97 protein-coding genes and 4 pseudogenes (1 of these 101 running past the window's edge) are annotated in these 114,777 nt (G+C 67.5%); 57 read left to right on the top strand and 44 right to left on the bottom strand.

The genetic code is table 11. The annotated features are described in order from the left end of the window. Window positions 1-88: 88 nt before the first annotated feature. The 3 genes from KIP89_RS07625 (at window position 89) to KIP89_RS07615 (ending at window position 6,120) form a co-directional block, all read left to right on the top strand. On the top strand, window positions 89-1,306 hold the full coding sequence (locus tag KIP89_RS07625) for an efflux RND transporter periplasmic adaptor subunit (protein ID WP_369807112.1): 1,218 nt from the start codon (window positions 89-91) through the stop codon (window positions 1,304-1,306). Between the two features lie 10 nt (window positions 1,307-1,316). After that, window positions 1,317-4,490, top strand: a complete 3,174-nt coding sequence (locus KIP89_RS07620) for an efflux RND transporter permease subunit (protein WP_250152269.1) — start codon at window positions 1,317-1,319, stop codon at window positions 4,488-4,490. A 106-nt stretch (window positions 4,491-4,596) separates the two neighbouring features. Next, window positions 4,597-6,120, top strand: coding sequence for an efflux transporter outer membrane subunit (locus KIP89_RS07615; protein ID WP_213754800.1), 1,524 nt, complete (start codon window positions 4,597-4,599; stop codon window positions 6,118-6,120). A gap of 48 nt (window positions 6,121-6,168) precedes the next feature. Here KIP89_RS07615 and KIP89_RS07610 read toward each other — a convergent pair whose 3' ends face one another. The 4 genes from KIP89_RS07610 to KIP89_RS07595 are packed head-to-tail and all read right to left on the bottom strand — an operon-like array spanning window position 6,169 to window position 10,738. Further along, window positions 6,169-7,770 (bottom strand): gamma-glutamyltransferase family protein, encoded by a 1,602-nt coding sequence (locus tag KIP89_RS07610; RefSeq protein WP_213754799.1) that lies wholly within the window; start codon window positions 7,768-7,770, stop codon window positions 6,169-6,171. A gap of 16 nt (window positions 7,771-7,786) precedes the next feature. After that, window positions 7,787-9,112: a TRAP transporter large permease gene (locus tag KIP89_RS07605; protein WP_213754798.1), complete on the bottom strand. Its 1,326-nt coding sequence runs from the start codon at window positions 9,110-9,112 to the stop codon at window positions 7,787-7,789. Further along, window positions 9,102-9,638, bottom strand: coding sequence for a TRAP transporter small permease subunit (locus tag KIP89_RS07600; protein ID WP_250152268.1), 537 nt, complete (start codon window positions 9,636-9,638; stop codon window positions 9,102-9,104). Before KIP89_RS07600 ends, KIP89_RS07605 begins: the two co-directional genes overlap by 11 nt. 11 nt (window positions 9,639-9,649) lie before the next feature. Beyond that, a complete protein-coding gene (locus KIP89_RS07595) occupies window positions 9,650-10,738 on the bottom strand; it encodes a TRAP transporter substrate-binding protein (protein ID WP_213754796.1) in 1,089 nt (362 codons plus the stop codon). Between the two features lie 291 nt (window positions 10,739-11,029). Here KIP89_RS07595 and KIP89_RS07590 point away from each other — a divergent pair, with 291 nt between their 5' ends. Further along, window positions 11,030-13,384 (top strand): acetamidase/formamidase family protein, encoded by a 2,355-nt coding sequence (locus KIP89_RS07590; RefSeq protein WP_213754795.1) that lies wholly within the window; start codon window positions 11,030-11,032, stop codon window positions 13,382-13,384. Here KIP89_RS07590 and KIP89_RS07585 read toward each other — a convergent pair. Next, the gene (locus tag KIP89_RS07585; RefSeq protein ID WP_213754794.1) at window positions 13,381-15,576 is read right to left on the bottom strand and encodes a putative bifunctional diguanylate cyclase/phosphodiesterase; all 2,196 of its coding nucleotides are present in this window, start codon (window positions 15,574-15,576) and stop codon (window positions 13,381-13,383) included. The genes KIP89_RS07590 and KIP89_RS07585 overlap by 4 nt on opposite strands. Before the next feature lie 466 nt (window positions 15,577-16,042). Between KIP89_RS07585 and KIP89_RS07580 the strand changes: the two genes are divergently transcribed. Genes KIP89_RS07580 through KIP89_RS07570 form a run of 3 tightly spaced genes read left to right on the top strand, consistent with a single transcriptional unit; the run spans window position 16,043 to window position 20,731 of the window. Next, complete coding sequence (locus tag KIP89_RS07580) at window positions 16,043-17,818, top strand: N-acetylglutaminylglutamine amidotransferase (RefSeq protein WP_213754793.1); 1,776 nt, start codon at window positions 16,043-16,045, stop codon at window positions 17,816-17,818. Continuing rightward, entirely contained in the window at window positions 17,808-19,556 is a 1,749-nt protein-coding gene (gene ngg, locus KIP89_RS07575) for an N-acetylglutaminylglutamine synthetase (RefSeq protein ID WP_213754792.1), read from the top strand. The genes KIP89_RS07580 and ngg overlap by 11 nt, the downstream gene beginning before the upstream one ends. A gap of 11 nt (window positions 19,557-19,567) precedes the next feature. Next, window positions 19,568-20,731 carry an osmoprotectant NAGGN system M42 family peptidase gene (locus tag KIP89_RS07570; RefSeq protein ID WP_213754791.1) on the top strand — a complete coding sequence of 388 codons (1,164 nt, stop codon included), beginning with the start codon at window positions 19,568-19,570 and terminating at the stop codon, window positions 20,729-20,731. A gap of 15 nt (window positions 20,732-20,746) precedes the next feature. Here KIP89_RS07570 and KIP89_RS07565 read toward each other — a convergent pair whose 3' ends face one another. The 3 genes from KIP89_RS07565 to KIP89_RS07555 all read right to left on the bottom strand — a co-directional run bounded on the left by KIP89_RS07565 (window position 20,747) and on the right by KIP89_RS07555 (window position 24,380). After that, a complete protein-coding gene (locus KIP89_RS07565; protein WP_213754790.1) occupies window positions 20,747-22,819 on the bottom strand; it encodes an autotransporter family protein in 2,073 nt (690 codons plus the stop codon). A 108-nt stretch (window positions 22,820-22,927) separates the two neighbouring features. Then, window positions 22,928-23,707, bottom strand: coding sequence for a DUF3443 family protein (locus KIP89_RS07560; RefSeq protein WP_213754789.1), 780 nt, complete (start codon window positions 23,705-23,707; stop codon window positions 22,928-22,930). Between the two features lie 190 nt (window positions 23,708-23,897). Beyond that, complete coding sequence (locus tag KIP89_RS07555; protein ID WP_213754788.1) at window positions 23,898-24,380, bottom strand: hypothetical protein; 483 nt, start codon at window positions 24,378-24,380, stop codon at window positions 23,898-23,900. A gap of 86 nt (window positions 24,381-24,466) precedes the next feature. Here KIP89_RS07555 and KIP89_RS07550 point away from each other — a divergent pair, with 86 nt between their 5' ends. Next, on the top strand, window positions 24,467-26,089 hold the full coding sequence (locus KIP89_RS07550; RefSeq protein WP_213754787.1) for an ABC-F family ATP-binding cassette domain-containing protein: 1,623 nt from the start codon (window positions 24,467-24,469) through the stop codon (window positions 26,087-26,089). Between the two features lie 104 nt (window positions 26,090-26,193). On the opposite strand, the gene KIP89_RS07545 is transcribed toward KIP89_RS07550, so the two are convergent. From KIP89_RS07545 to KIP89_RS07535, 3 genes are all read right to left on the bottom strand, one after another. Next, the gene (locus tag KIP89_RS07545; RefSeq protein WP_213754786.1) at window positions 26,194-26,835 is read right to left on the bottom strand and encodes a pyridoxamine 5'-phosphate oxidase family protein; all 642 of its coding nucleotides are present in this window, start codon (window positions 26,833-26,835) and stop codon (window positions 26,194-26,196) included. Between the two features lie 310 nt (window positions 26,836-27,145). Then, window positions 27,146-27,769: a TetR/AcrR family transcriptional regulator gene (locus KIP89_RS07540; protein ID WP_213754785.1), complete on the bottom strand. Its 624-nt coding sequence runs from the start codon at window positions 27,767-27,769 to the stop codon at window positions 27,146-27,148. A gap of 2 nt (window positions 27,770-27,771) precedes the next feature. Further along, the gene (locus tag KIP89_RS07535; RefSeq protein WP_213754784.1) at window positions 27,772-28,236 is read right to left on the bottom strand and encodes a nuclear transport factor 2 family protein; all 465 of its coding nucleotides are present in this window, start codon (window positions 28,234-28,236) and stop codon (window positions 27,772-27,774) included. A 162-nt stretch (window positions 28,237-28,398) separates the two neighbouring features. On the opposite strand from KIP89_RS07535, the pseudogene KIP89_RS07530 reads away from it, so the two are divergent. After that, window positions 28,399-28,674 (top strand): annotated as a pseudogene (locus KIP89_RS07530) (transposase); the annotation flags it as partial. On the opposite strand, the gene KIP89_RS07525 reads toward KIP89_RS07530, so the two are convergent. Further along, entirely contained in the window at window positions 28,675-29,673 is a 999-nt protein-coding gene (locus tag KIP89_RS07525; protein ID WP_213754783.1) for a LysR substrate-binding domain-containing protein, read from the bottom strand. A 310-nt stretch (window positions 29,674-29,983) separates the two neighbouring features. On the opposite strand from KIP89_RS07525, the gene KIP89_RS07520 reads away from it, so the two are divergent. The 7 genes from KIP89_RS07520 (at window position 29,984) to KIP89_RS07490 (ending at window position 42,746) form a co-directional block, all read left to right on the top strand. Beyond that, window positions 29,984-31,240 carry a metallophosphoesterase family protein gene (locus KIP89_RS07520; RefSeq protein WP_213754782.1) on the top strand — a complete coding sequence of 419 codons (1,257 nt, stop codon included), beginning with the start codon at window positions 29,984-29,986 and terminating at the stop codon, window positions 31,238-31,240. A 3-nt stretch (window positions 31,241-31,243) separates the two neighbouring features. Then, entirely contained in the window at window positions 31,244-34,696 is a 3,453-nt protein-coding gene (locus KIP89_RS07515) for an ATP-binding protein (RefSeq protein ID WP_213754781.1), read from the top strand. A gap of 181 nt (window positions 34,697-34,877) precedes the next feature. Then, on the top strand, window positions 34,878-36,527 hold the full coding sequence (locus KIP89_RS07510; RefSeq protein WP_213754780.1) for a Na+/H+ antiporter: 1,650 nt from the start codon (window positions 34,878-34,880) through the stop codon (window positions 36,525-36,527). A 179-nt stretch (window positions 36,528-36,706) separates the two neighbouring features. Continuing rightward, the gene (locus KIP89_RS07505; protein WP_213754779.1) at window positions 36,707-39,433 is read left to right on the top strand and encodes an ATP-binding protein; all 2,727 of its coding nucleotides are present in this window, start codon (window positions 36,707-36,709) and stop codon (window positions 39,431-39,433) included. A 133-nt stretch (window positions 39,434-39,566) separates the two neighbouring features. Then, a complete protein-coding gene (locus tag KIP89_RS07500; RefSeq protein ID WP_213754778.1) occupies window positions 39,567-40,760 on the top strand; it encodes an MFS transporter in 1,194 nt (397 codons plus the stop codon). Window positions 40,761-40,848: 88 nt separating this feature from the next. After that, on the top strand, window positions 40,849-41,346 hold the full coding sequence (locus tag KIP89_RS07495) for a hypothetical protein (RefSeq protein WP_213754777.1): 498 nt from the start codon (window positions 40,849-40,851) through the stop codon (window positions 41,344-41,346). Window positions 41,347-41,513: 167 nt separating this feature from the next. Next, entirely contained in the window at window positions 41,514-42,746 is a 1,233-nt protein-coding gene (locus tag KIP89_RS07490; RefSeq protein WP_369807073.1) for an extracellular catalytic domain type 1 short-chain-length polyhydroxyalkanoate depolymerase, read from the top strand. A 56-nt stretch (window positions 42,747-42,802) separates the two neighbouring features. On the opposite strand, the gene KIP89_RS07485 is transcribed toward KIP89_RS07490, so the two are convergent. The 4 genes from KIP89_RS07485 to KIP89_RS07470 form a co-directional block, all read right to left on the bottom strand. Then, entirely contained in the window at window positions 42,803-43,801 is a 999-nt protein-coding gene (locus KIP89_RS07485) for a sensor histidine kinase (RefSeq protein WP_213754776.1), read from the bottom strand. 153 nt (window positions 43,802-43,954) lie between these two features. After that, window positions 43,955-44,749: a phosphonate ABC transporter, permease protein PhnE gene (phnE, locus tag KIP89_RS07480; protein ID WP_250152266.1), complete on the bottom strand. Its 795-nt coding sequence runs from the start codon at window positions 44,747-44,749 to the stop codon at window positions 43,955-43,957. Beyond that, window positions 44,742-45,554, bottom strand: a complete 813-nt coding sequence (locus KIP89_RS07475; RefSeq protein ID WP_250152265.1) for a phosphonate ABC transporter ATP-binding protein — start codon at window positions 45,552-45,554, stop codon at window positions 44,742-44,744. Before KIP89_RS07475 ends, phnE begins: the two co-directional genes overlap by 8 nt. 102 nt (window positions 45,555-45,656) lie before the next feature. Beyond that, a complete protein-coding gene (locus tag KIP89_RS07470) occupies window positions 45,657-46,514 on the bottom strand; it encodes a PhnD/SsuA/transferrin family substrate-binding protein (RefSeq protein ID WP_213754773.1) in 858 nt (285 codons plus the stop codon). Window positions 46,515-46,639: 125 nt separating this feature from the next. On the opposite strand from KIP89_RS07470, the gene KIP89_RS07465 reads away from it, so the two are divergent. Next, on the top strand, window positions 46,640-47,809 hold the full coding sequence (locus tag KIP89_RS07465; protein ID WP_213754772.1) for an alpha-D-ribose 1-methylphosphonate 5-triphosphate diphosphatase: 1,170 nt from the start codon (window positions 46,640-46,642) through the stop codon (window positions 47,807-47,809). A 4-nt stretch (window positions 47,810-47,813) separates the two neighbouring features. After that, on the top strand, window positions 47,814-48,590 hold the full coding sequence (gene phnF, locus KIP89_RS07460) for a phosphonate metabolism transcriptional regulator PhnF (RefSeq protein ID WP_369807072.1): 777 nt from the start codon (window positions 47,814-47,816) through the stop codon (window positions 48,588-48,590). 53 nt (window positions 48,591-48,643) lie between these two features. Here phnF and KIP89_RS07455 read toward each other — a convergent pair whose 3' ends face one another. After that, window positions 48,644-50,023 (bottom strand): diguanylate cyclase domain-containing protein, encoded by a 1,380-nt coding sequence (locus KIP89_RS07455; RefSeq protein WP_213754770.1) that lies wholly within the window; start codon window positions 50,021-50,023, stop codon window positions 48,644-48,646. Window positions 50,024-50,347: 324 nt separating this feature from the next. Between KIP89_RS07455 and KIP89_RS19750 the strand changes: the two are divergent. Next, window positions 50,348-50,428: pseudogene (locus tag KIP89_RS19750) on the top strand (hydrolase); the annotation flags it as partial. Window positions 50,429-50,645: 217 nt separating this feature from the next. After that, complete coding sequence (locus tag KIP89_RS07450; protein WP_213754769.1) at window positions 50,646-51,320, top strand: SH3 domain-containing protein; 675 nt, start codon at window positions 50,646-50,648, stop codon at window positions 51,318-51,320. Between the two features lie 69 nt (window positions 51,321-51,389). Here the strand turns inward: KIP89_RS07450 and KIP89_RS07445 are convergent, their stop codons facing one another. The 3 genes from KIP89_RS07445 to KIP89_RS07435 form a co-directional block, all read right to left on the bottom strand. After that, window positions 51,390-51,950, bottom strand: coding sequence for a hypothetical protein (locus KIP89_RS07445; protein ID WP_213754768.1), 561 nt, complete (start codon window positions 51,948-51,950; stop codon window positions 51,390-51,392). Between the two features lie 84 nt (window positions 51,951-52,034). Beyond that, on the bottom strand, window positions 52,035-53,366 hold the full coding sequence (locus tag KIP89_RS07440) for an ATP-binding protein (RefSeq protein WP_213754767.1): 1,332 nt from the start codon (window positions 53,364-53,366) through the stop codon (window positions 52,035-52,037). A gap of 5 nt (window positions 53,367-53,371) precedes the next feature. Beyond that, window positions 53,372-54,091 carry a response regulator gene (locus tag KIP89_RS07435; protein ID WP_213754766.1) on the bottom strand — a complete coding sequence of 240 codons (720 nt, stop codon included), beginning with the start codon at window positions 54,089-54,091 and terminating at the stop codon, window positions 53,372-53,374. Window positions 54,092-54,351: 260 nt separating this feature from the next. Here KIP89_RS07435 and KIP89_RS07430 point away from each other — a divergent pair, with 260 nt between their 5' ends. From KIP89_RS07430 to KIP89_RS07410, 5 genes and pseudogenes are all read left to right on the top strand, one after another. Next, on the top strand, window positions 54,352-54,624 hold the full coding sequence (locus tag KIP89_RS07430) for a cysteine rich repeat-containing protein (RefSeq protein ID WP_213754765.1): 273 nt from the start codon (window positions 54,352-54,354) through the stop codon (window positions 54,622-54,624). A 29-nt stretch (window positions 54,625-54,653) separates the two neighbouring features. Next, entirely contained in the window at window positions 54,654-55,856 is a 1,203-nt protein-coding gene (locus KIP89_RS07425) for an efflux RND transporter periplasmic adaptor subunit (RefSeq protein WP_213754764.1), read from the top strand. Beyond that, the gene (locus KIP89_RS07420; RefSeq protein WP_213754763.1) at window positions 55,853-57,016 is read left to right on the top strand and encodes an ABC transporter permease; all 1,164 of its coding nucleotides are present in this window, start codon (window positions 55,853-55,855) and stop codon (window positions 57,014-57,016) included. The genes KIP89_RS07425 and KIP89_RS07420 overlap by 4 nt, the downstream gene beginning before the upstream one ends. Beyond that, window positions 57,013-57,714 (top strand): ABC transporter ATP-binding protein, encoded by a 702-nt coding sequence (locus tag KIP89_RS07415; RefSeq protein ID WP_213754762.1) that lies wholly within the window; start codon window positions 57,013-57,015, stop codon window positions 57,712-57,714. The genes KIP89_RS07420 and KIP89_RS07415 overlap by 4 nt, the downstream gene beginning before the upstream one ends. A 99-nt stretch (window positions 57,715-57,813) precedes the next feature. Beyond that, a pseudogene (locus KIP89_RS07410) lies at window positions 57,814-57,963 on the top strand (NAD(P)H-dependent oxidoreductase); the annotation flags it as partial. A gap of 190 nt (window positions 57,964-58,153) precedes the next feature. Here the strand turns inward: KIP89_RS07410 and KIP89_RS07405 are convergent. After that, window positions 58,154-59,050 carry an MBL fold metallo-hydrolase gene (locus tag KIP89_RS07405; RefSeq protein WP_213754760.1) on the bottom strand — a complete coding sequence of 299 codons (897 nt, stop codon included), beginning with the start codon at window positions 59,048-59,050 and terminating at the stop codon, window positions 58,154-58,156. A 57-nt stretch (window positions 59,051-59,107) separates the two neighbouring features. Beyond that, entirely contained in the window at window positions 59,108-59,788 is a 681-nt protein-coding gene (locus KIP89_RS07400) for a DsbA family protein (protein WP_250152264.1), read from the bottom strand. A 112-nt stretch (window positions 59,789-59,900) separates the two neighbouring features. On the opposite strand from KIP89_RS07400, the gene KIP89_RS07395 reads away from it, so the two are divergent. The 4 genes from KIP89_RS07395 (at window position 59,901) to KIP89_RS07380 (ending at window position 63,939) form a co-directional block, all read left to right on the top strand. Then, window positions 59,901-60,812 (top strand): LysR family transcriptional regulator, encoded by a 912-nt coding sequence (locus tag KIP89_RS07395; RefSeq protein WP_213754759.1) that lies wholly within the window; start codon window positions 59,901-59,903, stop codon window positions 60,810-60,812. 526 nt (window positions 60,813-61,338) lie between these two features. Further along, window positions 61,339-62,091 (top strand): glycosyltransferase family 2 protein, encoded by a 753-nt coding sequence (locus KIP89_RS07390; protein WP_250152263.1) that lies wholly within the window; start codon window positions 61,339-61,341, stop codon window positions 62,089-62,091. After that, entirely contained in the window at window positions 62,088-62,378 is a 291-nt protein-coding gene (locus KIP89_RS07385; protein WP_213754757.1) for a lipid-A-disaccharide synthase N-terminal domain-containing protein, read from the top strand. Before KIP89_RS07390 ends, KIP89_RS07385 begins: the two co-directional genes overlap by 4 nt. After that, window positions 62,362-63,939 carry an ArnT family glycosyltransferase gene (locus tag KIP89_RS07380; RefSeq protein ID WP_213754756.1) on the top strand — a complete coding sequence of 526 codons (1,578 nt, stop codon included), beginning with the start codon at window positions 62,362-62,364 and terminating at the stop codon, window positions 63,937-63,939. Before KIP89_RS07385 ends, KIP89_RS07380 begins: the two co-directional genes overlap by 17 nt. A gap of 4 nt (window positions 63,940-63,943) precedes the next feature. Here the strand turns inward: KIP89_RS07380 and KIP89_RS07375 are convergent, their stop codons facing one another. From KIP89_RS07375 to KIP89_RS07360, 4 genes are read right to left on the bottom strand one after another with little or no spacing between them, the layout of a single operon-like run. After that, window positions 63,944-65,317, bottom strand: coding sequence for a sensor histidine kinase (locus tag KIP89_RS07375; RefSeq protein WP_213754755.1), 1,374 nt, complete (start codon window positions 65,315-65,317; stop codon window positions 63,944-63,946). Further along, on the bottom strand, window positions 65,314-65,988 hold the full coding sequence (locus KIP89_RS07370) for a response regulator transcription factor (RefSeq protein WP_213754754.1): 675 nt from the start codon (window positions 65,986-65,988) through the stop codon (window positions 65,314-65,316). The genes KIP89_RS07375 and KIP89_RS07370 overlap by 4 nt, the downstream gene beginning before the upstream one ends. A 22-nt stretch (window positions 65,989-66,010) precedes the next feature. Next, window positions 66,011-66,601 carry a cytochrome b/b6 domain-containing protein gene (locus KIP89_RS07365; RefSeq protein ID WP_213754753.1) on the bottom strand — a complete coding sequence of 197 codons (591 nt, stop codon included), beginning with the start codon at window positions 66,599-66,601 and terminating at the stop codon, window positions 66,011-66,013. Next, on the bottom strand, window positions 66,601-66,885 hold the full coding sequence (locus KIP89_RS07360; protein WP_213754752.1) for a PepSY domain-containing protein: 285 nt from the start codon (window positions 66,883-66,885) through the stop codon (window positions 66,601-66,603). Before KIP89_RS07360 ends, KIP89_RS07365 begins: the two co-directional genes overlap by 1 nt. Window positions 66,886-67,116: 231 nt before the next feature. Here KIP89_RS07360 and KIP89_RS07355 point away from each other — a divergent pair, with 231 nt between their 5' ends. Further along, window positions 67,117-67,659 carry a tyrosine-protein phosphatase gene (locus tag KIP89_RS07355; RefSeq protein WP_213754751.1) on the top strand — a complete coding sequence of 181 codons (543 nt, stop codon included), beginning with the start codon at window positions 67,117-67,119 and terminating at the stop codon, window positions 67,657-67,659. Between the two features lie 44 nt (window positions 67,660-67,703). Here the strand turns inward: KIP89_RS07355 and KIP89_RS07350 are convergent, their stop codons facing one another. The 4 genes from KIP89_RS07350 to KIP89_RS07335 all read right to left on the bottom strand — a co-directional run bounded on the left by KIP89_RS07350 (window position 67,704) and on the right by KIP89_RS07335 (window position 73,389). Further along, window positions 67,704-69,134 carry a basic amino acid/polyamine antiporter gene (locus KIP89_RS07350; RefSeq protein ID WP_213754750.1) on the bottom strand — a complete coding sequence of 477 codons (1,431 nt, stop codon included), beginning with the start codon at window positions 69,132-69,134 and terminating at the stop codon, window positions 67,704-67,706. A gap of 185 nt (window positions 69,135-69,319) precedes the next feature. After that, window positions 69,320-70,558: an arginine deiminase gene (locus KIP89_RS07345; RefSeq protein ID WP_213755424.1), complete on the bottom strand. Its 1,239-nt coding sequence runs from the start codon at window positions 70,556-70,558 to the stop codon at window positions 69,320-69,322. Between the two features lie 27 nt (window positions 70,559-70,585). Beyond that, a complete protein-coding gene (locus KIP89_RS07340; protein WP_213754749.1) occupies window positions 70,586-72,022 on the bottom strand; it encodes a basic amino acid/polyamine antiporter in 1,437 nt (478 codons plus the stop codon). Window positions 72,023-72,378: 356 nt separating this feature from the next. Further along, window positions 72,379-73,389, bottom strand: a complete 1,011-nt coding sequence (locus KIP89_RS07335) for a helix-turn-helix transcriptional regulator (RefSeq protein ID WP_213754748.1) — start codon at window positions 73,387-73,389, stop codon at window positions 72,379-72,381. Window positions 73,390-73,491: 102 nt separating this feature from the next. Here KIP89_RS07335 and KIP89_RS07330 point away from each other — a divergent pair, with 102 nt between their 5' ends. After that, entirely contained in the window at window positions 73,492-74,577 is a 1,086-nt protein-coding gene (locus tag KIP89_RS07330; protein ID WP_369807071.1) for a helix-turn-helix transcriptional regulator, read from the top strand. A 15-nt stretch (window positions 74,578-74,592) separates the two neighbouring features. Here the strand turns inward: KIP89_RS07330 and KIP89_RS07325 are convergent, their stop codons facing one another. Then, a complete protein-coding gene (locus tag KIP89_RS07325; RefSeq protein WP_213754747.1) occupies window positions 74,593-75,873 on the bottom strand; it encodes an MFS transporter in 1,281 nt (426 codons plus the stop codon). A gap of 257 nt (window positions 75,874-76,130) precedes the next feature. Here KIP89_RS07325 and KIP89_RS07320 point away from each other — a divergent pair, with 257 nt between their 5' ends. Both KIP89_RS07320 and KIP89_RS07315 read left to right on the top strand, forming a co-directional pair. Beyond that, window positions 76,131-77,168 carry a patatin-like phospholipase family protein gene (locus KIP89_RS07320; RefSeq protein ID WP_213755422.1) on the top strand — a complete coding sequence of 346 codons (1,038 nt, stop codon included), beginning with the start codon at window positions 76,131-76,133 and terminating at the stop codon, window positions 77,166-77,168. A gap of 3 nt (window positions 77,169-77,171) precedes the next feature. Then, the gene (locus KIP89_RS07315) at window positions 77,172-78,623 is read left to right on the top strand and encodes a GntP family permease (RefSeq protein ID WP_213754746.1); all 1,452 of its coding nucleotides are present in this window, start codon (window positions 77,172-77,174) and stop codon (window positions 78,621-78,623) included. Between the two features lie 18 nt (window positions 78,624-78,641). Here KIP89_RS07315 and KIP89_RS07310 read toward each other — a convergent pair whose 3' ends face one another. Genes KIP89_RS07310 through KIP89_RS07280 form a run of 7 tightly spaced genes read right to left on the bottom strand, consistent with a single transcriptional unit; the run spans window position 78,642 to window position 84,095 of the window. Further along, window positions 78,642-80,273: a complex I subunit 5 family protein gene (locus KIP89_RS07310; RefSeq protein WP_213754745.1), complete on the bottom strand. Its 1,632-nt coding sequence runs from the start codon at window positions 80,271-80,273 to the stop codon at window positions 78,642-78,644. 10 nt (window positions 80,274-80,283) lie between these two features. Then, window positions 80,284-81,774: a complex I subunit 5 family protein gene (locus KIP89_RS07305; protein ID WP_250152262.1), complete on the bottom strand. Its 1,491-nt coding sequence runs from the start codon at window positions 81,772-81,774 to the stop codon at window positions 80,284-80,286. A 7-nt stretch (window positions 81,775-81,781) separates the two neighbouring features. Then, entirely contained in the window at window positions 81,782-82,111 is a 330-nt protein-coding gene (locus KIP89_RS07300) for an NADH-quinone oxidoreductase subunit K (protein WP_213754743.1), read from the bottom strand. Continuing rightward, a complete protein-coding gene (locus KIP89_RS07295; protein WP_213754742.1) occupies window positions 82,108-83,025 on the bottom strand; it encodes a hydrogenase subunit MbhD domain-containing protein in 918 nt (305 codons plus the stop codon). Before KIP89_RS07295 ends, KIP89_RS07300 begins: the two co-directional genes overlap by 4 nt. Next, entirely contained in the window at window positions 83,022-83,321 is a 300-nt protein-coding gene (locus KIP89_RS07290; RefSeq protein WP_213754741.1) for a cation:proton antiporter, read from the bottom strand. The genes KIP89_RS07295 and KIP89_RS07290 overlap by 4 nt, the downstream gene beginning before the upstream one ends. Then, window positions 83,318-83,599, bottom strand: a complete 282-nt coding sequence (locus tag KIP89_RS07285) for a monovalent cation/H+ antiporter complex subunit F (protein WP_213754740.1) — start codon at window positions 83,597-83,599, stop codon at window positions 83,318-83,320. Before KIP89_RS07285 ends, KIP89_RS07290 begins: the two co-directional genes overlap by 4 nt. After that, window positions 83,592-84,095: a Na+/H+ antiporter subunit E gene (locus tag KIP89_RS07280; protein ID WP_213754739.1), complete on the bottom strand. Its 504-nt coding sequence runs from the start codon at window positions 84,093-84,095 to the stop codon at window positions 83,592-83,594. Before KIP89_RS07280 ends, KIP89_RS07285 begins: the two co-directional genes overlap by 8 nt. A 329-nt stretch (window positions 84,096-84,424) precedes the next feature. Here KIP89_RS07280 and KIP89_RS07275 point away from each other — a divergent pair, with 329 nt between their 5' ends. Then, complete coding sequence (locus KIP89_RS07275) at window positions 84,425-85,513, top strand: efflux RND transporter periplasmic adaptor subunit (RefSeq protein WP_213754738.1); 1,089 nt, start codon at window positions 84,425-84,427, stop codon at window positions 85,511-85,513. Then, entirely contained in the window at window positions 85,513-88,551 is a 3,039-nt protein-coding gene (locus tag KIP89_RS07270; RefSeq protein ID WP_213755421.1) for an efflux RND transporter permease subunit, read from the top strand. Before KIP89_RS07275 ends, KIP89_RS07270 begins: the two co-directional genes overlap by 1 nt. A 216-nt stretch (window positions 88,552-88,767) precedes the next feature. Here the strand turns inward: KIP89_RS07270 and KIP89_RS07265 are convergent, their stop codons facing one another. After that, on the bottom strand, window positions 88,768-89,364 hold the full coding sequence (locus KIP89_RS07265) for a TetR/AcrR family transcriptional regulator (RefSeq protein ID WP_213754737.1): 597 nt from the start codon (window positions 89,362-89,364) through the stop codon (window positions 88,768-88,770). 144 nt (window positions 89,365-89,508) lie between these two features. On the opposite strand from KIP89_RS07265, the gene KIP89_RS07260 reads away from it, so the two are divergent. The 10 genes and pseudogenes from KIP89_RS07260 to KIP89_RS07215 all read left to right on the top strand — a co-directional run bounded on the left by KIP89_RS07260 (window position 89,509) and on the right by KIP89_RS07215 (window position 97,764). Then, entirely contained in the window at window positions 89,509-89,907 is a 399-nt protein-coding gene (locus KIP89_RS07260) for a RidA family protein (protein WP_213754736.1), read from the top strand. Window positions 89,908-90,250: 343 nt separating this feature from the next. Then, window positions 90,251-91,261 carry a substrate-binding domain-containing protein gene (locus tag KIP89_RS07255; RefSeq protein ID WP_250152261.1) on the top strand — a complete coding sequence of 337 codons (1,011 nt, stop codon included), beginning with the start codon at window positions 90,251-90,253 and terminating at the stop codon, window positions 91,259-91,261. A 36-nt stretch (window positions 91,262-91,297) separates the two neighbouring features. Beyond that, complete coding sequence (locus KIP89_RS07250; RefSeq protein WP_213754735.1) at window positions 91,298-92,311, top strand: extracellular solute-binding protein; 1,014 nt, start codon at window positions 91,298-91,300, stop codon at window positions 92,309-92,311. A gap of 72 nt (window positions 92,312-92,383) precedes the next feature. Continuing rightward, window positions 92,384-93,193 carry an ABC transporter permease subunit gene (locus KIP89_RS07245; RefSeq protein WP_213754734.1) on the top strand — a complete coding sequence of 270 codons (810 nt, stop codon included), beginning with the start codon at window positions 92,384-92,386 and terminating at the stop codon, window positions 93,191-93,193. 1 nt (window position 93,194) lies between these two features. Next, a complete protein-coding gene (locus KIP89_RS07240) occupies window positions 93,195-93,989 on the top strand; it encodes an ABC transporter permease (RefSeq protein ID WP_213754733.1) in 795 nt (264 codons plus the stop codon). Next, entirely contained in the window at window positions 93,986-95,062 is a 1,077-nt protein-coding gene (locus KIP89_RS07235; RefSeq protein ID WP_213754732.1) for an ABC transporter ATP-binding protein, read from the top strand. Before KIP89_RS07240 ends, KIP89_RS07235 begins: the two co-directional genes overlap by 4 nt. Window position 95,063: 1 nt before the next feature. Further along, window positions 95,064-95,924 (top strand): phosphodiesterase, encoded by an 861-nt coding sequence (locus KIP89_RS07230; protein WP_213754731.1) that lies wholly within the window; start codon window positions 95,064-95,066, stop codon window positions 95,922-95,924. An 87-nt stretch (window positions 95,925-96,011) separates the two neighbouring features. Continuing rightward, complete coding sequence (locus tag KIP89_RS07225; protein WP_213754730.1) at window positions 96,012-96,581, top strand: tyrosine-type recombinase/integrase; 570 nt, start codon at window positions 96,012-96,014, stop codon at window positions 96,579-96,581. 106 nt (window positions 96,582-96,687) lie between these two features. Next, window positions 96,688-97,176, top strand: coding sequence for a tyrosine-type recombinase/integrase (locus KIP89_RS07220; RefSeq protein WP_369807070.1), 489 nt, complete (start codon window positions 96,688-96,690; stop codon window positions 97,174-97,176). Further along, window positions 97,139-97,764 (top strand): annotated as a pseudogene (locus KIP89_RS07215) (transposase). The gene KIP89_RS07220 and the pseudogene KIP89_RS07215 overlap by 38 nt, the downstream one beginning before the upstream one ends. Before the next feature lie 138 nt (window positions 97,765-97,902). Here the strand turns inward: KIP89_RS07215 and KIP89_RS07210 are convergent. From KIP89_RS07210 to KIP89_RS07200, 3 genes are read right to left on the bottom strand one after another with little or no spacing between them, the layout of a single operon-like run. After that, entirely contained in the window at window positions 97,903-98,715 is an 813-nt protein-coding gene (locus KIP89_RS07210) for an oxidoreductase (protein ID WP_369807069.1), read from the bottom strand. A gap of 40 nt (window positions 98,716-98,755) precedes the next feature. Further along, window positions 98,756-101,866, bottom strand: a complete 3,111-nt coding sequence (locus tag KIP89_RS07205) for an efflux RND transporter permease subunit (protein WP_213754729.1) — start codon at window positions 101,864-101,866, stop codon at window positions 98,756-98,758. After that, on the bottom strand, window positions 101,863-102,981 hold the full coding sequence (locus tag KIP89_RS07200) for an efflux RND transporter periplasmic adaptor subunit (protein ID WP_213754728.1): 1,119 nt from the start codon (window positions 102,979-102,981) through the stop codon (window positions 101,863-101,865). The genes KIP89_RS07205 and KIP89_RS07200 overlap by 4 nt, the downstream gene beginning before the upstream one ends. Window positions 102,982-103,066: 85 nt before the next feature. Between KIP89_RS07200 and KIP89_RS07195 the strand changes: the two genes are divergently transcribed. Together KIP89_RS07195 and KIP89_RS07190 are read left to right on the top strand one after the other, a co-directional pair. Beyond that, complete coding sequence (locus KIP89_RS07195) at window positions 103,067-103,687, top strand: TetR/AcrR family transcriptional regulator (protein WP_213754727.1); 621 nt, start codon at window positions 103,067-103,069, stop codon at window positions 103,685-103,687. Window positions 103,688-103,722: 35 nt separating this feature from the next. Continuing rightward, entirely contained in the window at window positions 103,723-103,893 is a 171-nt protein-coding gene (locus KIP89_RS07190) for a hypothetical protein (protein WP_213754726.1), read from the top strand. Window positions 103,894-103,984: 91 nt separating this feature from the next. Here KIP89_RS07190 and KIP89_RS07185 read toward each other — a convergent pair whose 3' ends face one another. Beyond that, window positions 103,985-104,827 carry an oxidoreductase gene (locus KIP89_RS07185; protein ID WP_213754725.1) on the bottom strand — a complete coding sequence of 281 codons (843 nt, stop codon included), beginning with the start codon at window positions 104,825-104,827 and terminating at the stop codon, window positions 103,985-103,987. Window positions 104,828-104,877: 50 nt separating this feature from the next. On the opposite strand from KIP89_RS07185, the gene KIP89_RS07180 reads away from it, so the two are divergent. From KIP89_RS07180 to KIP89_RS07135, 10 genes are all read left to right on the top strand, one after another. Further along, on the top strand, window positions 104,878-105,513 hold the full coding sequence (locus KIP89_RS07180) for a TetR/AcrR family transcriptional regulator (RefSeq protein ID WP_213754724.1): 636 nt from the start codon (window positions 104,878-104,880) through the stop codon (window positions 105,511-105,513). A gap of 183 nt (window positions 105,514-105,696) precedes the next feature. After that, window positions 105,697-106,332 carry a response regulator gene (locus KIP89_RS07175; RefSeq protein WP_213754723.1) on the top strand — a complete coding sequence of 212 codons (636 nt, stop codon included), beginning with the start codon at window positions 105,697-105,699 and terminating at the stop codon, window positions 106,330-106,332. Then, window positions 106,332-107,654 (top strand): histidine kinase, encoded by a 1,323-nt coding sequence (locus tag KIP89_RS07170; protein ID WP_213754722.1) that lies wholly within the window; start codon window positions 106,332-106,334, stop codon window positions 107,652-107,654. Before KIP89_RS07175 ends, KIP89_RS07170 begins: the two co-directional genes overlap by 1 nt. 102 nt (window positions 107,655-107,756) lie before the next feature. Next, window positions 107,757-108,707: an AAA family ATPase gene (locus tag KIP89_RS07165; RefSeq protein WP_213754721.1), complete on the top strand. Its 951-nt coding sequence runs from the start codon at window positions 107,757-107,759 to the stop codon at window positions 108,705-108,707. A gap of 140 nt (window positions 108,708-108,847) precedes the next feature. Further along, the gene (locus KIP89_RS07160; protein ID WP_250152259.1) at window positions 108,848-109,540 is read left to right on the top strand and encodes a DUF58 domain-containing protein; all 693 of its coding nucleotides are present in this window, start codon (window positions 108,848-108,850) and stop codon (window positions 109,538-109,540) included. Next, window positions 109,527-109,868, top strand: coding sequence for a hypothetical protein (locus tag KIP89_RS07155; protein ID WP_213754719.1), 342 nt, complete (start codon window positions 109,527-109,529; stop codon window positions 109,866-109,868). Before KIP89_RS07160 ends, KIP89_RS07155 begins: the two co-directional genes overlap by 14 nt. Continuing rightward, complete coding sequence (locus tag KIP89_RS07150; protein ID WP_369807068.1) at window positions 109,865-110,818, top strand: VWA domain-containing protein; 954 nt, start codon at window positions 109,865-109,867, stop codon at window positions 110,816-110,818. The genes KIP89_RS07155 and KIP89_RS07150 overlap by 4 nt, the downstream gene beginning before the upstream one ends. Next, window positions 110,815-111,699: a VWA domain-containing protein gene (locus tag KIP89_RS07145; protein ID WP_213754718.1), complete on the top strand. Its 885-nt coding sequence runs from the start codon at window positions 110,815-110,817 to the stop codon at window positions 111,697-111,699. Before KIP89_RS07150 ends, KIP89_RS07145 begins: the two co-directional genes overlap by 4 nt. Beyond that, complete coding sequence (locus tag KIP89_RS07140) at window positions 111,696-112,328, top strand: hypothetical protein (RefSeq protein WP_213754717.1); 633 nt, start codon at window positions 111,696-111,698, stop codon at window positions 112,326-112,328. Before KIP89_RS07145 ends, KIP89_RS07140 begins: the two co-directional genes overlap by 4 nt. A gap of 11 nt (window positions 112,329-112,339) precedes the next feature. Further along, window positions 112,340-113,521: a hypothetical protein gene (locus KIP89_RS07135; protein WP_250152258.1), complete on the top strand. Its 1,182-nt coding sequence runs from the start codon at window positions 112,340-112,342 to the stop codon at window positions 113,519-113,521. A gap of 1,113 nt (window positions 113,522-114,634) precedes the next feature. On the opposite strand, the gene KIP89_RS07130 is transcribed toward KIP89_RS07135, so the two are convergent. Continuing rightward, on the bottom strand, window positions 114,635-114,777 hold the end of the coding sequence (locus KIP89_RS07130; RefSeq protein WP_213754715.1) for a hypothetical protein. It continues 445 nt past the right edge of the window; 143 of the gene's 588 nt are visible here — the last part of the coding sequence; its start codon lies off the right edge, out of view; it ends in the stop codon at window positions 114,635-114,637.

The raw sequence follows: 114,777 nt of genomic DNA, 5'->3' as shown, positions 1-114,777 counted from the left end.
AGCGAGGGCTACTGTGGCCTCCCCGACCTTCCGTCCGTCGTCCGCCCCTACCGCCGCGTTCCTCCCGTCTCCGGGGCGACGGCGGCGCCTGCTTGCCGGCCTCTGGGTCGGGTTCATCGCCGTCACCCTGCTCGCGGGCTGCGACGGCGAGCAGCCGGCCGGGGGCGCGGGGCCCGGCGCGCAGGGGCGGCCTCAGGTCGGCGTGGTCACGGCACACCCGCAATCGGTCGCGATCACCGCCGAAATGCCGGGCCGGACCGTCGCCTCCCTGGTCGCCGAGGTGCGCCCGCAGGTCGGCGGCATCATCAAGACGCGCCTCTTCGAGGAGGGGGCGGAGGTCAAGGCCGGCGACGCGCTCTACCAGATCGACCCGGCGAGCTATCAGGCGACCTATGACAGCGCCGTCGCCAGCCAGCAGAAGGCCGAGGCGTCCGTCCCCAGCGCCCAGTCCAAGGTCGAACGCTATGAGGGGCTGATCAAGCAGAACGCGGTCAGCAAGCAGGACTATGACGACGCCGTCGCCTCGCTCGCGCAGGCCAAGGCCGAGGTCGCCGGGGCCAAGGCCGATGTCGATACCGCCCGCATCAATCTCGATTATACCCGCATCACCGCGCCGATCGGCGGGCGCATCGACAAGTCGACGCTCACCCCGGGCGCGCTGGTGACCGCCAGCCAGGACACGGCGCTGACCACCATCCGCACGCTCGACCCGATCAATGTCGACGTCACCCAGTCGAGCACCAACCTGCTCAACCTGCGCCAGGCGATCCGCGACGGACGGATCAAGATCAGCGGCGACAATGTCCAGGTGCGGCTCAAGCTCGACAATGGCCAGATCTACGCCCATCCGGGCACGCTCGAATTCACCTCGGCCTATGTCGACACGGCCACCGGCACCTATGGCGTGCGCGCCCAGTTCCCCAACCCGGACCGGCTGCTGCTGCCGGGCATGTATGTGCGCGCCATCATCGAGGAGGGCGTCGCCCCCAACAGCTACCTCGTTCCCCAGCGCGGCGTGACGCGCAACACCAAGGGCGAGCCGGTGGCGCTCATCGTCAATGCCGACAACAAGGTCGAGCAGCGCGTGCTCTCGGTCTCGCGCAGCGTCGGCAACAACTGGCTGGTGGACAGCGGCATCGGCGACGGCGACCGGGTTGTCGTCGAGGGCAGCCAGTTCGCCCGTCCCGGCCAGGACGTCACGCCGGTCGATGTGGTGGTAGACGAGACCACCGGCGAGGTGCGTGACCGCGGCCAGCAGAGCACGGCTCCGACCCCCGCCGCCGGCACCTCCACCACGGCGAACTGAAGGCGCACCCATGTCCCGCTTCTTCATCGACCGCCCGGTCTTCGCCTGGGTCATCGCCCTGCTGATCATGCTCGGCGGCGTGCTGGCGCTGCGCACCCTGCCGATCGCGCAATATCCGCAGATCGCCCCGCCAACGGTCAGCGTGACCGCCTCCTATCCCGGCGCCGACGCCCAGACCGTCGAGAACTCGGTCACCAAGGTGATCGAGCAGGGCCTGACCGGCATCGACAATCTCGACTACATGTCGGCCACCTCGACCTCGACCGGCCAAGCGACGATCACGCTCACCTTCACCAACGCGGCCGATCCCGACATCGCGCAGATGCAGGTGCAGAACAAGCTGCAGCTCGTGACGCCGCAACTGCCGAGCGTGGTGCAGACCAACGGCATCTCCGTCGACAAGGCCTCCGACGGCTTCCTGATGGTGATGGCTTTCGTGTCGACCGACGGGCGCATGTCCTCGACCGACGTCTCCGACTATATCGACTCCACGCTCAACGACACGCTGCGGCGCATCGAGGGCGTCGGCTCGACCACGCTGTTCGGCTCCTCCTATGCCATGCGCATCTGGCTCGACCCGGACAAGCTCTCCAAATACCAGCTCATGCCGAGCGACGTGGCGAGCTCGATCGAGGCGCAGAACACGCAGGTCTCCGCCGGCCAACTCGGCGGCCTGCCGACCCGTCCGGGCCAGCAGCTCAACGCCACCGTGACGGCCCGCTCGCGTCTGCAGACGCCCGAGCAGTTCCGCAACATCATCATCAAGAGCACGAGCGATGGCTCGCTGGTGCGCATCAACGATGTGGCGACGGTGGAGCTTGGCGCGGAGACCTACACCACCGCCTCGCGCTATGACGGCAAGCCGGCGGGCGGCCTCGCCATCAATCTGGCGACCGGCGCCAATGCGCTCGACACGGCGGAGAAGGTGAAAGCCGCCGTCGAGCGGATGAAGCCGACCTTCCCGGAAGGGGTCGAGGTCGTCTACCCCTATGACACCACGCCCTTTGTACGGCTCTCCATCGAGGAGGTGGTGCGCACGCTGTTCGAGGCCATCGTCCTCGTCTTCGTGGTGATGTTCATCTTCCTTCAGAACATCCGCGCGACGCTGATCCCCTCGCTCGCCGTGCCCGTCGTGCTGCTTGGCACTTTCGGGGTGCTGGCGCTGTTCGGCTATTCCGTCAACACGCTGACCATGTTCGCCATGGTGCTGGCCATCGGCCTCCTGGTCGACGACGCCATCGTCGTGGTCGAGAATGTCGAGCGCGTGATGGAGGAGGAGGGGCTCTCGCCGAAGGAGGCGACCCGCAAGTCGATGGGCGAGATCACCGGCGCGCTGGTCGGCATCGCCACCGTGCTCTCGGCGGTGTTCATCCCGATGGCGTTCTTCGGCGGCTCGGTCGGCGTCATCTACCGGCAGTTCTCCGTCACCATCGTCTCGGCCATGGTGCTCTCGGTGCTGGTGGCGCTGATCCTGACCCCCGCACTGTGCGCGACCATTCTCAAGCCGCCGAAGGAACACGCCAAGAGCCGTGGCTTCTTCGGCTGGTTCAACCGCAATTTCGACCGCACCACCCATGCCTACCGTTCGGGCGCCGCCGGGATGCTGGCGCGCTCGGGGCGCTTCCTCGTGGTCTTCCTCGCCATTGCCGTCGGCATGGGCTGGATGTTCGCGCGCCTGCCGACCTCCTTCCTGCCGGAAGAGGATCAGGGCATCCTGATCACCATGGTGCAGCTCCCCGTCGGCGCCACCGCCGACCGCACCGAGAAGGTGCTCGACGCCGTGCGCACCCATTTCCTGGTCGACGAGAAGGACGCGGTGGAAGGCGTCTTCACCGTGAACGGCTACGGCTTCAGTGGGCAGGGGCAGAATCTCGGCATCGCCTTCGTCAGGCTCAAGGCCTTCGAGGAGCGCAAGACCCCCGCGGTTTCCGCGAGCGCGGTGGCGGGCCGGGCGATGGCGGCGCTGCACATGCGCGACGCCATGGTCTTCACCCTCAATCCGCCGGCGATCCAGGGCATGGGCAATTCGGGCGGCTTCAGCTTCTATCTCCAGGACATCACAGGCACCGGCCATGAGAAGCTGATGGCCGCGCGCAACCAGCTGCTCGGCATGGCGGCGCAGGACCCCCGGCTCGTCGCCACCCGCCCGAACGGGCTGGAGGACGAACCGCAATTCGTCGTCGATATCGATCAGGAGAAGGCGAGCGCGCTCGGCGTCTCGCTGGCCGACATCAACGACACGCTGTCCTCCGCCTGGGGCAGCGACTATGTGAACGACTTCCTCGACCGTGGCCGGGTGAAGAAGGTCTACATCCAGTCGGCGGCGGATTTCCGCATGCAGCCGGAAGACCTCGCCAAATGGGAGGTGCGCAACTCCAACGGCGACATGGTGCCCTTCTCGGCCTTCGCCCTGACGCGCTGGACCTATGGCTCGCCGCGGCTGGAGCGTTTCAACGGCGCCTCGGCGGTGGAGATTCAGGGTCAGGCGGCGCCGGGCGTGTCCTCGGGCGTTGCTATGGACGCGATCGACGCCATCGTCGCCAAGCTGCCGCCGGGCTACGACCATGAATGGACCGGCCTGTCGCATCAGGAGCGGCTGTCAGCCAATCAGGCGACGGCGCTCTACGCCATCTCGGTGCTGGTCATCTTCCTCTGCCTCGCGGCGCTCTATGAGAGCTGGTCGATCCCGTTCGCGGTGCTGCTGTCGGTGCCGATCGGCATCTTCGGCGCGCTGCTGGCCGCCACCCTGTTCGGCCAGTCCAACGACGTCTATTTCAAGGTCGGGCTGCTCACCACCATCGGCCTCGCGGCGAAGAACGCCATTCTCATCGTCGAGTTCGCGATCGAGCGGCAGGCGCACGGGATGAGCCTGGTCGAGGCGACGCTCGACGCCGCGCGCCAGCGCCTGCGCCCGATCCTGATGACGTCCTTCGCCTTCATCCTCGGCGTGACGCCGCTCGCCATCGCCAGCGGTGCCGGCTCGGGGGCGCAGAACGCCATCGGCATCGGCGTGATGGGCGGCATGATCGCCGCCACCGTGCTCGGCATCTTCTTCGTGCCGCTGCTGTTCGTCTCCGTGCGCCGCATCTTCCGGGGCAAGGCCGCCGAGACCCCGGCGGGCGGCGCGAGCGACGGCACGCCCGAAACTCCGACCGGAAAGGCAGGCGACGCTCATGCCGGCTGATCTCCTTCTCCGCCCTGCGACCCTCTCTCTCTCGTCAGGTGAGCCGATGCCGATCCCGACCGCTTCCCGCTCCCTGAGGGCCCCGCGCCTTGTTGGCGCGCTCCTGATGGCCGCGCTGCTCGGCGGCTGCGCGGTCGGTCCCGACTACAGCGCGCCCGGCCTCAAACTGCCCGCCGGCTGGGGTAAGGCGACGCCGTCGGTCACGGTCACCGGCGAGGAGCCGGACAACCGCCCGCCGGAACTCGCCCGCTGGTGGGAGCGGCTCGGCGACAAGACGCTGAACCAGCTCGTCGACCAGGCGGTGGCCGGCAATCTCGATGTGGCGACCGCCAAGGCCCGCGTGCGTCAGGCCCGCGCCACCCGCCAGCAGGCGATCGGCGCCCTGGCGCCCTCGCTCACCGGCTCGGGCAGCTACAGCCGTGCTGACAATGGCAGCAACGTCTCCGACACCGGCGACGTGACGGTGTCCGGCCCGTTCGACACCTTCTCCCTCGGCGCCAATGCGAGCTGGGAACTCGACCTGTTCGGCGAGAACCGGCGCGCCGCCGAGGCCGCGACCTACGGGCTCGATGCCGCCGAGGAGACGCTGCGCAACACGCTGCTCACCCTGATCGGCGATGTCGCGACCTATTATGTCGAGGCGCGCGGCTATCAGGCCCGCGCCGCGCTCGCCCGCCGCACCGCCGCCTCGCAGCGCGAGACCGCCGCGCTCACCCGCACCAAGCTGCAGGTCGGCTCGGCCTCCGCGGTCGATGTCGCCAATGCGGAAGGCCAGGCGGCGAGTACCGAGGCCAATATTCCCGAGCTGGAGTCCAGCTACCAGCAGACCGTGCATCAGCTCGCCATCCTGCTCGGCCAGCCGCCGAGCGCGCTGAACGACGTGATGAAGCGCAGCGCGCCGATCCCCACGCCGGTCAAGGCGATCCCGCGCGGCGTGCCGGCCAATGTGCTGCTGTCGCGCCCCGACGTGCGGCTCGCCGAGCGCCAATATGCGCAGTACACCGCCATGATCGGCGAGGCCGAGGCGGCGCGCTACCCGGATGTCAGCCTAGTCGGCGAGGTCAGCACCTCGGCCGCCAAGGTGGGCGATCTCGCCAAGAGTTCGAGCATAAGCTGGAGCTTCGGCCCGAGCGTGAGCATCCCGATCTTCAATGCGGGCCAGCTCAAGGCGGCGGTGGATTACGCGCAGGCCCAGCGCGACGAGTATTTCCTGACCTATCAGGCGGCCGTGCTGACCGCGCTGCAGGATGTGGAGAATGCCAGCGTCTCGCTGCAGCAGGAGCGGATCAAGTATCGCAGCCTCGATGCGTCCGCCGCCTCCTACCGGCAGGCTGCCTCGCTCGCCCGCACCCTCTACCAGAGCGGATCGCAGAGCTTCCTCGACGTGCTCGACGCCGAGCGTTCGGCCTATTCGGCCGACGATTCCGTGCTCACCAGCCGGGTCGCGATCGCCACCGATTATGTCGCGCTCAACAAGGCGCTGGGCGGCGGCTGGACCGGGACGGTCAACGACCGCACGCCGGCGGTGGTCGACACCCAGATGGCGCCGCGGCTGGTCTCGATGGATCATGTCGGGCTGACGCCGCGTGATCCTGAGAACCAGGGCGTCGGCGAGGCCTTCGCGCACTGAACCCTGCACCCAACCTTCGCGCGGTCCGCGCGAAGGTTCAGGGATAGCTCAGAAACCGTAGGCGGCGCCGTCGCTGCGCGGGTCGCTGGCGCCTTCCAGCCGTCCGTCGGCATGGCGGGCGATGGCGCCGGCATGGCCCATCATCGGGTCATGGGCGCCGACCCGCTCGACCTCATGCCCGGCTGCGCGCAGGGCGTCGATCAGGGCCGGCGGGAAACGGTCCTCCAGCTTCAGCGTCACCGTCTCGGCGCCCCAGGTGCGGCCGAGCAGCCAGCGCGGCGCGGTGATGGCCTGCTGCAGATCCTGCCCGAACAGCGCATAGCGCGAGAACAGCGCCGCCTGCGTCTGCGGCTGGCCCTCGCCGCCCATCGTGCCATAGACCATGTGCCGGCCATCGTCGAAGCTGGCCATGGCCGGGTTGAGCGTGTGGAACGGCTTGCGGCCGGGCGCCAGCACGCGCGGGCCCTCGCCCGACAGCTGGAAGCTGGAGCCGCGATTCTGCCAGACGATGCCGGTCTGCGGCAGCACCACGCCCGAGCCGAACTCGAAATAGATGCTCTGGATGAAGCTGGCGGCCAGCCCGTTGCCGTCGATGGCGCCGAGCCACACCGTGTCGCCCGCCGAGGGCGGCGCCGGCCAGGGCAGGGCGCGCGCCGGGTCGATCCGGGCGGCGAGGCGGTCCAGCACGTCATCGGCGAGGAAGGCGCGCGGATCCTCGTTCATCGCCTCGGGATCGCCGACCACGCGGTCGCGCACCAGAAAGGCCTGCTTGGTCGCCTCGACCAGCCCGTGCAGATGGGCGAAACCCTCGCCTTGCGTGACGCCTAGCCGGGCGAACAGCGCGAGGATCATCAGCGAGGCGAGCCCCTGCGTGGGCGGAGGGAAATTGTACAGCGTCATCCCCGGAAAGGGCGCGCCGAGCCGCACGCTGAGCGGCGCGACGCGGCGGGCGGTGCAGGCGGCAAGGTCGGCGGCGCTCACCGGCGTGCCGGCCTGCGCGAGATCGGCGGCGATGTCGCGGGCGATGGCGCCGCGATAGAAGCTCTCGGTCCCCTCCCGGCCGAGCCGGCGCAGCGTCTGCCCCAGCGCCGGCAGGCGCATCACGCTCCCCGTGGCGGGAGCGGCGCCCCCGACAAGGAAGGCGTCGGCGAAGCCCGGCGCGCCCACCAGCTCCGACATCTTCTCGGCGGTCAGCGCATGCTGGCTGAGGGTGACGGGAAAGCCGTTCTCGGCGTGCCAGGCGGCATCCTCGATCAGGCGCGCGAGCGGCATCCGCCCGCCGCGCTCGGCGCTCAGTGCCAGCGCCTCGCCCCAGCCGGCGACCGTGGCCGCCACGGTGTTGGCGGCGAGCGGCCCGCGCTGGGGAATGCTGGCATGTCCCGCTTGCGCATAAAGCGCGGGCGTGGCGGTGCTGGCCGCGCGCCCGCAGGCCTCGATGCCGACCGGCTGTTCGCCGGGCGCGCCGATCAGCCAGAAGCCGTCGCCGCCGATGGCGGTCATGTGCGGGTAGACCACGGCGAGCGCCGCCGCCATGGCGATGGTCGCCTCGACCGCATTGCCACCCTCGCGCAGGACGCGCAGCCCCGCCTCGCTCGCCAGATGGTGCGGCGAGGTCACCATGCCCCGGCGGGCACGAACCGTGTTCAGCATGTCACGCGTACTCCGGCTACCAACCGATCGCTTCGGGCAGCCATGTCGCCATGCCCGGAAAGGCGAAGACGATGGCGGTGGCGATGAGCTGGAGCGCAATGAAGGGCAGGACGCCGCGATAGATGTCGACCGTGCGCACCTCCGGCGGGGCAACGCCCCGCAGGTAGAACAGCGCCCAACCGAAAGGCGGCGTCAGGAAGGAGGTCTGCAGCACGGTGGCGATCAGCGCCGCCGCCCAGACCAGATCGATATTGCCGTTGATCATCAAGGGCAGGAACATCGGCACGACGATGTAGCTGATCTCGATCCACTCGATGAAGAAGCCGAGCACGAAGATGATCAGCAGCATGAAGATCAGCACGCCATTGGTGCCGCCCGGCACCAGGGCGAAGGCATCATGCACCAGCCGTTCGCCGCCGAGGCCGCGGAAAGCCAGCGCGAAGACCTGCGAGCAGATCAGCACGAAGAACATCATGGCGGTGATGCGGGCGGTGGAGCGCACCGTCTCGACCAGCGTGTTCCAGGTGAACCGGCCGGCCACGGCGGCCACGAGGATGGAGCCGAGCGCGCCCATGCTGGCGGCCTCGGTCGGGGCGGCGATGCCGCCGATGATCGAACCGAGCACGGCCAGCACCAGCGCCACCGGCGGCAGGCCGACCTTCAGCGCCTTCATCGCCAGCTCGCCACGGCCGACGGCATTGCGTTCCTCGGCCGGGATCGGCGGCACCTTTTCCGGCCAGATGATGCCGACGATGAGGATCCACACGCAGAAGATGCCGGTCAGCATCAGGCCGGGCATCACGGCGGCGGCGAACAGCGTGCCGACCGATTCGCCCATGATGTCGGCCAGCAGGATCAGGATGGTCGAGGGCGGGATGAGCTGGCCGAGCGTGCCGGAAGCGCAGATCGCGCCGCAGGCGAGGCTCTTGTCATAGCCGCGCCGCAGCAGGGTCGGCAGGGTCAGCAGGCCGAGCGTGACGATGGTGGCGCCGACAATGCCGGTGGTCGCGCCCATCAGCATGCCGACCAGCACGATGCCGAGCCCCATGCCGCCGCGCAGGCTGCCGGAGAGATGGCCGATCACCTCCATCAGCTCGTCCGCCATGCGGGATTTCTCCAGCATGACGCCCATGAAGACGAAGAGAGGGATGGCGATCAGCGTGTAATTGGCGGTGACGCCGTAGATGCGCGCCGGCAGCAGGCCGAACAGCGTGGTGCCGAAGCCGAGCCAGCCGAAGAAGAAGCCGCTGATCGCCAGCGTCAGCGCGACCGGCACGCCGACGAACAGCAGCACGAAGAAGGAGGCGATGCAGGCAATCGCCAGAATCTCATTATAGGGCATTGGCAGGCACCTGCGCGGGCGGGGTTCCGACCGGGGAGAGGAGGGCGGCGAGCGCGCGCGCCGTGGCGGCGAGGCTCTGCAGCAGGAGGAGCGCGAAACCGGCCGGGATCATCGCCTTGAGGATGAAGCGTCCGGGCAGCCCGCCGGGATCGGGCGAGCCCTCGCCGATGCGGTAGGACTGCATGACATAGGGCCAGGAGAGGATGATCACGATCACCGCCAGCGCCACCACGGAGAAGGCGGAGAACAGGTCGATCGCCTGCTGGACGCGCGGCGGCAGCCGGGCGAACAGGATGTCCACCCGCACATGGCCCTCATGCTTGATGGTGTAGGCGATGCACAGCAGCGTCAGCGGCGACATCAGGTGCCATTCCAGCTCCTGCATCGCCACCGAGCCGGTGTGGAAGGCGTAGCGCATCAGCACATTGCCGGCCATGACGAGGACCAGCGCGAAGCCGGTCCAGGCCGCGAGACGGCCGCAGCCCTCGACGATGACGTCGAGGGCGCGGGCGATGCTTTCCAGCATGCGGACCATGATCAGGAACGGATCTGCGTCTGGTAGACGGCTTCCGACAGGCCGGCCCACTGGCTGTGCTTGGCGGCGAAATCGGTGAAGCTGTCATAGACCTTCTTCACCTTCGGATCGGCGGCGGCCATGCCGTCGAGCGTGGTCTTGGTGACCTCGCGCAGCTTGGCGACGACCTCGGCCGGGTAGGGGGCGGCGATCACGCCCTGGTTCTTCACGAGGTCGCTCATCGCCTCGCCATTGGTCGCCTCGCACCAGGTGTGGCTGAGCACGTTGCAGGCCATGGCGGCGGTGCGCACGATCTCCTTGAGGTCGGCGGGCAGGCTGTCCCAGGCGGCCTTGTTGACGATCAGCTCGGTGACGTTGCTCGGCTCGTGCCAGCCGGTGGTGTAATAGTACTTGGCGGCCTTCTGCAGGCCGAGGCGGCGGTCCTGATAGGGGCCGACGAACTCGGCCGCGTCGATCACGCCGCGCTCCAGCGCCGGGAAGATCTCGCCGCCCGGCAGCAGCTTCACGTCGACGCCGAGCTGCGCATAGACCTTTCCGGCAAGGCCGGGGATGCGCATCTTCAGGCCCTTGAAATCCTCGACCTTCTCGATCGGCTTGCGGAACCAGCCGGACATCTGCACGCCGGTATTGCCGAGCGGCATGGGCACGAGGTTGAACGGCGCGTAAAGCTCCTCCCACAGGGCAAGGCCGCCGCCGTGATAGATCCAGGCATTCTGGCCCTGGAAGTTGAGGCCGAACGGCACGCAGGTGAAGAACTGCGCCGCCGGCACCTTGCCGGCCCAGAAATAGGAATTGGCCGCGTTCATCTCGACCGTGCCGGAGGACACCGCGTCGAAGCCTTCCAGCGCCGGGATCAGCTCGCCCGCCGCGAAGTGCTGGATGGTGAGGCGGCCGCCGGACATCTTGCCGACGAGATCGCAGAAATAGGTCGGGCTGCCGGGGCCGGTGACGTAGAACGGCGCGCCCGGGCCATAGGCGTTGGTCATCTTCCAGTTGAAGCTCTGCTGCGCCCGCGCGACATGGGGGGCTGCAATGGTGGCGACGGCAGCCGTGCCCGCGAGGCCGGCGCCCAGAAAACCGCGACGATCCATGACTATCCCTCTGACATTGTCCGTTCGCCCGACATTCCGGCGACGGTGATCGGCGTCGATATTCCGCGTCCCGCGCCGCGCGGCAATGCCCCCAAAGGGGCAGAGCAGCGGGGATGGGGTGCTGCCGGATCACCAATAAGATTGAAATAATTTTTTATAATCAAACGATTATCTCGTTTTGCCGTCAAAAAAGGCATCCCCGTCGTCCGGGTCGCAGACAAGTTTTTGTGCGCGGATCGTCAAAGTGCTTCAATGCGCCCGCGCCCTTCCCGGCGCCTTCCGCGAGATCGCATGACCCGAGCCGTTCCCGTCTCCATCACCGCCTTTCCCGCCAGCAAGCAGGAAGCCGCCTGGCGCGACACGCTGGCGAGCCTCGCCTTGACCGGGCGGCGGCCGAAGGACGAGCCGTTCCATTTCGGCGAGGTCGCGATCAAACGCTCGCCCACCGGGGCCAGCATCGCCCTGCTGCGCGCCCCCGCGCAGACGCTGGCGCCGGTGCCGGCACCGGAGGCGAAGCTGCTGATCGGCTTCGTGCAGTATGGCCGCGGCCATCTTGCGGAAGGACGGCGCGCCGCCGAATTCGCCGATGGCGATCTCTGGGTAAGCGACCCGTCGAGCCAGGGCAGCGTGCAGTTCCGCAATGATTTCGAACTGCTGCTGCTCCAGGTGCCGCGCGAGCGCCTGATCGGCCGCTTCGGGCGCGGCACCACGCTGCCGACGCTGGTGCTGGGGGAATCGGTCTCCGCCACCGCCGCGCGGCCGATGCTGCGCGCGCTGGCCGCCAATTTCGCGATGATGGAGGATGGCGACCTGATGGCGGCGGAGACGGCGGCGACCGAACTCGTGCTCTCCGCCCTGCTCGCCGAGGCCCGGCCGGAGGAGGACAGCGCGACGCAGGTGCAGGCCGCGCATTTCGCCCGCGTCTGCGCCCAGATCGAGGCGCGGCTGCGCGAACCGGACCTTTCCATCGCCGACATCGCCAAGGCTGAGGGGTTGTCGCCGCGCTATATACAGCGCCTGTTCGAGGGGCAGGACCGCGCCTTCTCCGACCATGTGCGCCACCGCCGGCTGGAACATTGCCGGCTCGATCTGGTCAACCCGCAGCACGCCGACCGTTCCATCGCCGAGATCGGCTTCCGCTGGGGCTTTCCCGATCAGGCGCATTTCAGCCGGGTGTTCAGCGGTGCCTATGGCATCTCCCCGCGCGATTTCCGCAAGACCGCCGGCGGCTGGGACGAGACGCGCTGGACCCGCGGGCGGCCGGTGCATTCGGGCGGCCGCGCGCTGCGCCCGCTGCCCGCCGCGCCGCTTCCGCCCATCGAGGCCAACGCCCCCACGGAGACGGAGGACAGGCTGGAAATCGAGCGCCCCTATCTGCCGCCGGCGCCCGGCCATCACCATCTGCCGGTCTCCCGCGACACCGTGCATTGGGGCTATCTCTCGCGCTCCATCGCCCCGGTGCTGCGCGTACGCTCGGGCGCGGTGGTCACGGTCGAGACGCTGACCCAGCATTGCTATGACGATCATGAGCGCATGATCAAAGGCGATGCGGGCGCGGAGAGCGTGTTCCGCTGGACCCGCGACTACAAGGCGGTGGACCGGCGCGGCGCCGGGCCGATGAACGCCAGCATCTTCGGGCGCGGCGCCGGCGAGGGCTTCGGCGTGCATATCTGCACCGGCCCGATATATGTCCACGGCGCCGAACCCGGCGATGTGCTGGAGGTGCAGATCCTCGATCTCACGCCCCGCCCCAGCGCCAACCCGGACTTTGCCGGCTATGCATTCGGCTCGAACGTCGCCGCCGCCTGGGGTTTCCATCACGACGACATTCTCGACGAGCCGCGCAAGCGTGAGGTCGTCACCATCTACCGCACCGACGCGGCGGGCGAGAGCGGCTATGCCGAGGCGGTCTATTCCTTCCGCTGGGTGCCGCAGACCGACCCGTTCGGCGTGGTGCACGAGACCATCGACTATCCCGGCGTCCCGGTCGACCACTCCAGGATCGTCGAGCGCCACGACGTGCTGAAGGGGGTGCGCGTGCCGGTGCGTCCGCATTTCGGCTTCATCGCCGTGGCGCCGCGCGAATCCGACATCGTCGATTCCGTCCCGCCCGGCTATTTCGGCGGCAATATCGACAATTGGCGGGCCGGCAAGGGCGCCTCGGTCTATCTGCCGGTCACCGTGCCCGGCGCGCTGCTCTCCCTCGGCGACCCGCATCTGGCGCAGGGCGATGGCGAGGTCAGCGGCACCGCGCTCGAATGCTCGCTCACCGGGCAGGTACGCCTGGTGCTGCACAAGCGCGGCGAGACCGAGAAAAGCTTCCTCAACGGGCTCAGCGCCCCGCTGATCGAGACCGAGAGCGCCTGGCTGCTGCACGGCTTCAGCTACACCAATTATCTGCGCGAACTGGGCCGCAACGCGCAGTCCGAGGTATTCAAGCGTTCCTCGCTCAGCCGGGCGTTGCGCAGCGCCACGCGCACCACCCGCAAATTCCTGATGGAACGCTATGAGCTGGACGAGGACGAGGCAATCTCGCTGATGTCGGTGGCGGTGGATTTCGGCGTCACCCAAGTGGCGGATGGCAATTGGGGTATTCATGCCCGGATCGCCAAGGAGATGTTCGCCGGAAAACTCCCCGCTTCCTAAGCGGGAGCGACCCAGTTCAGGCCGTCGGGGTGGGTCAGGGCCTCCTCGAAGGGCATGGGCCGGCCGGTCAGATAGCCCTGTACGCAGTCGCCGCCGAGCGCCTCGAATTCGCGGAGCACCTCGGGTGTCTCGATGCCCTCGGCGATCGCGGACATGCCGAGGGCCTGGGCGAGATCGAGCATGACCGCGACGATCTTGCGGGCGCGCGGCTGGTGCGGCAGCTCGGCCATGAAGGAGCGGTCGATCTTGAGTACATCCGCCGGCAGGTGCTGGAGATAGCTGAAGCTGGAATAGCCCGTGCCGAAATCGTCGATCGCCACTTGGCAGCCGAGCTCCTTCAACTGCTGGATCATCTGCGCCGCCGCGGCGGGCTGGGCGAGCAGCGTGCTCTCGGTCAGTTCCAGATGCAGCATCTCGCCGGGAACATCATGGCGCGCCAGCAGGGCGGCGATGCGCTGCGGAAGATCGGGCGCGATGAGCTGCGGCGCGGCCAGATTGACCGCGACGAAGCGGGCCGGCAGCCCCTGCGCGGCGCGCGCGGCATTCCAGAGGGCGCAGGCGGCCAGCGACCGATCGAGCATCAGGCTGCCCAACGGGTCGATCAGGCCGGCGGCCTCGGCCAGCGGGATGAACTCGGCGGGCGAGACCTGCCCGAAGCGGGACGTCCGCCAGCGCGCCAAGGCCTCGAACCCGATCACCTTGCCGCTGCGGCTCTCCACCACCGGCTGAAAGACCGGGAATATCTCTTCGCCCCCGGCGGCCAGCGCATCCCGCAGGGCGATCTCCATGGCGAGGCGCTGCTGATGGTCGGCCCGCAGCGATTCGTCGAAGATCTGCCAGTGACCGCCACGCTGGGCCCGTGAGGCCATTTCCGCATCACGCAGGATCTGCTCGATCGGGCCGGCGCTGGCGGCGACGCCTACGCTGGCCCGCAGGTAGAAGCGTCGTCCCTCGACTTCAAGAGGCTGGGCGATCAGCCATTCCATTTCCTCGCCGATCTGCTCCGGCCGCGTGCCCTCGGGCGAGACGATGGCGAATTCGCTGTCGCCCACGCGCGCCAGATGGGCCTGCGCGGGGAGATGCTCGCGCAGCCGGCCCGCAATGGCGACGACGAGGGGCTGTATGAAGTCCTCGCCCAGCGAGGCCCGCAAAATGGCGAGGTCCGGCAGGCGGAGCACCAGCGCGCCCGCCGCACTCGGCCCATGCGAGTGGATGTGCCGTATCAGCCCGGCGCGGTTCGGCAGGTCGGTGACGGGGTCGGCATAGGCAAGCCGCTCCAGCGCCTCATTGGCGCGTATGCGGTCGGTAATATCGCGCACGGAAGCGGTGAACAGGCGGCGGTTTTTTGCATTGATCTCGGTGACGACCAGCTCGATCGGCAGAATCCGCCCCTCGCGCGTCACGGCCTCCACCTCGATCCGCCGCCCGAGAATATGCGGCTCGCCTCCGGCGAGATAGCGCGCCATCCCCGCCCGATGAGGCCCTCGCATAGGCTCGGGCACGATGGTGTCGCCCAGAAATCGGCCCATCACCTCGGCCCGCGAATAGCCGAACATGACCTCGGCCGCCGGGTTGAAATCGACGATCTGGCCGGCTTCATCAATGGTGACGATGCCGTCGAGCGCCGCGGTGAGCATGGCAAGCCGCGTCGCCTCGCTGAGCGCCCTCGCGCCCTGCGAGCGTTCGATCGCCAGCGCGATCAAGGCGGCAATGGCCTGAAGGGCGCCGCGCTCCTCGCTGCTCCATTCGCGCTGGGGATCGTCCGAGCTGATGCACAAATGCCCCCACCAGCGCCCATCCACCATGATCGGCACGGTGTAGAAGCTGACGATGCGGGCGGCGCGGAAGAACACCGCGAGATAGCCGTACAGGTCGCAGGTGCGTCCCTCGATCACCTCGCCGCGGATGCGCCGGCCGGCCCATTCGCGCTGGAGATCATCCGCTTCGCCAAGGCGCACGGGGGGATGCGCGGTGCCGATCAGGGAGGCCAGACCCGGCTGGGCCCAGTCCACGCGGCAGGTGACGCCCAAGCCGGAATCGACGGAATTGTGAACCTCGAACACGGCGACGCGGCTGAGGGTGAGTTCGGCGCCGAGCCGGGCGAGGTGCGGCGCCAGATCCTCGATCCAGTCATCATGTCGGGGGAGCCCGGCGATGAGGGAGCTCATCACCGAGAGGAGCCGGCTCGACATTTCCATGTCCCCGGTCACCACGCGCTCTCCACCTGAAGCCATGGCGGTCCCGGCCACCGTGCTGTCTGTATAAGGCCATGAGTTGGCGAGCATTTCCACACGAAACGCGTTCCCCTGCGGGATTACTGTGCACCTATGGGCGGGCAATTGGATACGAGCGCCCCGCAGGCATGCGTCTTGTCCGTGGTGCGTATGCGCGGGTACTGCCGGCGCCTCTAAAAAGATCGCCGCCCGATGAGCGCGCCACGGGCGCGCCGACAATGGCGATAAGCCACGGATTCCACTTTATTTTTGCCATGTCCGAGCCGGCACCGTGGTCTCTGGTGGGCGCGTAAAATGCACCATTCGGCTACCGATCATTGAACGATCGGCCCCCCGCCGCGTTGTCGACGCTGATGCCTGCCGGATCAGGACACTTCCTTCGCCGGTTACGGGCAGCCCGAATCCGAAGGAGACAGAGTCCAGCATGTGTGGGATCGCCGGTGAAATTCGCTTCGATGGAGGTCTGGCCGATACGCGCGCCGTAGCCTCCATGATGGACGTTATGGCCCCGCGCGGGCCGGATGGGGCGGGGCTCGATGCCCGTGGTCCCATCGCCTTCGGACATCGCCGGCTGAAGATCATCGACCTGTCCAACAAGGCGGCGCAGCCCATGGTGGACGCCGCGCTCGGCCTCACCCTCACCTTCAATGGCTGTATCTACAATTACGCGGAACTGCGCGCGGCGCTGGAGGCGAAGGGCTATGTGTTCTTCTCCAGCGGCGACACCGAGGTCATCCTCAAGGCGTTCCATGCCTGGGGCGATGCCTGCGTCGAGCGGTTCCACGGCATGTTCGCCTTCGCCATCGCCGAGCATGACAGCGGCGCGGTGACGCTGGTGCGCGACCGCTTCGGCATCAAGCCGCTCTATTACGCCCAGAAGGGGCCACGCCTGCGGATCGCCTCCAGCCTGCCGGCGCTGCTGGCGGCGGGCGATGTCGACAGCTCGATCGACCGCGCGGCGCTGCACAACTATATGAGCTTCCACGCGGTGGTGCCGCCGCCGCGCACCATCCTCAACGGCGTGCGCAAGCTGCCGCCGGCGACCGTGCGCCGCTACGCAGCCGATGGCAGCTTCACCGAGCGCGTCTACTGGCAGGCACCCTATGAGCGCCGGCCGGAGGATGCCGGCCTCTCCGCACAGGACTGGCGCGACCGGGTGCTGGACGCGCTACGGATCGCCGTGCGCCGGCGCATGGTGGCCGATGTGCCGGTGGGGGTGCTGCTCTCGGGCGGGGTCGATTCCTCGATCATCGTCGGGCTGCTGGCGCAGGAGGGGCAGAAGGACCTCGCCACCTTCTCCATCGGCTTCGAGGAGGCCAATGGCGAGAAGGGCGACGAGTTCGTCTATTCCGACCTGATCGCGAAGACCTTCGGCACCGATCACCACAAGATCTTCGTGCCCTCTTCCGATCTCATGGGCGCGCTGCCGGACACCATCCACGCCATGTCCGAGCCTATGGTCTCCTATGACAATATCGGCTTCTACCTGCTCTCCCGCGAGGTTTCGAAGTCGATCAAGGTGGTGCAGTCCGGCCAGGGCGCGGATGAGATTTTCGCCGGCTATCACTGGTACCCGCCGCTGGCGGACAGCACCGATGTCGTGGGCGACTATGCCCGCCTGTTCTTCGACCGCGACCACGCCACGCTCGCCCGCCAGCTCGGACCCGACTGGATGGCGGACAGCGATGCCAGCCGCGACCTGGTGGCCGCCCATCTCATGGCGGATGGCGCGGCGAGCCCGGTCGACCGGGCGCTGCGGCTCGATTCACAGGTGATGCTGGTCGACGATCCGGTAAAGCGGGTCGACAACATGACCATGGCCTGGGGGCTGGAAGCGCGCGTGCCCTTCCTCGACCATGAGCTGGTCGAACTCGCCGCGACCATTCCGCCCGCGTACAAGCTCGCCCATGGCGGCAAGGGCGTGCTGAAGGACGCCGCCCGCCTTGTCGTGCCCCATGAGGTGATCGACCGGCCCAAGGGCTATTTCCCGGTGCCGCAGCTCAAATACATCTCGGGCGAATACCTCACCATGGTGCGCGATGTGCTCGGCTCGCAGGCGGCGCGCGAGCGCGGCCTGTTCCGGCAGGACTATCTCGACACGCTGTTCGCCGATCCCGTCTCGCACATCACGCCGCTGCGCGGCTCCGAACTCTGGCAGGTCGCGCTGCTGGAGATGTGGCTGCAATCGCATGAGGTTTGAGAGGATGGAGGATCAACCGATGGGGCGCGATCCGGGGGAGACGAGCGGCGTGACGCGGAACTGCGCGCTCGATGTCGGCTGGGGCCGGCTGATCTTCGGCCAGACCTTCGAGGACCGGTCGGCGCTGATCGCCACGCTGCGCGAGGAGGGGCCGGACCGGCGCGACATCGCGGTCTATGTGGAGGACCCGCATGTGCTGCTGGCGCAGGCGCCGCAGGAGGTGTTCCTCGACCCGTCCCACACCTTCCGGCTCGACCTCTCCGCGCTGAAGCCGACCGGTCGTCCGGCCTCCGGCTTCCTGATCCGTCCGCTCGCCACCGACATGGACGCGCAGACCGTGAATCGCATCTATGCCGCCCGCGCCATGGTGACGGCGCCGTTGGAGTTCTTCCGCGCCGCGCGCGATCCCGATCCTCTCATCTATCTCGTGGCGGAAGACGAGGCGACGGGGCGGGTGATCGGAACCGTGACGGGGGTGGACCACGCCCGCGCCTTTGGCGATCCCGAGCGCGGCGCCTCGCTCTGGTGCCTCGCGGTCGACCCGCAGGCGCGCCAGCCCGGTATTGGCGAGGCCCTGGTCCGCGATCTCGCCGGGCGCCTCGCCACCGGGGGCGAGGCCTTTCTCGACCTTACCGTGATGCACGACAACAGCCAGGCCATCGCGCTCTATGAGAAGCTTGGCTTCGCGCGGGTTCCCTATTTCACCGTGAAGCGGAAGAATCCGATCAATGAGCGGCTTTTCGCCGGGCCGGAGCTGGCGGAGGGCTTCAATCCCTATGCGCAGATCATCATCAACGAGGCGCGCCGGCGCGGCATCGTCGTGGAAGCGACCGACCCGGCGGCGGGCTTCTTCCGTCTGACCTTCGGCGCCCGCTCGGTGCGCTGCCGCGAGAGCCTGTCCGACCTCACCTCGGCCGTCGCCATGTCGATCTGCGACGACAAGACCATCACCCGCCGCATCGTTGCCGAGGCAGGCGTGCGCGTGCCCGAGCAGCTCACCACCGGCGCGCCGATGGAGGAGATCGTCGCCTTCCTCAAGCGCCATGGCCGGCTGGTGGTGAAGCCCTCGCGCGGCGAGCAGGGGCGCGGCATTTCCGTCGGCGTTGCCTCGCTCGACGAGCTGGAGGCGGCAATCACCGAGGCCCGCACCGTCTCCAGCGAGGTGCTGGTCGAGCAATGCGTGGAGGGCGAGGACCTGCGCCTCGTCGTCATCAATTACCGGGTCGTCGCTGCCGCGATACGCCGCCCGGCCGCCGTGGTCGGGGATGGCCGCAGCACGATAGCCGAGCTGATCGAGGCGCAGAGCCGCCGCCGCGCCGCCGCGACGGGCGGGGAATCGCGCATTCCCTGCGATGGCGAAACCGAACGCACCGTGCGCGATGCTGACCTCATGCTCGACGCGGTCTTGCCCGCCGGGCAGGAACTCAAGGTGCGCCGTACCGCGAACCTGCACACCGGCGGCACCATTCACGACGTCACCGATGCGGTTCATCCCCATCTCGTCGAGACCGCCATCAAGGTGGCGCGGGCCATCGATATTCCCGTCGTCGGCGTCGACCTGATGGTGACCTCGCCGAGCGGGCCGGATTATGCCTTCATCGAGGCCAATGAGCGGCCGGGCCTTGCCAATCACGAGCCGCAGCCCACCGCCGAGCGTTTCATCGACCTGCTGTTCCCGCTCGCCATCCCCGCCGGTGTTCGGCAGGTGATGGAAATGCCGCCGGCGCGGGGCGAGTGAGGAGACGCGCCATGGCACGCCTGCAGATCGACACCGATTACCTCGCCCGCACGCTCAGGAAGCTGCTCTCGATCCCCAGCCCCACCGGCTATATCGACACCATCGTGCGCTTCGTCGCCAAGGAACTGGAAGGTCTCGGGCTCCAGGTCGAGCTGACGCGGCGCGGCGCCATCCGCGCCCTCCGGCCCGGCGGCACGCATCTGGGGGCGCGGGCGCTGGTCGCCCATGTCGACACATTGGGCGCGCAGGTGACCTGCCTGAAGCCGAACGGGCGGCTTTCTGTCGCTCCCATCGGCACCTGGTCGGCCCGTTTCGCGGAAGGCGCGCGCGGCACGGTCTTCACCGAGAAGGGCGGGTATCGCGGGACCATCCTGCCGCTCAAGGCCTCCGGCCACACCTTCAACGAGGAGGTGGACCGGATGCCGATCGGCTGGGACCATGTGGAGATGCGGGTCGATGCGCGCGCCCGCAACGCCGCCGACCTCGCCCATCTCGGCTTCGAGGTCGGCGACATCATCGCCATCGACCCGCAGCCGGAATTCCTCGACAGCGGCTTCATCGTCTCGCGCCATCTCGACGACAAGGCGGGCGTCGCGGTGATGCTGGCGGCGCTGAAGGCGCTGCATGAGGCGAAGGCGGAGACGCCGGTGGACATTCACTGGCTGTTCTCCATCGCCGAGGAAGTCGGTGTCGGCGCCTCGGCCCTGCTGACCCCGGATGTCGCCTCGCTGGTCGTCATCGACAATGGCACGACGGCGCCGGGGCAGAATTCGGATGAGTTCGGCGTCACCATTTCCGCCGCCGACCAGAGCGGGCCGTTCGACTACCACCTCACCCGCAAGCTCACCGAGCTCTGCCGCACCAACGATATTCGCTACCAGAAGGATGTGTTCCGCTATTACCGCTCGGATTCGGCCAGCGCCGTGGTGGCGGGGGCGGATGTGCGCGCGGCGCTGATCACCTTCGGCGTCGACGCCTCGCATGGCTATGAGCGCATTCACATGCACGCGCTGCGCTCGCTGGCCGAACTGGTGACGGCCTATGTGCAGAGCCCGGTGGAGATCACTCGCGACTTCCAGCCGACCGCCGACATTCGCGGCTTCACCCGCCAGCCGACCAAGGAGGCGGTGCAGGAGATGTCGCCGGACCGGGAGGACGATGAGACGGGCGCGTGACCGGCGCGCCTTCCCTCAGAAGCGGATGGTCAGCGACCCCTTGACGGCGTTGTCGCTGGCCGAGGAGGCGAGCTGGCCGACATAGGACAGGCCGAGGCTGAACATCTCGCTCGGCTTATAGGCGACGCCGAGGTCGATCAGCGCCGCATTCTCCGCGACGGGCGCGCCGGCCACGGTGAAGACATCGCTTCCCACAAAGGCGGCCGCCGCCTCGGGGGTGAGGTCGCCGAAGGCCCGCTGCCAGCCGAGCGCCGCCGTCACCGCCAGCGGCCTGCCATTGGCGAGGGTGAACAGGTGGTTCAGCCGAAGGCCGAGCACGCCATAGCCCGTCGCGAAGGTCTCGGCCTCGCCGGTGAGCGCCGCCGCGCCGCCGGTCTCGGTGAAGCTGTCCGTGTCGAGATGGACATAGGCGAGGCTGGCGAAGGGCTGAAAGGTCGTCGCGCCCAGATGAAAATCATAGCCGACCTCGCCGAAGACCTGCGCGGTGGCGCCGTCATAGTCGGCGGCAAGGCCGTTCGCGAGATTGCCGAAGGCGACGGTGCGGCTGGTGGCGATGTCGTGCCAGCTATAGCTCGCCCCGATTCGCAGGCCGAGATCGCCGAGACGCGCGCCGCCATAGAGGCCGAGGTCATAGCTGTCGACCGAGGCGGAGGAGGCGACGTCGTCCACGTCGATATCCGCGCTCTCATAGCCGCCGACCAGGCCGAGGCGCGTCTGCCAGCCGCCGAGATCCACCGGACGGTCGACGCCGAAGATGAAGCCGTCGAGCGAGCGCGAGACGGGGGCGGCGTTGCCGTCGCCGTCCGTGTCGCCCCAGGCGCCGAAGGCCTGGCCCCAGACGGTCGCCTGCGAGCCCGGCAGCAGCGGCTGCGCCGGGGCGGGCGTGCCGGCCGGCTCGCCGGGCGCGGCGAAGCTCTGGCGCAGGCGCGCAAGCGCGGCATCCCGCAGATAGAAGGATTGCTGCTGCAGGCTCGATTGCAGCGAGGCGTGGATCTCGCCGGCGAGACTGTCGAGGGCGGCCGGTGCCGTTGTGAGATCGAGGCCCGAGAGGGCGACATTTACCGGACTTTCCGCGGAGAGCGCGTCGGCCGCCGTCGCCACCGCCATCTCGTTCGGCGTCAGCGCGGCGCTGGTGTAGCTCACCGAACTGCGGATGAGGTCGATGGCGATCGACGAGCCGGAGACCGAGAGCGACGCCAGCAGGAACGGGAATTCCGCGCTGATCGAGCCGAAGGAGGGCCCGGTGATGCTGCCGAACCCGCCGGTGACGGTGCCGGTGGCGGAGACGATGGTGTAGTTGCCGATGCCAAGGGTGGCGGTGTCGATCCGCGAAAAATTCAGGCTGATGTCCTCGAAGTTGATGTCGCCGAACACCACCAGCCGGTCGCTGACGCCCGGCGCGCCGAGCTCGACGGACAGGGTGGAGTTCGCCCGCATCGTCACATCGCCGATGATGGTCAGCGTGCCGATGGAGTTGCCGGGGGCGACGATGGCGCCATTGCCCACGTCGAGGCTGCCGATGATGACGCCCGTGCCGCCGAGCGTGGCGTGCTGGGCGACATTCAGCGCGCCGGGCAGCAGCCCGTTCACCGACAGGGTGAGGTTTGAGACATAGATCGGCGTCGTCGTGTCGAACAGGCTGACACCGTTCAGCGTCAGCGTGTTCTCTTGATCGGCAATGCCCGACAGACCGACCCAGCCGCTGCCATCCGAAGAGAGCGACCCGTTGAGCGTCGCCGCGCCGTTGACCACGATGAAGGGCGCGCCGAGGTCGAGATAACTTGATCGCGCGAGGTTGATCGCACGGTTCGAGGTGAAGCCCGGCCCGAGTTCCATGGTGCCAAGCACCATAACCGCCGTGCCGGGCAGGCCGAGTTCGCTGTCCGCCGTGAATTGCGAATAGCCGGCGGCAATCACGCTGACCGGGCGGAAGCCGATGCGCCCGTTCAGATAGTCATAGGCCACGGTGTAATAGAGGAAGATCTCGTTGCCAGTGTTGTAGCCGGGCGGCGTGCCGTGCTCGTTCTCGTAATTATAGGAGCCCAGATCGGAGGTGAACGACATCAGCCCGTTGACGCTGATCGTCACCGGCCCCTGAACCTGACCGGAATAGGAAGAATCCGGGCCGCCCGTCGCCTCGGTCTCGAACGTGGCCTTGCCGGCGCCGGTATCGAAAACGCTCTGCAGGCAGCCGGTCTAGCCTTCGGCACTGAAGCAGGTCAGGATGCTCTTGGTGTTCCAGGCGGGCAGGCCGAGATTGGCCCCGGTCATGCCCTGCGACTGGAAGGGCGTGAAGACATAGCCGGCGGTGTTGTCGCTGTTGAGCCCGACCACGAGCACCGGCTGCGCGCTGCTGGTCGCCTGGTTGGCCGCGACGATGAAGCCATTGGCATAGGTGCCGGGCAACTGGCCGAGCGGGTTGAAGATGTCCTGCCCGCCCTGATAGGCGATCCCCATCGTCCCGGCCTGATTGACGTTCCAGCCATAATTGTTCGGGTTGGTCGCGTGCGAAATCGCGCGCAGCCCGCCGCAGTCCGGCTTGCTCTCCTTGCATTCGGAATCGGTAATGACCCCGAAGGCGATCGGCGCGCTGGTGCCGAGGGTGATGTCGTGCCCATCCTCGTTCTTGGCGCCAAGGAAATAGATGGTGCCGTAGACCATATACCCCTTGAAGCGGTTGCCGCTGGAATAGGAGTAGCTGAACCGCGTGCTTGTCGCCGTGTAGCTGCCGCTGTCGAGGCTGGACTCAAGGATGTAGAGGCCGGTCGATCCCGTATCGACAAGTACATGATTGACGGTGTTGCCGGGGTCGCCGACCGCGACATTGGTGTAATAGTACGGGTTGTAGTCGATCGTGTCGGGATGGGCGGTCTTGTAGAACTGATGCAGCGGGATGGTTGCGGAATCTTGCGCGTGGGACGGCGCAAAGCCTCCGGCGCACAAGCAGATCACCAGATACCCCGCTGCCCGACGCATCCTCACGCCCCCACGCGCTGTCGCCCTGCGGCCCCCGCCGGCGCATGGCTGCGCACCATAGTAGGGAACGTGCCGGCGCTGCGAAAGTCACGCGGCACGTTCTTGGACATGTTCGGACAAGTTCCTTCGCGTCCGGTAATGTCAGATCACCTTCGCCCCATCTGAAACGCCTCGTCAGCTGTCTACCGGATCAGCGGCCGAGCCACGCGCGTAGCCGCCGGCGGGCGCGGTCCACCGCCCGGAAAAGCGCGGTCGCCTGCACCCAGCCGAGAAGCGTGGTGCGGATGGCGATGAGCCGCTCCATCAGAAAGGCGAACCAGCCATAGGTCATCAGCTTGGGCTCGCCCGCCCGGTAGATGCGTTCGACGATGACGAAACTGGCGAGATAGGCGAGCGCTAGCGTCAGCGTGCCGGTCTTGAAGTGACCGTCGGCGATCCAGATCAGCGCGACGAATTTCAGCGGCTCGGCAAAGGCGAAGGGAATGGCCAGCAGGGTGAGGATGGCGAGGCGCGGCAGGCGGGCGATCCAGGCCTCGAAGCGGCGCATGACGCCCAGGCCGGCGACCCAGCGCAAGAGCGGGCGGTAGAGCGGGCGGGCGGCCTCGTCGAGCAGCACGAGGACGGTGAGGACAAGCTCGAACGGCAGGCGCAGCAGGCGCAAGAGGACGGTCATGGGCCTGCGATAGCATGGCCGCGCTTTCCTTGGGGCCGCAAATGGCCTAATCGCCCGACACGCACTCGTCAGGAACTCCCCCGCGCATGATCCGCCTCGACAATATCGGCAAGCAGAACGGCAAGCAGATCGTCTTCATCGAGGCCTCGGCCTCGCTGCTGAAGGGCGAGAAGATCGGCCTTGTCGGGCCCAATGGCGCCGGCAAGACCACGCTGTTCCGCCTCATCACCGGCGAGGAAGGGCCGGACGAGGGGCAGGTGTCGGTCGATCGCGGCATCACCATCGGCTATTTCAGCCAGGATGTCGGCGACATGGCCGGCCGTCCGGTGCTCAACGAGGTGATGGACGGGGCCGGTCCGGTCAGCGCCATCGCCGCCGAGATGCGCGAACTGGAAGCCGCCATGGTCGACCCCGACCGGGCCGACGAGATGGACGCGGTGATCGAACGCTATGGCGAGGTGCAGGGCCGTTTCGAGGAGCTGGACGGCTATTCGCTGGAGGGCCGCGCCGCCGAGGTGCTTGCCGGCCTTGGCTTTTCCCAGGAAATGATCGACGGCGATGTCGGGCGGCTGTCGGGCGGCTGGAAGATGCGCGTGGCGCTTGCCCGCATCCTGCTGATGCGGCCGGACGTGATGCTGCTCGACGAGCCCTCGAACCATCTCGATATCGAGAGCCTGATCTGGCTGGAGGCGTTCCTGAAGAATTTCGACGGCGCGCTGATGATGACCTCGCATGACCGCGCCTTCATGAACCGGATCGTCAACAAGGTGGTCGAGATCGACGCCGGTGCGCTCATAAGCTATTCCGGCAACTACGAATTCTACGCCCAGCAGCGGGCGCTGGCGGAGAAGCAGCAGCAGGCGCAGTTCGAGCGCCAGCAGGCTATGCTGGCCAAGGAAATCGCCTTCATCGAGCGTTTCAAGGCCCGCGCCTCCCATGCCGCGCAGGTGCAGAGCCGGGTGAAGAAGCTCGACAAGATCGAGCGGGTCGAGCCGCCGCGCCGGCGCCAGACGGTGGCGTTCGATTTCCAGCCGCCGCCGCGCTCGGGCGAGGACGTGGTCGCGCTGAAGAATGTGCACAAGGGTTATGGCGCGCGCCGCATCTATGAAGGGCTCGATTTCCATGTCCGCCGGCGCGAACGCTGGGCGGTGATGGGGGTGAACGGCGCGGGAAAGTCCACTCTTCTCAAGCTGGTAGCCGGAGAGACCAGCCCCGACCAGGGCTCGGTCGCGGTCGGCGGCAGCGTCAAGATGGCCTATTTCGCGCAGCACGCCATGGAGGTTCTGGAGGGCGAGCGGACCGTGTTCGAGACGCTGGAGGATGCTTTCCCGCAGGCCGGGCAGGGCTCCCTGCGCTCGCTCGCCGGCTGTTTCGGCTTCTCCGGCGACGATGTGGAGAAGCGGTGCCGGGTGCTCTCGGGCGGCGAGAAGGCGCGGCTCGCCATGGCGCGGATGCTCTACGACCCGCCGAATTTCCTCGTTCTCGACGAGCCGACCAACCATCTCGACATCGCCACCAAGGAGATGCTGATCGCGGCGCTGGCCGATTATGAGGGCACCATGCTGTTCGTCAGCCATGACCGGCATTTCCTCGCCGCGCTGTCGAACCGGGTGCTGGAACTGACCCCGGATGGCATCCACCAATATGGCGGCGGCTATACCGAATATGTCGCCCGCACCGGGCAGGAGGCGCCGGGCCTGCGCAGCTGAGCCGCCCCGAAAAAGGGCGGTTCAGGCGGTGGCGTGTCGGTGCAGTGAGGCGAACGATCAGGCCGATGAGGCCAATCCGGCTCACCTGCGAGGGAGGCGACCCGTCAGGGCGCCTCGCCGTCCTTTTGCTCGAGCCCCAGCCGCGCGCGCAGCGCCGCATTGTCGGCTTCGAGCTGGGACAGGCGATCGCGCAGCGGCTGCACGGCGGCGCTGACTTCCGCCTCGGTGAAGCGCGGCGTGATGTGCTGCGGGCAATTCCAGTCGAAGGCGTCGAGCCGCAGGCGGAAGATGCGCTCCATCTTGGCGCGATAGCCCTGCGGGCTGATGAGCGCGGTCAAGGCGGGGTCGGCGTCGAGCGGGACGATGTCGACATGGGCATAGATCTTCAGCCGGGCGCGGCGGGGATAGTCCATCAGGAACAGGCAGGCCCGCCCGTCCGCCGCGACATTGCCGGCGCTGATGTACTGGAGATTGCCCCGGTAATCGGCAAAGGCCAGCGTGCGGTCGTCGACCAGCTTCAGAAAACCGCGCGGCCCGCCCCGGTGCTGGACATAGGGCCAGCCGGTTTCCGAGACGCTCGCCATGTAGAAGCTGTCGCGCTCGGCGATGAACGCGGCTTCGCTCTCGGTGAAGCGATCGGAGGGGCGGGTTCCCTTGAAGTCGCTCCAGAGATGATCGACGCCCATCTCGGCCTGCACCGAGCGGACGCTGGGCGTCACCGCAATGTCGAGGAAACCATAGGACATGACACACCCCATCGCGGCATCGTGGCGAGGGGGCGCCTGCCGCGTTTTCCCTGCCGCGTTCTCAACGTGTCATAATGGTAATTGCCCCGGCCGGGCATAAGGCCGGCGGGCTGGAAACCATGCTCCCGGAAAACGCAAGGACGGGCGGTCCACGCGCGGCTCACGCCTCTAGGGTCTGTTGACAAAGTTTTGCCCGTCTCCCTGCGGACAGCTTTGCTGAGACTCCTGCCGCGGGCCTTTGACCGCTCGTGGAGTGGCAAGATTGCCCGAAATACTGCCGCTCCGCGTTGTGTTGATATCTCCGCTAATCCTAGACAAGCCGACCTTCATTTTGCGGTGAAACGTCGGTTGTGCCTTCGTTGTTAGAGGTATCTTTTTCGATCACCAATCGTCCCCGGAGTTGGTCGATAGCCCGTTGAAAAACGGCCGGATCGTCCATTGCCCGAGAAAGAACAATTGCTCCTTGAATAGTAAGAACTGCCTCTTCCGCGAGGATGCGCGATTGATCGGCTTCGCGGCCCTGCCGAATAAGCGCTGACTGCAATGCGTCCACCCAAGCTACGAAATAACCGCGGATGGCTTGCGCGAAGAGGTCACGCGTATTGGCCACTGCCAGGGCACCGACGAGGCACACGCGCCTGCCGGACCGAAAATATTGGTCCGTCGAGGCGAGCATTGCACAGATGGCGCCATTAACATCGCTCTCGTTACGCAACGGGGAATATACGGCATCCTCGAACCATTGGCCGATTTCGCCGAGAACAGCCCGCACCATCTCTTCTTTTCCGTTTGGGAAGAAATGGTAGAGGCTGCCCTTGCCGAGACCGGTAGCCTTGCTGATCAAGGCAAGGCTTGCGCCTTCATAGCCATGTTCGCGGAAAACCTCGGCCAACGGGGCTATGGTGTCGGCTCTTTCCGCGACCATGCGGGCCATGTTTAGAGGCCCAGATCGCTGAGGCTGGCGTGATCATCAGGCCGACGGCCAAGAGGCCAGTGGAACAGACGATCGCTTTCAGCAATCGGCATTTCATTGATGCTCGCGTGCCTGTGCGCCATCAGACCGTCCTCTGCGAATTCCCAGTTCTCGTTACCATAAGCGCGGTACCAGCGGCCGCCATCGTCGCGATATTCATACGCGTAGCGTACCGCGATGCGGTTACCGGTGAAAGCCCATAGCTCCTTTATGAGGCGGTATTCGTGCTCCTTGTTCCACTTACGTGTCAGAAATTCCTGAGCTTCTTCGCGATTGCTCGCGAATTCGACGCGGTTTCGCCAGCGGGTGTCGAGCGTATAGGCCAGAGCAACCTTGGCCGCGTCTCGAGTGTTCCAGCCGTCTTCGGCCAACCGAACCTTTTCGATAGCGGTTTCGCGAGTGAAAGGGGGAAGCGGGGGGCGTGACATCTTAAGTTCCTTGTCTAGTTGAGGCGTTTGTACCGATTGGTAATTTGTTTACCGATCGGTACAGTCTCGCATGAGCCTGTGGTTGTCAAGCGGCATTTCCGTCTGGCTGTTTGAGATCGATTGGGAGCGGTGCGTGGTAGCGCTCGTTGGCGGCCGCTACCGAACGGTCAAGGACGCCCTCTCGGCTTCATCCTGACGGGTGGCGAGGCTTCGGATTACAACGCCGTTCATGATCTGCTGGTGATACCGGTCGGCAAGCCGAGGCTGTTCCTTGCCGATAAAGGCTATGACGGCGATTTCCTGCGTGAAGAACTCCTGATCCATGGGATCAGGCCGGTCATTCCGCCGAAAGCCAACCGAAAGAACCCGCTTGCCTGCGACTACCGGGCCTACAAGGACCGAAACCGCATTGAGCGGATGTTCAATCGCCTCAAGCAGCTAGGTCAACGCCCCCGCGCGGAACGCATCCCCGCTCTCGCCGCCGCCCGCGCCGTTGCCGGGTGCGCTGTTGGCGTGGAAGCTGGCGGTCTCCTCGCGCAGTCGCTCCCGCAGCCGGGGCGCGGCGTAGTCGAGAAACGCCCGCAGCTTGCGCGGCAGCAATTGCTGGCCGGCATAGACGAGGCTGACCGGCCAGGGCGGCAGTTCGTAATCTTCGAGCACGAGTTCGAGCAGCCCGGCCCGCCGCGCGCCGGTGATCTGGTAGGACAGTAAGCGGGTGAGCCCGAGGCCGGCGACGGCCCCGGCGATCGCCGCCTCCGCCGTCGTGACGGTCAGGCGCGAATGGATCGGCACCAGCCGGTCACCCTCGGGCGAGGCGAAGCGCCAGGCCTCGGGCGAGGCGAGATTGTCGAAGGTGACGCAGACATGGTCGCGCAGATCGTCGCGCAGATCTTCGGGCGCGCGCGGGCGGCCATGGGCGGCGAGATAGGACGGGCTGGCGCAGGTCACCCGGCGCACCGCGCCGAGGGTGGAGGCGATCAGGCTGCTGTCGCCCAGTTCGCCGATCCGCAGGGCGACATCGACATCGGATTCCAGCAGATCGAGCAGGCGGTCGGCGAGCACCAGCTTCACGTCGATATCGGGATAGTCGGCGAGGAAGCCGGCAATGATCGGCACCATATGGAGGCGGCCGAACACGATCGGCGCGGTGATGGTGAGGCGCCCCTTCGGGTCCCGGTGAACGCCCATCGCCGCGCGTTCCGCCTCCTCGACCTGTTCGAGAATGCGTCGGCTTGCCTCGACATAGAGCCGCCCGGCTTCGGTAAGGCTGAGATGGCGGCTCGACCGGTTGAGCATGCGGGTCTTCAGATGGGCTTCAAGCTCGCTGATCCGGCGGCTGACCGTGGCCAGCGGCACGTCCATCTGCTTGGCGGCGGCGGACAGCGTGCCGGCCTCGACGACCTTCAGCAGAACGGCCATCGCGCTGAACTTGTCCACGGGGCATCCTCCCAGAACCAGCCGTCATTCTTCTCGGAAGTGCCGAATGGCCGAGCCTGTGGAGGGTATACGCCCGCGCATGACAAATAAACACGAGCACAAAGCGCCGCGCTCAGGGCGCGTAGCGCGCGGGGCGAGCGGGCTTCTGCCTCTCCCATCCCGGCCGGCGCAATCTCGCGCCCAAGCAGCGGGCGCTGCTCGATCACCTGCGCCTGCCGAACCTTCCCCCGGCGATGCGCTAGACTGCCTGCCGATTCGGGGCCTCGCGTGAGGCGCCCGGCACTGCGGCCGCGCGATCGGGGGAGCCGACATGTCCAGCTTCCGCTTCCTGCACTGTGCGGACATCCATCTGGACAGTCCCTTGCACGGGCTGTCGCGCTATGAGGGGCTGCCGGTCGAGGACATCCGCTCGGCCACGCGCGCCGCGTTCGACAATCTGATCCAGTGCGCGCTCGATGAGGCGGTCGACTTTGTCATCATCGCCGGCGACCTGTTCGACGGCGACTGGCGCGACATGGGCACCGGCCTGTATTTCGCGGGCGCCATGGGCCGGCTCGACCAGGCCGGCATTCCGGTCTTCATCCTGGCCGGCAATCATGATGCCGCCTCGATCCTTTCGCGCAGCGTGCCGTGGCCGCCCAATGTCCGGCAGTTCGGGGCGCGGCGGCCGGAGACCCATCGTCTGCCGGCGCTCGGGGTCGCCCTGCACGGCCAGAGCTTCCCGACCCCGGCGGTCACCGAAAATCTCGTCCTCGCCTATCCGCGGGGGGAGGAACACGCCTTCAATATCGGCGTGCTGCACACCGCGCTGGCCGGGCGGCAGGGGCACGCCGACTATGCGCCGTGCAGCGTCGAGGACCTGCGCTCGCGCGGCTATGATTACTGGGCGCTCGGCCATGTCCATGAATTCGAGATCGTCAGCACCGCGCCCCCGATCGTGTTTCCCGGCAATGTGCAGGGGCGCACCATCCGCGAGACCGGCGCCAAGGGCGCGGTCATCGTCACCGTCGCGGACGGCGAGGTCACGGCGGTGGAGCGCGTCGATCTCGACGTCATCCGCTGGGTCCGGCTCGATGTGGAGTGCGGCGGCGCGACGCTGGAGGCGGTCCCGACCCTGATCCGCGCCGCCCTTGGCCGGCTGCAGGGCGCCAATGGCTCCGGCCATCCTCTGGTGGTCCGGGTCAGCCTGACCGGCGCGATGGACGAGGCTGGCGCGCTGCATGACCGGGCCGCGCAGCTGCGCGAGGATGTCCGCGCCATCGCCGCCGCGCTGTCGCCGGATCTGTACATCGAGAAGGTGAAGCTGCGGGTGACCCGGCCCACCGGGGCGGCCGGCGTCGCCGCGCTGGGCGAGGATCTGGCGGCGCTGATCGACGAGGGCGCCGCCGATCCCGAACTGGCACGGGTTCTCGCGGCCGATCTGGAGCGTTTCATGCTTGCCGCCAGCACGGCGCTCGGCGAGCCCGAGGAGGGCGAATTGCGCCTTTCCGCCACGCAGGGCGACTGGCCGACGGTCCTGCGCACCGCCTCGCTCGCCTTGCGTTCGCGCCTGATGCGGGAGGGCTGAGCGATGCGCTTCGCCCGCCTCTCGCTGGAGCGATATGGCCGCTTTGAGCGGTGCGAGCTCGATTTCCGCGCCGGCAGCCCGGACCTGCATGTCATCTACGGCGCCAACGAGGCCGGCAAGACGACCTCGCTGGCCGCCGTGTCCGACCTGCTGTTCGGCTTTCCGACCCGCTCGCCCTACAATTTCCTGTTCGACAATGCGCTGCTGCGGGTGGGCGCGGTGCTGGAGGAGGGCGGGCGCCGGCTTGTGTGCCGTCGCCGCAAGGGCACGACCGGGACGCTGCTGGACGCCGGCGACGTGGCGATGGACGAGGCGCCGCTGCTGGCCATGCTCAAGGGGCAGACGCGCGAGACCTTCGGCCTTTCCTTCAGCCTCGATCAGAACGGGCTGCGCGCCGGCGGGCGGGCCATGGTCGAGGCCAAGAACGATCTCGGCCGGACCCTGTTCGCGGCCGGCTCCGGCCTCACCGGCATCGCCGACGAACTCAAGACGCTCGACGGCGAGGTGGACGCCATCTGGGGCCCGAAAGCCGCCAAGCATCGGACCTTCACCAAGGCGCAGGAGCAACTGGCAACGGCCCTCAAGGCGATCCGCGACGACGCGCTGAAGCCCAAGGCGTGGTCCGAGGCGCGGCAGGCGGCCGAGCGGGCCCGTGCGGCCCTTGAGGCGGCGCGCGGCGCGCGCGACGCGGTGCAGGCGGGTCTGCGCGCGGCCGACCGGGTGCGCCGGCTCGCGCCGCTGGTGCGCCGGCGCCAGGAACATCTCGATCTGCTGGGTGGCAGCGACGGCACGGCCGATCTCGGCAAGCCGCGCGAGGACGGCGCCGAGACGATCATCCAGGAGGCGGACGAGGCGCAGCGCCAGAAGGCGGCGGCCGATCAGTTGCGGGCGGAGGCGAGCGAGCGTCACGGCACGGTCGCGGCCGATCCGGCGATCCTCGCGCGCGCGGAGGAGATCGACCAGCTGGTCGCCGATGCCGGGGCCGGCGAGAAGGCGGCGCGCGATCTGGTGCGGCTGGAGCCGGAGCTGCTGGCGGCCGAGGCGCTGACCGCGCGGCTGCGTGCCGAGGCCGGCGGCAATGCCGATGTCGCGCCCACGCGCGCGGGCGCCGCCAAGCTGCGCGATCTCGCCCGGCTCCGCGGCGAAATCGCCGCCGCCGGCCGGCAGATCGAGGAGAGCCGGGCCGATATCGAGGAGCGCCGGATGAGGGCGCAGGCGCGGCTGGAGGCGAGCGTGGCAGCAAGCCCGGCGGGCGCCGGCTTCGATCCGCTGATCGACGCGGTGAACGCGGCGCGCGCGCTCGGCGCGGATGCCGATGCGCGCGGCGAGGCGGCGCGGCGCCGGGCTGAGGCCTCCCTGTCGGCGGTGGCGCCGCTGCTGGCCCGGCTGGTGCCGTGGCGTGGCAGCGTGGATGAGCTGGCGGCGCTGCCGCGGATCGGCGAGCGCGAGATCGAGGCGGCCCGCGCCGAGATCGCCGACATCGCGGCTGGCCTGCGGCGCGAGGAGGAGCAGGTCCAGCGGTCCACCGACCAGATCGCGGCGGTGGAACTCGCCATCGAGCAACTCGCCACCGGCGCGGTGGTCTCGCCCGAGGACATCGCCGCCGCGCGGCGCCACCGGCAGGACCGCTGGCAGCCGATCCGCGACCATGTGCTGGGGGGCGCCGAACTGTCCGCGCCCGAGGCGGCGGTGGCCGAGTTCGAGGCCAGCCTCGCCCAGGCGGATGAGCGGATGGAGCTGCGTTTCCGGCTCGCCGACGCGTCCAGCCGCCTCGCGCTGCTGGAACAGGACAAGGCCCGGCATGCGCTTGAAGCCCAACAGGCGACCGCCCGTGCGGCCGAGGCGCGGCGTCGGCACGAGCGCGCGCTTGAGGCGTGGGGCGGGCGGTTGTCGGGCGTCGGCCTGCCGGCGCTGGACCCCTCGCGCTTCCTGACCTGGCAGGCCGACCGCGAGGCGGCGGAAGCGGCCCATCAGCACTATCTCGCGCACCGCGCGGAGTGCGAGGGCGTGCTCGCGCGGCGGGACGCCTGCCGCGCTCTGCTGGCGGAGGCGCTCGGCAGCGCCGACACCGGTGGCCCGCTGGCGCCGCTGCTGGCGATCGCCGAGAGGCGGCGGGCGGAGGCGGAGGGCGCGGTCCAGCGGCGGCGCCTCGCGCAGGAGCAGCTCGACCAGATCGCCGCCGAACGGACCACGCTGGAGCGCCGCCAGCAGCGGCTCGACGCCGACTCCGCCGCCACTGCGCGGGCTTGGGAGGCGGCGCTGGCCGAGGCCGGCCTGCAAATGGACAGCGCGACCTGCGGGGCGGTGCTCGACCTGCTGGACGAACTGCGTCAGGCGCAAGTCGCGCAGGCGGAGCTGCGCCGGCGGGTCGAGGGCATCAGGCGCGACGCCCGCGATCATGTCGCGCGGGTGGACGCGCTGGCCGATCAATGCGGCCTCGCCCCGGCGGATACGTCCGCCCGCGTGCGCGCGCTGCGCGAGCGTCTGGCGGCGGCGCGCGCCAACGCCACGCTGCTCGGCTCGCTTGAGGAAGATATGCGCCGCCGCGCGGCTCAGGCGGAAGATGCCGGGGCACGGCTCAGGGCGGCCGACGAGGCATTGGCCCCGCTGCTGGCGCAGACCGGCGCCCGCGACCGCGCCGAGCTGTCTGCGGCGATCGAGCGGTCGCGCGCCCGGCGGCGGCTGCTGGAGGAATTGGCGGCGACCGAGCGGCGCATCCTCGACGAGGGCGACGGGATGGCGCTGGATGCGCTGGTGGCGGGCGTCACCGCCGCCGATCCCGGCGCGCTGGCGGGCCAGATCTCCGCCCTGGAAGCGCGGCTGAAGGAGCTCAATGACGAGGTCGATCAGGCCGCGACCGCCCATGGCGATGCCCGCTCGGCCTTCGCGGCGCTGAACAGCGGCGCTACCTCCGCCGTCGGCGCGGCGGCCGATGCCGAGCAGGCGCGGGCCGAGATGGAGGTGCTGGCCGAGCACTATATTCTCAAGCGGGCGCAGGCACTCACCCTGAAATGGGCGATCGAGACCTATCGCGAGCGCCATCAGGACCCGCTGCTGCTGCGGGCCGGGGAATTGTTCTCGACCCTCACCACCGGGCGCTATGTGACGCTGCGGGTGGATGCCGACGGGGCGTCGCCGCGCCTGCTCGGGCTGCGCGACGATGGCCGCACCATGGTCGAGGTCGGCGCCATGAGCGAGGGCACGACCGACCAGCTGTTTCTCGCGCTCCGGCTGGCGGCGCTGGAACAGTCGGTTGCGGCCGGCGTCAACCTGCCATTCCTGGCCGACGATCTGTTCGTGAATTTCGACGATCAGCGCGCGGAAGCCGGCTTCCGGGTGCTGGCGGAGGTCGCCACGTCGACGCAGGTGCTGTTCTTCACGCACCATCCCCATCTCATGGCGATCGCCCGGCATGTGGTCGGGGCGGATCTTCACTCGGAATGTGCGCTGGCCTGAGCGCGGAGCCGTCGTTGCGGGTTCGCAGGCGGCGGGCGCGCCCTTTCCGGCGTGGGCTCACGAAAGACCGCCTTGGCCGGCGCCTCTAGGCTATGCCCGCCCGAGGGCAAGCCTACGGTAGTGCGACCTCCGGGAGGCAGGCCCTCGGGAGACAGGCCCTCCGGGAGGGCGAGGGGCCGGCATGCGTTACTTCGACATCATCCTTGTTCTGCTGCTCGGCGTCGTGGTCAGCCACGGAATCGCGAGGCTGTTGCAGGGCCGCGTGGCGTTGCCGCTGGTGCAGATCGCTCTGGGCGCCCTGATCGGCCTCACCGGCACCTTCGCGGTCGATCTTGAGCCGGAGCTGTTCTTCGTCCTGTTCCTGCCGCCGCTGCTGTTCCTCGATGGCTGGCGGGTGCCGACCGAGGAGCTGTCGCACAATGCCGGGATCGTCCTGTCGCTGGCCTTCGGCCTCGTCTTCTTCACCGTGCTCGGCCTCGGTTGGTTGGTGCATGTGCTGGTTCCCGCCGTGCCGCTGCCGGTCTGCTTCGCGCTGGCGGCGGTGCTCTCCCCGACCGATGTGGTGGCGGCGGGGGCGATGGTGGCCAATGTTCCCGTGCCGCGCCGCATGCTGCGCATTCTGGAGGGCGAGGCGCTGTTCAACGATGCCTCGGGGCTGGTGTGCCTGCGCCTCGCGGTCGCCGCGACCCTGATGGGTTCCTTCCACTTCTGGGATGCGCTGGCCGAACTGGCATGGAGCGCGCTGGGCGGGGTGTTCATCGGGGCGGCGCTGACCTGGCTGGTCTCCAGCGCCAAATCATGGGTGGTCTCGCGCCTTGGCGAGGTGACCTCGTCGCAGATCATCATCAGCCTGCTCATTCCCTATGGCGCCTATCTCGTCGCCGATCGCGCGGGCTGTTCGGCGGTGCTGGCGGCGGTCGCGGCCGGCATGGTGATGAGCCGGCTCGAAGTGCGCGGCCTGGTCCTGCCGATCACCCGAATCCGCCGCACCACGGTCTGGGAGACGGTCCAGTTCACCCTCAACGGCATCATCTTCCTGCTGCTGGGCGAGCAGTTGCCGAGCGTGCTGGCGAACATCAATGCAAGCATGGCCGAGGACGGCCATCGCGGCTTCGGCTGGCTGGGGCTCTATATCGCCGCCATCACCCTGGCGCTGGCCGTGCTCCGCTTCGTCTGGGTGACCGCCATCGTCTGGATCCGCCATCCCGGCGGCGGGCCCATCCCGTCACGGCCCGACTGGCGCCTCGTCACGGCGATGTCGGTGGCCGGGGTGAGGGGTGCGGTCACGCTGGCGGGAGCGATGAGCATTCCGCTGACGATTGCCGACGGCTCGGCCTTCCCGGCCCGCGACCTCGTCATCTTCATCGCGGCCGGGGTGATCGTCGCCTCCCTCGTGCTCGCCAACCTGACCTTGCCGGGGCTGCTGCGGGGCGTCGCCCTGACGGCAGAACCCGATGAGACGCAGCGCGCGCTGGAGGCCCGCATCGAGGTCGCCCAGGCCGCGCTGGCGGCGGTGGCAACCGCCGAGACCGGCCATCCCGCCCCGGAAAGCGGCTTTGTCGCCGCCGCGGCGCTGGTGACCGGCGACTATCAGCGCCGGCTCACGCAATTGTCGAGCGACAAGGACGCGACGCAGCCGGAGGACCGGGCGGATATCGCGAAGACCGTTCAGGAGGAGCGCGGGCTGCGCCTGCTGGCGCTGCGGGCGGAACGCGCGGCGGTGATCGGCATGGTGCGCCAGCGCCGTATCTCCACCGATCTCGCCCGGATATTGCTGCGCGAGACCGATCTGGCGGAGACCTATTACGTGTCGCCCGCCGGGACGCCGTGACGCCCTGACAGCCTGCGCCGGGCGCACTCCTCTCGTTGCGCAGGGCAGCGGGCGCGTGGGCGCGAGGCCGCCACACCGGCCGACTGGACCCCATTACCGTCGTGTGCGGTCGAGGGTTGAAGGCGCCGGATGTAATGTGATCTATGGCTGGGGCTCGGGCCGGAACCACCATAAGCCGCATGAAATCTGCTTCCGAAGCTGCCGTCTTCGGTCCCTTCACCTTGTTGCTAGGGTCGAAGCAATTGCTGAAGGACGGCGTGCCCGTGGCGATGGGCGGCCGGGCGCTTGAGCTCCTGACCGTGCTCATCGAGCAGCAGGGCAAGGTGGTCGGCAAGCAGGAGCTGCTGACGCGGGCCTGGCCCAATCTCTTTGTCGAGGAAGCCAATCTGCGGGTGCAGATGGCGGCGCTGCGCCGCATTCTCGGCGACGGTCAGGCCGGGCAACGCTACATCGTCAACGCCACCCGCGTCGGCTACAGCTTCATAGCCCCCGTCCGCATCGTCGATCTCGGGGAAGCCGAGCGCGCCTTCCCGCCGGCGCCGAGCGCGGCGCGGGAGAACCTGCCTCTGGCGGTCACGCCGGCGATCGGCCGCGAGGCGGTGGTCGCCGCGATCCGGGCGGAACTCGGCCGGCATCGGCTGGTGACGCTGGTCGGGGCCGGCGGTGTCGGCAAGACCACGGTGGCGATCGAGGTGGCGCGGGCGAGTCTGCCCGACAACGGCGCCGTCATCCTGGTCGATTTTGCCCAGATCGCCGATCCCGCCCATGTCGAGCAGGCGGTGGCGACGGCGGTCGGCATGACGCTGGGGATCGCGCACTGGCAGATGGCCGATCCCCTGCCGGTGGCGCACGGGCTCATCATTCTCGACAATTGCGAGCATGTGATCGACACCGCCGCCCACGCCGCCGACCTGCTGCTGCAGAAGGGCGTCGGGGTGCGCGTGCTGGCGACCAGCCGCGAGCCGCTGCGCACGCAGGGCGAGTACGTGCTGCGGCTGCCCGGCCTCGACGTGCCGCAGAACGCCGCCGATCTGGACCCGGAGCGGGCGCTGGCGCTGCCCGCCGTCCGGCTGTTCATCGACCGTGCGGCGGCGGCGCTGGGCAGTTACGACCCGCCGCCGGACGAGATCGCCGCGATTGTCGCGCTGTGCCGGCATCTCGACGGCATTCCGCTGGCGATCGAGCTTGCGGCCGGGCGGATCGACGCTTTCGGCGTGCACGGGCTGGCGGAGCGGCTCGACAATGTGCTGCGCCTGCTGGTGGCGGGGCGGCGCACCGCGCTCAAGCGGCACCAGACGCTGCTGGCGACGCTCAACTGGAGCTATGACCATCTCACACCGGGCGAGCAGGTCACGCTGGCGCGGCTCGGCACCTTTGTCGGTCATTTCTCGCTGGAGGCGGCCGCCCGCGTCGCGTCCTTCGATGAGCCGAGCTGGGACACGATCGAAAATCTCACCAATCTGGTCGCCAAGTCGCTGGTCAGCGCCGACTTTTCGCAGGCCGTGCCGCGCTACCGGCTGCTGGAGACCACCCGCGCCTATGCGCTGGACAAGCTGCGCGTCCGCGGCGAGGTCGGCCGGCTGCGGCGCCGGCATGCGCTGTACATGAAGGAGGCGATGCAGCTTGCCGAGAGCGAATGGGCGCGCGTTCCGGCCACGGCGTGGGTGAACACCTATGCCGGCCAGATCGACAATCTGCGGCTGGCGCTGGACTGGTGCTTCGGGCCGGAGGGCGACCCGGAACTCGGGGCCGAACTGACCGCCGTCTCGGCCGTGCTGTGGTTCCAGCTTTCGCTGGTCGACGAGGCGCGCGGCCTGTTCGAGCGGGCGATGACGGCACTGGCGCTGCGCGCGCAGCCCGATCCGGTGCGCGAGGTGACGCTGCTCTGCGCGCTCGGCACCGCGCTGGTCTACACGGTCGGCCCGACGCCGCAGGCGCGTGAGACGCTCGCCCATGCCTGGCGGATCGCCCAGGGGGCGGACAATATCGGGCTCGAACTGCGCGCGCTCTGGTGCGTGTTTCTGGTCGAGCTGTCCTCGGGCCATTACCCGGCGGCGCTCGACATCGCCGACCGTTTCACGCGGCTGGCCGAGGAGGAGGCGCGGTTCTCCACCACCAGCCATGTGCGGACCGGCCATCGGCTCAGGGGCTTTGCCCAGTACTATCTCGGCGATGTGCGGGCGGCCCGCCTCTCCCTCGAAGCCGCGCTCAATGACGGCGGGGCCGACAGCAGCGCGGTGGTGCGCATGCAGTTCGACCAGGAACTCAATGCGCGTGCCTATCACTCGCAGACGCTCTGGCTGCTCGGGCATCAGGAACTGGCGCTGACCATCGCCGCCGCCTGCGTGGCGGATGCGCGCGCGCGCGGCCATGCGACGACGCTGTCGCTGGTGCTGGTCGAGTCGGGGTGCCCGGTGGCGCTTCACGCCGGCGCGCTGGATCTGCTGGAGGAGCGGGTCGATCTGCTTCAGGAATTGTCCGGCAAGCTTCTGTTCGGGCCCTGGAGCGCCTGGGGACAGTGCTTCCGGGGCGCCCTGCTTCTGGCGCGGGGCGACGCGCCGGGGGCGGTGGACGATCTGACGGAGGGGCTGAAACAGCTTGCCCGCACGGGGTGGCCGATCCGCCGGGCGATGTTCCTCGGGCACCTCGCGCAGGCGCTTCACGCGCGCGGCGACGGGGAGGCGGCCCAGCATCGGATCGAGGAGGCGATCGCGCTGGCGCAGGCGAGCCGCGAAGGCTGGATCCTGCCCGAACTGCTGCGCGTGCAGGCCGTGCTTTATGAGGCCGCGCGGCCGGCCGACGCGGTGGCCTGCATCGAGCGGGCGCGCGACCTCGCCCGCCGGGACGGCATGGAAGCCTGGCTGGCGCGCTGCAACATCGTCGCGCGGCGCCTCGGCCTCCCCTGATCGCCGCGCCGGCACTTCCGGGCGTTGTGGAAAGAGTCGGCGACCCACCGTCGCGTCCGCCTCGGTCATAGACGCAAAGCGGGTCGGTCTGACAAGGTGCGCGCTCGCTTCCAATGTCAGGGATCCCGGCCGCATGCCTTCCGCCCCCGCGCCTTTGTCTGCCGGCCCGGAGGTGGCGCCCCCTGCGACCCTCTCGGTCTATGTCATGGTCGCCATGGTGGCGATGGCCGGGCCGCTCTACATCGACATCATGCCGGCGATCATCGCCGCGCTCCGCACCGAATATGGCCTCAGCCCGGCGCAGGCCGGCTATGTCGCCGCCAGCAATGGCTATGGCTCGACCTTTGGGGCGCTGGCTGCTCTCTTCCTCGTGCCGCGCATCGCCTGGCGGCCGCTCTCGGCGGCGCTGCTGCTGGCGCTGGTGGTGGCCGATCTCGCCAGCATGGGCGCCAAAGGCTTCGAGATGCTGGTGGTGCTGCGCTTCCTGCACGGCGTCGCCGGCGGCCTGCTGGTCGGCGTGACCTATGCCCTGCTGGCGCAGATGGCCGATCCGCGGCGCGGCTTCGGCATTCTCTTCATCTTCCATTTCGGCTTTGGCGGCGTCGGCATCGTGGCCTCGATCTTCGCGTCGAGCTTCTTCCAGCAAGGCATGGTGTTCGCCATTCTGGTCGCGTTCAGCCTGATCGCGCTGGTGCTGCTCCTGCGGCTGCCGACCTTCCGTCAGCCGGGCACCGGGGTGCCGGGACGGAAGACCGCGCCGCGCGGGCGATGGCCGGTGCCGCTGATGGCGCGCATTGGCGCCCTGTTCCTGTTTCAGGCGGCCAATCTGGGGCTGGGGGCGTTTCTGATCGGCATCGCCGTCGATTTCGGGCATTCGGCGGTGTTCGCCGGCACGGTTGTGGCCTTCAGCCTGGGGGCGGGCGTGCCCGGCGCCCTCATCATGCTCATGCTCAGCCGGCGCTACGGCTGGATGCCGCTGGTCCCCGTGGTGGCCGCCGCCGGCCTGTCCAAGCTGCTGGTGATGGCCGGCGCCAGCCCCGCGCTCTATGCGCTGGCGGTGGCCGCCATCTTCTTCACCATGGCGATCGCGCTGCCCTATGGTTTCGCCCTGTGCGCGCGGGACGACAGCAGCGGCCGGGCGGCGGTGCTGGCTGGCTTTGCCTCCAAGCTCGGCCTCGCCAGCGGCCCGGCGATCGCCGGCATCCTCTATTCCACCGGGGTCAATCTGCTGGTCGGCACGGCGGTCGCCACCGTCATGGTGGCCGCCGGCCTGTTCGCCTTCTCGCTGCGTGGGGAGGTGGCCCGGCCGGCGGCGGAGCGGAGCTGATTTTTCACTAATTTACACCCGCGCGAACGGTGAGCGGGTAGCTTCCCCTCGCAGGACGGCAGACCGTCCGGCGCCGGGAACAACCGTCATGCGGCTTAATCTGCAACTGGATCGCGAACTGGTCTCGGCGATGCTGCAAAAGCAGCTCACCGAGTGCGAACGCTATCTGGCGCTCCGCTCGCTGACCGAGGCCTTGCGCAAGGAAGCGCATCTGGAAATCGAGCAGGTGGTGCGCACCCCCGGTGAACTGGCGCGGCGGGTGCGGTCGAATGTTCAGCTGGCCCACGACGCGAAGGCCCAGGTCATCGGCGGCCGTCTGACCGTCGAGCGCGACGGCGAGCCGATCTTCGAGTGGATTCTGCCGCCGGGCAGGGCCCCCTATCTCGTGGCGTCGGACACCGACATGGACCATGGCGACTTCATGGTGACCAACAGCGCGTTGACGGCGATCATGCTGCACGCCGCCGCGATCGAAAAGCGGATGGGCGACTCGGCGATGTTCTCCGATGTCCAAGCGAGCTGCGAGCACATCGCGAGCAATGCCCGCCGCGCCTGGCAGGCCCTCAGCCTGAAGTTCGGCGGCTAGGCCGCCCGAATTGCGGGGCCCCGAGGCGCCGCCCGTCACCCAAATGTGAGTCGCATCGCCTCTTTCCGCACACATCCCTTGTTATTGTGCAGTGCAGCAACAATCTTGCTGCGACGGCGTTAGCAGATGAGCCCTGCGATGTCGGGCGCACAACAAGGACGCCTCCATTGCGTAAAATGTCAGACATGATGGCCGATTTCGCCAGTTTCGGCGGAAGACAGGGGGCCTTTTTCAGGGATGGAGCCTTTCTTAGGGACGGGGCCTATTCCAGAGAGACGGAATCTTCCGACCGGCTGGCGGTGCTCGCGGATTTCGGATCGAACCCCGGCGCCCTGACCGCGCGCTTCTACCTTCCCCCGGACCTGCCGCCCGGCGCGCCGCTGGTGGTGGTACTGCATGGCTGCACCCAGAACGCGGCCGGCTACGACCACCGCGCCGGCTGGTCGACGCTGGCGGACGAGGCCGGTTTCGCGCTGCTCTACCCGGAGCAGAGCCGCCTCAACAACCCCAATCTGTGCTTCAACTGGTTTCGACCGGGCGATGCCCGCCGCGATGCCGGCGAGGCGCTGTCCATCCGCCAGATGATCGACGCGCTGGGGCAGGTTCACGCCATCGATTCCGCGCGCGTTTTCATCACCGGGCTGTCGGCCGGCGGCGCGATGACCTCGGTCATGCTCGCGGCCTACCCGGAAGTGTTCGCCGGCGGCGCCATCATTGCCGGCCTGGCCTATGGCTGCGCGAGCACGGTGCCGGAAGCGTTCGACTGCATGCGCGGCCAGGGAGCGGCCTCGGACGAGGAACTCTGGGCGCTGCTGCGCGAGGCTTCCGACCATGGCGGTCCGTGGCCCCGGATCGCCATCTGGCAGGGATCGGCCGATCACACGGTCGCCCCGTCCAACGCGGAGGACATCGCCGCGCAATGGCGCCATGTCCACCATCTCGGCGAGACGCCGACGCGGGAGGAGATGCTGGGCGTGCGCGCCCGGCGGACCTGGTGCAATGGCGCGGGCGAGGCGGTGATCGAGCTGAACACGGTCGCTTCCATGGGCCATGGCACGCCGCTCGGCGACGGTCTCGGCGTGCCCGGCCCCTATATGCTGGATGTCGGCATCTCCTCCACCCGCGAGATCGCCCGCTTCTGGGGCCTCGCGGACGCGCCGCAGACCCGCGCGGCATTGCCCGCACGCCCAGTGGCGCCGCTGGCGCCGGCGGCGCGGAGGCGGCCACGTGCCGTGACCGGCCAGGACGCCGCACCCGCTGCGTCGCCCGCCGCCGTGCCCGCCACGTCCCGGGCGAAAACCTATGGGACCGGCCCGGCCTTGCAGCCGCCCGGCGCCGATGCGTTCAGCGTGAAGAAGACCATCGAGGACGCCCTGCGCGCCGCCGGCCTGATGCGCTGACCGGCCTGACGGCAGGCCAGCCTGACGGCGGGCCGGTCTTGCCGGGCGGGCGGGGGTCAGGTGGCCAGTTTCTCGGCGTTCATGGTGAGCGTGACGATGATGCCGTCATCGGACCAGTCGGTGGTGATCGAGCCGCCGAGCTGGCCGGCCACGCTGCGGTTGAGAAGCTTGGTCCCGTAGCCTTCGCTGCCCCGCGATTCCACGGCGGGGCCGCCCCGCTCGGTCCACACCATGCAGACCTCCTCCTCGGTCGAGCTCCCGGAGATGTCGAGCATCCCCGAACTCACCGACAGAGCGCCGTATTTGAGGGAATTGGTGGCCAGTTCGTGGATCGCCAGGGCGAGGGTGGTGGCCGACTGCTCGCCGATGCCCATGCGGGGCACCGCGACGCGAACCCGGCCGCTGAACGCGCCGGTGTCGTCATAGGGGGCCAGCAATATGGCGATCAGGTCGCCCAGCAGCGCGGCCCGGCCCTGATTCCCGGCAAGCGGGCGGACCGCGTCATGGGCCCGGCCCAGAGCGGTCAGGCGCTGCGTGAGTTCCTTCGCCATTTCCTCGACCGAACGGGCCGAGCGCGACGTCAGGGTGGTGAGACCGGAGGCAATGGCCAGCAGGTTCTTGACCCGGTGGCTCATCTCGCCGGCGAGCAGTTCGTGGCCTTCTTCCGCCTGCTTGCGGCCGGTGACGTCGAGGAACACGCCGGACATGTGGCCCTTGTGCAGCCCCTCGTCATTGCCGAGGCCGCGCGCGGAAATCCAGCGGATCTCCTGACCGAGCAGAATGCGGAAGTCGATTTCATAGGCCCCGACCAAGGCGCGGGTGGCGGTGAAGGCCGCCCGCACCCGGTCCCGGTCCGCCGGGTGGATACGCGACGAAAGATCCTCGAAGGTGACGTGGCTGGTCGGCGGCAGCCCCCATAAATTGAAGGCCTGCTCGTCCATCGAGAAGGCATCGGTCTCGACGTGCCACGACCACAGGGCAACCCCCGCAGCCTGCAGCGCGCGCTGGAGATTACTCACGTTTCGAAGGGGATGGCTATCGTCGCTGAACGGCATGGACCTGTCTAACACGCAATTGACAAGGCCGCGCAGCTTTAAGGCGCGCCGTTCCGGCCGGCGCCCCGGGAGTGGGCGCGCGGGCTATGGCCTCCGTCTCGACGGCCAAGATTCCGCAAAGGCCCCCCGCGCGGCGGCGGCTGGACCTTCGCGCTACTGGAACTTCGCGCGCAGACGATCAGTGAAGAATTCCATCACCAGCACGATGGCGAAGATCGCGAGGATGATCGCCGAGGCGTTGCGGTACTGGAACAGGTCGAACGCGACCTTCAACTCCTGCCCGATCCCGCCAGCGCCGACGAGGCCGAGCACCACCGAGGCCCGGACCGCCTTTTCCAGCGCGAACAGGGAGGAATTGATCAGCGAGGGCATCACGTCCGGCAGGATCGCCCCGCACAGCACGGCGACACGGTTGGCGCCGATCGCCTGAAGCGCCTCCTGGGGTTTCTTGTCCGCTTCCTCCATCGATTCCGCGAAGAAGCGGCCGCAAAATCCAATCGTGTCGACGACGATGGTCATCGTTCCGGCGACGGCGCCCAGCCCGAGCGTGGAGACGAACAGCAGCGCCCAGACGAGGTCCGGCACCGTGCGGAACAGCGAGATGATCGCTTTCACGAGGTGCCGGAACGGACCGAGCGGGGAGATGCCGCGGGCCGCGAACCACGCCGTCGGCAGGCTGATGATGACGCCGAACACCGTGCCGACGAGAGCGATCTGGAACGTCTCGACGATCCGCCAGAACATGCGCTGCATGAAGGCCGGATCGGTATTTGGCGGCATCATCCGCCCCACCAGCTCGGCCATGCGGGGGGCGCCGGCCGCCAGTCGCTCCGGCGAGGGCGCGACCTGCCCGATGGAGGCGAGGAACGCCGCCGCGACGACGACGAGCAGCGTGAAGGAAATGGGGGAGATGGACGGCAGCCGCGCCGGCAGGGAAGGGCTATGCATGGAAGACACCATCCATGTCCCGCAGCGACACATCCCCGGTGGGAGCGTCGAAAAACACCTTGCCCGCTTTCAGCGCGATGATGCGGTCGGAATAATCGAGCGCGTGCTGCATGTCGTGGGTCGTGTAGACGAGGGTGATGCCGTGCTCGCGCGCGAGGTCGGAAAAGATCTGCATGATGTCGCGACCGACCGCCGGATCAAGGCTCGCCGCCGGCTCGTCGGCAATAAGCAGCCTGGGCTTGCGGATGAGCGCGCGGGCGATGGCGACACGCTGCGCCTGACCGCCGGACAGTTCGTCGGCGCGGGCACGCGCCTTGTCGGCCAGCCGCACCTCGGCCAGAACCTGCATGGCCTCCTCGCGCCACGCCTGATCGGCCAGCGACTGATGCCAGGCGCGCCAGCTTCCCGGCAGGCCGAGCTTGCCCTGGATGACGTTGGTGAGCACCGATTGCCGGCTCACCAGACCGTGGTTCTGGAAAACGAAGCCGATCTGGCGCCGCAGCCTTTGTAGCTGGGCCGCCGTCGGCGCGGCGTGAAAGCTCTCACCGAGCGTCATGATCTCGCCTTCGCTCGACGGCAGCAGGCCGATCAGGCATTTCAGCAGGGTCGACTTGCCCGCGCCGTTGGACCCGATCAGCGCCACGCGCTGGTCCGCGCGAATGTCGAGGTGCACCCCCGCGAACACGGCCGGACCCTTGGGGTAGCTCTTGCCGAGGCTGCGCGTGCGGATGATCGGCTCCGCGCCAAACGGACCCGGCAGGCGCGGATGGGCCGTGGGTACGTTGATGGTGGCTGCTTGCTTCAAGGCGTCTTGAAACGCGGCATCCATAGGAGCGTCCCTCTTTGCGGCGCGGAACAACAGAAAAACACCGGACAGGCGCGCGCCTGTCCGGCGTCGGCAGAGGAACTACTCGACAAAGGACGAGAAATTCTCGACGCCAATGGTGCGGTACATCGAGCGGACATAGTCGTAATCGCTGTCCTTGATGTCGGTGATGAAGATGCCGCCCTTGAACTTCTTGTTGTCCTCGCCTTCGATCACGGCACTCATCAGCTCATTGCCGTGCTTCAGGAAGGCTTCGCGGACCTTCACATAGACGTCTTCGGGGATATCCTTGCGGGCGACGAGGATGTCGTTGGGCAGGTCGCGGCCACGGGCGACCACAGCGAAGGCCGCGTTCGGGAAGGCTTTGCGGATCGAGTTGAGGTGGCCGAAGTTCAGGCCGATCGCCGCGATGTCGCCGCGGATGAGGGCTTCAGCCGCCACGTTGCGGGAGATGATCACGCCCTCATAGTCCTTGCCGTAGACCAGCCCCTGATCGGCCAGCGCCTGCGCCGGACCCAGATGCTGCGAGGTCGAGCCGACCGACCCGAAGGCGATCTTCTTGCCCTTGAGGTCCTTGAGCGTGCGGATGGGGCCGTTCGCCAACACCGCAATCTGGGCGAAATAATCCGGCCGCTGCCAGGCCACGACGATGCGCGGATCGCTGAGCTGCTTCATGATCACATATTCGGCCGGTCCGGTGAGAACCAGTTCGACATGACCGGCGTTCATCGCCTCGACGGCGGCTGTGCGCGAGCTGACGGGGATCAGCTCGATGTCCAACCCTGTCTTCTCTTCGAGGGCTTTCTGGAAGCTGCCAAACTCCTGCTGGAGCGCCTCCAGCCCTTCAATATCGGTCACGGCAAAGCGGACAGGCTCGGCCATCGCCGAAAAGGCCGTCACGAGCGTGATTGCGAGCGCGGGCACAAGCTTGCGAAACATTTATCTGTCCTTTGCTGCGTAGACAGGGAGATGATTACCTGCTTTCCTGTATAGACAGCAGATGACGTGTGCATGACACCGGCGCCGTGCCCGAACAGCTGCAAGTGACCGACAAGCGAGGCCCGATGAGTTGGCAGATCGAAAACGGCGTATCCCTGGTCGATGGCGACTGGGTCGAGCGCCCCATCTACATAGCCGGCAATGCTATTGCCGAGGCGGCGCCGGGGAGCGCCCGGATCGACGCTACCGGGCTGCTCGTCCTCCCCGGCATTGTCGATGTCCATGGCGATGGCTTCGAGCGCCAGATCATGCCGCGTCCCGGTGTGCGCTTCGACATGAAGCTGGCGCTGAAGGACACGGATCGCCAGCTCGTCGCCAACGGCATCACCACCGCGTTCCACGGCGTCACCGTGTCCTGGGAGCCGGGATTGCGCTCAGCCGAGGCCGCGCGCCGTTTCATCCGCACGCTATGCGAGGTCCGCGACGATCTCGGTTGCGACACCCGCCTTCATTTGCGCTGGGAAACCTTTGCGCTCGGCCAGCTCGACGAGCTGCGCGACTGGCTGGCACTTGCGCCGACCCCGATCCTCGCCATCAACGATCACACGACCGGTTCGGTCCTCAAGGGCACCATCGCGCGCAAGATCGGCCAGATGGCCGAACGCTCGGGACTCAGCCGCGAGGATTACATGGCGCTGCTCGACCGCGTCTGGAGCCGTCGCGAGGAGGTGCCCGCCGCCATCGCCTCATTGGCCGCCACGGCCCGCGCCAATGGCAATGTGCTGCTGGCCCATGACGAGTCCTCCCCGCAGGAGCGGGCCGGCTTCCGCGCGCTCGGCGCCGTGTCCTCGGAATTTCCGATGACCATCGAGACCGCGCGGGCCGCCCGCGATGCCGGCGAGGACGTCATCCTCGGGGCGCCGAACGTGGTGCGCGGCGGCAGTCATAATGGTGCGCTCGATGCCACTCAGGCGATCCAGCAGGGCCTCTGCACCGTCCTCACCAGCGACTATCACTATCCCTCGCCGCTCTATGCGGCTTTCAAGCTCGCCTGTGGCAATCGCGACGCCCTCGCCACCTATTGGCCGCTGGTGTCGGAAAATCCGGCGCGCGTCGCGGGTCTCACGGATCGTGGCCGTCTGGTGCCGGGCAAGCAGGCCAACCTTATCCTCGTGGACGGCTCGGACATGGAACACCCCGAGGTCGTTGCAACCATGGTAAGCGGTCATATTGTCTATGCCCGCCGCGCGCTGGACCGGGGGTCCCGTGCGGCACGTGCAAGCGCGGCGGAGTGAAGGCGTGAACAAGAGTTTCCGTGCCCAGCCCAATCGATCCGGCAGCATGTCCGGCTTTGACGGCCTGGTTTTCCGTCCGCGCAGCGACACGCCCATCTGGCAGCAGATCTACGACTACCTGATCGCGCTGATCGACAGCGGCTACCTCCAGGCCGGTAGCCAACTGCCGGGAGAGATCCACCTTGCCGAGAAGCTCGGCGTCACGCGCATCACCTTGCGCCGGGCGCTCCAGCAGCTCCAGCAGGAGGGTCACCTCACCTCGCGCAAAGGGGTCGGTGTCTTCGTTCGCAGCCTGCCCTTGGCTCTCGTCGTGCGGGACGGCAGTCGGTTCTCCGAAAGCTTGACCGCCGATGGCAAGAGTGTCGCCACCCAGACGCTTTTCCTCGACCGGGAGCCGGCGGATGCCGATATGGCGGCTCAGCTCCGCTTGCCGGCCGGCGCGCCGGTGATCCGGCTGCGGCGCGTGCGCAGCGCCGATGGCCAGCCCATCTACAGCAGCACCAAGGTTTTCCCGGCGACGCTGCTTCCCGATTTCGAGGTGGTTTACGCCCGGCGCCAATCCGTGACCGACGTCTTCGTTGCCCATGGCATCCAGAAGTACCGGCGCGTCGAGACGCGGATCAGCGGCGGCTTCGCGGCTGCCGACGAGGCCCAGCTGCTCCAGCTGACGCTGGGGACGCCGGTTTTTCGAACCAGTTCGATCAATGAGGATGCCGCGGGAAACCGCATCGAGTGGGCGCGGGGCTGCTGGCTGCTGACCTCGGTGGACTTCATTTTTTGAGCGCGCCAACCGCGGCGCTATCACCCGTCAAAGCGCCCGTTACCCTGACGTTCTCAGCAGGAGGCAAAACGGTACGTATTACGGCCGCCGAGTTTGGCGGCATAAAGCGCGCGGTCCGCTGCCGAAAGTACGAGGTCGGCATCCGGGCCGTCCTGCGGCGCCACCGCGATGCCGATACTGAGCCCGGCCAGAATCTCACTTCCCCGGAAGAAGATCGGACGCGCCATCACGTCGATCAGACGTTGTGCCATGTTGGCCGCCGAGACGGCAGCATCGGCGTCGTCCAGCATCTGTATCAAGGCGAATTCATCGCCTCCCAGCCGGATTGCGATGTCCTCGGCACCTATGGCGACCTGCAACCGCATGGCGGCTTCGCGCAAGACGGCATCACCAGCCTGATGGCCGAACGTGTCGTTGATGCGCTTGAAGCGGTCGATATCCATGCAGAAAAGGGCGAACCGGCGTCCATCGCGGCGCGCATGGAAAACGGCATCTGCAAGCCGCCGGTCGAAGATCGCACGATTTGCAAGGCCGGTAAGCGTATCGTGAGATGCAAGATATTCCAGGTGGCTTTCCGCCTGCTTGCGTCGCTGAATGTCGCGTACGGACGCCACATAGCCATTCGGTTTCCCCGTGGCCGGATCGTAGGTGAGCCGGACCGAAGCTTCCATCCAAACCCAATGGCCGTCTTTGTGACGTTGGCGCACCTCGCTGACACCGGTTTCGAGTTCGCCCGCCCGGATTGACGCCATGAGCGCGCCAAAGCTCCCAAGGTCATCCGGGTGGACGATGTCGATGGCGCGCAGGCCGATCAGCTCTTCCGGCTCATAACCGAGCAGGGAGCGGACGGAGGGCGAGATATAAAGGCGAATGCCGTCGAGATTGCCGCGCACGATCGTGTCGGTTGAGGTCTCCGCCAACAATCGGAATTCTTTCTCCTGCAGGCTGGCGAGCTGTGCCTCCCAGGCCAGTTGCAGTGCTTGAGCCGCGAGGGCGCCGACATCAAGCAGCCGCCGTCGTTGGTCGTCGTCGAGATCACGCGGCTGCGTGTCTAAGACGGCAAGGTGGCAAGGTTCAAAATGGCACGCTTCAGGTGTGGCGACCGTCAGCACGGCGACAAAACGCACATGCGGTTCTCCATCGACCCACGTCCGCTTCGCTAACGCCGGGCAATCCAGCGTATCCCTTACGACGAGCAGAGGGGACGTCTTGCCAAGGGGCAGAGCGATCCGAACATCGGCGATCGCTGACAGGCCGAAGGCACGATCCTCGGTGCTGGCGAGCCATAAATTGCCGCTCTGCCACATGCAGGCAAACGGCGCGCCCAGAATATCCCGCGCGATCCGGCACAACGCCGAGAAGTCCGGGCTGCTGGAGGTAATGGCTGATGTGTCGCTCGATGTCGCAGATGAGAAAGGCACGGGCTCATTCATCAACGAGTTCGGACGATAGAGGATGGAACTCTAATCATACGACACTTGGTACGCCAAGGCCGTTGCGAGTGTGTGGATACCCTAAGAGATATGCTCGGGGGCTTCTCGCCCGCGAGGAAGGCAAGCGAGTCCCATGGTTAGGGCGCAGACGCAGGCGTAATGAGCCGCCTTCAATCGACGCGCCGTTGAGCGCGGTAGCGAAGACGTCGTTCCCTGGCGGCTAGCTCTTTAAGCGGAGCCTTCGATCGCTGTATCGCTGCTCGGATGTCGTGCGTGGTCGTGGCGCGGCCATGGAGTGTCGGGCCCATAGTGCCTCCCGGAACGCAGCATGCCGGCGGCAGCGGCATCGCCTATCTGTGGGAGCAGCAGTTGCTCCATACGCCGGTGCCGCGCACTGAAGGCTGATCCGGGCCGGCATGACGTTTCGGCACGGATTCTGAGCGATCAGGATCGTGAATTTCCCGCCCTCGCCGCGCGGGGCGTGACCGACAGCGTCGCCTGGCGCTGTCGGTTCGCTGACACAAATCGAAACATGGTCGAGACACGCCGGCGAGGCCAGACACCTATCAAGGTCGGCGGACAACAGACGCCGCCTCCGGGCGGCCTGCATCGGAGTTCCGCCATGCTCAGAACGCTTCTCCTCGCTGCCGCGCTCACCGTCGCCACCGTATCGGCGTCCAGCGCCGCGACCAGCGCGGTTGCCGTCACCAACGTCAATCTGCGGGCCGGCCCGTCGACCGCCTATCCTGCGGTCACCGTCGTGCCTGCGGGCGCCACGATCACAACCTTTGGCTGCGTTTCAGGCTACAGCTGGTGCGATATCGGCTTTGGACCTTATCGCGGCTGGGTGGCGGCGAACTACATCCAGATCGTCTATCGCGGGGCGCCGGTCGTGCTCACGGCCCCCGTGGCACCAGCGGTCGGCATCACCGTCGTCTCGTTCAACCGGGCCTATTGGGACCGCTACTATGTCGCCTATCCCTGGTACGGGCGCTGGGCGGCCTATCCGCCCTATGTCGCCCCGCGGGTGACGTCGGCCAGCCGCTCCGTCACCTGCGCGGGCGGTGCCTGCGTCGGTACCCGCAGCGCCACCGGGGTCTATGGCGGCTCGACCGCCCAGACCCGCGTCTGCACCGACGGCGCTTGCAGCTCGACCCGGACCAGCGAGGGCCCCAATGGCGGCACCGCGACGCGCACCCGCGGTTGCACCGCCGGACAGGGCTGCACGACCAACCGGGCGGTCGTCGGTCCGGGCGGCGGAACGCATACCGGTTCGCGCAGCTTCCATCGCTGGTGATCGGGCGTCCCGCGATAAAGAAGGCCGGGAGCCTGCGCTCCCGGCCCTTTTCTTGCCGGTTCGAGATTGTCAGAGCGGCATGCCCGGCCCCTCGCTGCGGCGCCATTCCAGGAAATGGACGATCCGCTCGACCAGCTTCTGCTGCATCTGCTTGGCCAGGCTCATCTGTTCGGGCGTCAGCGCCGCCTTGAGTCTGGAGACCGCGTCCTGCAACGCGCGGGCCTTCTCCGCCCGCTCGATGGCGGCATCGGCAATGTCCTGCGCGAGGTCGAAGGCCTGTGCTTCCGCCCGCTTCGTCTCGTCCGTCCAGCGCGCGAGCCGCTCGCCCGAGGGCAGAAGCGCGATGAGCGCCGTTGTGTAGCCGCGCCAGGCATCCATCTGGTCGGTCCGGATGCCGAGCGCGGTCTCCTGCGCCGAGAGCAGCAGGCCGGCAATGAGCCGAACGGCGGTCGGATCGAAGGCCGGTCCCGGTTCGCTCGCGAAGGGCTCCTGCTCGCATGCCCAGGGTCCGGCGGGCCCGGTCAGGCCCTGCGCGCCCCCGAGCGTGGGTAGGGCGGCGGCGGCGAGGCCGAGGACGGCCGCTCCGCCGGCGATCCGTGTGGTCAGTCTGGTGGGGAATGTCGCTCTCATGGCGTCACGTCCTTTGCCGTTGATGAGGCGGCAAGGGTGAGCGGCCAAGGTATCGCCGTTCGAACCGCGGCATGTCGATTTGTATCAGCCCGCTCGTTCCGCCCGTGGCAACCGGACCCGGACGGCAAGCCCCCCGCGCGGGCTGCTGTCCAGCTCGATGCCGCCACCGTGCCGGTCGACCAGCCGGCGGACGATGGTCAGGCCGAGACCGGTTCCGCCGCTGTCGCGGTTGCGTGACGCCTCCAGCCGGTGGAACGGCTCGAAGACGCGCTCGCGCTCCTCGACGGGGATGCCGGGGCCTTCATCCTCTATCACCAGAACCGCCTGCGTGCCGTCCGTCTCGATGGCGGCAAAGGCGCGCTTGCCATAGTTCAGAGCATTGCCGACGAGGTTGGCGATGACGCGGCCGAGCGCCTTGTCGCCCATGGCGACCCGAACCGGGCCGTCCGGCAGGTCGAGCACGATGCGCGCGTCGTTCTGCTCGGTCGCGTAGCGGCGCAGCGCGGCGGCAAGGTCGGTGCCGGCGGGCTCCACCGGGATGAAAGAATCCTGTGCGAAATCGAGCGTGTCCTCGACCAGCGCCTGCATGGCCTCCACATCGGCGATGGCACCGGCCCGGTGGCGGTTCTCGGGCATCATCTCGACGCGCAGGCGCAGGCGGGTCAGATAGGTGCGCAGGTCATGCGAGATCGCGCCGAGCGTCAGCGTGCGGTTGCGCACGAGCGCGGCGATGCGCTCCTGCATGGCGTTCACGGCGCGGATCAGCGTGCGCAGCTCCGGCGCGCCGCGCTCGGGGATCGCGACGGGACCGATGCCTTCACCCACCCGGTCGACCTCTCGGGCGAGGCGGGTGATGGGCCGCATCTCGCGCGCGACCGCCATCAGCGCGACAAGGGCGACGCCGACGCCGAACAGGCCGGCAAAGAAGCCGATGGGCACGCCGAGCAGCCGGACGGTGACGCGGTCCTGGATATCGAGCCAGAGATAGCCGCCCCCGGCCAGTCCGACATAGACGCTGAGCGTGTCGCCGCGCCCGTCTTCACTGGGTCCGTCGAGGCGCACCAGCACCTGTCGTCCCTGCGCACCGCGCAGCGCCAGTGCCGTCCGGATGGAACGCTCGATACGTCCGATGCCCTTCGTGGGGTCAGGATCATCGGGGAGGTTGGGAATGATCGTGGCGGCCCGGCCGTTCTCGCTGAAGGCGTCGAGCAGTGCGGGCCGAAGGCTGGGGGGCATCTCGTCGACCAGCAGGACGAGCGATGCGATCTGCCGCGGCAGCGAAGGCGGCGCCTCGCCGAACGCCCGGCGCGCCTCGCCGGTGCCGAAATAGAAGAACAGGGCCAGCAGCTGGATGGCGAAAAACGCCACTGTGACGATCAGGATGATGCGGGCGAGCAGGCCGAGACGCATGGCCATCCGCCTCAGATCTCGTGCACGTCGGCCGAGAACAGGTAGCCGACATTGCGCACGGTGGTGATCGGTTGCTCGGCCTCGCCGAGGCCGTGGGCCAGCTTGCTGCGCAGCCGCGACACGGTGACGTCGATGGTTCGGTCGAACGGGTCGCCGCCGGCGCGCCCGCGTGTCCAGTCCAGCAACTGGTCGCGCGAGAGCACCCGGCCGGGCCGTTCGAGAAAGCAGGTCAGCAGGTCGAACTCGGCCGTGGTGAGAAGCACACGCTGCCCCCTCTCGTCCGCCACCGTGCGTGCGTCGAGATCGGCAATGAGGCCCGCGAAACGCCGCCGCCGCCGTTCCGGCACGCCCGCCGACAGGGCTCCCGACGCACGGCGCAGCAGTGCGCGGATGCGCGCGAGCAATTCACGCGGGTTGAACGGCTTGCCGAGATAATCGTCGGCGCCGATCTCCAGCCCGACGATGCGGTCGATGTCGTCATGCTTGGCCGTGAGCATGAGGATCGGCACCCGGCTTCTGGTCCTGAGTCGCCGGCAGATCGACAGCCCGTCTTCGCCCGGCAGCATGATGTCGAGGATCACGAGGTCAGGCATGCCCCGCATCAGCGCCCGGTCCATCAGGGCGCCGCTTGCGACCGCCTCGACGTCGTAGCCCTCGCCGCCGAGGAAGTCGACGAGCAGGCTGCGAATGTCGCGGTCGTCTTCGACCAGAAGCACTCTTGCGGCTGTCATTGCGCTGGCATGACAGCCGCGACGGGCCCGCGCAAGATGTACCGCCGGCGCTGATACAAACTGCAACAAAAAGGCCCCGCGCCGAGACACCGCCGCAAAACGCTGCGGCGATCCTGCGCTCCTGTCGCCGAGTACACCCCACCCGTTCCCGGCGGCAGGGTAGGCATCAGCCTGCCCGCCATGGAGCCCGCCGCGCCCGACCGCCCCTACGTGGGCGGGCTCCATGGTCCCGCGTCCCACTCCCGAAAGGAGCCGCCATCATGGACCGTGCCTTCTTCATCCGCGCCGGCCTCACGCTGGCCTTCGCCACCCTGCTCGGCGCCACCTTCGCCGGAGCCGTTTCGGCCCAGAATCTCTCGCGCGCGCAGATGCAGGCTGTCCGTGCCGCCTGTGAGGCGGACATCCGGGCCACCTGCCCCGGTGTGCAGCCGGGTGGCGGGCGCATCCTCCAGTGCATCAAGGCCAATCCCGACAGGATCTCCGAACCCTGCAAGGAGGCGCTGGCCGCTGCCAAGGTTGCGCCCGCCCAGTGACCGGGCCCGCCCGGTCGGGTATCGCCGTCATGAACGTCAAGCCTGGCCTCGACCCGTTCCTGTTGCTTGATGCACCGGTTCCGCGTCCGCGCCGCCGCCGCGGGCTCCGGCTCGCCGCCCTCGTTACGGCGGCTCTGGCGATCGCGTTCGTCGGACTGCGCTATTTTTATCCGCATGTGGTGGAGGGCGAGGTCCTCCGGCCGGGCATTCTGGACATCGAGTTGCAGGGACCCGGCACGCTGTCGGCGCTGTCCGAGGCCAGCGTCGGCAGCCGCATCCAGGCCCGCATTGAGGAGCTTGCCGTCGACCGCAACGATGTGGTCGCCAAGGGCGAGGTGCTCGCCCGTCTCGCTTTCGACGATCTCAGCGGCGAACTTGGTGCCGCCGAGGCGAGTGCCCAAGCCGCCGAGCGCGGGGTGAGCGCCGCGCAGGCCGAACGCGACCGCGCCACCGCCACGTTGGAGAAGGAGCGGGCGACCCATGAAAGGCAGGTCGCGCTGTTCGCCAAGGGCGTCGCCAGCACGGCCGGTCTCGAAGACGCGCTCGCCGCCCGCCGCGAGGCCGAGGCGGAGCTCGCGCGTACCGGCCGTGCCGTCGAGCAGGCCGAGGCCGAGCGCGATGCCGCGATCGCGCGCATTGCCGTCGCCCGGGCCCAGCTGGACGACAGCGTGCTGCGCGCGCCCATTTCCGGCGTCGTGGTGTCGCGCATGCGCCATGTCGGCGAGATGCTGACGGCCGGCAGCGACGTGCTGCATCTCGTCGATCCCGCCAGCCTCGTGCTGACCGCAAGGCTGGACGAGGGCGCCATGTCCGCCATCCTGCCGGGGCAGGCCGCTCGGATCACCTTCTCCCACGCCGGAACTCCAATTTCCGGCCATGTCCTCAGGCTTGGGCGCGAGGTCGACGAGGAGACCAGGGAGTTCGAGATCGACATCGCGCTGGATGCACTTCCTGCCAACTGGGCGCTCGGCCAGCGCGCCATGGCGCGCATCCTGATCGAGCAGCGCGGCCCGGTCCTGACCGTGCCGACCTCGTTCCTCGTGTGGCGCGACGGGCGGCCGGGCGTGTGGGTGGCGAGCCGCGCCCGCGCGCGATGGTGCGAGGTGACGCTCGGCGAGGCCGGCATGGAGCGCGTCGAGATCCGCCACGGCATCGCCGCCGGCCAGAACATCCTCAAACCCGGCGGCCTCTACTCATTCATGCGCGTGCGCCTTGCCGGTCCCGTCACATGAACCTGGCGCTGAAGGACACGCTGCACGCCCCGACCCGCTTCGTGCTGACCGCCTTTGGCGTCGCCTTCCTGGTTATGGCGGTAATCGGCATGACCGGCCTCTATCGTGGCATCGTCGAGGACGCGCTGCTCATTATCGAGCGGATTGATGCCGATCTCTGGGTCGTGCAGGGCGAGCGGGCCGGGCCTTTTGCCGAAGGTTCGGCCGTGGCGGCCGACATGGACCGGAGGGTCGAGGGTGTGCGGGGCGTCGCGGATGTGCGGCGCTTCACCCAGTTCAGCCAGCAGTTCAGCGTCGCCGGCAGCCCGCGCCGGGCCACCGTGACCGGCATCGACGTGCCGCGCGACGACGGGCGCTGGCTTCCGCTCGCCGAGGGACGCTGGTTCGGCGGAAGCCGCTACGAGGCGGTGGCGGACGCCAGCACCGGTCTCAAGGCCGGCGACCGGATCCAGCTCGCGCGGGATGTCTACACCGTCGTAGGGCTCACGCGGCACATGGTGGATTCGGCCGGCGACGGGCTGCTTTTCGTCGGCATCAACGACGCCTCGGTCATTGCCCGCCGCCGCACCTCGGAGGAAATTCATCTCGCCCGGGCGACGGCGGGAGGGGCCGCCGCCGTCAGCGCCGATACGAGTTCGGTGGCGCAGGAAAGCAAGATTGCCGCGGTGCTGGTCCGGCTCGATCCCGCCGCCGACCCCGCGCAGGTGATCGCCGCCATGCAACGCTGGGGCGATGTGCGGGTCATGACCACCGGCGAACAGCGCGACCTGATGCTGAATGCAAGGCTCTGGAAGCTGCGCCTGCAGATCCTGACTTTCACCGGGATGATCCTCGTCATCACCGCCATCGTGGTGTCGCTGATCGTCTACACCATGACCCTCGAGAAACTGCACGAAATCGCCCTGCTGAAGCTGCTGGGCGCGCGCGAGAGCGTGGTGATCGGCCTCATCGGCCAGCAGGCCGCGCTGATCGGCATTGCCGGCTATGTCGTCGCCATCGTGCTGTCCTGGCTGATCTTCCCGCTCTTCCCGCGCCGCGTGGTGATACTGCCGTCCGACCTGGCGCAGATCGCGCTCGCCCTCACCCTGGTCTGCGCCGGCGCGGCCTTTGTGGGGATCGCGCGTGCGTCGCGGGTGAGCGCACGGGAAGTGCTGTCATGAGCGATGTGCCGGTGCTCTCGGTGCGCGCGCTGACGCGCCATTACACCGCCGGTGGAGGGCTGGTGCGGGCTCTCGACGGCGTGTCGCTGGATGTCGCCGCCGGCGAACTGGTGGGCATCTTCGGGCCCAGCGGCTCGGGCAAGAGCACGTTTCTCATGCTGGCCGGGCTTCTGGAGAACCCCACCTCCGGCGACGTTTGGCTGGCCGGCGAACGGGTCTCCCATGCCGGCGCCGATCTTGACGCGCTGCGCGAGACACGCCGCAAACGTATCGGCTTCGTGTTCCAGAAGGCGAACCTGATCCCGTTTCTGTCGGCAGTGGAGAATGTCGCGCTGAGCCTCGAAATCGCCGATGTGGCCCCCGCCGATGCCCGCGCCCATGGCCGGCGGCTGCTCGCCGCGCTCGACCTCGCCCACCGCGCCGACAGTCTGCCCGCGAAACTCTCCGGCGGCGAGCAGCAGCGTGTGGCCGTGGCGCGGGCGCTCGCCAACGCGCCGCCGCTCATCCTCGCCGACGAACCGACGGCCGCGCTGGACAGTGTCCGGGGCCGCCAGGTGATGGAGATCTTCCGCCGCATCGCCGCCGCCCACGGGACGGCTGTCCTGGTGATTACCCACGATCCGCGCTCGACCGACCTGTTCGACCGCATCGTTCACTTCGAAGACGGGCGGGTGTGTGCGGGGAAGGCGCACCCATAAGGATGCCCTGACCTGTCGACGAGATGTCCGTACGCCCTGATGGTGACGTGATCTCCGCAATGGCTACGGCTTGGCCAGAGTAGTGTCTACAGTGGCGAGAGCCCGATGGCGGCTCTCGATCATCAGGAATCGTACCTGCTCACCGCGCTGGGCTTCATCGGCCTGACCGATGTCACGATCATCCGGGCCGAGGGCCTGGCCCTTGGCGAGGAAGCAAAGGCAACGGCGCTGGCCGGCGCCAAGGCGTAGATTGCCGCGCTGGCGGCCTGACCCCGCACGCATCCGACATCCCTCTTCCAGACGCCAAGGTTCCCGCATAGGGGAAACCTTCCGCTTCCGTCCATGAAGCATCGGGAGCAAGGGCGGCCAGCAGGTTCCGGCCGTTCTCCTCCGACGTGCCCTCATAGGTGGCGTGGATCAGATCGAGATTGGCGCCATCTCAGCCCCACTTCATCTCGCCGGTGGCGACCTTCGCGCCGATATCAAGCGCAACGCCCATGCCGAGGCCGGGGAAGCGGGCGAGCATCGCGGCCTTGAGCGCGGCGGAGTCCTTGGCTTTGGCCAGTTCTTCCTCGAAGGCGAGGAGATAGGCCTTGGTGTATGCGACCCCCGAGAGATCGGTGGCGGCGCCCGGCACCATATGGCCGGGCACGACGACGGCAGGCTTGCGGGCTGCGATCTTGTCCAGATTGGCGATCCAGGCGGCGCGCTGTTCCTTGGTCGGGGTGTCCGCGGTCCAGACATAGACGCCGGAGAACACCATCACCCCGCCGAACACCGCGTTCAGCGACGGCACGAAGAGATAGCGGCGGTTGGCCAGCCCTTCCGCCGGCACGATCTCGACGGTCTCGCCGTCGACGGTGAGCGAGGGGCCATCGAACACCTCGGGGATGATGATGTCGGCCAGCGTCTGCGGGCCCTTCTCCTTGAGCTGGGGTCCCCACACCGCGAGCTTCTTCTCCACGCTGGCCTTGATGGCCGCGACGGTCTCGGAGGCGGCGATCACCTTCGCGTTCGGGAAGGCTTCCTTGATCGGCTTGAGGCTGAAGTAATAATCGGGATCGGACTGGCTGACATAGATGGCGGTGAGCGTCTTGCCGCTGGCCTTGATGGCCTCGGCCACCGTCCGCCCGTCGGCATAGGTGAAGCCACCGTCGATCAGCAGCGCCTCGGAGGCGCCGGTGATGAGCACGGGCGCGCGATAGAAGCCCTTTTCACCGGCGGGGAAGTGCTTCCAGGACAACCCGCCGGCGGCATGGCCAAGACCTGCGGGAGCAAAGGCAGCGGCGGCGCCGGCCGCGAGGGTGGTTTTCATGAGGGATCTCCGGGTGAGCATCGCTCTCTCCTGATGAGACGTGGTGGGTGAGGGGCGGGCTGTGGCGCGTTGGTGCGCTCAGGCCGCCTTCAGTTCGGCGACCAGCATGTCCATGCTGCCGAACAGGGCATTGCCGCGCACAAGCCGGGGAGTGGTGGCGTTGCCGACAGCGAGCGACGGCACCCCGTCGGCGCCGAGGCGACGCATCTCGCGGCGGGCGGTCTCGACGCGGGAGCGGTAGGCCGTGAGCAGCGCTTCATCGGGAGCGGCGAGCCGGTCGGCGATCTCGCCCATGTCGAGCGCGCGCAGCACCTGCCCGAGGACGGTGATGTCGGTGATGTCGCGGCCTTCCACATAGCGGGCGTGCTGGATCGCCTTCAGCGCCTCGAACGCCCGCGCCGGAGCGACACGCGCGACGGCGACGATCGCCAGCGTCGCCGGGCCGGAATCGAACAGGCGTGTCCGGTCTGCCAGAACCTTCTGACGGTAGGCGTCGCTGAAGGGCTGGCCGGTCAGGCGGGCGATGCGCTGGTCATTGCTCCAGGCGTAGTCCGCAAAGCCCGCATCCATCGGCCGGGCACCGGGGCCGGCAAAAAGGCCGGTGGGCATAAGCTCCAGGGCGACGTCCGGTCGGGCGATCAGCCGCTCGATGGCCGGGGAGGCGCCATAACACCAGCCGCAGAGCGGATCGAAGAGGTAGCCCACATGGATCGTGCCCGTGATGTTACCCGAGATGGTGCCGGTGATCGTGTCGCTCATGGCGGTCTCCTATGACGGCAGGCATGCCACAGCGGAATTGAGCGAAGAAGACCAACAAATCAGACACACTGTATGCTAAAAACACACAGTGCTTTCCGAGAGGTCTATCGACGTGAATCTCAACCGGCTGGCCTATTTCGCGGCCGTGGTGGATGCCGGTTCGTTCACGCGGGCGGCCGAACGGCTCGGCATCACCAAGGCGGTGGTGAGCCAGCAGGTGGCGCAGCTGGAACGGGACGTGCGGACTAGCCTTCTGGTGCGCACGACGCGGCGGGTCGAGCCGACCGAGGCCGGGCGGCGGTTTCACGCGCGCTGCGTCATGATCCTGCGCGACGCCGAAGATGCGTTCGACGAGTTGGCGCAGGCGGCGGCTGAGCCAACCGGTACGCTGCGCGTCACCGCACCGAACGACTATGGCACCGCGCTCGTCGCGCCGGTCGCGGCCGCCTTCTCTGCCCGCTATGCCACCTGCCGGGTTGAACTGACGCTCAGCGACGACACGCTCGATCTCGTCTCGGGGCGCATCGACCTGGCGATCCGCGTCGGCTGGCTCGCCGATTCCGGCCTGCAGGCCCGCAAGATCGGCGGCTTCAATCAGTTCCTCGTGGCAAGCCCCGGCTTCTCGTCGCGTCTCGCCTCGGTGGAGGAGCCGGACGATCTGGCGGGATTGCCTTTCATCGCCAATCTGGCGCTGCGCGAGCCGCTGCTGTGGCCGTTCACCCGCGGCGCGCTGGACCGGCGTGCCGTGCGGATGCAGGCAAGCATGGCCATCGATACGACACCCGGCGTGCTTGCGGCGGTGAAGGCCGGCGGTGGCCTGTCCATCCTGCCGGATTTCCTGGTGGCGGAAGAGCTCGCGACCGGGCGGCTGGTGCATGTGCTGCCCGCGTGGGAGCTGCCCTCCGGCGGCATCCACACGGTCTATCCCACCGCCCGCTTCCGCCCGCCCAAGGTGACAGCCTTCGTTGATATGCTCGTGGCCGCACAGAAGAAGACTTCCCTCGCCACCGCGCCGGTGGGGTAGCGGCGAGGGGCCGCGAGCTGCGGCGCACCGGTTCGCAGCCGTTCGCACTGACCATAGCCGGGGGCACGCGCTGGACTCCGGCCATGGAGCGTGGGGTGCCAACTGACGAACCTTGGCCGAGCACCAGATAGCCGACATTCCGCTTCGACGAACGCCTGGCACATGGCTGCAACGCCGGGCAGTTGGGAAGCCTGACCAAGGTTCGCGCCTTCTCTATGGGCCGACAGCCTGCCGACAGGTTCGGATCGCTAGCGGAAAGGTAGGCACACAGGGAGGCTCGGATGCCACATCGTGCAGGGACGCGCGTGAAGGATGAGAGCTTGTACGGCGCCGCTGGCGGCACCTCGCCCGCTTTCCCGCTGGGAGCGCGATAGACATGGCGCCGATCGCCTGCCCGAAACGTGCGAGCCTGAAGGAACCCGTCCGATCCCATGCATTCGCGGCGCCGGCTCCCGCCCCGATCCGCCCCGATCTGTTAGGCCATGCTGGCGATGACCTGCCGCTCGGACCGAGCCCGGCTCCGGGTTTGCCGGATGTTTCCGTCGTTCTCCCCGCGCGCGACGAGGCCGGCGCTATCGGCCCGCTGCTGGCCGAGATCACCGTCGCCCTGGCTGGTACCCGCTACGAGGTCATCGTCGTCGATGACGGCTCGACCGATGCGACGGCGCGGGTGGTGGGGCAGGTCGCGCGCGACCATCACCAACTGACGCTTCTCGCCCATGCCCGCTCGTACGGCCAGAGCGCCGCCATACGGTCCGGTGTCGACGCCGCGCTGGGACGCATCATCGTCACGCTCGACGCGGATGGACAGAACGACCCGGCGGACATTCCCCTGCTTCTGGCGCTCTACCGCAATGCCGGGCGGGGTCGGGAGGTGCGGATGGTCGCCGGCCAGCGGCGCCGGCGCAATGATGGTCTCGTCAAGCGCCTCTCCTCGCGCCTCGCCAACCGGGTGCGCGGCGCGCTGCTCGCCGATGGCGTCGCCGATACGGGCTGCGGCCTGAAAGTATTCGACCGTGCCACCTATCAACGGCTCCCCTATTTCGACCACATGCACCGTTTCCTGCCGGCGCTGATACAGCGAGAGGGCGGCGTCGTGCTGACCCATCCGGTCAATCATCGCCCGCGTTCGGCCGGCCGCTCCAAATACGGCACATGGAACCGGCTCTGGGTCGGCATCGTCGATCTCGTTGGGGTGATGTGGCTGAGCGCGCGCATGAGCCGCCCTGTGATCCGGGCCGAGATCATCGCCGATTCCCGGCGGGGGCCCCGCTCATGAGCGCCGGTCTCTGGCTCGCCGTCGGTCTTGTTGGGCAGGCCATGTTCTCGGCCCGCTTCCTCGTTCAATGGTGGGCAAGCGAGCGCGAGGGGCGCAGCATCATCCCGCACAGCTTCTGGTATCTGAGCATCGCCGGCTCGCTGGGCCTCGTCGCCTATGCGATCTATCAGCGCGACCCGGTGTTCATCATCGGCCAGGGCGCGGGCCTCGCCATCTATCTGCGCAATATCCGCCTGATCCGGCGGCAGAGCATCCGCCCGGAGGCGCTGCGTGACGGCGCTGTCTGAGGCGGGGGACGCCGCCATCCCCGACCGCTCTTTCAGCCGTGCCAACGCGGGGGCGCTGACGCTGGCTCTCTCGCTGTCGTTTGCCACCCTTGCGCTGACACTGCTGCTGCGCGGGCCGTTCCCGGTCGACGAGACCCGCTATCTCACGGTCGCCTGGGAGATGTGGACCTCCGGCGACAAGATCCTGCTGCACCTCAATGGCGAGCCCTACAGTCACAAGCCGCCGCTGCTGTTCTGGCTGATCAATCTGGCCTGGCGCGTGACCGGCCCGCAGGAATGGAGCGCCCGGCTGATGCCGGCGCTGTTCCTGCCACTGAGCGTGTTCGCGACCTACCGGCTCGGCCGGGATCTTGCCGGTCCGGCGCTCGGCGCCCGCGCGGCGCTGGTGCTGGCGGGCTTCACCGCCTATGCCGCGCTCGCCAGCTCGGTGATGTTCGACGCCATGCTGACCACGGCGAGCGTCACCGCGCTCATCGGCCTCTTGCGCGCCGGGCGACGGCAGGCGGGCGGGTGGACGATTTTCGGCCTCTCCGTCGCCATCGGCCTGCTGGCCAAGGGGCCGGTGATGCTGGTGCAGGTGTTGCCCGCCGCGCTGCTGGCCCCGCTCTGGGTCGAGGGGATGACCGACTGGCGGCGCTGGTATCTCGCGCTTCTCGGCACGGTGCTTCTTGCCGCGCTTCCTGTGCTTGGCTGGGCAGTCGCCGCCGCCGGGGCCGGGGGCGGGGAGTTCGCAGGCACGCTGCTGTGGCGGCAGACCGCTGGGCGGATGGTCGAGGCCTTCGCCCACCGTCGACCTTTCTGGTTCTACCTGCCACTTCTGCCGGCGTTGCTCTTTCCCTGGTGGTGCGTCTCCGGCTTCTGGAACGGGGCCGCGCTGGCGTCGCTCTGGCGGGAACGGGCGTGGCGTCTGCCGGTGATCATGTCTGCCGCCACGCTGCTCATCATGTCTGCCATTTCCAGCAAGCAGCTTCACTACCTGCTGCCGGCGCTGCCGGCGGCGGCGCTCATCCTTGCGCGGCTGATCAGCACCGCGCCGCGCCGCATGGAATTCGGGCCTGCGCTTGCCGTGCTCGTCGCGGGCGTCGCGATGCTCGCTAGCGCGCTGCTGGCGCCGCGCTACCCGCAACTCCTGCCGCCATTGGCAGTGGGGCCCGGCCTGCTGCTCGTCGCCCTCGCCCTGCCGGTTTGGGCGCAGCGGCGCCACGCGTGGAGGGCCGGAGCGGGGGCGACGGCTGCGCTGCTGCTGGCGGGTTTCCTGCAGGCATGGCTCGGCGGGCTGCCAGCCTTTGACCTCACGCCGCTGCTTGCCCGGATCGACGCCACCCGGTCCATCGCAGTGGTCGGCATCTATGAAGGGGAGATCGGTTATCTTGCCCGACTGACCCAGCCGGTGGACCTGCCGGGCGAGGCCGAGTTGCCGGCCTGGCGGGCGGCGCATTCCGATGGGCAGATCCTTGCCCGATTCCATGCCGGCGAGGCGCCAGTGGCCGAGCTGCCCAGCTTCGAGCAACCGTTCATGAAGCAGCGCCTTGGCCTATGGTCGGCTGCCCCGGCGCGCTGAGCGCTCAACCTGCGGCGATCTCGGGAGGGAAGAGGATGCGGGCGACTGTGCCGCCTTCCGGGCCCCGGTCGATCTCGAAGCGCGCGCCGTGCAGCTCGCAGATGCGGCGCACGATTTCCAGCCCGATGCCGAGCCCGCCGGCACGCTTGTAGAAGCCCGGAGCGTTCTCGCGCGGAACGCCGCCGAAGCCGATGCCGTCATCCGCCACCTCGATCGTGCCGTCCGACTGCGAGGCGACACGGATGGCGACACCCGGGCCGCCATGACGCACGGCATTCTCGATGAGGTTGCGCACCGCGTCGCGCAGCAGTGGCGCATAGCCGGGGACGACGGGATCGGTGGAGGGTTCGAAGGCGATCGAGGCCCCCGCGCCATAGACGAAGGCGGCGGTGGAGCCGACCAGTTCCTCCAGCATGCGGTCGAGCGCGACGGGCGCGAAGCCGCGCGTATCTGCCGCTTCCAGCCGGGCCAGGGCAACGATCTGTTCGAGAAAACGCGAGAGTTCGTCCACCTCATGGATCGCCTGCCGCGCGCGCGGATGATCGATCCGCTCCAGCTCCAGCCGCACCACGGCGAGCGGGGTGCGGATTTCGTGGGCGATGGCGGAGGTGAACAGCTTTTGACCGGCGACCAGCGCCCGCACCCGCTCATAGGAACGGTTCACCGCCCCGGCAAGCTGGGCGATTTCGCGGGGCATGGTCCGCGTCGGCAGACCGCTTTCCGGCTTCATGGGGTCGAGATGCTCGGCGGCGAGCGCGGCCTCGCGCACCGGCTTCAGCGCCGTGTGGATGGAGTAGAGACTGGCGCCGAGCACGAAGATGAGCGTCATGCTCATCGGCACCAGCATGTGCTCGGTCACCTCATCGGCGAAGACGTCCCAAAGCGCATGCTGCGGGTCACCGTTTATGGCGACCTCGATGAAGGCGTGGCGCCCGCCAATGTCCACCGTATGGCCCCCGGCAAAGGTGAGCGGGTAGCCCTCGGTGAGGATGCGCAGCCAGAAGCTCGGCGGGTTGAGGTCGAGCGGGAGGAAATGCTCGGTGCAGGAGGCGTCGCAATGCGAGAATAGGATCACGCCGGAAGGGGTGCGCACGCGGGCCACATAGCCCGAGCCTTCCACATCGTAGCGCCCCCGCAGGCCGGCGGGCAGTTCGTAGCGCAGCCCCGTGCCGGTGAGCGTGAAGCCCTCCGCCAGAGTCTGCGTCTCACGTTCCAGCAGGAGACGCGAGAGATTGTCCGGGTCGGCCGCATATTCGGCAACCACGGCGATGAGCTGCGCGACCATGGCCAGCAGCGTGAACAGCACGATGCGCCGCGCCACCAGAACGCCGAGCGCACGGCCTTTCCCGGTGCCTGCGGGTGGTGCGGCGGCGCTCAAGCGTCGGTCTCGCGCAGCAGATAGCCGACGCCGCGCACCGTCTCGATAGCGATGCCGGCATCATGCGCGGCGATCTTCTTGCGCAGGCGCGACAGATGCAGGTCAATGGCGTTGGCGGAGATGTCCTCGTCGAAATCGGAGAGTTTGTGCTCAAGCACGCGCTTGGGCATCACCTTGCCGAAGTCACGCATGAGGATTTCCAGCACGGCACGCTCGCGCGGCGTAAGCGGTAGGACGTCTTCTCCACAGCTGACCTCCAGTCGCGCGAGATCGAAGCGCAGCCGCCCGGCCTCCAGCACCGGCGCCATGCTGGGCGCCCGGCGCAGCAAGGCGCGCGAGCGGGCGAGCAGTTCGCCATTGTTGAACGGCTTGGTGAGGTAGTCGTCGGCCCCGGCATCGAGCCCGGCGATGCGCTCGTCGATCGCTCCGCGCGCGGTCAGCACGAGGACCGGCGTGGTGCTGCGCTTGCGGCGCAGGGCGCGCAGGAAGTCGAGCCCGTCGCCGTCGGGCAGGCCGAGGTCGAGCAACACGAGGTCATAGGCGTTGGTGTCGACGGCAAGCTGCGCCTCCTCCAGCGAGCCCACCGTGTCGATCCGCCAGCCGGCCTGCCGGATCGTCTCGCTGACCAGCTCGCGCAGCCGCACGCTATCTTCCACCAGGAGGAGCCTCATGGACGGCTCCCCCTGCGTGGTGTCAGGCGCGGCGCTTGCGACCGGTGATCATGGACAGCACGAGATTCTCGCGGTGGCGACGGCTCTCGATGAGGGCCGCGCCCGCGTGCAGGAGCGCCAGCACCATGATGGAATTGGCGAGCCATTCGTGAGTCTCCTCCAGCCACTCCTCGCCCCAGAAGGTGTCGAGCCCCATCATCCAGCCGCTCACGCAGGTGGCGGCAAGCAGCGCCATCAGCGCGAGCATCATTGCCGCACCGGCGGGGTTGTGTCCCAGCATGCGCGGCTCGCGCCCCTTGGCAAGAGCCGATAGATACCACGTGAGCCGGCGCGGGCCGGGGACGAACTCGGCAAAACGGGCATAGTGCGTGCCGATGAAGCCCCAGATGACCCGCACCACCAGCGCCGCGGCTACCATATAGCCTATGATCTCGTGCAGTGCCTCGCTGTCTTCGACGACGAAGAGGTTGAGCAGGCACCCGGCGACCACGGTCCAGTGGAAGATCCGCACCACCGGATCCCACACCATGACCTCCGGCGAGGGCCCGGCCTCCTGCGAGGGCCGGGCCGTGCCGCCCGAGGCGGCGCCGGCGGAGGGTATGGGCCCGTTCATCAGTCGATCTCGGACTTCACGACCGCGCCGGAGACCGGGTTGAAATAGACCTCGGCCTTCTTGCCGTCCTTGGTGTAGCCGTAGATCTCATAGCAGCTGCCGGAGACCTTGAAGGTCTTTATCTTCTGGTAGCCCATCTCCGTGACCTTCGCCTTCATGGCGTCTTCGGTCATCCATTTGTCCTTGGCCTCGGCGGTGCAGGCCGGGCCGGCAAACGCGGCGATCGGAGCGACGACGGGGGCGATCAGGAAAGCGGCGGCGAGGCTGGTGGCGATCATGCGCATCTGGTGAAGTCCTCAAGCACATCGGCGGGCTGCCGACGGCGAGAGAGATCGCTGCGTCAACCTGTCGGATAACTGTCGCTGCTCGCAAGATCAGCTTTCCAGGTCTTTGCCCGCCTTGGACAGCTTCCCGACAGGAACGGCACGCCAGACAGACCCCTGAAACGCCATGGGGGATTGCCGGTGCGGCTGGATTGTCAACTTAGGGGAATGCTGCGTGGCGCAATGCGGGGAGTGCTCGGGCTGCTCCTGGCGATTTCCGGGGTCGCCGCGCTCTACGCGGGTATCACGGTTGCGCAGGGCAATTTCCACACCGTGATCGAGGGCGAACTTTACCGCTCCGCCACCCTGTCCGGGACGCAGCTCGAGGCGGCGCTCACGGGGTTGAAGGTCCGCACCATCGTCAATCTGCGCGGCGCCTCGCCAGATCAGGACTGGTATCGCGAAGAGGCTCGTCTCGCGAGCGCCCATGACGTCATCCTCATCAACCTGCCCTGGTCCGCGCGCCGCGAGTTGTCCGATGCCGAGGTCGCCGAGTTCATGGCGCGCCTTGCCGACGCGCCGCGGCCGATCCTGATCCATTGCCGATCCGGCGCCGACCGAACGGGGCTTGCCGCCGCGCTCTACCTCGCCGCCATCAAGCGGGCAGACGAGGAAACCGCCGAGAGCCAGCTATCGCTGTGGTTCGGCCACATCGCCCTGCCGGTCACGCCCTTCTACGCGATGGACGAGACCTTCGAGCGGCTGGAGCCGAGCCTCGGCTATCTCGACAGTTGAGTAAAAACAGTCGGCCGCCCTGCCGCCGACGGCCACCGCAGGGCTCAGACGCTGATGCGCCCGGTGGCCAGGCCGAAGATGGCGAGCGCCGCCCCGGCCGCTGCTGCCGCGAACAGCAGCCATTCGACGGGTGTGAACACGCGGTGGCCGCGCTCGCGCTGCGCGATGATGAACAGCGCGCTGCCGGGCGCGTAGATCACCAGCGACAGCAGCAGGAACTTCAATCCGCCGGCATAGATCAGGCCGGCGGCATAGAGCGTGGCGAGCCCCGCCCGCACCAGATCGCCCGCGCGCCCCTTGGGCTGCGCGGCATAGGTCTCGCCGCTCCAGGCGAGCTTGAGCGCATAGGCCGCGACCAGCAGATAGGGCAGCAGGATCATCGACGAGGTGAGTTTCAGTGCCAGCAGGAAGGCCTGCTCGGCGAAAAGCGTCATGATGAGGAAGAACTGCACCAGAAGATTGGTCAGCCACAGCGCGGCGAACGGCACCTTATTGCGGTTTTCGGCGCCGAGAAAGGCCGGCATGCTCTCCATGCGCGCGGCCGAGAACAGCACTTCGGCGGCCAGCAGCGACCAGGAGAGATAGGCGCCGAGCACCGAGACGATGAGGCCGATTGATATGAACACGGCGCCCCAGGGACCGACCACCGCCTGCAACACCCCGGCCATGGACGGGTTGCGCAGGCCCGCCAGTTCCGGGCGCAGCAATATGCCATAGGACAGCATCGTCACCAGGACGAGCAGGCACAGCACGCCGAGGAAGCCCAGCAGCGTGGCGAGGCCGACATCGGAGCGCCGGCGCGCATAGCGGGAATAGACGCTGGCGCCCTCGATGCCGACGAACACGAACACCGTGACCAACATGGTGCCACGTACCTGATCGAACAGGCTGTCGGTACCGGCAGCCATGCTGCCCCAAAAATTCGCGGCGAAGATATCGGCCTTGAAGCCGAAGCCGACGAAGACGAGGAACATCAGGATCGGGATGATCTTGGCGACGGTGACGATGGTGTTGAGCGCCGCCGCCTCGCGCACGCCGCGCAGGATGAGGAAATGCACGGTCCACACGCCCAGCGACGAGACCGCCACGGCGATGACGGTGTTGCCGTCACCGAAGATCGGGAACAGCGCGCCGAGCGTCGATTTGATGAGCACCCAATAGGACACGTTGCCGAGGCAGCAGACGGTCCAGTAGCCGAGCGCCGAGGCGAAGCCGAGATAATTGCCGAAGCCGTCCTTGGCATAGGCGAACACGCCGGCATCGAGATCGGGCTTGCGGCGCGAGAGGGTCTGGAACACGAAGGCCAGCATCAGCATGCCGCCGCCGGCGATGCCCCAGGCGATGAGGGCGCCCAGACCGCCGGTAACCCGCCCGAACGTCTGCGGTAGCGAGAAGATTCCGGCGCCGACCATGGAGCCCACGACCATGGCGGTTAGCGTCGGTAGTGCGAATTTCTGTTCGGTGGGCTGGGTCATGGAGGCGCCTGAGAGTCTAATCCGAACCCCATCCGGGATGGCGGGACGTTCTGATACGCCGTCATCCCCGGGCTTGGCTCGGGGATCCACGCCTTGGTGCGCGGCACGCAATATCGGCAAAGGCGTGGATGGCGGGGCCAAGCCCGGCCATGACGTTGGTTAGAGGCGCGGGTTAAGGCACGCGTTCAGTAGTCGACGGCGTCGCGGATGATCGGGCAGGTCATGCAGTGGCCGCCGCCGCGCCCGCGCCCGAGTTCGGAGCCGTCAATGGTAATGACCTCGATACCGGCCTTGCGCAGCAGCGTGTTGGCATAGGTGTTGCGGTCATAGGCGAACACGACGCCGGGCGAGGCGCAGACAAGATTGGCACCGGAATCCCATTGAGTCCGCTCGCGCATATAGTCGTTGCCGCCGGTCTCGACGACGCGCATTTCCTTCAGGCCCAGAGCCTCGCGCACGGTCTCGACGAGGCCGCCCTTGTCCTTGTGCAGTTCGACGCCGCCCTTGCCGTCCGGCCGGTAGGAGAAGCACTCGATCTTGTCGACGATGTCGGGGTACAGCAACACGCAGTCGCGGTCGGCGAAGGTGAACACCGTGTCGAGATGCATCGCCGCGCGCAGCTTCGGCATTGCCGCAATGATGACACGCTCGGCGGCGCCCTGCGCGAACAGCGCGGCGGCGGCCTGGCTGATCGCCTGGCGCGAGGTGCGCTCGCTCATGCCGATCAGCACATTGCCCTTGCCGATCGGCATCACGTCGCCGCCTTCCAGCGTGGCGAGGCCCCAATCCTTGGTCGGGTCACCCCACCACACCTTCACCTTGCCGGCGAAGTCAGGGTGGAATTTGTAGATCGCGGTGGTGAGGATGGTCTCCTCATGCCGCGCCGGCCAGTAGAGCGGGTTCAGCGTCACGCCGCCATAGATCCAGCAGGTGGTGTCGCGGGTGTAGAGCGTGTTGGGCAGCGGCGGCAGCAGGTACTCGTTGACGCCGGCAGCGTCGCGGATCAGCGCCAGCGTCTCGCCGCCAATGGTGTCCGGGAATTCATAGGTCGACAGGCCGCCGATCAGTGTCTCCGCCAGTTGGCGGTTGGGCAGGCCGTCGAGATAGGAGCGTACCTCATCGACAAAGCCGACACCGATCGTGTTCGGCACCACCTGGTTGTCGAGGATCCATGCCTTGGCCTCGGGAATGGCGACCGTCTCGGTCAGCAGATTGTGCATCTCGACCACGTCGATGCCGCGGTCGCGCATCTTGGTGATGAAGTCGAAATGGTCGCGCTTGGCGACATCGACCCACAGCACATCATCGAACAGCAACTGGTCGCAATTGCTGGGCGTCAGCCGCTGATGGGCGCGGCCGGGCGCGCAGACCATGACCTTGCGCAGCTGGCCGACTTCGGAGTGAACGCCGAAGGTGGTTTCCATCATAGGGCTCCTAAATGCCTATCCGATTCAAGGGGTAATGGTGCCGGTAACGAGGCCGTAAGTGCCCACGGCGGCGGCCACCACGGTGATGCCGAAGGCGACCATCTCGACCGGTGTGAACAGGCGCACGCGCTGCTCGCGGCGGGCCCAGAAATAAAGGATGATGGTACCGGGCACGAACAGCACGGCCACCAGCAGCACATATTTCAGGCCGGCGGCGACGAACATGAACAGCGTGTAGACCACCGCGATCCAGGCGAAGATCTGGTCGCGGGCGCGCTCGTTCGGGGTGGTCTCGTAGCCGACGCCGCTGCGTGCCAGCAGCACGCCGTAGCCGGCGACCAGCAGGTAGGGCAGCAGCGAGGTCACGCTGGTCATGTCGAGCATGAAGTTGAAGGCGTCGCGCGACCAATAGGTCGAGATGACGAACAGCGAGACGACGATGTTGGTCATCCATAGCGCGTTGGCGGGCACGCGGTTGCCATTCTGCACCGCGAACATTTTCGGCATGTCCTGCGACTTGGCGGCGGCGAACAGCACTTCCGCGCAGATCAGCGACCAGGCGAGATAGGCGCCGAGCACCGAGACCAGCACGCCGATCGAGATGAAGATCGCCCCCCAATGCCCGACAACGAGTTCGAGCGCGCCGGCCAGCGAAGGGTTGGCCACGCCGGCGATCGCGGCACGCGGCGCGGTGGCATAGGGCAGCATGGTGACGGCCACCATCAGGCCGGTCACGGCGACGAAGCCGAGAATGGTCGCGGAGCCGACATCCGAACGCTTCTTGGCGAAGCGGGAATAGACGCTGGCGCCCTCAATGCCGAGGAACACGAAGACGGTGATCAGCATGGTGTCGCGCACCTGCGCCAGCAGGGTCTTCTCCGGCATGTCCACGCCACCGAAGAAGTTCTCGGAGAATTGCGCGTAATTGAAGAAGAAGATGAAGGCGAGGATCGCGACGATCAGCGGCACGATCTTGGCGATGGTGACAACCGTATTGACGAAGGTTGCCTGCTCGACGCCGCGCAGGATCATGAAATGGAAGGCCCAGATGCCGCAAAGCGAGACGATGATCGCCGTCGCGGTGCTGCCATCCCCGAAGATCTCCGGGAAGAACCGCCCGAGCGTCGAGCCGATCAGCACCCAGTAGAACACGTTGCCGAGGCAGCTTCCGAGCCAGTAACCGAAGGCCGACAGGAAGCCCATATAGTCGCCGAAGCCGGCTTTGGCGTAGGCGAACACGCCGGAATCGATGTCCGGGCGCTTCTCGGCCAGTGCCTGAAACACCCGCGCCAGCATGTACATGCCGGTTCCGGCAATCGTCCAGGCGATGATGGCACCGAACGGGCCGGTGGCGGTGGCGAAGCGGCCCGGCAGGTTGAAGATGCCGGCTCCGACCATGGAGCCGACCACCATGGCGGTTAGAATGGGCAGGGAAAGCTTGCCAGCCGGGGTGTCCGCCATGATGCCCATCTCGGAAAAAGGAGGAAGCGTGGTGCGTTCAACCCTATAGACCAGCAGGAATTTCAATAAATGGGCCGGACGTCCCAATTGTTGTCGCGCAATCCCAATCTTACGTCTTTTACCGCAAAGAGCCAGCTCCCCGACATGCTGCAAGTGCGAAGGAAAAATGAGCTTTGCCTGGCAAGGAAAGCATGAATGTTGTTCGCGAGTGCCGCATGAACGTTGCGTAACAGAAGGCGTAAATCCTGAATTTCGAAAACCCGGTCATTCCGCCCAAGCGGAAGAGCTGGCCGGGCGTATCGCAGCAGCGGCGCTCGGGCGCTCACGGCGATGAACAGCTTCTGCGGAAGCCACCGCTAGGCGGCGAGCCAGCGGAGCAGTTCGGCGAGGCTCGGCATGTTGCCGGAGACCATGCCGGTGCCCTCGAAGCCGCCGGTTCCCCGCAAGCCGATCCGGCCAGTCTCGCGCGCCTCCTTGGGCGAGATTCCGAATTCCTGGCGGAAGGCACGGCTGAACACGGACGCGTCGGTGAAGGCCCATTGCTCGGCGATGCGCGTGATGGGGCGGACATCCAGCGGGTCGAGCAGCGCGTGCCGCGCGCCCAGCAGCCGCTGCCGTCGCACATAGGCCGATATGCCTCCGATCGGTTCGAACAGCCGGTAGAGGCGCGAGCGCGACACACCGAGATCCTTGCAGATCGTTTCAGGGGTCAGTTCCGGCTCCGTCAGCCGGAGCCGGATCCGCCGCCGGGCCCGTTCAAGCAAAGCAAGGTCGATCGGCGCCTGCGCCTCGGCCAGGCGGTCGCGGGCGGGTCGCGCGCAGGCGTCGAGGAAACAGCGCGTCGCCTCGGTGATGTGGTCGAGTTCGTGGGGCTCGACCAGCGGTAGCCGGCGGTCGAGCGCCAGCATCAGGTCGGCCAGCAGCGCCCCGAGACCACTGTCGAGCGGCACGTCCAGCAGGTTGTCGAGACAGGAGCCGGCCAGCAGGTCGCGCGGGACGAACAAGGTCAGAGCCCCGTCATCCTCGATCTCGGTGGTGAGTGGCCGTGCCAGCGAGTGGATGAGAGGCCGTGCTTCCGGCCGCCGATGCGCCGGCCGCCCCTCGTCGAAGCTGCACGGCAGCACCACGTACCAGTGATCGAGCACGCCCTTCTGCCAGTGCCTCCAGCGCACGGGATGACCTTTGCGCGGCAGGCTGGTGCTGGTGAGCACGAGGCGGCCGAGCGGCCAGATTCGCTGCGACATGTCGAAGGAGGCCTGCCTGTCGACGCCCGGGCGTATGTCCACAATCGCCTCATGGGCGGCACGGAATGCCTCGAACTGCTCGTGGGGCGGCAGGTCGGCAGTGGTGAACAGGATGGGGTGCACGCGCGTGGTTCGGTCGCAACAGCTTCTGATTCACATGCGCTCGCACGTTCCCCCGCCACCGCACAGGCCGGCGTGACAACTCGACATAAGCTGTGAAAAGACGTGATAGTCTCCAACGCCGGTAAAGCAGGCGCCGAACGCCTGCGACGAGCGTTCCGGCTTCGCTGGCTGGCGCTCGATACGGCTGGAGAAAGCAGGCGCGGAACGCAGACGATGGGCGATCGACGCCAGTTGGATCTGGATTTTCGCGCGGTGCGATCTGGCTTGGGTATCGGCGAGTTCGTGCGCTCCGGCAAAGTGCTCGGACAGGTCGATGAGGTGTTCCGCGCCAAGGAGCACGGCTATCGCCGCATCGACGACTTCACCCTGCTCCACGTGATGAATTTCGACGTCGGCGCGCCCTACAGCCTGACGATGGCGCGGGCCGATCTCGTCTGCATCCAGGCGACCATCGCCGGCCGCTACAGCCGTTGGATCGGCGAGCGCATGGATCTGATCAACCCGCACATACTGCAGGTGAGCAACATCCCGCTGTCCGTCTCCGACACCGATGCCGGCACGCGGCTGCGCGGTATCCTCATCGTCTGCGAACGCAAGGACTTCATCGACCGTTACGGTCTGAACATCGAGCGGGTGCCGGCGGCCTATCGGCCGATCTTCCTGTCGCGGGACGGAACGCCAGAGGTATTGTCGCTGCCCCTGTCGCCAGCCGGCATCGGCCTGGTGGACCAGATCGTTTCCTGCCGCTATCCCGAGCCGCTGCACGGCATATTCGTCGGGGCGAAGGCGGTCGAAATCATCTGCGATGTCGTCTCCCAGCTGCACGGCCTGCGCCTGCGCACCGCGCCGCGCCTGATCGGCCAACAGGCGAGGGTAAAGGCCATCGAGACCGCGGCGGAGATCTACCGGCGCGAGATCGGCGATCCTCCGACCATCGAACAGCTCGTCCGGCGCGTCGGACTGAACCGCAATGAGTTGACCAGCGGTTTCCGCGACCTCTTTGGCGTCACGCCCCACGTCTATGCGCATACGCGCCGCATGGAACGGGCGCAGGAACTGCTGCGCGCCGGCGAGCTCTCCATCAGCGAGGTCGCCCGGCGTATCGGCTATGAAGGCTATTCAAGTTTCTCGCGCGCCTATCATGCCCATTACGGGCGCGCGCCGTCGCCTGCCGATCCCGGCGGGTAGCACGACGCACGGATCTCAGGAGATGGGCCTGTGCGCCGTCTCCGGCATGTGCCAGATCACCAGAAGGCTGGTCCCGGCGGCGATGATGACATAGCCCGCGGGCGCCAGTGGATTGTCCAGCATCGCGGTCAGCCAGACGGCGATGAAGGGGGCAAAGCCGCCGAAGATGGCCGCCGCCATCGCATAGGACACTGACGACCAGCGCGACCGGTCGGGCGTTGAGAACAGTTCGGCCACAACCGCCGGGCCCGGTCCCGAATAGAGTGCAATGGCGACGCCGAACAGCAATTGAACCCCGACCACCAGCGGGAAGCTTTCAAAGGCGACGATAACCCACATCGCCGGAACCACCAGCGCCAGGACCAGAAGGCAGGAGCATAGCAGGAACGGCCGGCGGCCATAGCGGTCGGACAGCCGGCCGATGAAGGGCACGAGCAGGATGATGGCGGCGATGCAGATGGTGTTCGACCACGTGGCCTGCGCCGCGCTCAACCCGGCATGCCTCTGGGTGAACAGCGGCATGTAGATGAGGAAGACATAGTAACAGACCGTCCAGTGCATGGTGAAGCCGAGCACGGTCAGGCTGGGGCGGCGTATCCGCCGCAGCACCGTGACTGTGGAAGCCCTTGCCGCCTGTTCCCGGCTATAGACCGGCGTCTCGTCGATACCGGTGCGAAGCCACAGCGCCACGATCCCCAGCGACCCGCCAAGGAGGAAAGGCAGGCGCCATCCCCAGTCTTCCATGGTCTCGGGCGAAAGCGTGCTGACGAGTACCGCGGCAACCGCGCTGGCGAGGCCGCTGCCCAGAGCCACGGTCACCGAGAGAAAGCTGGTGGAGAAGCCGCGCCGGCCCTCGGGCGACGTTTCGAGCAGGAAGGCGTTGGCGATGCCCCATTCCCCGCCGGCCGAAAAGCCCTGAACCAGCCGTGCCGCGAGTAGCAGCACCGGCGCGAGCACACCGATCGCCTCGAAGGACGGCAGGACGCCGATGGCAAGGGTCCCCACCGCCATCAGCACGGCGGTGATCATGAGGGCGGGCTTGCGGCCCCGGCTGTCGCCGAGGCCGCCGAGCACCAGCCCGCCCAGCGGGCGCATGACGAAGCTGGCGCCAAACACAGCGAGCGTCGCCAGCAATGCAACAGTGTCGTCCTGCAGCGGGAAGAAGACTTGCGAAAGGTAAACAGCAAGCAGCCCGTAAATGACGAAGTCGTACCATTCGAGCACATTGCACAGCAGAACGCCGACGAAGGCTCGCCGCCGCCGCTTCGCCGTCGGCTCAAGCCCGGCCGGCTTCACCTCGAAACGGCCATGGCCGGCGGGGGCGGGTAGGGCGGTGCAGACATGCCACCTCGGAGGGCCTGGAGACGCGACGGCGGTACACAAGCACAGCCGGCGTTCGCAGAGAAGCGACCTTGATTCACGGCCCTGGCGTCGTCGAAGAATGTTGCGATGCAGCAAGGCGGCTGCTACCGATATACCCTGTCCGGTTCAGAAAGGTGGCGCCCATGCGACGTCCGAAATCCGCCGCGCCCCGCCGACAGCCGCTCGATGTCATGGAGCCCGAGGCCGGTACAGAACGGGAACCCGTCCTCATCGATCTCGCCCTGCAGGGCGGTGGCTCGCACGGCGCCTTCACCTGGGGCGTGCTGGACCGGCTGCTTGAGGAGAAGTGGCTGGAGATCGAGGGCATTTCGGGCACCTCCGCCGGGGCGATGAACGCGGCGGTGATGGCGGATGGCTACGCCGCGGGCGGGCGGGAGGGCGCCCGGGCGGCGCTCGACGCCTATTGGCGCCATGTCGCCGACGCGGCACGCTTCAGCCCGTTCCAGCGCGGTCCGCTCGATGTGCTGCTGGGCCGCTGGACGCTCGATCATTCGCCGCTTTTCGTCACCATGGATCTGATGTCGCGGCTGTATTCGCCCTATGACCTCAATCCCGGCGGCGCCAACCCGCTGCGCGCCATTCTGGAAAAGGCGATCGACTTCGACCGGCTGAGGACGTCGCCGGTCAAGCTGTTCATCACCGCCACCAATGTGCGCACCGGGCGCGGCCGGGTGTTTCGCAATGCTGAGATCACGCCCGACGTGCTGCTCGCCTCGGCCTGCCTGCCCACCTTGTTCCAGGCGGTGGAGATCGACGGCGAGGGCTATTGGGACGGCGGCTATTCCGGCAACCCGACCATGACGCCGCTGGTGCGTGAATTGACATCCGACGACACCATTCTCATCCCGATCAACCCGGTGGAGCGGCCCGGCACGCCGCGCACCGCGTCGGAAATCCTCAACCGGCTCAACGAAGTCTCGTTCAACGCCGTGCTGCTGAAGGAACTGCGGATGATCGCCCTGCTGCGGCAGGTCGCCGATCCCGGCAATAGCGAGGGGGCGCAATGGGCGAAGATGCGCGTCCACCTCGTGCGCAATTCCATCATGGACACGCTCGGCTATTCCTCCAAGCTCAACGCCGAATGGGAGTTCCTTAGCCTGCTAAGGGACGAGGGCCGCAAGGCCGCCGACGCTTTCCTGGAGGCCGATGCGGATAACATCGGCAAGCGATCTTCGGTCAATCTCGACGTGCTGCTCGAAGGGGTGTGAGCCATGGGCCTCATCGGCATCCTGCTCGGCCTTGGTCTTCTCGTCTGGTTCGCCTATCGCGGCTGGAGCGTGCTGCTGCTGGCGCCGCTCGCGGCGCTGATTGCCGCGCTCCTGTCCGGCGAGCCGCTGCTCGCCAGCTGGACGCAGACTTTCATGAGTAGCGCGGCGAGCTTTGTCGGCCAGTTCTTTCCGCTGTTCCTGCTCGGCGCGCTGTTCGGCAAGCTGATGGAGGACAGCGGCTCGGTCTCGGCCATCGCCGAGTTCATGACCGCGAAGCTGGGGGCGCAGCGCGCCATCCTCGCCGTCGTGCTGGCGGGTGCCATCGTCACCTATGGCGGCGTCAGCCTGTTCGTCGCGCTGTTCGTGCTGGCGCCGATGGCGCAGGCGCTGTTCCGTACGGCCGACATTCCGCGCCGGCTGATGGCGCCGGCCATCGCGCTCGGCACCTTCACCTTCACCATGATGGCCCTGCCCGGCACGCCGGCGATCCAGAACGCCATTCCCATGCCGTTCTTCGGCACCACGCCCTTCGCCGCGCCGGGGCTCGGCCTCATCGCCTCCGCCATCATGCTCGGCTTCGGCCTGTGGTGGCTGGCCCGCGCCGAGGCGGCGGCCCGGCGGGCGGGCGAGGGGTTCGGCGACGGCACCGCGACGGTGAACGCCGCTCTCGACGACCCGATGCTGCGCGAGCGGGCGACCACGGCGCGCGAGTTCGATCCGGCCGAGATCGGCCATGGCCACCAGAGCGTGGAGCGTCCCTCCATCGCGCTGGCGGCGCTGCCGCTGGCACTGGTCATCATCGTCAATCTGCTGATGTCCTTCGTGCTTCTGCCGCGCCTCGATTTCGCGTTTCTGGCCGAGGCGCGCTGGGGCGGCATCCCCCTGTCCGCCGTCTCCGGCGTGTGGTCGGTGGCGGTGGCGCTGCTCGTGGCGATACTGGCGACACTCATCATCAATTGGCGGCACCTGCCAAAGCTGCGCGAGACCATGGACGCTGGCGCCAACGCCTCGGTCCTACCCATCTTCTCGGTGGCGAGCCTGGTCGGCTTCGGCGCCGTGGTGGCGGCGCTGCCGGCCTTTGCGCTGGTGCGCGACTGGGTTCTGTCCATCGACGGCGGGCCGCTGGTATCGCTGGCGGTGGCGACCAACATCCTTGCCGCGCTCACCGGCTCGGCCTCGGGCGGGCTCACCATCGCGCTCGACGCGCTGGGACCGGTATTTCTGGAACGGGCCGGCGCGCTCGGCATCGAACCCGCGCTGCTCCACCGTGTGGCGGTGATGAGTGCGGGCACGCTCGACAGCCTGCCGCACAGCGGCGCCGTGGTGACGCTGCTCGCCGTCTGCGGGGTGACGCCGCGGCAGAGCTATCTCGACATCATCATGGTGGCTATCGTTGGCGCCCTGGTGGCACTGGTGGCGGTGATTGCGCTGGGCTCGTTCGCCGGCAGCTTCTGAGGGATCGCCGGGGGACGATCAGCGCGCGGTGCCAAGCGTCGCTCCCAGGATGAGCACGATCGCCATCAGCGCCAGACCGGCAACCGGCCAGCGGCGCAGGGCGGCATCGAGCCGCTCCGCCCCATCGCCGATGCGGCGGACCGCCGGCAGGGCGCACATCGCCAGCGCCGCCACATCGCCCTCGGGGATTTTTGGCAACCCAATGCCTGAGCGGGCAAGGCCGAACGCCAGCAGCCCGCCGAGGAGCAGCGGCCATGTCGCGTCCCACAGCGCGGCGGGAGCGAGGGCGCTTGCAGGCGCATAGCCGATCGCGGGCGCGAACAGCATCCAGCCCGCGAATAGCGAGGCGGCGGCCGTTGCCAGCCATGGCGCACGCAGGCCCCAGCCGGCGACGGCATCTGCCCGCACGGGCGCGGTTTTCGCGACCAGCCGCAGAAAGTGCAGCATCAGCAAGGCGCTGCCGGCGGCCGACAGCGCCGCGAGCGTGCCCGCGAGGCCGTCACCCAGCGGTCCCTTGGCGGCGTATTTGGCCAGCGCGCCGCTGGTCAGCGGCAGGCCGGCGAGGCTGAGGGCCATCACCGCCATCACGCCCAGCGCCAGGGTCCGGTGCCGCGCCCCCGTCGCGGCCATGACCCCGACGCCCATGAAGAGTGCGCCCTTCACCAGCATGTGGTGAAGCGCGTAATAGGCCGCGAGCCGGGACACACCGGCAGCGCCCAGTTCCAGCCCGGCGCCGATGATCGCGGCCACCAGGCCCATCTGGCTCACGGTGGAATAGGCCAGCACGGTCTTCGGGTGGCTCTGGGTGATGCCGATGGCGACGCCGTAATAGGCGGTGAACAGCCCCAGCACGATGAGGGCCGTGCCCCAATCGGCGGCGGGCTGGTCAAATGGCAGGAAGCGGACCAGCCCGATCACCCCCGCCTTGACGATGATGCCGCTCAGCACCGCCGAGGCCGGCATGGGCGCGACCGGATGGGCCAGCGGCATCCACACATGCAGCGGTACGAGGCCCATCTTGAGGCCGAAGCCGAGAATCAGCAGCGCCAGCGTCGCGTCCCGCCAGGGTGAGGCGGGCAGCGACGCCACTGCGTCGGCGATCAACGGATTTCCCGTCGGCCCGGCGGTGGCCAGCAGCACGAAGCCGAGCAGCAGGAAGGCTTCGCCCAGCACCGCCAGCGCCATGTAGATCAGGCTGGCGCTCTCCGCGCGCGGCGTGCCCTCATGCGCGACGAGGCCATAGGCGGCGAGGCTGACGAGGGAGAACATGAGGTAGAAGCTGGTCATGTCCGCGACGATGAACACGCCGAGGCTGCCCGCAAGTGTCAGCAGCCACCAGACGGCGAAGCCGATGCGCGTCGGGTCCGTGGCCATGTAGGTGCGGGCATAGAGGCCGGCGGCGGCCCACAGCAGCGCCGCGCCGCCGAGCAGCATCGCACCGGGCTCGTCAAGCGCCAGCACCAGGCGCATCGGCGCCGGCGCCAGCAGCAGCGACCCGCCGGGCGCCGCCACGGCCGCCACCAGCGCCGGCAGCGGTGCCAGCGGCAGCAGATCGAACACGCGCCGGCGGAAGCCGGGCAGCAGGCAGAGCGCGACGAAGGCGAGCGGCGTGGCGAGCGCGGCGGCGAGCAGGGCTCCGGCAGGCGTCATGTTCCGCTCCTCACGGCAGCGCCCCACGGCCAATGGCAAGCATGTCGAGCGGCTGCAGCGGCACGAAACCGAGCGCCACGGCGCAGAGCGCAAGGCCCAGCGCCGGCCATTCGCGTTCACGCGCCACCGCGCGCGTCTCGATGGCGGTTGCGGGCGCGGCCATGGCGCGTTTGAGCACGCGCGCGACATAGGCGGCCGCGAGCAGGCCGCCGACGCTGATGACGATAGCGACCCACCACGCCCCGCTCAGGATGGCGGCGTTAAGCAGCAGCAGCTTGGCGATGAAGCCGCCGCTGGGCGGCAGTCCCATCAGCGAGAGGCCGGCAAGACCGAAGGCGAACACGCTGACCGGGACAGTGCGCCCGGCCCCGGCGAGGTCGGCGATGCGGTCATGGCCCAGCGCCTCGGCGATCAGTCCGGCGGCGAGGAACATCGCCGCCTTGGCGAGGGCGTGCGAGATAAGCTGCAACATGCCCCCGGTCCAGCCGATCGTCGTCCAGGGCGCGACCCCCGGCTCGATCAGGATGAACATCAGGAACAGATAGCCGATCTGCGCCACGGTGGAATAGGCGATCATCAGCTTCAGCCGCCGCTGCCGCAGCGCGACGACGCTGCACACCAGGATCGCCGCCGCGCCGAGCAGGGCCAGCACCCGAGCCGCCGCCTCGCTCGGCGGCTCCGGCAGCACGTCGAACCACAGCCGGAGGATGATGAAGAACGGCGCTTTCACCACCAGCGCGGACAGCACCGCGCTTGCCGGCGCCGGTGCGCCGGCATGGGCCGGCGGCAGCCACAGATGCAGCGGGAACAGTGCCGCCTTGGCCATCAGCCCGCCGATCATCAGCGCAATGGCGGCGTGGGTGGCGAGGTTGGCCGACGCCCGGCCGTGCAGGGTGCCGATGTCGAGCGTGCCATATTGGCCATAGAGGATCGCGGTGCCCAGCAGATAGAGCGCCGAGCCGATGAGCGCGAAGACGAGGTAGCGCAGCGCCGCCTCGATGGTCTCCGCCTTGCCATCGAGGCAGACCAGCGGCACCGCGGCAAAGGTCAGCAGCTCCAGCGCGACGAACAGGTTGAACAGATCCTCGCCGAGGAAGACGAGGTTGAGCGCGCTCCACAGCCCCATCAGCAGCGACCAGAAGGCGAAGGCGCGACGCCCGCCGGGGGCGTCCTCGGCCATGTCGAATTGCGGCCGGGCATAGAGGGCGACGGCCGCAATGACGAGCGCCGCCATCGCCATCATCACGCCCGAGAGGCCGTCGGCGCGCAGCTGGAGGCCGAGCGGCGGCGCCCACCCGCCCACCACATAGACGATCGCCTCCTTCGAGCGAACGAGGTCGATGCCGATCGCGCTCGCAATGGCGACGCCGACGGCGACCACGGCGAGCGCCACGGTCGCCGGCCGCCTTATGCCCAGAAACGGCATCACCAGCAGGGCCAGCATGCCGATGACCGGCACGACGACGGCAAGCACGAGGAGCGGACCGGTCGTTGTTGCCATGCCCATCTCAGCGCCCCTTCGGATCGTCGCGGAGCCCGTCGGCGGCTCGCTCGGCGGCTCTGAGGGCGGTGAGGCGGCGCAGCAGCATGAGTGCCAGCGCCGTCGCGGCGAAGGCGACGACGATGCCGGTGATGACCAGCGCCTGCGGCACGGGATCCCCCGGCAGGCCGGCCGCCGCACCCCTGCGCGCGGCGACCCCGAACAGCAGGAAGACGCCGGCACCCAGCAGGTTGAAGGACAGCACGCGGCGCAGCGGCGCGGCGTGGGCGAGCACGCCGTAAAGGCCGAGACCGATCAGCACGCAGGCCGCGAGGCCGAAGAGAGACGCGCCGGTCATGCGGATGGCTTCCGCGCGCCCGGGCCGAGGAGCATCAGCAGGAGCATGAGCGCGATGGAGACGGTCAGGGCCATCTCGATGACGATGATCAGCGGCTTCGCCCATCCGTCGGGATAGGCGAGGAAGCTGCCGGGGAAAAGGAAGCCGGCCAAGCCGATGGCGAGGAAGACCGCCGGTCCGGCCACCACAAGCGCGCGCAGCCGCGCGTCGCCGAGTGCCGGCGGCGGCGTCAGGCCGGCCATCATCAGCAGCAGGCCCATGGCGGCGATCAGCGTCGCCGCCTGGAACTTGCCACCCGGCGCGTCGGCGCCGACCCAGAGCAGATGCATGGCGACGACAAGCCCGACCGGCGGCAGGACGCGGGCGAGCAGGTCCAGCGGCGGGCTCGGCGCGGCCGGCGAGGCGGGCGCATCGCGCCAGTTCTCGTCATGCGCCAGCGACCAGATGCCGATCAGCGCCAGCAACACGACGACGGTCTCCAGCAATGTGTCGAGCGCCCGATAGGCGAGCAGCACGGCGGTCACCGCATTGCCGAGGTCGAGCGCGCCGAGCGGCGCCACAGCCTGCATGGCGAGGCTCGGCGCCGGCTCCGGTGCGGCAAGGACGATGACAGCGAGAGTGCCGGCGATGAGGGCGCAGAGAGCGGCGAGGGCGAGGCGCAGCGGGGGAGAGGCCGGCTTCTCCGTGCCGGCGAAGGCGCTGGCGCCGAGCAGCAGCGGGGCGGTCAGGGCGCCGATGGCCGCCTCGGTCAGCGCCACGTCGACCGCGCCGAGGCGAACCCAGGCGAGGGCGAGCAGCAGGCCGAAGGCGATGAAACCGATCACCGCCGCGCGCGCCTGCCGCGCAAGCACGCTGAACAGCGCCACCGCCAGCAGGGTGACGACCAGAACGGCGTCCAAACTCGCGTTCATCATCCCCGCCCGCATCCCCGCCCGCCCTGCACCAGCCGCGCGATCATCTGGCTGGCGACCGCGCCGGCAAACAGCGCGAGAAGCCAGATCACCAGCAGCTTCAACGCGCCGAGCGCGCTGCCCGCCTGCGGCATCAGCCCCAGCACGATCAGCCCGAGGCCGAGATTGTCGGCCTTGGTCAAGGCGTGCAGGCGCGACAGCGCATCGGGAAAGCGCAGCAGCCCGATTGTGCCCGCGAGGAAGAAGAGCAGCCCCGACCCCACGGCCATCAGGGTAAACAGGTCGATCAGCACGCTCATGACAGCTCCCGCGTCTCGTCCGCCGGGTCGGCCGGGGCGGCGGCGAACAGCGCGGCGCAGGCGAAGGCGGCAAGCAAAGCGAGGGTGAGCGCGACGTCGAGGATGGCGGCGACGCCCTGTGCCACGGCGAGCAGCGCGGCCACCGCCGTGCCACCGGTGCCGGCGAGCTGAACGGCCATCAGGCGATCGGCGGCGCTCGGCGCCCGCAGCAGCCAGACGAGGCCGCAGGCGATCAGCAGGAGGAGGATCAGGGCGGCGGCGGTCAGCAGCTCAGCCATCGGCGTTCCCTCGGATGCGAGAAAAATCGGCCTCTCCGGCGGCGACGGCGGCGGCGACCGGCTGGTCGAGGTCGAGCGCATGGACCAGCAGCGTGGCCTCGTCGCGCATCACCACCGGCAAGGTGCCCGGCTGGAGGCTCAGATAGGCGTGGAAGGCGTCGCGGCCGGTGCCCGCGGCAAGACGGGTCGGGCAGGGCACGAGGCCGGGCCGCAGCGGCAGGGATGGCGCGAGCGCCCGACGCGCGACGTCGAGGCCGGCGAGCAGCGATTGCCCGGGAAAGCGCAGAGCCAGCCGGACCAGCGCGCCGATGGCGACCGGCCGTCCGCCGGGCCGCAGCAGCACGAGGCTGAGCCATGACGCGGCGATCGCGGTCAGCGCGCCGACGGCGAGACCGGCCCGCCCGCCGCCATGCAGTATGAGCCAGAGCGCGAAGAAGGCGAACGCACGCGGTGCCCCGCGACGCAACGATTCAGGCAGGCGCAAGAGGCGTGGCATCGGGGGCGTCCTCCCGCGTGATGATGACGACCACCGCCGCGCGGCCGCCGATCCGCGCTACTGTGCCGAGCGATGCGGTCCCAAGGCAATATGGCGGACGCCGCTGTCGTGCGCATCCCACGCAAAACCGCCGACTGCCGGAACGGAACGCATAGAAACGGGACGTCATGTCGGTTTCCTCGCCCCGGTGGCCAAGTATAGTTGTCCCGCTTGCCGACGGTGGGCGGGATGTCACAATGCGATGACCCCTTCGCGCTATCGCGAATGGTCACCTCACGCATCGTCATATCCTGACGGCTGGGCTGGATTTGCGAAGGGACGGAACCAGAATGACGACGACGGTAAGACCCTTGGCGATTGTCGTGATGCTCGGCGCGAGCCTGCTCCTCGCGGGATGCGGGGAAGAGGCCGAAGTCGAAGCTCCTGCGCCCCGGCCGGTGCGTGTCGTCACGGTCGAGAAGGTCATGGGCGGGCAGGTCGCCTCCTTCACCGGCGAGGTGCTGGCGCAGGACGAGGCGTCGCTCGCCTTCCGCGTTTCCGGTCGGATGATCGAACGCAGCGCCAATGTCGGCGATCAGGTCAAGGCCGGTCAGGTCGTCGCCCGGCTCGATCCGCAAAATGCGCTTAACGCGCTGCGCTCGGCGCAAGCGGCGCTGGCGGCGGCGGAGAGCCAGCTCGTCACCGCGGCCAACACCTTCGGCCGGCAGGAGCAGCTGCTTGGCAACGGCTTCACCACGCAGGCGAATCATGATGCCGCCCGAACCGCGCTGCAGGCGGCGCAATCGGGGGTGGACAATGCCGAGGCCCAGCTCAAGATCGCCCAGGACAATGTCAGCTACACCGATCTGGTCGCTGATGCCGCCGGCACGGTGACGGCGCGCGGCGCCGAGCCCGGCGAGGTGGTGCAGGCCGGGCAGATGATCCTCCAGCTTGCGCGGCAGGGCGGGCGCGACGCAGTGTTCGATGTCCCCGCGAACATCCTGCGCTCGGCATCGGCCGATCAGGTTATCACCATCACCCTGAGCGACGACCCCGGCGTGACCGCCACCGGACGGGTGCGCGAGGTGGCGCCGCAGGCGGATCCGGTCACCCGCACCTTCCGCGTGCGCGTCGGCCTCGACAACCCGCCCGCCGCGATGCGGCTCGGCTCCACCGTCATCGGCCGCGTCGAACTTGGCGCAACCGCCGCAATCGAACTCCCGGCCTCCGCCCTCACGGCGGTCAATGAGCGGCCGGCCGTCTGGGTGGTCGATCCCGTCACCGGAACGGTGGCACTGCGCAACATCGAGCTGCGCCGCTTCTCGCAGGCCAGTATCGCCGTCGAGTCGGGGCTCAGCCCCGGCGACGTCGTGGTGACGGCGGGTGTTCAGGCACTTCACCCCGGCCAGAAGGTGCGTCTGCTCGGGGCGGGGTCGTGATGCGGTTCAACCTGTCGGAATGGGCCGTCCGGGAACGTTCGCTGGTCCTGTTCTTCATGTTGGCGGTGGTGGTTGCCGGCGTGTTCGCCTATACGCGGCTCGGCCGGGCCGAGGACCCCTCATTCATCATCAAGACCATGGTGGTGCAGGCGGCGTGGCCCGGCGCCGGCATCGAGGACACGCTCCAGCAGGTCACCGAGCGGCTGGAGCGGACGCTGCAGGAAACGCCGCATCTCGACTTCATCCGCAGCTACACGCGCCCCGGCATCACCACCATCTTCGTCAATCTGAAAGGCAGCACCACCGCCGAGGAGGTGCCGGACGTCTGGTATCATGTCCGCAAGAGCGTCGGCGACATGGCCCACACCCTGCCGCGCGGGGTAGTCGGGCCGGGCTTCAACGACGAGTTCGGCGACACGTTCGGCCTCATCTACGGCTTTACCGCCGACGGCTTCACCCATCGCGAACTGCGCGATTATGTCGAGCGGGCCCGCTCGGCGCTGCTGCATGTGCCCGATGTCGCCAAGATCGAGCTGCTGGGCGAGCAGGACGAGCAGATCTTCGTCGAATTCTCGGTACGCGATCTCGCCAATCTCAGCATCAACCGTTCCGCTCTCGTCGCCGCCTTGCGGGCCCAGAACGTCGTTCAGCCCGCCGGTGCCATCCAGACCGGCGACGAGAAACTGGTCATCGACGTCACCGGCGCCTTCGGCTCCGAACAGGACATCGCCAACATCAATTTCGCCGTGGACGGGCGCATGCTGCGCCTCGCCGACATCGCCACCGTGCGCCGTGGCTATGCCGACCCGCCGCGCCCGCTGTTCCGCACCAATGGCGAGCCGGCCATTGGTCTTGCCATTGCCATGCGCGAGGGCGGCGACATCCTCCAGCTCGGCCGCAATGTCGACGCCGCGATGGCAGCGATCAAGGCCGAATTGCCTCTCGGCATCGAGCCGCATCTGGTCGCCGACCAGGCGGTGACGGTGGCCGACGCCATCTTCGAGTTCATGGAATCGCTCTGGCAGGCCATCCTCATCATCCTCGTGGTGAGCTTCATCGCGCTCGGCGTGCGCGCCGGCCTCATGGTGGCGCTGACCATTCCGCTGACGCTGGCGGGCGTGTTCGCCATCATGTGGCTGCTCAACATCGACATGCAGCGCATTTCGCTCGGCGCGCTCATCATCGCGCTGGCGCTGATGGTGGATGACGCCATGACCACCACCGACGCCACGCTCGGGCGCCTCGCGGCTGGCGAGCCTAAGGAGGTCGCGGCGGTCTACGCCTTCAAGACCTACGCTTTCGCCATGCTGGCCGGAACGCTGGTGACGATCGCCGGCTTCGTTCCCGTGGGCTTCGCCGCCTCCTCGGCGGGCGAATACACCTTCACCTTGTTCGCGGTGGTGACGATCGCGCTGCTGGTCTCCTGGCTGGTGGCGGTGGTTTTTGCTCCGCTGATCGGCCTTGTCGTCCTGAAACCCCCGAAAAAGGCTGCTACGGGGCCGGGACGGATCATGCGGCTCTATCGCCGCCTGCTCTCGGCGGCGCTCACCGCCCGCTGGCTGACCATCGCCATCACGCTCGCCCTCTTCGTCCTGTCGGTGTTGGCGCTGCCGCTGATACCACGCCAGTTCTTCCCGTCCTCCGACCGGCCGGAACTGCTGGTCGACCTGCAACTGCCGCAGAACGCCTCGATCCACGCCACGGAGCGCGCCATGGCGCGGCTCGACGCGGCGCTGAAGAACGATCCCGACGTGGAACGCTGGAGCGGCTATGTCGGGCGCGGCGCGATCCGCTTCTATCTCCCGCTCAACGCGCAGCTTCCCAACGATTTCTTCGGCCAGGCGGTGATCGTGGCCAAGGATGTGGAGGCGCGCCAGCGACTGGAGGCCAAGCTGGCGAAGCTGCTGGCCGAGCAGTTTCCCAATGTGGTGAGCCGCGTCTCGCCGCTGGAGCTTGGCCCGCCGGTCGGCTGGCCGATCCAGTATCGCGTGGTCGGGCCCGATCTCGGGCAGGTGCGCGACATCGCCTTCAAACTGGCCGAGGTCATCGCCGCCGATCCGCTGACGCGGGCGGTGAACTATGACTGGATCGAGCCGGCGCGCGAGATTCGCATCCGCGTCGATCAGGACCAGGCACGGCTGCTCGGCCTCTCCACCGAGGCCATCGGCTCGGTGCTGAACACCGTCGTCAGCGGCGCGCCGGTCACGCAGGTGCGCGACGACATCTATCTCGTGGACGTCATGCTGCGCGCCACCGACGAGCAGCGCGTTTCGCTCGACACGCTGCGCACGCTGGAAGTGCCGCTGCCTAGCGGGCGGACGGTGCCGCTCAGCCAGTTCGCCAGCTTCGACTATGAACAGACCTATCCGCTGGTGTGGCGCCGCGACCGGCTGCCCGCGCTGACGGTGCAGTCCGACATCGCGCCCGGCGAGTTGCCGGAGACGGTGGTGGGCCAGCTGGCGCCCGAGATCGACGCCCTGGCGAAGACCCTTCCGGCGGGCTACCGCATCGAGACCGGCGGCACGGTGGAGGAGAGCGCGGCCTCGCTGGCCTCCGTCATGGCGGTGCTGCCGCTGATGATCCTCATCATGCTTGTCGTCCTGATGTTCCAGCTCAGGCGCTTCTCACTGACCTCACTGGTCGTCAGCGTCGCTCCCCTTGGACTCATCGGCGTGGTTCTGGCGCTGCTGGTTTCCGGGCGCCCGCTGGGCTTCGTCGCCATCCTCGGCGTGCTGGCGCTGATCGGGATGATCATAAAAAACGCTGTGATTCTCATAGGTCAGATCGAATCCGAGCGCGCCGCCGGCAAGAACGCGCGCGAGGCGGTGATCGACGCCTCCTGCGCCCGCTTCACCCCGATCATGCTGACGGCGCTATCGACCGTGCTCGGCATGATCCCCATCGCCCCCACCGTCTTCTGGGGCCCCATGGCCTTCGCCATCATGGGTGGCCTGATGGTGGCCACACTGCTCACTCTGGTCTTTCTGCCCGCTCTCTATCTCGCAACGGCAGGACGGGAACGCGCATCGCCGGCCTGAGTCCGGCGGGGGGAGACGGCCGGTCAGGCAAGCTCGCCTGGCATGTTGGCGGTGGATGTCTCCGCGCCCCGGCACTGGCGAGCGACGGGCTGGTCAACAAGGTCGGCATCGGTGCCATCCGAACGTCCAAGGCGCCGCCGATGGCACATGTCCGCAGCGCATTCGACGCCAACACTTTCGGTGCATGGCGATGGCCCGGGCTTCGCTCGAAAAAACCTAGCCCGACTCTGCCAGGAAGCCTTCGGCCATCATGCGGAACGCTGAGATCGCCTTGGGGAGAGCGAGGTTCGGCTCGTCGCTGGCTGCGACCCAGAGAGCCGCGTTGAAAGCTGCGCCGCTCAGGAGGCGCGACGCGGCCTCGATGTCGACCGGCCTCATCACGCCGTCCTCGATCAATTCCGCAACCGTCTGCTTGGTCACGTTCAGGCAGGCATTCTGGCTGGGCCATTGTGACGGATCTCCCAGGAAGGCAGGTCCATCGAGCAGCACGATCCGCCGGATTTCCGGGTCGAGCGCCATCCCGATATAGGCGGCGCCTTCTGCCAGCAGCCCCTCCCAGGCTGTCGTGCTCGCGGCTGCGGCCTGACGCGCGCGGGCCGCCATCTCGCCATCGACCTGCGTGACGACGGCGCTCAACAGACCCGTCTTGTCCCCGAAGCCATGATAGAGCGCCCCGCGGGTAAGCCCGGCTTCCGCGGTGAGCTCATCCATCGAGGCGGCCGCAAAACCATGCTTGGCAAACGCCTTGCGCGCTGCGGCGATCAACCTGGAACGGTTGGCTTCCATCGTTTCGGCACGCCGCATCTTCGCCATTGGCCCTCCATTCACATACGTTGCGTATCTGAATTTGACACACGCAACGCCTCCCATTATCACATACGCGGCGTATGCGAACGCCCAGGCGTCGCCGGATTATCCATCAGCGCAGATCGCTCACCATGTGAAAGGAACAATGTGATGGCTCAACTCGAAGCGATCTTTCCCGCCAATCGTCATGCCTTGTACGAGGCGCACGGCTATTCGGCCGCGGTGAAGGCGGACAACCTGCTGTTCGTCTCCGGTCAGGTCGGCAGTCACGGCGATGGTTCGCCCGAGCCGGACTTCGAGGCTCAGGTCCGTCTGGCATTCGCCAATCTTGAGGCGACCCTGAAAGCGGGTGGATGCGGGTTCGACGATATCGTCGACGTGACGACCTTTCATACCGATCCCGAAAATCAGTTCGGCACGATCATGGCCGTCAAAAAGGACGTCTTCCCGAAGGCGCCTTATCCGAACTGGACGGCGGTCGGCGTCAACTGGCTCGCGGGGTTCGACTTCGAGATCAAGGTGATCGCGCGCATTCCGAGCCCCGCCTGATCCATCTCCTCGAGCACCCGGCGCCTCGGGGAATGGCGCGGACGAGTGCCGTATCGCAACGCGTCCTCACAGACCTTACGGCCCGGATCCGAAGCCCTTCCAGCGCATGTGACAGCTCCGCGCCACAGCGAGCGCCGTCGCGTTCGCCGCCGTGAGGGAATGCGAGACGCTTAGGGTTACGAACATGCCGTCAAAGACGGCAAGCCGATCCCAGAGCCCCGCGGTCGCCCCTTGGTCACTGAAAACGACTGAAAACCCGTCATCCAGGCAATAAGATTGTCCGTTAACTCTCGTCATCAGACGGCACCGACGGAAGTCGGGGCCGACACGCAGCGGCGGTCGGATGATGAGTGCAACAGAGACCACAATTCGGGAGGTTGCCGCGCTGGCGGGTTGCTCCATCGCGACCGTCAGCCGGGTCGTTACCGGCCACGGACCGGTCAGCGACCAGATGCGCAAGCGCGTCGTGCAATCAGCGTTGGAGCTTGGGTTTCCGCTGACCCGCACCCTTGCGCAGGCGCGTCCCGTCATCAGCGTTCTGGTACCGAGCCTGACCAATCCGGTCTTCGCCGGCGTCGTCGCAGGCATCGAGCAGCGCGCCCGCGCTGCCAACATGTTCACCATTCTCGGCCAGTCAAACTACGACCCGGCGCAAGAAGAGGATGTCGTTTCCACTCTGATCGGCGAACGCCCCACCGGCATGATCTTGACGGTCTGCGATCCCGCCACCAGCCGGGCTCTGGAACGGGTGCGCAAGGCGGGGATGCCGGTGGTCACCATCTACAACGAAGGCACGCCTGATGGGGTGGCGTCAGTCTCAGTTGACAGTCGCGGCGCGGTCCGCCAGCTGACCGAGGAACTCCTGTCGATCGGTCATCGCCGCATCGTGTTCGTTGCCGGCAAGTTCACCTCGTCGGATCGTTCAAGCTATCGTTATCAGGGCTATCGCGACGCGATGGTTGCGGCACGGCTGATCGCATCGCCGCCGATCGAGGTCGACTTCATCGATGCCACCAAGGATATCGATCTCACCGAGGTGCTCAGCACACACCAGCCAACCGCAATCATGGCCTCGAACGATCTCCTGGCGCTGACCGTGATCGCTTCGCTACGCCGCGCCGGGCTCTCGGTTCCCGGCGATGTGTCGGTCACGGGTTTCGATGGCATCGACTTCGCCCGGCAAAGTTCTCCGAAGCTGACCACGATCCGGCAGCCATCCCAATCAATGGGAACGCTTGCCGCCTCGCTGCTGCTGGAAATGGCTGCCGGACACAAGGCTCCGATGCAGCTGCGTCCCGATTTCATTCCGCTCGCGGGCGAGACCGTCGCGCCGCCCCGGCCGCGCGAGCCTTAGCCCAACGTCCACCACATCAACCGGAAAGCCACGTTCATGAAAGCCGGCCTGCTGTCTCTTGGCCTTGCCGCCGCACTCAGCGTGTTCTCGTTTGCCCCGCTCCCGGCGCAGGCGCAGGACGCCATATGCTATAACTGCCCGCCGGAATGGGCGAACTGGGGCGAGATGCTCAAGCTCATCCGCGCCGATCTCGGCCTCACCATCCCCGGCGACAACAAGAATTCCGGCCAGGCCGTCGCCCAGATCCTTGCTGAGCGCGGCAACCCGGTCGCCGACATCGCCTATCTCGGCATCAATGCAGGCATCTCCGCCGGCAAGCAGGATCTGGTCGAGGCCTGGAAGCCCGAGCGTTTCGCCGAGATTCCACAGGGCCTGAAGGACCCTGATGGCCGTTGGTGGGCGGTGCACCAGGGCACGCTCGGCCTGTTCGTGAATGTTGACGCTCTGGGCGGCGCGCCGGTGCCGGCGTGCTGGTCCGACCTGACCAAGCCGGAATATAAGGGCCTTGTCGGTTATCTGAACCCGACCTCGGCTGCCGTCGGCTATGTCTCGGCGGTCGCAATCAACACCGCGCTCGGCGGCTCGTTCGAGAATTTCACCCCGGCGATCGACTATCTGAAGCAGCTCAAGGCCAATGACGCCCTCGTCACCAGCCAGACCTCCTATGCCCGCACGGTCTCCGGCGAGATCCCGATCCTGCTCGACTACGACTTCAACGCCTATCGCGCGAAATACACCGAGAAGGGCAAGTTCGAGTTCGTCCTGCCCTGCGAAGGCTCGGTGAGCTTTCCCTATGTCATGACGCTGGTTAAGGGCGCGCCCCACCGCGCCACGGCCGAGAAGGTCCTGAACTTCCTGCTGTCCGACAAGGGGCAGATGTTCTGGAGTACCGCCTATCTGCGTCCTGTTCTTCCGGTGAAGATGCCGGCCGAGATCGCCGAACGCTTCCTGCCCGCGAGCGAGTATCAGCGCGCGGTTGCGGTGGACTGGGCTGCCGCCCAGGCGGCGCAGGCCGGGTTTTCACAGCGCTATCTCTCCGAAGTGCGCTGATGCTTCGTCCTTCCCGGGGGGCGTGGGTCACCCCCCCGGGAACGACCCACAGGTCTTGAACGACAGGCTCCCATGACCAGCAAGCGCTTCGACCTGTTGCTGATATTGCCGCTGGCGATCTTCACGCTCGCCTTTCTCATCCTTCCGCTGGCGCGGCTGGCCGTCGAGGCTGGCAGCGGGCCGGGTGGTCTTGCGAACTTCGTCGCCATCCTCACCGAGGCGCGTTTCCGCAACAGCCTCTTCGTTACGCTCATTCTGGCTGTCGTGACGACCGTCGCGACCCTGACCGTCGCGACCATAGCCGCGCAGACGCTGGCAAACCGGAAGTTCCTCGGGCGTGGGCTCCTTCTTTCGCTGCTGACCTTCCCGCTGGCATTTCCCGGCGTCGTGGTCGGCTTCATGATCATCCTGTTCGGTGGCCGGCTCGGTCTGGTCGGTGGCGTCACCAAGTCCCTGTTCGGCACCAATGTGATCTTCGCTTATTCGCTGTTCGGTCTTTTCCTCGGCTATCTCTATTTCTCGGTGCCGCGCGTGCTGCTGACCATCCTGGCCGCGGCGGAAAAGCTCGATCCTTCGCTGGTCGAGGCCGCCCGTTCGCTCGGTGCCGGCCCCTTCGCGATCCAGCGCGACGTGGTGCTGCCGGCCCTGTTCCCGGCCATGTACACCGCAGGGGCGCTATGTTTTGCCACCGCCATGGGCGCCTTCGGCACCGCCTTCACGCTCGCCACCAATATCGATGTGGTGCCGATGCTGATCTATACCGAGTTCACCCTCGCCACCAATGCCAGCATGGCCGCTGCAATCTCGATCGCGCTCGGCCTCATCACCTGGGTGACACTGGCCATCGCCCGCAGCCACGCCATGCGTGGCGAGGGAGTGTGAGATGCACCGTCGATGGACCAGCCTTGCCGGCATTGTGGTGACGGCGCTGCTCACCCTTTTCCTCGTCATTCCCGTGCTGCTCTCGGTCTATGCCGGCCTTACCGTCAGCTATGCGCGTGGCATGTCGGCGGGTTTCACACTCGACTGGGTGCGGCAGGTCTGGGAGCTCTATTCCGAGACCGTCTGGCGCAGTCTTGCCGTCGCGCTGTTGACGCTGATGCTGACGCTGCTGATCGGCGTGCCCGGTGCCTATGCGCTGGTGCGGCGCGGTGGGCGCTTCGCCCGCGTGGTGGAGGAGATCGTCACCCTGCCGGTGGCCGTGCCCGGCCTCGCGCTCGCTCTGGCGCTCATCCTGAGCTACGGCAATCTCGGCATCTTCCGGCAGTCGACCCTGTTCGTCGTGGTCGGGCACGTGCTGTTCACGCTGCCTTTCATGATGCGCGCCGTGATCGCGGTGCTGGAGACCATCGACTGGCGTACGCTGGATGAAGGCGCGGCCAGCCTCGGTGCCCCGGCCTGGCGGCGCTTCATCGACGTGATCCTGCCCAATGTGCGGCCCGGCGTGGTCGCCGGCGCGCTCACGGTCCTCACGCTGTCGATTGGCGAATTCAATCTCACCTGGATGCTGCACACCCCGATGACCAAGACGCTGCCCGTGGGGCTTGCCGATGCCTATGCCTCGATGCGCCTCGAGATCGCCTCGGCCTACACCCTCGTCTTCCTCATCATGATCATCCCCCTGCTGATCGGCATTCAGCTTGTCGCCGGGCTTACCGAGAAGCGGATGACGTCATGAACTCGCCGAACCCCACTGCTGCCGTCCGGAACGGCTCATCGATCACCACCCGCGGCCTGACCAAGACCTTCAACGGCCACCGAGTTCTTCAGCCGACCGATCTGGAGATTGCGGCGGGCGAGATCCTCGTCCTGCTCGGTCCCTCTGGCTGCGGCAAGACCACGCTTCTGCGCTTGATCGCCGGGCTGGAGCAGTCCGACGGCCCCGACATGATCCGCTTCGACGGCGAGGATGTCAGCGCCGTGCCGATCGAGAAACGCGATGTCGGCATGGTGTTCCAGTCCTATGCCCTGTTCCCCAATATGACGGTCGCCGAGAACGTCGGCTACGGTCTGAAGATCCGCAAAATGCCGCGCGCCCAGCGTGAGGAGGAGACGAAGCGGCTGCTCGCGCTGGTCGGGCTGGAAGAGTATGCCGGGCGCCGCATCTCGGCGGTTTCCGGTGGCCAGCGCCAGCGCACCGCCCTCGCCCGCGCTCTGGCGATCAAGCCGCGTGTGCTGCTGCTCGACGAGCCGCTCGCGGCGCTCGACGCCGTACTGCGCGAAAGGTTGCGGGTCGAGATCGGCCTGCTTCTGCGCGAATTCGGCATCACCGCAGTCTATGTCACCCATGATCAAGCCGAGGCCATGGCGATCGGCGACCGGATCGCGGTGATGCAGCGCGGCCGCATCGTGCAGATCGACGCGCCGCGCGAGATCTATCATCGCCCGATCAATGATTTCGTGGCGGACTTCGTCGGCACCATGAATCGGGTGCGCGGGTCGGTGCGGGCTGGCGCGCTCATCCTCGACGCGGGTGAGACCACGGCACGCATCGCCGTCGGCGGCCCGGATCGGGAGACCACGCTGTGCTTCCGGCCAGAGGCGGCGCGCCTCGCCGTCGATGGCGGCGCGGTTCGCGCCCGGATCAGGGCGACGACCTTCTTCGGCGCCACGCAGCGTCTGGTCGCCGAGGTCTCGCCCGAGTGCCAGTTGCAGCTCGACCTGCCTTCAAACCAGAGTTTCGTTCCCGGCCAGATCATCAGCTTCGATATCGATCCTGCCGCTATCCTCGAATTCAAGCCTGAGAGCTGAGATGCTTATCGCGCAGATTTCCGACCTGCATATCCGTCCTCGCGGCGAACTCGCCTATGGCGTTTCGGAGACCAATCTTTTCGCCGAGCGGGCCATTCACGCCTTGCTTCGCCTCAACCCGCAGCCCGACTGTGTTCTCGTGACCGGCGATGTCACCGACTGCGGGCTGGACGAGGAATACGCCATCGCCGCCGAGCTGCTGTCGCGCCTGCCATGTCCGGTCTATGCGGTGCCGGGAAACCACGATCGGCGCGAGGCTTTCCGGCGAGCATTCGGTGCCGCGGGCTATCTGCCGGCCAGCGGGCCGTTGAACTTCACGGCCTGGTGCGGGGCCGTGCGCATTGTCGGCCTCGACAGCCTGGTGCCCGGCGCAAGCCATGGCGAACTTTCGCCGGACACCCTCGAGTGGCTGAACGATGCGCTGGCCGACCATCCGGGCGCTCCGACACTTGTCATGCTGCATCACCCGCCTTTCGAGACCGGCATCGGCCACATGGACAAGGCGCGGCTATTTGCCGGCGCCAATGCTCTCGAGCGGATAGTCGCCGCCCATCCGCAGGTCCGGCGCGTTCTTTGCGGGCATGTGCATCGCTCGATCCAGCAAGTGTTCGGCGGTACGCTTTGTCAGATCGCGCCCTCGGTCGGTCATCAGGTCATGCTCGACCTGCATGAGGACGCTGCCTCCTGCTTCATGCTCGAGCCGCCGGAATTCCTGCTCCATCGCGTCGATCATGGGCGCGTGGTGACACACACCGCCAAGGTCGATCGTGCACCGGGGCCGTTCCCGTTCATCCTGCCCCGAGAATATCCGGGAGAAAAGCGACATGCCGCGCCGGATATGGACGATTACGTTGAGCGATAACAAACCTGAATATTCGACATTTAATTGCTAATAACTGTTTCACTACAATCTTTTAAAAGGATCGGCGTCAGACAATATTCTAGAAGGTTGCTTATTTTCATCTATGCACCTGAGATTCGTCGCCATGTCGACTGGTTTGTTATGTCAATGATTGAGGCTGGGCGGCATTCCGATGGTGGAGGGCTCTATCTTCAGATTAGTCCTACCGGCGCCAAGTCCTGGCTGTTCATGTTCAAGCGCGATGGAAAGCGTTCCGAGTTGGGCTTGGGTTCAATTCGCGATGTGTCTCTCGCTGATGCACGCCAAAAGGCATCTGACGCCCGTAGGCTGGTCGACGCAGGCAAACATCCGCTCGAGGAGCGCCGGGCAGCAGAGGCGGCAAGGAAGGCTCAGGAGGCGAAGCCGACATTCGGTCAAGTGGCCGATGATCTGATCGAAAGCATCGCCTCGGGATTTCGAAATGCGAAGCACCTCGATCAATGGCGGATGACCCTCGGTTCGACCTACTGCTCATCTCTTCGCGATAAGTCGGTGGATGCGATCACGACCGAGGAAGTGTTGGCGGTTCTGCAACCCATTTGGGTGACAAAGGCTGAAACAGCCTCCCGCATCCGTGGCCGGATCGAGCGAGTGCTGGACGCAGCTAAAGCCAAGTGACTTCAGTCGGGTGAGAACCCCGCATTGTGGCGCGGGCATCTGGATAGCTATTACCCAAGCGGCAGAAGCTTCAGCGGGGCCATCATGCGGCGATGCCGTACACGGAGTGGCAGGCTTCATTGCCAGATTGCAAGCCATTCAGAGTGTTTCTGCGCGAGCGTTAGAGTTCCTGATCCTGACAGCAACTCGCTCAGGCGAGGTGCGAGAGGCGCCGTGGAGCGAGTTCGAACTCGGTGCAAAGGTATGGACCGTGCCAGCCGGCAGAATGAAGGCCGGGTGGGAACATCGTGTCCCTCTTTCACCGCGTGCCGTGCAGATCGTTGCGGATATCCTGGCAAATCGACCAGAGGTTGACGATGGCGGCTATGTCTTTGCCGGTGCCAAGCGAGGCAAGCCTCTGTCGGTGATGGCACTCGACATGCAAATGCGCCGTCTGAAATCTGACGACACCGTTCATGGCTTTCGCTCAACGTTCCGCGACTGGGTAGGGGAGGAGTGGCTTGCTGCCGGTTTCGTGGACACCGAGATAAGGTGTTCAACCGGACTGGAGAGCGGGAATGCAACGACGGAGGTTCAGCCGCGAGTTCAAGCTTGAGGCTGTAAGATTGGTGAAGGATTGGGGCGTTGCCGTTGCGCAGGCTGCCCGCGACCTGGATGTCGACGAGAACGTGCTGCGTAAATGGGTCCGCGAGGCTAAGGCGGATCCTCAGCATGCCTTTCCCGGGCAGGGTCAGATGAAGCCCGAGCAGCTCGAGATTGACCGGCTGCGCAGGGAAGTGGCCAAGCTGAAGGCGGAGCGCGACATCCTAAAAAAGGCCGCGGCCTTCTTCGCGAGGGAAGCGACATGAGGTTCACCTTCATCGCGAAGCACCGGAACATCTGGCACGTTCTCGTTCACAGATCGGGCATGGCTATGCGACGCTCTGGACGTCGTCTGATGACCGACCATGGCATCACCTGCTCGATGAGCCGGTCAGGCAACGTCTGGGACAATGCGGCGATGGAGAGCTTCTTCTCATCGCTGAAAACCGAGCGCACAGCCCGCAAGATCTGCAGGACGAGGGATGACGCGAGGGCGGATGTGTTCGACTACCTCGAGCGCTTCTACAATCGCCGACGCAGACACTCGACATTGGGCTATCTCAGCCCCGTCGAGTTCGAGGAGCGAGCTAAATTAGCTTAACCTCGTGTCCACAGAACCGGCAGCAGGCCATAACGCCGGGACGCATGAACAGAAAGAAGGCCTACCGGCATGCCTGCGACGCTAGCGGAAGCTCGCTTGTTACCCAGAAACGGACACTTGGTCAGGGATGAACACCATTCAGCCGAGGCCGAACGTCTTTCTCAGCCCCTTCTCCACGGGACCCACAGGCATGAAGCGGCGCAGTTTGGCGAGCAGGGACGCCTCACCCTTCGGCGTATGGCGCATCTTCCAGCCGCCCAGTGCGGCGCGCACGATCGTGGCGGCGACAGAATCGGGCGCGGGGGCTTTCTGAACGTTCTTCTGGATCGCCTTGGAGACGACGCCACGCTCACTCTCATAGGCGGGAATGGTGGACGCCGCCTGCGGCGCGTTCAGATCGAGGTTGGTCTTGGTGAAGGACGGCTCGACCAGCGCCACGCGGATGCCGAACTGGCGGACTTCGTGATCCAGGGTCTCGGACAGCCCTTCAACGGCATGTTTGGATGCCGCATAGAGCGCCATATAGGGCGCGGGCAGGAAGCCCAGCACCGAGCTGACATTGACGATGCGCCCGGATCGTTGTTCGCGCATATGGGGCAGCACGGCCCTGATGGTGCGCAACAGGCCAAAAAGATTGGTGTCGAACAGCGCCTGGGCCTCGGCGATCGAGGTCTCCTCGGTGGCGCCAAGCAAGGTAACACCCGCGCTGTTGACCAGCACGTCGATGCGCCCGTCTTGCGCGATGACGGTTTGAATGCCGCTCTCGATCGAGGTCTCGTCGCGGACGTCCATCTCGATGAGCGTAACGCCGGGAATTGGTTGGGTTTTGGCCGGATTGCGGACGGTGCCATAGACGCGGCAACCGGCTTCCGCGAACTTCAGAGCGGTAGCGCGGCCGATGCCGGATGAGACCCCGGTGACGAGGACGATTCTGGTGGTCGACATGATCATTCCTTTGAAGCGTGCGTGCGATGAGAGCGGCTGAACGCTCTTACTCGGCGGCCATGGCCGGGTGCGGCGCGGGTGTATGCGCGGCGCCCGCGGGAAGCTCATCGGGCGTAGCCTTGATGCGGAACCAGGCGGTGTAGAGCGCGGGGAGGAAGAGAAGGATCAGCGCCGTGCCGACGGCGGTGCCGCCGATCAGCGTGTAGGCCATCGATCCCCAGAACACGGAGTGCGTCAGCGGGATGAAGGCCAGCACCGCCGCCAGCGCGGTCAGGATCACCGGCCGCGTGCGCTGGACGGTGGCCTCGATGACGGCGTGATAGTCATCGAGCCCGGCGGCCTGGTTTTCCTTGATCTGCTCGGTCAGGATCAGCGTGTTGCGCATCAGGATGCCGGCGAGCCCGATCAGCCCGAGAATGGCGTTGAAGCCGAAGGGCTGGTTGAACAGCAGCAAGGTCGGCACCACGCCGGCCAGGCCAAGCGGCGCTGTCATCATCACCATGGTCATGGTCGAGAGGCTGCGGACCTGCAGGATGATGACGATGAGCATGGCCGCGATCATCAGGGGGAAGATCTTCACGAGGGCGACATTGGCCTTGATGGATTCCTCGATATTCCCGGCCATCTCGATGCGGTAGCCGACGGGCAGCGAGGCGATCAGCGGCTGGAGTGCCTGCATCACCTGCTGGGAGACCTCAGGCGGCTGCGTCGCTTCATTGACATCGGCACGGACAGTGATGACGGGCATGCGGTCGCGGCGCTTCAGGATGGGCTCCTCGAACCGGATCTCCGAGCGGCCGATCTGGTCGAGCGGAATCTGACGACCGTTCCGGCTCATCAGCGAGAAGTCGGCCAGCCGCGACGGATCGAGCCTGTTGTCGCCGGCGCTTCGCGCCACCACGGGCACGTTGCGGATGTTCTCGCGCACCTGCGTGACGGGAATGCCAGTAAGCAGCAATTGAATCTGCTGGGCGGCCTCCGTGGGCGAGAGGCCGATCAGGTTGAGCCGATCCTGGTCGGGAACAAAGCGCAGCACAGGCGAGCGGTTGCCCCAATCCCGATTGGCGTTCCGGACGTCCGGGATGCCGTTCATGAGGGTGAGGGCCTGCTCGGAGATGCGGTAAAGTTCCGCCGGATCGGGCCCCATGATGCGGAACTCGACCGGGAACGGCGTGTAGGGTCCGAAGACGAGCTGCGTGACCCGGACAAAGGCTTCCGGGACCAGCCCTTCCGCGATGGCCGCGCGCAGCTCATGCTTGAGCGCCTCGCGCGCCTCGGCATTCGGCGTCAGCACCACGATCTTGGCGAAGGACGGATCGGGCAGTTCCGGCGCCATGGCGAAGAAGAAGCGCGGCGCGCCCTGGCCGATATAGCTGGTGACGATCTTCGCCTCGGGCTGCTCCCTCAGCCAGCGCTCGATCTTTTCCACGGCGGCCGTGGTGGTTTCGATGCTCGTGCCTTCCGGCAGGCGCACCTCGACCAGCACTTCGGGACGGTCGGAGGTCGGGAAGAACTGCTGCTTGACCGCGCCCATGCCCATGACGGAAAGGCCCATGGCGACGCCCACCACGGCGCAGGTCATGAATTTGTGCCGCACGGTGAATTTGATCACCGCGCGCAGGCGCCGATAGTTCGGCGTGTTGTAGATCGCGTGATGGCCGCCCTCGACCGGCTTGATATCCGGCAGCATCTTGACCCCGAGATAGGGGGTGAAAACCACGGCGACGATCCAGGAGACGATGAGCGCGAAGGCGACGACCCAGAAGATGTTGCCGGCATACTCGCCGGCGGCGGAGGCGGCGAAGCCCACCGGCATCAGGCCGATAATGGTCACCAGCGTGCCCGACAGCATCGGCGCCGCCGTATGGCTCCAGGCATAGGCGGCGGCCTGGATGCGGTCCATGCCCTCTTCCATCTTCACCACCATCACCTCGATGGCGATGATGGCGTCGTCGACCAGCAGGCCGAGTGCCAGGATCAGCGCGCCCAGCGTGATGCGGTCGAAGAAGCGGCCGGTCTCCAGCATGATGAGGAAGACCACGGCCAGCGTCAGCGGCACCGCAAGCGCGACGACGATGCCCACGCGCCAGCCGAGGGCGACGAGGCTCACGAACAGCACGACGCCGAGCGCCATGACAAATTTCAGCATGAACTCGCCGACGGCCGCGTCGATATTGACGGCCTGATCGCTGACCTTGGCGAGCGTCATGCCAAGCGGCAGCGTGGCGGCGATCGCGCTGGAGCGGTCTTCAAGCGCCTTGCCGAGTTCCAGCCCGTTCCAGCCCTGCTGCATCACCGCCGCCAGCATGATGGCGGGTTCGCCGTCATGGCGGATGATGTAGGTCTCGGGATCCTGATAGCCGCGACGCACCTCGGCGACATCGGACAGTTTGAGCGTGCGCCCGCCGGCCACGATCGGCGTATTGGCGATGGCCTCGAGGCTGTCATAGGCGCCATCGAAGCGGATGAAGACCTGCGGCCCGCGCGTATCGATCGAGCCGGCGGGGGTGACGGTGTTCTGCCGCTGAAGGGCGCTCGCGATGTCCTGCGCCGACACGCCGAGGGTGGCGAGCTTGGCGTAGGAGAACTCGACGAAGATCTGCTCGGGACGTTCGCCGAGAATGTTGATCTTCTTCACGCCGGGCACATGCAGCAGATCCTGCCGGATCACCTCCGCCTGCCGCGCCAGCTCGCGCATCGGCATGCCCTTGGCCTTCAGGGCATAGAGGGCGAAGCTCACATCGGAGAACTCGTCATTGACGAAGGGGCCGAGCACGCCGGGCGGCAGATTGCGCGCCTCGTCGCCCAGCTTCTTGCGCGCCTGATAGAACTCCTCCTCGACCGCCGAGGGGGGCGTGTTGTCCTTCAGCGTGACCGTCAGATAGGCGAAGCCGGGGCGGGCGATGGTCTCGACCCGGTCATACCAGGTCAGTTCCTGAATGCGCTTTTCCAGCGGCTCGGCGACGAGATCCTGCATCTCGCGGGCGGTGGCGCCCGGCCATGCCACCGTGACGGTCAGCGTCTTGATGGTGAAGGACGGGTCTTCCGCCCGGCCGAGCTTGACGAAGGCGTAGACGCCCGCGGCGGCCAGAAGGACGATGAAGAACAGGGTCACCGCCCGCTCGCGAACCGCGAGCGCGGAGAGATTGAAGCTCATGGGGCGGCTCCTTCGGTCCGGGCGGCCGTTCTCACGGTCGCGCCGTCCTTCAGCAGATGCGCGCCCAGCGCCACGACTTCCGCGCCGAGCGCGACGCCGGTGAGGGTGGCCTCCTCGCCGCCGAGGCGTTTGATCTCGACCGGGACGAAGCGCACGGAGGACGAGGCGCGATCGACGACCCAGACGCCGGTGCGCGCGCCATCGTCCAGCACCGCGCCGATGGGAACGGTCACGGCCGGCTGATCCTCGCCGCTGGCGATGGTGATCGTCACGGTCGAGCCGAGCGGCGCCGAAGCCGCCGGGCCATCGAGCACGTAACGCGCTTCATAGGTGCGTGTCTGGGGATCGGCAGCATCGGAAATCTGCCGCAGCCGCGCCGTGCTGGGCGTGCCCGTGCTGCCATAGACGCTGGCCCTGGCCGACGACCCCAGCGCCGGGCGGATGGTTTCGGGAAGCGCAACGACGGCTTCGCGCGGCCCGGCATGGGCCAGTTGGACGACATTTTGGCCCGCAGCGACGACCTGCCCGGGCTCGCCGAGCGTGGCGACGACGGTGCCGTCCGCGCCGGCCGTCAGCGTGGAATAGGTGGCCTCGTTCTCGGCGACATCGGCGTCCGCCTGCGCCGCGTCGAGCTGCGCCTGCGCGGTGTCCAGCGTGGCCTTGGCCTGTTCATAACGCTGAGGGGTTGCGGCGAGGCCACCCTTTACGAGCGCGGCGTAGCGCTTTTCGTCCGCGCTCGCCTGAACCAGCACCGCGCGGGCGGCAGCCACGGCGTTGCGCTTGGCGGTCAGGGCAAGGCGCAGGTCGGTGTCGTCGATCCGCATCAAGGGCTGGCCGGTCTTGACGGTCTGACCGACATCGACGAGCCGTTCGACGATCTTGCCGGGCACGCGGAAGCCGAGATTGCTCTGCACCCGCGCCTCGATGAGCCCGGTGAAGCCGCGCTCGACGCCCTTCACCGGCGCGGCGCTCGCCACGCGGACGAGGGGCGCGTCCTGCCGGGGATCACTCACGGGCCCCGCGTGAGGCGAGGAAAGCGACAGCGCGACGATGGCGCCAACGCCGGCCACAGCGATCAGTCCACCTGCCAGCACGAGAATGGGCTTCTTGTTCATGGCCGCCGCCCTGTCAAATTAGATTGCATTTGATTGCTATATTCGATATAGAAATCAAACGCAATCTAAATTCAGGGGGTCAGCCATGCGGGTCAGTCGCGTCCAGGCGGAGGAGAACCGGCAGACGGTGATTAATGTGGCAAGCCGTCTCTTCCGGGAGCACGGCTTTGACGGCATCGGGCTCAAAGACCTGATGGCTGGCGCCGGCATGACGCAGGGCGCCTTCTACAAACAGTTCGACTCCAAAGAGGATCTGGTCGCGCAGGCTTCCCGGCGCGCCTTGCAGGAGGCTCTCGGCCGCTGGTCCGCCGCCGCCGCCTCCCGACCTGATGATCCACTCGCCGCCGTGGTCGATTTTTATCTCAGCGAGGCTCACTGCGCCGAAAGGGCGGAGGGCTGTCCGGTCGTCGCCCTCGGCTCGGATGCGGCCCGGCAGGGACCGGATGTGCGGGCCTCGTTCGAAGGCGGATTCAAGGAGTATCTCGCCCTGGTCGGCGGCTGGATCGGCGAGGCTGACGCCGAGGGATCGGAGGGCGGCCAGGCAAATAGCAAGGCCATGGCCGTTCTCGCCACCATGGTCGGCGCCGTGCTGCTCGCGCGCGCGGTCAACGACAAGGAGATGTCGAGGCAGTTCCTAGAGGCCGCAGCCGACAGCGTGATGAATCAGACGGCTGCGGCTCCTCCCGGTCCCCAGCCCAGGCAATAAGGGCGTCGCTATAGGCGCACGACAAAGGAGGCCGCATGACAAAATCGGCATGGCAGCGGCTGTTCGCGAAGGCGACCTGGCGAGGCTGGCGCGAGAGGCTACGCCAATGGGAGCAGGCGATGAACTATGACGACATCGACCTGCTTGAGCGCCGGATTCGGCAGCTCGAACTGCAGGTGTGCGAACTACAGAAGAAGGTCAGGTAGGTGACCACGGCGCTGGCAAGCGCAGGGAATTCCGCTCCCCCCGACCTCGAGGTCCGAGTCGCCAACGTGGTATTTCCGCTCGCAAGGGGAGCTAAGCGTCGAAGCTGGTTGAACGGGACACACCCTGCCATGCCTCAATCTCCAAACGCATCGCTTCCAGCTTCTGCGAGGCCAGAGCGAGCGCGTCTTCTCCCAGAAACAGCCGGGTCGGCGGATTGTCGGATCCCACCAGCGTCAGCAGCGCCTGCGCCGCCTTGGCAGGGTCGCCCGGCTGGTTCCCACTCTTGGCCTGCCGTCCTGCGCGAATTGGGTTCATGACCGCATCGTAATCGGCGATGCTTCGTGGTGTACGCTCCATGGAGCGGCCAGCCCATTCAGTTCGGAACTGACCAGGGGCGATGGTGGTAACGTGGATGCCCAGTCCTTTCAGTTCCTTGCCAAGGGACTCCGATATTCCCTCGAGCGCGAACTTGCTTCCACAGTAGAACGAGATGCCGGGCATGGTGATGAAGCCGCCCATCGAGGTGACGTTGACGATGTGCCCGCGCCGACGCTCCCGCATTCCGGGCAGCACAGCCTTCATCATCGCAACGGCGCCAAAGACATTGGCGGCGAATTGTCGTTCAAGCTCGGCGATAGAGGACTCTTCGAGGACGCCTTCATGACCGTAGCCCGCGTTGTTGACCAGCACGTCGATCGGTCCCGCCATCGTCTCGGCCTGGGAGATGGCGACCGGCGCCGCGTCGTAGTGCGTGACGTCGAGCAGCAGCGCATGTGCCTTGTCGGCTTGCGCGGCAAAGGCATCGGCATCCTCTTGGCGGCGAACCGTACCAACCACCGTATGGCCGGCTGCCAGCGCGCTTGCGGCGAATGCGCGGCCGAGGCCAGAGCTCACGCCCGTGATGAGGAAGGTCTTGCTTGCGGGAATGGTCATCAGCACGCTCCGGAAATTGCCCATAATTTATATCATGATATAATTCTGCAATGAGCGCGCGCAAGCCCCCCTCCCACCTGGCACTATCCACGCGCGAGCGAGTACTGGCCGCGGCCGAAAGTCTGTTGGCCGAGAGGACCGCGGAGTTCTCGATGCGCGACCTGGCAGCCGCGGCCGGCGTCAGCTTCGCTACCCCCTTCAACCAGTTCGGCGACAAGCTTTCGATCATGCGGGCGCTGTCGGCGGCGCGGATCGATCAGATGCACGAACGGGCCGCCGCGGCCGAGCTATCCGCCGACGCCACGGAAAGAGTGCTGGAGGTCGTGGCGATCGCCGTGGGGGTGATGATCGAAAATCCGGCGGTCAACCGGGCGGTTATGGGCGCGATCGGCGCACCAGGTACAACGGCGGGCGACATCCGGGAGCGTTCGCGGGCGCTCTGGGCAGCGGCGTTAGGTGATGGAACCGGCCTGATGAAGGAGCACCTGGCGCTGGCCCGCTCTGTTCTGCCTGAACAATTGGCCAACGCCTTTCGCGGCGTCCTGTCGTTCTGGACTGCCGGTGAAGTTCGCGATCAAGACTTGCGCGCCGAGGCTCTCGCCGCGGCGGCGACGCTTCTGCTCGGCTTCTCTGCTAGCACACGACGAGATCGGTTAATTGTGTTGATGGCGGCTTCTTCGCGTTAGAATCCGCCACTGCGATACTTTGCTGCTCTCCTAAAGCAATTCTGCGAGGGGCGGATTGCGCCCGAACCGACCGATGCGCACCAGCAGAAGGCGCACGTCGCTAGGTCTCCGGTGAGAGGGCTGTGATGGGCCAGCGGCGGCGCCGCTATTGGTCCACCGAGCGGCCCGCGCTATCGTCCGCCCATGGACCCGATCCGAATTCTGTTGGTCGACGATCATCCGATTGTGCGCGAGGGCTATCGCCGCCTGCTCGGACGCCAGCCGGGGCTTTCTGTGGTGGCCGAGGCCGGCGACGGCGATGCTGCGCTGGCAGCTTTTGCCGAGCACCGGCCGGACATCGTGCTGATGGATCTCTCCATGCCGGGCGGGGGAGGCTTTTCAGCGGTGGAGGCGATCCTCGCCGACGATGCCCAAGCGCGGATCATCATCGTTTCGATGCATCAGGGTGCCGTCTTCGCTCAGAAGGCTATGGCTGCCGGAGCGCGCGGCTTCGTCTCGAAGTCCAGTCCGCCGGACGAACTCGTCCGTGCCATCGCAACGGTGATGGGCGGGCGGCGCGCACTGTCCACGGACGTGGCGCAGGAATTCGCTCGAACAATGGTTGAGGACGACCCGACCGCCGGTCTCACCCCGCGCGAGCGGGACATTCTTCTGATGCTGATGCGGGGCATGAACGGCCGTGCCATCGCCCGCGACCTCAACCTCTCGTCCAAGACGGTTCAGAACAACCTGTCGCAGATCCGGGCCAAGCTGGGCGCGTCGGGCGATGCCGACCTCGTGCTCAAGGCGCAGCGCGCCGGCCTCGTGCCCGTCCTGTGATGCGCGGCCTTCTCCCGCAGCTCGTCATGCGGGTGCTGGCCGCGGGGCTGCTCACCGTCATCGTCGCGGCGGGGTGGGTGCTGTGGGACACGGCGAACGCGGCGCGACGTGACGCACAGACGACCGCCACCCTCGTTTCCGACGCCATCGCCGCCCGACCCAGTTTCGAGGGGCTGGCCTTCGGCGGCGTGGCGCCAACCCCGGTCTTTCGCGACTGGCAGCAGTTTCCGGCCTGGAGCCTCATCGCGCCGGGCATTTGCGTCGAACTTGGCCCTCGCGACCAGCCGATACAGCGACGCTGCGGGCCCTATCTGGCGGCAGCCACGCCGCCGGACTGGTTCGTCTGGCTGGCAAACCGGCTTGGCTTGGTGCCGGGGCCGGTCGCCGTGCCGGTGCGCGCCCGCTACGTCTCCGACGCCTATGTGACCGCCATTGCCGATCCCAGCGTCATCGTCACCCGCGCCTGGGCCCGCACGGGTGACCTGATGCGGGTGGCCGTCGGCATGGCCATTGGCGGCGCGCTGCTGACCGGCCTGCTCATGATCCGCCTGCTGGCGCCGTTCGGGCTCTTGTTGCGCGGTATCGAGCGGTTGCAGCGGGGCGACTTCGCCGCCCGCCTGCCGCGTCTCAAGGTGGCGGAATTCGACCGGCTGAGCCGCGCCGTGAACGACACGGCGGTGGCGCTGCAGGAGGCGCAGGCGATGCGTGCCGAACTGACACGGCGGCTTTTCTCGGTGCAGGAGAGTGAGCGGCGGGCGCTGGCGCGCGAGCTGCACGATGAGTTTGGCCAGTGCCTCACGGCGACCCGCGCCATGGCAGCGGCGATTGCTCAGTCGGGAGAAAGCACGGCGCAGGACGGGGCCCGCATTGCCGAGATCTCCGGCCAGATGATGGACAGCCTGCGGGCCGAACTGGCCCGGCTGCGACCGCCGGACCTCGATGATCTGGGCCTGCGCCCGGCACTGGAGCGCATGGTCGCCGACTGGCGCGCGCGCATGCCGGCGGTACGTTTCGAGCTAAGGTTCGCCGGCCCGATCGACGCCGTGCCGGACGGCCTTGCGCTCAGCCTCTACCGCATCGCACAGGAATGCGTGACCAACGCCATTCGGCACGGCACCCCGAGGCAGGTCGCTCTGCACATCGAGGTCGGCGACGCCATCACGCTGACCGCCACCGATGACGGCTCCCCCCGCCATGATGGCGCGATCGACGATGGCTACGGCCTGCTTGGCATCCGCGAACGGGTCGACGCACTCGGCGGCAGCTTTGAGCTGGCCCCGGTCGAAGACGGCATGCGCGCGGTTGCCCGCCTGCCGCTCTGACCCGGGCGATCTTCCCGGATCGGAAGGGAAGCCCTCTCTGGCGGCCCACGCCGGGCCATCCCATGCTCACCGGTGAAGCCTCTGGCACGGGAAGCCCGCCGCATGAACGAGATGAGCCATCCGGTTGCGCAGCTTGGCGCCGCCGTCGCTGCCGGGCTGATAGGCCATGAAGAGTTGGTGGAGCGGCTGCTGATCGCCCTTCTTGCCGGCGGTCATGTGCTGATCGAGGGGCCACCGGGCATTGCCAAGACGCGCGCGGTCAAGCGGCTCGCCGCTCATCTTCCCGGCAGCCATGCGCGGATCCAGTGCACGCCGGACCTGCTGCCCTCGGACCTCACGGGGACGCAGGTGTTCCGACCCGAGAGCGGCGGCTTCGACTTCGTGCCCGGCCCCCTGTTCCACGCGCTGGTGCTGGTCGATGAGATCAACCGCGCCCCGCCCAAGGTGCAGTCGGCGCTGCTTGAGGCCATGGCCGAGGGCCAGGTGACGAGCGCCGGCGTCAGTCGACCCCTGCCCGATCCCTTCATGGTCGTCGCCACCCAGAATCCGATCGAGCACGAGGGCACCTTTCCGCTGCCGGAGGCGCAGATGGACCGGTTCCTGCTCCATCTCTCGCTTCGCCTTCCGCAGGCCGAGCAGGAGCGCGCCATCCTTGATCTCGTCTCTGCCGAGCGGATCGAAGTCCTGGCCTTTGTCGCCCTCCCGCTCTCGGTCGATGCCCTTCGAGCCGCGAAGGAGGAGGTGGCACGGGTGCATCTGGCGCCCGCGTTGAAGGACTTCATCGTCCGGCTGGTCATGGCATCTCGGCCCGGCGGCGCCGTGGCGCAATGGGTGGAGCATCCCGTCTCGCCACGTGGCACGCTGGCGCTGGCCGTAGCCGCGCAGGCGCGCGCCTGGCTCCGGGCGCGCGATTATGTGCTGCCGGAAGATGTCATCGCTCTTGCGCCGGACGCGCTTGCCCACCGGCTGATACCGAGCTGGTCGGCGATCGGTGAGGGACGCAGCGGGCGCTCGCTCGTCGCTGACATCCTGCGCCTGGTCGAGCCATGGTGAGCCCCGCGCTTGAGGCGCCGGGCATTCGGCTGGATGCCCGCGAATTGCTGGCGCTGCGCGAGGGGGCACCGGGCAATAGGCGAACCCAGCCGGCTTCACGTCGGCCGGGTGCCGCTCCCACGAGGGCGCCGGGCGCGGGAATGGATCTGCGTGAGATCCGCGCCTTTGCCGAGGGCGATGACGCCCGCCGCCTCGACCCTTCCGCCACCGCCCGCACCGGCATTCCGCATATCCGCACCTTTCATGAGGATCGGGACGACACGCTGTTGCTGATCGTCGATTTCCGGCCGCCGATGCTGTGGGGCACCGGCGCATCGCTGCGCTCGGTGCGCGCGGCGCGGCTTGCGGCGCGGCGAGGATGGCAGGCCGTGCTGCGGGGGGCTTCGCTGGCCGCGATCAGCGTCAACGCAGAGGGCGTGGCGGCGGTCCCGCTGGCCGGTGGCGTCCCGCAGATGGTCCGCATCAGCCATATGCTCGCCAGCCGCCACGACCAGGCGCTCGGGGGCGGCGGTGGGGCGCCTTCGTTGGAGGAGGCGCTCGTGCGTGCCGCGCGCCTCTGCCCACCCGGTGGTGACGTACTGATCGCCACGGGGCCGGAGGGCCTCGCACCAGAAGACGAGCCCGCTTTGGCCCGGCTCGCCCGCCGCCGTCAGGTCCGGGTCCTGTTGCCGTTGGACACGATCGAGACGGCGCCGCCCGAAGGTGCGCTGCCCATTCAGGCCGGGGCGCTCACCTGCCTTGCGCAGCTGCGGCCGTTCGACCGCGCCGCGCTGGCGCAGCGTCTCCGGCCGCTGAATGTCAGCCTTGAGGTCGTCGATCATGACGCAGGCTGAGCTCATCATGGCCTTGCCGGAAGGTCGCCTGCCGCCGTCGCTGATGCAGGTGAATGCTGCCGATCTGCTGCTCCTGTTCGGCATGGGGCTACTGCTGGCGGCGTTGCTGGCGCTTCTGGCGATGCCCTTCCTCGCACGCCGGCCCTCGCGGCGCGCACTCATCCGCGCCACCCGGGGGATGCCGCCGCAGGAGCGGGCGCTGGCGATCGGCCGTCTTCTCGGCCATCTGCCGGACGAGCTGCGCGCCATGGCCTATGGCAGCGCGCCGCCGCTGTCGCCGGAGGCCGTCGAGCGCATCGCATTCAAGGCGAGGCGGGCACGGCGATGATGCCATCCGTAAGTCTCGCCTTTCCTCTGGCGCTGTTGCTGCTTCCCGTCCCCCTGCTTGCGCGTCTTCTTCCCATGGCGCGGGCGCGGGGGGGAACCGCGCTGCGGGTGGCGCCCGGCACGTTTGCCGCGGCACTGCCGGCGCGTGGCGGCGAGGATCGGACCGGACAGGCAATTCTCGTCGCGGCCTGGATCGCGCTGGTAGCGGCACTCGCCGGTCCGCAGGTCGCGGCGACGCGCGAGCTGGTGACAGCTTCGGGACGCGAGATCCTGCTGGCCCTCGACCTCTCCGGCAGCATGCTGAAAGAGGATTTCGTTCTCGACGGCAAGCCGCTCTCGCGACTGGAGGCGGTCAAGCGCGTCGCCGCCCGCTTCGTCGCGGCGCGTCAGGGCGACCGGATCGGGCTGGTGATCTTCGGCGACCGGGCCTATGTCGCGCAGCCGCCGACCTTCGACGTCGCTTCCGTGGCCCGCGCCATCGAGGTCGCCCAGATCGGCATTTCGGGCCGCTCCACTGCCATATCGGATGGGCTGGGGCTGGCGACGCGGCGGATCATGGGGAGCGAGGCCACCACAAAGGTCGTCGTCCTGCTCTCGGACGGGGTGGATACATCAGGCAAGGTTCAGGCGACGGATGTCGCGCGCCTTGCGGCCGGCCATGGGGTGCGGGTCCACACCATCGCGCTTGGCCCCGAGGATCTCGCGGATCAGCCCGCCTCGCGCGATGCCGTGGACGCCGTTGCCTTGCGGGAGATCGCCAAGGTCGGAGGGGGCACCAGCTTCCGGGTGCGCAGCCTGGCGGATCTCGAAGCCATGGCCGCGACGCTGGATCAACTTGAGCCGAACCCGATGCAGCGCCCGCCGCTGCGCTACTGGCGCCCGCTCTGGATGTGGCCCGGCGGCGCGGCGCTGGCGCTAGTGTTGCTGCTCGCCGCGTGGAGGCGGAGATGAGCGAGCTCGTCCTGTTGCGTCCCTGGTGGCTGCTTGCCGTGCCGCCGCTCGTCGTCCTTGCGTTGTGGCAGTGGCGGCGCGGCCCCGCCGCCGGCGGCTGGGAACAGGTGATGCCGCCAGTGATGTTTGAGGCGATGCGGGCGCTTGGGCACATGCGGGGAGGGGGGCGGCGCCGGGGCATAGCCCTGCTGGCGTCGGCGGCGCTGCTTTGCCTCGGCCTGTGCGGTCCCGCCGTGCCGCGCGCGGATGCGCCGGTGCTTGCGGGCAGCGGAGCGGTTCTCATCGCCCTCGACATGTCGCCGTCTGTTGCTGAAGGCCCGGCCCTTGCCGATGCGCAGGCCGCTGCCGCCGCTCTGTTGACGGCCGCGTCCGGCCGGCCGGTCGGGATGCTGCTCTATTCCGGCGAGGCCTATGAGGTGGCGGCTCCCACGGCGGATCCCGCGACGCTGGAGAGCCAGATCGCCGTGCTCGCCCGCGACACGATGCCGGACGGTGGCAGCCGCCCCGCCAGTGCGCTGGCGCTGGCGCGGCAGATGCTGCACGCGAGCCGGGATGCCGATCTCGTGCTGATCTCCGATGGCGGGGGCGTCGACGGCGCCGCCCAGGCGGAGGCGGAACGTCTCGCCAGCGATGGTGTGCGGCTTTCCGTGCTCACCTTGACCGGGCCCGCGGGCGGCGCGACCGATGCGGCGGCTCTTGAGGCGCTGGGAAGCCTCGCCGCTCCTGCCCGGGCCCCCTCCGCCGTTCTCCGCCGCCTCTCGCAGCGGGGCACGCTGGAGCGGGATCCGGCACTCTCGACCTTGGCGTTCCGCGATCTCGGTCCCTATCTCGCGGCGCTGGCGGGACTGCCGCTGCTGGGACTGTTCCGGAGGCGCGCATGAATTCTGCATTGCGCCTGCGTCTCGCTTTCGTTGCCGCGGTCGGGCTCGCCTGCGTGCTCCTCGCCGGCCCTGCCGCCTGGGGACGCCTTCTGTTGCACAGCGGAGCGCCCGGCGCGGCCGCCCGATGGCTGGACGACACGGCGGCACGGGGGCTCGCCCTGTACCGGGCGGGCGACTACGCTGCGGCGCACGCCGCCTTCACTGACGCCGGGCGCAGCCAGACCTTCAATCGCGCGCTGACGCTCGCCGCCACGAGACAGCATGCGCTCTCCGTTGCCTATTTCGACGCCGTACTCTTCGCCAACCCGTCCGATGACGAGGCGCGCCGGCTGCGCGATCTGGTCGACGCGATGGTGCCCAAGACAACGGGCGAATCCACCGTGCCGGGTCGCTTGCCGGGCGGCGGCGGTCTCGCCCCCGGCGCGCCGACGGACGCACCGGTCATAGCCGGCACGCCCGATCCCGCCTGGAAGAAGCCGATCGAGGCCCGCGGCTTCGTGGCCTCGGATGCGTGGCTTGAGACGCTGGCCGACGATCCCGGCGAATTCCTGCGCCTGCGTCTGCGCAAGGAATATGAGCGGCGCGCCGGGCTCGGCCTGCTGCGGCCCGCGGAGGGCGAGAAATGGTGAGGTGGGCCAGCTTGTTCCTGCTTCTCATCGCCGGTGACGCCTATGGGGATGGCCTGCGCCTGCTGCTGCCGGCGGGCGTGCGCCCGGTCGTCGGCGAGATGATCCCGGTGACGCTGAGGGGCGAATACACCAGCCGGATTGCGCTGGAGACGCTGACGTTCCCCGGTTCGGAGGACTATGACTGGCTGCAGCTGGCGCGCGACCAGTGGCGCGACGAGGAGATCGAAGGGCGCACCGTCCGGGTGTTCGAACGGCATCTCGCCGTCTTCCCTCGTCACGCCGGAACCCTCGCGATCGGCCCGGTGACGCATCGTCTCACCGTGGTCGATGAGAACAACCTGCGCGCGCCGCTCGACGTGACGGCGCCACAGGTCAGCCTTGCCGTCGCTCCCTATCCCGGCGCGGGAACGCCGCTGTCGGCGCGCACCCTGACGATGGAGGACACTCTCTCGGCTGCACCCGGCGCGCTGCGGGACGGCGAGACCCTGGTCCGTCGTGTCACGCTGAAAGCGGATGGCGCTCTGCCGCATAGGCTGCCGCCGCGCCCTGTCCTTCGCGAGCCCTGGCTGATCAGCTTCGCCGCACCGGAGCAGCGCGAGATGCTGCCGACGCCCACCGGCCCGGTGACGACGCTGGTGTGGGAATGGCATCTGCGCCCCAAGACGGGAGAACCCGGCGTGCTGCCGCCTGTCTCCATCGCGTGGTTCGACACGGTGACCCGCGAGATGCGAAACGCGGAAATCCCCGCGCTCCCCTTCGGCTATGCCAGCTTCCACGACAATCGAAGCGGCACGGGCCGGCTGCCGTCTTCGGAAGCGGGGCTGGGTGTGATAGCCGCGGTCCTCGGGATCCTGACCGGGCTCGCCCTGTGCATCCCCGGGCTGGCGCCGCGCCGAAGGGCGCATCTCCTACTCACGCTTCGACGGCTTTCCCCCGTCGATCCGACGCGCCGGCGGCTAAAGCGCGCGGCCCGCTCCGGAGACCTTTTCGCCCTTCGCCGCGCGGCCGAAGCCTATCTCCGCCGCCGGCGCGACCTCGGCCTGCCGGTGAGCGGATGCGAGACCGCCGCGTTGGACGCCGCCCTTTATGGAAGGAAGGCCGGAGATGACGCGTTTGACCGGAAGGCGGGAGTAAGGGCCATCATTGGTCAGTCACTTCTATGCCTACACCCTGCGACTGATGCGAAGCGGTAGGCTGGAGAAGTGAGAGGCGGTCAAGCATTGCTCTGCGGGCTCGACACAACCCGAATGAAGGTGTCGCCGGCCTCAGTTGTTCTCTTCGCCAGAAGCACCCCCGCGGCTCCCATTGCCCTCATTCCACCAGCCATCAGCCACGAGGGCGGTTTCAGGATGGATCGAGACGTCTTCTCGACGGCATCCCGTCATTACTCGACGTGCGGGGGATCAGGTCATGATAATCGCGTTCACTCGCCGGCAATGCCCCGAGGGCCCGGCAAGAGAAATGAGAACTGCCCACCAGAGAAATCATCGCCTACCCCGGCAGCAGGCTAAACTGCTTATCAGACATCCGTCGCGTACAGCGTGGCCGAGATCACTGCGCCTCAGCCTTGCCACTAGTCCGGCCGTTCAGCTTTGCCGACCCGTTGACGCTACTCGTCAGGCAAATTCAAGGTAGCCGAATTCCTGTAGTCGCCTAGCCGCCGGATGACGAAGACGACGACTGACGCCCATACAGGGCTATCGATGACAGACAACGGGCGGGGGCTACAGGCTCACCGCCTTTTCCGTTCGGGAAAGTTTGCCCCAATTCGCGGTAATGCCTGTCGGAAGGTGGGGTATGCGGTGGGGTAGCGCAAATCAATCGTCGATTTATCACATAAGAATCAACGACTTAGAAAAATTTGGCGGAGGGAGTAGTCGTCGGCGAACCTGTCTCTGCGAGGTTCCCTGTTACGGGAGAAAACAAGGAACGTCAGCCCGCACGGCACGGCGCGCAGAGAATCCTGTTCTTTCAGTGAGTTGGGTCTAAATCGTCGGACACGCGGTTCCTTGATTGAAAGCCATTCGCAACCCAAACAGGGAAGCAGCATTGTCGCCGTGCGGGATTCGATTGTTATTATCCGGGACGGAATTGCTCGAGCGCGGATCACGCCGGCGCCGCACGGGACCGCATTGCCGTTTCCGTTCAAGTGACTGTCGCGAAGCGGTTCCCTGTCGCGCTTTTGCGGGAGGCCTGGTCCGGTTGATGGGACGTCTTTGCGGTGAGGACGCAGCGTGCCGCAGTGAGCGATATCTCATCGCGCTGGCTGATGTTGGCAACACCGCTGTGCTCGCGTCGGCGCTGCTTTACAGATAGCGATGCACGTCCACGGCATCGTAGGACGTGAGGAAAGCGTCGTACTCTGATTTCAAGTCGTCGTAGAATGTCGACAGATCGCTGCGGGTCGGCGACATCCTGATCCCTGCCCCTATTCCCGATGGGTACGGCG

The sequence above is a fragment of the Ancylobacter radicis genome (assembly GCF_018449475.1).
Taxonomy (GTDB): Bacteria; Pseudomonadota; Alphaproteobacteria; order Rhizobiales; family Xanthobacteraceae; genus Ancylobacter; species Ancylobacter radicis.
This window is presented reverse-complemented; position numbering and strand designations above follow the sequence as displayed.

Coding starts and splice junctions, on each gene's coding strand:
- KIP89_RS07265 (WP_213754737.1), bottom strand. CDS start 89,364: ATGGCGAAGATGCGGCGTGCCGAAACGATGGAAGCCAACCGTTCCAGG.
- KIP89_RS07595 (WP_213754796.1), bottom strand. CDS start 10,738: ATGGATCGTCGCGGTTTTCTGGGCGCCGGCCTCGCGGGCACGGCTGCC.
- KIP89_RS07600 (WP_250152268.1), bottom strand. CDS start 9,638: ATGCTGGAAAGCATCGCCCGCGCCCTCGACGTCATCGTCGAGGGCTGC.
- KIP89_RS07425 (WP_213754764.1), top strand. CDS start 54,654: ATGAACGTCAAGCCTGGCCTCGACCCGTTCCTGTTGCTTGATGCACCG.
- KIP89_RS07400 (WP_250152264.1), bottom strand. CDS start 59,788: ATGAGCGACACGATCACCGGCACCATCTCGGGTAACATCACGGGCACG.
- KIP89_RS07285 (WP_213754740.1), bottom strand. CDS start 83,599: ATGGCTGAGCTGCTGACCGCCGCCGCCCTGATCCTCCTCCTGCTGATC.
- KIP89_RS07555 (WP_213754788.1), bottom strand. CDS start 24,380: ATGACCGTCCTCTTGCGCCTGCTGCGCCTGCCGTTCGAGCTTGTCCTC.
- KIP89_RS07570 (WP_213754791.1), top strand. CDS start 19,568: ATGGCACGCCTGCAGATCGACACCGATTACCTCGCCCGCACGCTCAGG.
- KIP89_RS07250 (WP_213754735.1), top strand. CDS start 91,298: ATGAAAGCCGGCCTGCTGTCTCTTGGCCTTGCCGCCGCACTCAGCGTG.
- ngg (WP_213754792.1), top strand. CDS start 17,808: ATGAGGTTTGAGAGGATGGAGGATCAACCGATGGGGCGCGATCCGGGG.
- KIP89_RS07495 (WP_213754777.1), top strand. CDS start 40,849: ATGCGGCTTAATCTGCAACTGGATCGCGAACTGGTCTCGGCGATGCTG.
- KIP89_RS07440 (WP_213754767.1), bottom strand. CDS start 53,366: ATGGCCATGCGTCTCGGCCTGCTCGCCCGCATCATCCTGATCGTCACA.
- KIP89_RS07445 (WP_213754768.1), bottom strand. CDS start 51,950: ATGAGAGCGACATTCCCCACCAGACTGACCACACGGATCGCCGGCGGA.
- KIP89_RS07290 (WP_213754741.1), bottom strand. CDS start 83,321: ATGAGCGTGCTGATCGACCTGTTTACCCTGATGGCCGTGGGGTCGGGG.
- KIP89_RS07510 (WP_213754780.1), top strand. CDS start 34,878: ATGCGTTACTTCGACATCATCCTTGTTCTGCTGCTCGGCGTCGTGGTC.
- KIP89_RS07170 (WP_213754722.1), top strand. CDS start 106,332: ATGCGCGGCCTTCTCCCGCAGCTCGTCATGCGGGTGCTGGCCGCGGGG.
- KIP89_RS07145 (WP_213754718.1), top strand. CDS start 110,815: ATGAGCGAGCTCGTCCTGTTGCGTCCCTGGTGGCTGCTTGCCGTGCCG.
- KIP89_RS07345 (WP_213755424.1), bottom strand. CDS start 70,558: ATGGAAACCACCTTCGGCGTTCACTCCGAAGTCGGCCAGCTGCGCAAG.
- KIP89_RS07605 (WP_213754798.1), bottom strand. CDS start 9,112: ATGCCCTATAATGAGATTCTGGCGATTGCCTGCATCGCCTCCTTCTTC.
- KIP89_RS07195 (WP_213754727.1), top strand. CDS start 103,067: ATGCGGGTCAGTCGCGTCCAGGCGGAGGAGAACCGGCAGACGGTGATT.
- KIP89_RS07500 (WP_213754778.1), top strand. CDS start 39,567: ATGCCTTCCGCCCCCGCGCCTTTGTCTGCCGGCCCGGAGGTGGCGCCC.
- KIP89_RS07535 (WP_213754784.1), bottom strand. CDS start 28,236: ATGTCACGCCCCCCGCTTCCCCCTTTCACTCGCGAAACCGCTATCGAA.
- KIP89_RS07150 (WP_369807068.1), top strand. CDS start 109,865: ATGATGCCATCCGTAAGTCTCGCCTTTCCTCTGGCGCTGTTGCTGCTT.
- KIP89_RS07550 (WP_213754787.1), top strand. CDS start 24,467: ATGATCCGCCTCGACAATATCGGCAAGCAGAACGGCAAGCAGATCGTC.
- KIP89_RS07190 (WP_213754726.1), top strand. CDS start 103,723: ATGACAAAATCGGCATGGCAGCGGCTGTTCGCGAAGGCGACCTGGCGA.
- KIP89_RS07305 (WP_250152262.1), bottom strand. CDS start 81,774: ATGGCAACAACGACCGGTCCGCTCCTCGTGCTTGCCGTCGTCGTGCCG.
- KIP89_RS07260 (WP_213754736.1), top strand. CDS start 89,509: ATGGCTCAACTCGAAGCGATCTTTCCCGCCAATCGTCATGCCTTGTAC.
- KIP89_RS07520 (WP_213754782.1), top strand. CDS start 29,984: ATGTCCAGCTTCCGCTTCCTGCACTGTGCGGACATCCATCTGGACAGT.
- KIP89_RS07155 (WP_213754719.1), top strand. CDS start 109,527: ATGACGCAGGCTGAGCTCATCATGGCCTTGCCGGAAGGTCGCCTGCCG.
- KIP89_RS07200 (WP_213754728.1), bottom strand. CDS start 102,981: ATGAACAAGAAGCCCATTCTCGTGCTGGCAGGTGGACTGATCGCTGTG.
- KIP89_RS07420 (WP_213754763.1), top strand. CDS start 55,853: ATGAACCTGGCGCTGAAGGACACGCTGCACGCCCCGACCCGCTTCGTG.
- KIP89_RS07320 (WP_213755422.1), top strand. CDS start 76,131: ATGGAGCCCGAGGCCGGTACAGAACGGGAACCCGTCCTCATCGATCTC.
- KIP89_RS07245 (WP_213754734.1), top strand. CDS start 92,384: ATGACCAGCAAGCGCTTCGACCTGTTGCTGATATTGCCGCTGGCGATC.
- KIP89_RS07310 (WP_213754745.1), bottom strand. CDS start 80,273: ATGACGCCTGCCGGAGCCCTGCTCGCCGCCGCGCTCGCCACGCCGCTC.
- KIP89_RS07140 (WP_213754717.1), top strand. CDS start 111,696: ATGAATTCTGCATTGCGCCTGCGTCTCGCTTTCGTTGCCGCGGTCGGG.
- KIP89_RS07295 (WP_213754742.1), bottom strand. CDS start 83,025: ATGATGAACGCGAGTTTGGACGCCGTTCTGGTCGTCACCCTGCTGGCG.
- KIP89_RS07405 (WP_213754760.1), bottom strand. CDS start 59,050: ATGCTCACCCGGAGATCCCTCATGAAAACCACCCTCGCGGCCGGCGCC.
- KIP89_RS07315 (WP_213754746.1), top strand. CDS start 77,172: ATGGGCCTCATCGGCATCCTGCTCGGCCTTGGTCTTCTCGTCTGGTTC.
- KIP89_RS07180 (WP_213754724.1), top strand. CDS start 104,878: ATGAGCGCGCGCAAGCCCCCCTCCCACCTGGCACTATCCACGCGCGAG.
- KIP89_RS07240 (WP_213754733.1), top strand. CDS start 93,195: ATGCACCGTCGATGGACCAGCCTTGCCGGCATTGTGGTGACGGCGCTG.
- KIP89_RS07430 (WP_213754765.1), top strand. CDS start 54,352: ATGGACCGTGCCTTCTTCATCCGCGCCGGCCTCACGCTGGCCTTCGCC.
- KIP89_RS07165 (WP_213754721.1), top strand. CDS start 107,757: ATGAACGAGATGAGCCATCCGGTTGCGCAGCTTGGCGCCGCCGTCGCT.
- KIP89_RS07205 (WP_213754729.1), bottom strand. CDS start 101,866: ATGAGCTTCAATCTCTCCGCGCTCGCGGTTCGCGAGCGGGCGGTGACC.
- KIP89_RS07415 (WP_213754762.1), top strand. CDS start 57,013: ATGAGCGATGTGCCGGTGCTCTCGGTGCGCGCGCTGACGCGCCATTAC.
- KIP89_RS07465 (WP_213754772.1), top strand. CDS start 46,640: ATGAGTTGGCAGATCGAAAACGGCGTATCCCTGGTCGATGGCGACTGG.
- KIP89_RS07545 (WP_213754786.1), bottom strand. CDS start 26,835: ATGTCCTATGGTTTCCTCGACATTGCGGTGACGCCCAGCGTCCGCTCG.
- KIP89_RS07360 (WP_213754752.1), bottom strand. CDS start 66,885: ATGCGCATGATCGCCACCAGCCTCGCCGCCGCTTTCCTGATCGCCCCC.
- KIP89_RS07560 (WP_213754789.1), bottom strand. CDS start 23,707: ATGCGTCGGGCAGCGGGGTATCTGGTGATCTGCTTGTGCGCCGGAGGC.
- KIP89_RS07235 (WP_213754732.1), top strand. CDS start 93,986: ATGAACTCGCCGAACCCCACTGCTGCCGTCCGGAACGGCTCATCGATC.
- KIP89_RS07615 (WP_213754800.1), top strand. CDS start 4,597: ATGGCCGCGCTGCTCGGCGGCTGCGCGGTCGGTCCCGACTACAGCGCG.
- KIP89_RS07300 (WP_213754743.1), bottom strand. CDS start 82,111: ATGACCGGCGCGTCTCTCTTCGGCCTCGCGGCCTGCGTGCTGATCGGT.
- KIP89_RS07275 (WP_213754738.1), top strand. CDS start 84,425: ATGACGACGACGGTAAGACCCTTGGCGATTGTCGTGATGCTCGGCGCG.
- KIP89_RS07585 (WP_213754794.1), bottom strand. CDS start 15,576: ATGTCGAGCCGGCTCCTCTCGGTGATGAGCTCCCTCATCGCCGGGCTC.
- KIP89_RS07185 (WP_213754725.1), bottom strand. CDS start 104,827: ATGACCATTCCCGCAAGCAAGACCTTCCTCATCACGGGCGTGAGCTCT.
- KIP89_RS07365 (WP_213754753.1), bottom strand. CDS start 66,601: ATGAACGGGCCCATACCCTCCGCCGGCGCCGCCTCGGGCGGCACGGCC.
- KIP89_RS07175 (WP_213754723.1), top strand. CDS start 105,697: ATGGACCCGATCCGAATTCTGTTGGTCGACGATCATCCGATTGTGCGC.
- KIP89_RS07505 (WP_213754779.1), top strand. CDS start 36,707: ATGAAATCTGCTTCCGAAGCTGCCGTCTTCGGTCCCTTCACCTTGTTG.
- KIP89_RS07385 (WP_213754757.1), top strand. CDS start 62,088: ATGAGCGCCGGTCTCTGGCTCGCCGTCGGTCTTGTTGGGCAGGCCATG.
- KIP89_RS07370 (WP_213754754.1), bottom strand. CDS start 65,988: ATGAGGCTCCTCCTGGTGGAAGATAGCGTGCGGCTGCGCGAGCTGGTC.
- KIP89_RS07210 (WP_369807069.1), bottom strand. CDS start 98,715: ATGATCATGTCGACCACCAGAATCGTCCTCGTCACCGGGGTCTCATCC.
- KIP89_RS07470 (WP_213754773.1), bottom strand. CDS start 46,514: ATGTTTCGCAAGCTTGTGCCCGCGCTCGCAATCACGCTCGTGACGGCC.
- KIP89_RS07230 (WP_213754731.1), top strand. CDS start 95,064: ATGCTTATCGCGCAGATTTCCGACCTGCATATCCGTCCTCGCGGCGAA.
- KIP89_RS07280 (WP_213754739.1), bottom strand. CDS start 84,095: ATGCCACGCCTCTTGCGCCTGCCTGAATCGTTGCGTCGCGGGGCACCG.
- phnE (WP_250152266.1), bottom strand. CDS start 44,749: ATGCATAGCCCTTCCCTGCCGGCGCGGCTGCCGTCCATCTCCCCCATT.
- KIP89_RS07485 (WP_213754776.1), bottom strand. CDS start 43,801: ATGCCGTTCAGCGACGATAGCCATCCCCTTCGAAACGTGAGTAATCTC.
- KIP89_RS07540 (WP_213754785.1), bottom strand. CDS start 27,769: ATGGCCCGCATGGTCGCGGAAAGAGCCGACACCATAGCCCCGTTGGCC.
- KIP89_RS07515 (WP_213754781.1), top strand. CDS start 31,244: ATGCGCTTCGCCCGCCTCTCGCTGGAGCGATATGGCCGCTTTGAGCGG.
- KIP89_RS07270 (WP_213755421.1), top strand. CDS start 85,513: ATGCGGTTCAACCTGTCGGAATGGGCCGTCCGGGAACGTTCGCTGGTC.
- KIP89_RS07580 (WP_213754793.1), top strand. CDS start 16,043: ATGTGTGGGATCGCCGGTGAAATTCGCTTCGATGGAGGTCTGGCCGAT.
- KIP89_RS07450 (WP_213754769.1), top strand. CDS start 50,646: ATGCTCAGAACGCTTCTCCTCGCTGCCGCGCTCACCGTCGCCACCGTA.
- KIP89_RS07455 (WP_213754770.1), bottom strand. CDS start 50,023: ATGAATGAGCCCGTGCCTTTCTCATCTGCGACATCGAGCGACACATCA.
- KIP89_RS07610 (WP_213754799.1), bottom strand. CDS start 7,770: ATGCTGAACACGGTTCGTGCCCGCCGGGGCATGGTGACCTCGCCGCAC.
- KIP89_RS07255 (WP_250152261.1), top strand. CDS start 90,251: ATGATGAGTGCAACAGAGACCACAATTCGGGAGGTTGCCGCGCTGGCG.
- KIP89_RS07350 (WP_213754750.1), bottom strand. CDS start 69,134: ATGACCCAGCCCACCGAACAGAAATTCGCACTACCGACGCTAACCGCC.
- KIP89_RS07435 (WP_213754766.1), bottom strand. CDS start 54,091: ATGACAGCCGCAAGAGTGCTTCTGGTCGAAGACGACCGCGACATTCGC.
- KIP89_RS07160 (WP_250152259.1), top strand. CDS start 108,848: ATGGATCTGCGTGAGATCCGCGCCTTTGCCGAGGGCGATGACGCCCGC.
- KIP89_RS07590 (WP_213754795.1), top strand. CDS start 11,030: ATGACCCGAGCCGTTCCCGTCTCCATCACCGCCTTTCCCGCCAGCAAG.
- KIP89_RS07340 (WP_213754749.1), bottom strand. CDS start 72,022: ATGGCGGACACCCCGGCTGGCAAGCTTTCCCTGCCCATTCTAACCGCC.
- KIP89_RS07620 (WP_250152269.1), top strand. CDS start 1,317: ATGTCCCGCTTCTTCATCGACCGCCCGGTCTTCGCCTGGGTCATCGCC.